The organism is Rhodococcus aetherivorans, from assembly GCF_025722975.1.
Lineage (GTDB): Bacteria > Actinomycetota > Actinomycetes > Mycobacteriales > Mycobacteriaceae > Rhodococcus > Rhodococcus aetherivorans.
In genome coordinates, this window is record NZ_CP106982.1 from 5,155,210 (window position 1) to 5,267,807 (window position 112,598).

General features: G+C 70.8%; 110 protein-coding genes and 5 tRNA genes (2 of these 115 only partly in view). 44 read left to right on the forward strand and 71 right to left on the reverse strand.

All coding sequences use genetic code 11. From position 1 onward, the window contains the following. From OCS65_RS23530 to OCS65_RS23560, 7 genes are all read right to left on the reverse strand, one after another. On the reverse strand, positions 1-767 hold the beginning of the coding sequence (locus OCS65_RS23530; RefSeq protein ID WP_263507787.1) for a molybdopterin-containing oxidoreductase family protein. 1,357 nt of this gene lie to the left of the window's left edge; 767 of the gene's 2,124 nt are visible here — the first part of the coding sequence; the start codon lies at positions 765-767; its stop codon lies off the left edge, out of view. 188 nt (positions 768-955) lie between these two features. Then, positions 956-2,335 carry an MFS transporter gene (locus OCS65_RS23535; protein WP_029541596.1) on the reverse strand — a complete coding sequence of 460 codons (1,380 nt, stop codon included), beginning with the start codon at positions 2,333-2,335 and terminating at the stop codon, positions 956-958. A 34-nt stretch (positions 2,336-2,369) separates the two neighbouring features. After that, positions 2,370-3,935 carry a class I adenylate-forming enzyme family protein gene (locus OCS65_RS23540; protein WP_006936345.1) on the reverse strand — a complete coding sequence of 522 codons (1,566 nt, stop codon included), beginning with the start codon at positions 3,933-3,935 and terminating at the stop codon, positions 2,370-2,372. 278 nt (positions 3,936-4,213) lie between these two features. Continuing rightward, positions 4,214-5,443: a CaiB/BaiF CoA transferase family protein gene (locus tag OCS65_RS23545; protein ID WP_231771955.1), complete on the reverse strand. Its 1,230-nt coding sequence runs from the start codon at positions 5,441-5,443 to the stop codon at positions 4,214-4,216. Beyond that, complete coding sequence (locus OCS65_RS23550; protein WP_263507790.1) at positions 5,440-6,102, reverse strand: PaaI family thioesterase; 663 nt, start codon at positions 6,100-6,102, stop codon at positions 5,440-5,442. Before OCS65_RS23550 ends, OCS65_RS23545 begins: the two co-directional genes overlap by 4 nt. Before the next feature lie 10 nt (positions 6,103-6,112). Then, entirely contained in the window at positions 6,113-6,880 is a 768-nt protein-coding gene (locus tag OCS65_RS23555; RefSeq protein ID WP_050034657.1) for an enoyl-CoA hydratase/isomerase family protein, read from the reverse strand. Next, a complete protein-coding gene (locus tag OCS65_RS23560; RefSeq protein WP_006936358.1) occupies positions 6,877-8,061 on the reverse strand; it encodes an aromatic ring-hydroxylating oxygenase subunit alpha in 1,185 nt (394 codons plus the stop codon). The genes OCS65_RS23555 and OCS65_RS23560 overlap by 4 nt, the downstream gene beginning before the upstream one ends. A 72-nt stretch (positions 8,062-8,133) precedes the next feature. Between OCS65_RS23560 and OCS65_RS23565 the strand changes: the two genes are divergently transcribed. The 7 genes from OCS65_RS23565 (at position 8,134) to OCS65_RS23595 (ending at position 14,203) form a co-directional block, all read left to right on the forward strand. Continuing rightward, the gene (locus OCS65_RS23565; protein WP_043799780.1) at positions 8,134-8,730 is read left to right on the forward strand and encodes a TetR/AcrR family transcriptional regulator; all 597 of its coding nucleotides are present in this window, start codon (positions 8,134-8,136) and stop codon (positions 8,728-8,730) included. 398 nt (positions 8,731-9,128) lie between these two features. After that, positions 9,129-10,610 (forward strand): aldehyde dehydrogenase, encoded by a 1,482-nt coding sequence (locus OCS65_RS23570; protein WP_029541576.1) that lies wholly within the window; start codon positions 9,129-9,131, stop codon positions 10,608-10,610. A 5-nt stretch (positions 10,611-10,615) separates the two neighbouring features. Next, a complete protein-coding gene (locus OCS65_RS23575; RefSeq protein ID WP_029541573.1) occupies positions 10,616-11,377 on the forward strand; it encodes an SDR family oxidoreductase in 762 nt (253 codons plus the stop codon). Then, entirely contained in the window at positions 11,374-12,249 is an 876-nt protein-coding gene (locus tag OCS65_RS23580) for an NAD(P)-dependent oxidoreductase (RefSeq protein WP_029541571.1), read from the forward strand. The genes OCS65_RS23575 and OCS65_RS23580 overlap by 4 nt, the downstream gene beginning before the upstream one ends. Beyond that, entirely contained in the window at positions 12,246-12,611 is a 366-nt protein-coding gene (locus tag OCS65_RS23585; protein WP_251550360.1) for a carboxymuconolactone decarboxylase family protein, read from the forward strand. The genes OCS65_RS23580 and OCS65_RS23585 overlap by 4 nt, the downstream gene beginning before the upstream one ends. Positions 12,612-12,658: 47 nt before the next feature. Continuing rightward, complete coding sequence (locus tag OCS65_RS23590; RefSeq protein ID WP_084648669.1) at positions 12,659-13,429, forward strand: SDR family NAD(P)-dependent oxidoreductase; 771 nt, start codon at positions 12,659-12,661, stop codon at positions 13,427-13,429. A gap of 114 nt (positions 13,430-13,543) precedes the next feature. Beyond that, a complete protein-coding gene (locus tag OCS65_RS23595) occupies positions 13,544-14,203 on the forward strand; it encodes a class I SAM-dependent methyltransferase (protein ID WP_263507796.1) in 660 nt (219 codons plus the stop codon). Positions 14,204-14,207: 4 nt separating this feature from the next. On the opposite strand, the gene OCS65_RS23600 is transcribed toward OCS65_RS23595, so the two are convergent. From OCS65_RS23600 to OCS65_RS23610, 3 genes are read right to left on the reverse strand one after another with little or no spacing between them, the layout of a single operon-like run. Then, positions 14,208-15,308, reverse strand: coding sequence for a glucosidase family protein (locus OCS65_RS23600; RefSeq protein WP_037200535.1), 1,101 nt, complete (start codon positions 15,306-15,308; stop codon positions 14,208-14,210). After that, positions 15,295-16,026, reverse strand: coding sequence for a class I SAM-dependent methyltransferase (locus OCS65_RS23605; RefSeq protein ID WP_006936380.1), 732 nt, complete (start codon positions 16,024-16,026; stop codon positions 15,295-15,297). The genes OCS65_RS23600 and OCS65_RS23605 overlap by 14 nt, the downstream gene beginning before the upstream one ends. Next, on the reverse strand, positions 16,026-17,264 hold the full coding sequence (locus OCS65_RS23610; protein WP_006936381.1) for a glycosyltransferase family 4 protein: 1,239 nt from the start codon (positions 17,262-17,264) through the stop codon (positions 16,026-16,028). Before OCS65_RS23610 ends, OCS65_RS23605 begins: the two co-directional genes overlap by 1 nt. Before the next feature lie 345 nt (positions 17,265-17,609). Here OCS65_RS23610 and OCS65_RS23615 point away from each other — a divergent pair, with 345 nt between their 5' ends. Next, complete coding sequence (locus OCS65_RS23615) at positions 17,610-18,578, forward strand: cyclase family protein (RefSeq protein ID WP_006936384.1); 969 nt, start codon at positions 17,610-17,612, stop codon at positions 18,576-18,578. Then, positions 18,575-20,260, forward strand: coding sequence for a class I adenylate-forming enzyme family protein (locus OCS65_RS23620; RefSeq protein WP_263507801.1), 1,686 nt, complete (start codon positions 18,575-18,577; stop codon positions 20,258-20,260). Before OCS65_RS23615 ends, OCS65_RS23620 begins: the two co-directional genes overlap by 4 nt. Before the next feature lie 56 nt (positions 20,261-20,316). Here the strand turns inward: OCS65_RS23620 and OCS65_RS23625 are convergent. The 5 genes from OCS65_RS23625 to OCS65_RS23645 form a co-directional block, all read right to left on the reverse strand. Then, a tRNA-Asp gene (locus OCS65_RS23625) sits at positions 20,317-20,390 on the reverse strand. A gap of 70 nt (positions 20,391-20,460) precedes the next feature. Further along, positions 20,461-20,537 (reverse strand) — tRNA-Phe (locus OCS65_RS23630). Between the two features lie 37 nt (positions 20,538-20,574). Then, positions 20,575-20,648, reverse strand: a tRNA-Asp gene (locus OCS65_RS23635). Positions 20,649-20,705: 57 nt separating this feature from the next. Continuing rightward, a tRNA-Glu gene (locus OCS65_RS23640) sits at positions 20,706-20,778 on the reverse strand. Between the two features lie 98 nt (positions 20,779-20,876). Beyond that, entirely contained in the window at positions 20,877-21,530 is a 654-nt protein-coding gene (locus OCS65_RS23645; RefSeq protein WP_006936388.1) for a TetR/AcrR family transcriptional regulator, read from the reverse strand. A 231-nt stretch (positions 21,531-21,761) separates the two neighbouring features. Here OCS65_RS23645 and OCS65_RS23650 point away from each other — a divergent pair. Continuing rightward, positions 21,762-21,837, forward strand: a tRNA-Lys gene (locus OCS65_RS23650). Between the two features lie 60 nt (positions 21,838-21,897). On the opposite strand, the gene OCS65_RS23655 is transcribed toward OCS65_RS23650, so the two are convergent. Next, the gene (locus OCS65_RS23655) at positions 21,898-22,485 is read right to left on the reverse strand and encodes a hypothetical protein (protein WP_029541522.1); all 588 of its coding nucleotides are present in this window, start codon (positions 22,483-22,485) and stop codon (positions 21,898-21,900) included. 163 nt (positions 22,486-22,648) lie between these two features. Between OCS65_RS23655 and OCS65_RS23660 the strand changes: the two genes are divergently transcribed. The 6 genes from OCS65_RS23660 (at position 22,649) to phoU (ending at position 29,103) form a co-directional block, all read left to right on the forward strand. Beyond that, positions 22,649-23,092 carry a hypothetical protein gene (locus OCS65_RS23660; protein ID WP_072634426.1) on the forward strand — a complete coding sequence of 148 codons (444 nt, stop codon included), beginning with the start codon at positions 22,649-22,651 and terminating at the stop codon, positions 23,090-23,092. Between the two features lie 58 nt (positions 23,093-23,150). Beyond that, positions 23,151-23,726 carry a DUF937 domain-containing protein gene (locus OCS65_RS23665; RefSeq protein ID WP_263507804.1) on the forward strand — a complete coding sequence of 192 codons (576 nt, stop codon included), beginning with the start codon at positions 23,151-23,153 and terminating at the stop codon, positions 23,724-23,726. A 216-nt stretch (positions 23,727-23,942) separates the two neighbouring features. Next, on the forward strand, positions 23,943-24,899 hold the full coding sequence (locus OCS65_RS23670; protein WP_006936396.1) for an acyl-ACP desaturase: 957 nt from the start codon (positions 23,943-23,945) through the stop codon (positions 24,897-24,899). A 121-nt stretch (positions 24,900-25,020) separates the two neighbouring features. Continuing rightward, a complete protein-coding gene (dusB, locus tag OCS65_RS23675; RefSeq protein WP_065922972.1) occupies positions 25,021-26,163 on the forward strand; it encodes a tRNA dihydrouridine synthase DusB in 1,143 nt (380 codons plus the stop codon). Between the two features lie 148 nt (positions 26,164-26,311). Further along, a complete protein-coding gene (locus OCS65_RS23680) occupies positions 26,312-28,312 on the forward strand; it encodes an LCP family protein (protein WP_029541514.1) in 2,001 nt (666 codons plus the stop codon). A gap of 83 nt (positions 28,313-28,395) precedes the next feature. Beyond that, positions 28,396-29,103, forward strand: a complete 708-nt coding sequence (gene phoU, locus OCS65_RS23685; RefSeq protein ID WP_010593878.1) for a phosphate signaling complex protein PhoU — start codon at positions 28,396-28,398, stop codon at positions 29,101-29,103. Positions 29,104-29,181: 78 nt separating this feature from the next. Here phoU and pstB read toward each other — a convergent pair whose 3' ends face one another. The 6 genes from pstB to OCS65_RS23715 form a co-directional block, all read right to left on the reverse strand. Continuing rightward, complete coding sequence (gene pstB, locus OCS65_RS23690) at positions 29,182-29,958, reverse strand: phosphate ABC transporter ATP-binding protein PstB (protein ID WP_006936402.1); 777 nt, start codon at positions 29,956-29,958, stop codon at positions 29,182-29,184. 52 nt (positions 29,959-30,010) lie between these two features. Next, positions 30,011-30,919, reverse strand: a complete 909-nt coding sequence (gene pstA, locus OCS65_RS23695) for a phosphate ABC transporter permease PstA (protein WP_029541511.1) — start codon at positions 30,917-30,919, stop codon at positions 30,011-30,013. Between the two features lie 4 nt (positions 30,920-30,923). Further along, positions 30,924-31,979 carry a phosphate ABC transporter permease subunit PstC gene (pstC, locus tag OCS65_RS23700; RefSeq protein ID WP_006936404.1) on the reverse strand — a complete coding sequence of 352 codons (1,056 nt, stop codon included), beginning with the start codon at positions 31,977-31,979 and terminating at the stop codon, positions 30,924-30,926. Between the two features lie 58 nt (positions 31,980-32,037). Continuing rightward, positions 32,038-33,156: a phosphate ABC transporter substrate-binding protein PstS gene (gene pstS, locus OCS65_RS23705; RefSeq protein ID WP_006936405.1), complete on the reverse strand. Its 1,119-nt coding sequence runs from the start codon at positions 33,154-33,156 to the stop codon at positions 32,038-32,040. Between the two features lie 238 nt (positions 33,157-33,394). After that, positions 33,395-34,291: a mycothiol synthase gene (mshD, locus tag OCS65_RS23710; protein WP_050034648.1), complete on the reverse strand. Its 897-nt coding sequence runs from the start codon at positions 34,289-34,291 to the stop codon at positions 33,395-33,397. Between the two features lie 10 nt (positions 34,292-34,301). Then, entirely contained in the window at positions 34,302-35,030 is a 729-nt protein-coding gene (locus tag OCS65_RS23715; protein ID WP_006936407.1) for a winged helix-turn-helix transcriptional regulator, read from the reverse strand. A gap of 127 nt (positions 35,031-35,157) precedes the next feature. Here OCS65_RS23715 and OCS65_RS23720 point away from each other — a divergent pair, with 127 nt between their 5' ends. The 5 genes from OCS65_RS23720 (at position 35,158) to OCS65_RS23740 (ending at position 38,297) form a co-directional block, all read left to right on the forward strand. After that, positions 35,158-35,937 carry an LmeA family phospholipid-binding protein gene (locus OCS65_RS23720; RefSeq protein WP_050034647.1) on the forward strand — a complete coding sequence of 260 codons (780 nt, stop codon included), beginning with the start codon at positions 35,158-35,160 and terminating at the stop codon, positions 35,935-35,937. Next, positions 35,934-36,380 (forward strand): thioredoxin family protein, encoded by a 447-nt coding sequence (locus tag OCS65_RS23725; protein WP_263507812.1) that lies wholly within the window; start codon positions 35,934-35,936, stop codon positions 36,378-36,380. Before OCS65_RS23720 ends, OCS65_RS23725 begins: the two co-directional genes overlap by 4 nt. A 244-nt stretch (positions 36,381-36,624) precedes the next feature. Further along, positions 36,625-37,092, forward strand: a complete 468-nt coding sequence (locus tag OCS65_RS23730) for a DUF4395 domain-containing protein (protein WP_263507813.1) — start codon at positions 36,625-36,627, stop codon at positions 37,090-37,092. Between the two features lie 60 nt (positions 37,093-37,152). Then, entirely contained in the window at positions 37,153-37,989 is an 837-nt protein-coding gene (locus tag OCS65_RS23735; RefSeq protein ID WP_100058168.1) for a sulfurtransferase, read from the forward strand. A gap of 2 nt (positions 37,990-37,991) precedes the next feature. Then, complete coding sequence (locus OCS65_RS23740; protein ID WP_029541490.1) at positions 37,992-38,297, forward strand: DUF1416 domain-containing protein; 306 nt, start codon at positions 37,992-37,994, stop codon at positions 38,295-38,297. A 53-nt stretch (positions 38,298-38,350) separates the two neighbouring features. Here the strand turns inward: OCS65_RS23740 and OCS65_RS23745 are convergent, their stop codons facing one another. Then, positions 38,351-39,586: a PE-PPE domain-containing protein gene (locus tag OCS65_RS23745; protein ID WP_263507817.1), complete on the reverse strand. Its 1,236-nt coding sequence runs from the start codon at positions 39,584-39,586 to the stop codon at positions 38,351-38,353. Positions 39,587-39,815: 229 nt separating this feature from the next. On the opposite strand from OCS65_RS23745, the gene OCS65_RS23750 reads away from it, so the two are divergent. Then, positions 39,816-40,487 (forward strand): heme-binding beta-barrel domain-containing protein, encoded by a 672-nt coding sequence (locus OCS65_RS23750; protein ID WP_029541483.1) that lies wholly within the window; start codon positions 39,816-39,818, stop codon positions 40,485-40,487. Positions 40,488-40,843: 356 nt separating this feature from the next. Here OCS65_RS23750 and cydC read toward each other — a convergent pair whose 3' ends face one another. From cydC to OCS65_RS23775, 5 genes are all read right to left on the reverse strand, one after another. Continuing rightward, a complete protein-coding gene (cydC, locus tag OCS65_RS23755) occupies positions 40,844-42,505 on the reverse strand; it encodes a thiol reductant ABC exporter subunit CydC (RefSeq protein WP_029541479.1) in 1,662 nt (553 codons plus the stop codon). Beyond that, positions 42,505-44,244: a thiol reductant ABC exporter subunit CydD gene (gene cydD, locus OCS65_RS23760; RefSeq protein ID WP_263507820.1), complete on the reverse strand. Its 1,740-nt coding sequence runs from the start codon at positions 44,242-44,244 to the stop codon at positions 42,505-42,507. Before cydD ends, cydC begins: the two co-directional genes overlap by 1 nt. Next, positions 44,241-45,278, reverse strand: a complete 1,038-nt coding sequence (gene cydB / locus OCS65_RS23765) for a cytochrome d ubiquinol oxidase subunit II (RefSeq protein WP_006930194.1) — start codon at positions 45,276-45,278, stop codon at positions 44,241-44,243. Before cydB ends, cydD begins: the two co-directional genes overlap by 4 nt. Before the next feature lie 10 nt (positions 45,279-45,288). Continuing rightward, positions 45,289-46,785, reverse strand: coding sequence for a cytochrome ubiquinol oxidase subunit I (locus OCS65_RS23770; protein ID WP_006930196.1), 1,497 nt, complete (start codon positions 46,783-46,785; stop codon positions 45,289-45,291). Positions 46,786-46,997: 212 nt separating this feature from the next. Then, positions 46,998-47,843, reverse strand: coding sequence for an aminodeoxychorismate lyase (locus tag OCS65_RS23775; protein WP_029541472.1), 846 nt, complete (start codon positions 47,841-47,843; stop codon positions 46,998-47,000). 54 nt (positions 47,844-47,897) lie between these two features. Here OCS65_RS23775 and ygfZ point away from each other — a divergent pair, with 54 nt between their 5' ends. The 4 genes from ygfZ (at position 47,898) to OCS65_RS23795 (ending at position 51,062) form a co-directional block, all read left to right on the forward strand. Then, a complete protein-coding gene (ygfZ, locus tag OCS65_RS23780; RefSeq protein WP_043801598.1) occupies positions 47,898-49,028 on the forward strand; it encodes a CAF17-like 4Fe-4S cluster assembly/insertion protein YgfZ in 1,131 nt (376 codons plus the stop codon). Next, positions 49,025-49,699 carry an MOSC domain-containing protein gene (locus OCS65_RS23785; RefSeq protein WP_006930202.1) on the forward strand — a complete coding sequence of 225 codons (675 nt, stop codon included), beginning with the start codon at positions 49,025-49,027 and terminating at the stop codon, positions 49,697-49,699. The genes ygfZ and OCS65_RS23785 overlap by 4 nt, the downstream gene beginning before the upstream one ends. Beyond that, positions 49,696-50,670 (forward strand): asparaginase, encoded by a 975-nt coding sequence (locus OCS65_RS23790; protein ID WP_263507824.1) that lies wholly within the window; start codon positions 49,696-49,698, stop codon positions 50,668-50,670. Before OCS65_RS23785 ends, OCS65_RS23790 begins: the two co-directional genes overlap by 4 nt. Before the next feature lie 182 nt (positions 50,671-50,852). Beyond that, positions 50,853-51,062, forward strand: coding sequence for a DUF3073 domain-containing protein (locus tag OCS65_RS23795; RefSeq protein ID WP_006930206.1), 210 nt, complete (start codon positions 50,853-50,855; stop codon positions 51,060-51,062). 252 nt (positions 51,063-51,314) lie between these two features. Here OCS65_RS23795 and purM read toward each other — a convergent pair whose 3' ends face one another. The 12 genes from purM to OCS65_RS23855 all read right to left on the reverse strand — a co-directional run bounded on the left by purM (position 51,315) and on the right by OCS65_RS23855 (position 65,525). Further along, positions 51,315-52,388 (reverse strand): phosphoribosylformylglycinamidine cyclo-ligase, encoded by a 1,074-nt coding sequence (gene purM, locus OCS65_RS23800; RefSeq protein WP_006930215.1) that lies wholly within the window; start codon positions 52,386-52,388, stop codon positions 51,315-51,317. A 175-nt stretch (positions 52,389-52,563) separates the two neighbouring features. Then, positions 52,564-54,150: an amidophosphoribosyltransferase gene (purF, locus tag OCS65_RS23805; protein WP_006930220.1), complete on the reverse strand. Its 1,587-nt coding sequence runs from the start codon at positions 54,148-54,150 to the stop codon at positions 52,564-52,566. A gap of 116 nt (positions 54,151-54,266) precedes the next feature. Further along, the gene (locus tag OCS65_RS23810; protein ID WP_065922976.1) at positions 54,267-54,653 is read right to left on the reverse strand and encodes a sterol carrier family protein; all 387 of its coding nucleotides are present in this window, start codon (positions 54,651-54,653) and stop codon (positions 54,267-54,269) included. Between the two features lie 11 nt (positions 54,654-54,664). Further along, positions 54,665-55,351 (reverse strand): CPBP family intramembrane glutamic endopeptidase, encoded by a 687-nt coding sequence (locus OCS65_RS23815; protein WP_043801589.1) that lies wholly within the window; start codon positions 55,349-55,351, stop codon positions 54,665-54,667. Then, a complete protein-coding gene (locus OCS65_RS23820) occupies positions 55,348-57,123 on the reverse strand; it encodes an alpha/beta hydrolase (protein WP_065922977.1) in 1,776 nt (591 codons plus the stop codon). Before OCS65_RS23820 ends, OCS65_RS23815 begins: the two co-directional genes overlap by 4 nt. Positions 57,124-57,126: 3 nt before the next feature. Next, positions 57,127-59,409: a phosphoribosylformylglycinamidine synthase subunit PurL gene (purL, locus tag OCS65_RS23825; RefSeq protein WP_050034640.1), complete on the reverse strand. Its 2,283-nt coding sequence runs from the start codon at positions 59,407-59,409 to the stop codon at positions 57,127-57,129. 65 nt (positions 59,410-59,474) lie between these two features. Further along, a complete protein-coding gene (locus OCS65_RS23830) occupies positions 59,475-60,086 on the reverse strand; it encodes a Uma2 family endonuclease (RefSeq protein WP_029541454.1) in 612 nt (203 codons plus the stop codon). A 69-nt stretch (positions 60,087-60,155) separates the two neighbouring features. Beyond that, positions 60,156-61,454: a M18 family aminopeptidase gene (locus OCS65_RS23835; RefSeq protein WP_065922978.1), complete on the reverse strand. Its 1,299-nt coding sequence runs from the start codon at positions 61,452-61,454 to the stop codon at positions 60,156-60,158. A gap of 173 nt (positions 61,455-61,627) precedes the next feature. Further along, positions 61,628-61,978 carry a VOC family protein gene (locus OCS65_RS23840; RefSeq protein WP_029541452.1) on the reverse strand — a complete coding sequence of 117 codons (351 nt, stop codon included), beginning with the start codon at positions 61,976-61,978 and terminating at the stop codon, positions 61,628-61,630. 60 nt (positions 61,979-62,038) lie between these two features. Then, a complete protein-coding gene (locus OCS65_RS23845; RefSeq protein ID WP_065922979.1) occupies positions 62,039-62,404 on the reverse strand; it encodes a hypothetical protein in 366 nt (121 codons plus the stop codon). Positions 62,405-62,729: 325 nt separating this feature from the next. Continuing rightward, positions 62,730-64,799 carry a copper-translocating P-type ATPase gene (locus OCS65_RS23850; RefSeq protein ID WP_263507835.1) on the reverse strand — a complete coding sequence of 690 codons (2,070 nt, stop codon included), beginning with the start codon at positions 64,797-64,799 and terminating at the stop codon, positions 62,730-62,732. 105 nt (positions 64,800-64,904) lie between these two features. After that, positions 64,905-65,525, reverse strand: coding sequence for a DUF305 domain-containing protein (locus tag OCS65_RS23855; RefSeq protein WP_203329533.1), 621 nt, complete (start codon positions 65,523-65,525; stop codon positions 64,905-64,907). Between the two features lie 134 nt (positions 65,526-65,659). On the opposite strand from OCS65_RS23855, the gene OCS65_RS23860 reads away from it, so the two are divergent. Beyond that, positions 65,660-65,899 (forward strand): SHOCT domain-containing protein, encoded by a 240-nt coding sequence (locus tag OCS65_RS23860; RefSeq protein ID WP_029541442.1) that lies wholly within the window; start codon positions 65,660-65,662, stop codon positions 65,897-65,899. A gap of 182 nt (positions 65,900-66,081) precedes the next feature. On the opposite strand, the gene OCS65_RS23865 is transcribed toward OCS65_RS23860, so the two are convergent. Beyond that, a complete protein-coding gene (locus OCS65_RS23865) occupies positions 66,082-66,441 on the reverse strand; it encodes an MmcQ/YjbR family DNA-binding protein (RefSeq protein ID WP_006940324.1) in 360 nt (119 codons plus the stop codon). A 93-nt stretch (positions 66,442-66,534) separates the two neighbouring features. Between OCS65_RS23865 and OCS65_RS23870 the strand changes: the two genes are divergently transcribed. Next, entirely contained in the window at positions 66,535-67,230 is a 696-nt protein-coding gene (locus OCS65_RS23870) for a response regulator transcription factor (RefSeq protein WP_006940326.1), read from the forward strand. Further along, on the forward strand, positions 67,227-68,348 hold the full coding sequence (locus OCS65_RS23875; protein ID WP_006940328.1) for a sensor histidine kinase: 1,122 nt from the start codon (positions 67,227-67,229) through the stop codon (positions 68,346-68,348). The genes OCS65_RS23870 and OCS65_RS23875 overlap by 4 nt, the downstream gene beginning before the upstream one ends. Here OCS65_RS23875 and purQ read toward each other — a convergent pair. The 3 genes from purQ to OCS65_RS23890 all read right to left on the reverse strand — a co-directional run bounded on the left by purQ (position 68,315) and on the right by OCS65_RS23890 (position 71,730). Beyond that, a complete protein-coding gene (gene purQ / locus OCS65_RS23880) occupies positions 68,315-68,992 on the reverse strand; it encodes a phosphoribosylformylglycinamidine synthase subunit PurQ (protein ID WP_006940330.1) in 678 nt (225 codons plus the stop codon). The genes OCS65_RS23875 and purQ overlap by 34 nt on opposite strands. After that, positions 68,989-69,234: a phosphoribosylformylglycinamidine synthase subunit PurS gene (purS, locus tag OCS65_RS23885; RefSeq protein ID WP_006940332.1), complete on the reverse strand. Its 246-nt coding sequence runs from the start codon at positions 69,232-69,234 to the stop codon at positions 68,989-68,991. The genes purQ and purS overlap by 4 nt, the downstream gene beginning before the upstream one ends. A 114-nt stretch (positions 69,235-69,348) precedes the next feature. Further along, on the reverse strand, positions 69,349-71,730 hold the full coding sequence (locus tag OCS65_RS23890) for a PAS domain-containing hybrid sensor histidine kinase/response regulator (RefSeq protein ID WP_029541438.1): 2,382 nt from the start codon (positions 71,728-71,730) through the stop codon (positions 69,349-69,351). Between the two features lie 202 nt (positions 71,731-71,932). Here OCS65_RS23890 and OCS65_RS23895 point away from each other — a divergent pair, with 202 nt between their 5' ends. The 3 genes from OCS65_RS23895 to OCS65_RS23905 all read left to right on the forward strand — a co-directional run bounded on the left by OCS65_RS23895 (position 71,933) and on the right by OCS65_RS23905 (position 75,316). Then, a complete protein-coding gene (locus OCS65_RS23895; RefSeq protein ID WP_006940337.1) occupies positions 71,933-72,250 on the forward strand; it encodes a heavy-metal-associated domain-containing protein in 318 nt (105 codons plus the stop codon). 27 nt (positions 72,251-72,277) lie between these two features. Further along, positions 72,278-74,518: a heavy metal translocating P-type ATPase gene (locus OCS65_RS23900; RefSeq protein ID WP_263507841.1), complete on the forward strand. Its 2,241-nt coding sequence runs from the start codon at positions 72,278-72,280 to the stop codon at positions 74,516-74,518. Between the two features lie 81 nt (positions 74,519-74,599). Beyond that, positions 74,600-75,316, forward strand: coding sequence for a hypothetical protein (locus OCS65_RS23905; protein WP_006940340.1), 717 nt, complete (start codon positions 74,600-74,602; stop codon positions 75,314-75,316). Between the two features lie 10 nt (positions 75,317-75,326). On the opposite strand, the gene OCS65_RS23910 is transcribed toward OCS65_RS23905, so the two are convergent. Together OCS65_RS23910 and OCS65_RS23915 are read right to left on the reverse strand one after the other, a co-directional pair. Further along, complete coding sequence (locus OCS65_RS23910) at positions 75,327-75,821, reverse strand: hypothetical protein (protein ID WP_231771966.1); 495 nt, start codon at positions 75,819-75,821, stop codon at positions 75,327-75,329. 231 nt (positions 75,822-76,052) lie between these two features. Continuing rightward, positions 76,053-77,531, reverse strand: coding sequence for a carboxylesterase/lipase family protein (locus tag OCS65_RS23915; protein ID WP_065922983.1), 1,479 nt, complete (start codon positions 77,529-77,531; stop codon positions 76,053-76,055). 159 nt (positions 77,532-77,690) lie between these two features. On the opposite strand from OCS65_RS23915, the gene OCS65_RS23920 reads away from it, so the two are divergent. Beyond that, positions 77,691-78,233, forward strand: coding sequence for a flavodoxin family protein (locus tag OCS65_RS23920; RefSeq protein ID WP_029541426.1), 543 nt, complete (start codon positions 77,691-77,693; stop codon positions 78,231-78,233). Between the two features lie 128 nt (positions 78,234-78,361). Continuing rightward, the gene (locus OCS65_RS23925) at positions 78,362-79,006 is read left to right on the forward strand and encodes an MBL fold metallo-hydrolase (protein ID WP_006940348.1); all 645 of its coding nucleotides are present in this window, start codon (positions 78,362-78,364) and stop codon (positions 79,004-79,006) included. A 54-nt stretch (positions 79,007-79,060) separates the two neighbouring features. On the opposite strand, the gene OCS65_RS23930 is transcribed toward OCS65_RS23925, so the two are convergent. The 12 genes from OCS65_RS23930 to OCS65_RS23985 form a co-directional block, all read right to left on the reverse strand. Next, positions 79,061-80,704 (reverse strand): FAD-binding dehydrogenase, encoded by a 1,644-nt coding sequence (locus OCS65_RS23930; RefSeq protein ID WP_006940350.1) that lies wholly within the window; start codon positions 80,702-80,704, stop codon positions 79,061-79,063. Positions 80,705-80,752: 48 nt separating this feature from the next. Beyond that, entirely contained in the window at positions 80,753-81,457 is a 705-nt protein-coding gene (locus OCS65_RS23935) for a DUF2334 domain-containing protein (protein WP_029541421.1), read from the reverse strand. 30 nt (positions 81,458-81,487) lie between these two features. Continuing rightward, positions 81,488-82,141, reverse strand: a complete 654-nt coding sequence (bluB, locus tag OCS65_RS23940) for a 5,6-dimethylbenzimidazole synthase (protein WP_050034634.1) — start codon at positions 82,139-82,141, stop codon at positions 81,488-81,490. A 5-nt stretch (positions 82,142-82,146) separates the two neighbouring features. Beyond that, positions 82,147-82,641: a glutathione peroxidase gene (locus OCS65_RS23945; RefSeq protein WP_006940357.1), complete on the reverse strand. Its 495-nt coding sequence runs from the start codon at positions 82,639-82,641 to the stop codon at positions 82,147-82,149. Positions 82,642-82,710: 69 nt separating this feature from the next. Then, positions 82,711-83,547: a hypothetical protein gene (locus tag OCS65_RS23950; protein ID WP_006940359.1), complete on the reverse strand. Its 837-nt coding sequence runs from the start codon at positions 83,545-83,547 to the stop codon at positions 82,711-82,713. 46 nt (positions 83,548-83,593) lie between these two features. Further along, positions 83,594-83,920, reverse strand: a complete 327-nt coding sequence (locus tag OCS65_RS23955) for a cupredoxin domain-containing protein (RefSeq protein ID WP_006940361.1) — start codon at positions 83,918-83,920, stop codon at positions 83,594-83,596. Then, positions 83,917-84,261, reverse strand: coding sequence for a cupredoxin domain-containing protein (locus OCS65_RS23960; RefSeq protein ID WP_043801555.1), 345 nt, complete (start codon positions 84,259-84,261; stop codon positions 83,917-83,919). The genes OCS65_RS23955 and OCS65_RS23960 overlap by 4 nt, the downstream gene beginning before the upstream one ends. 11 nt (positions 84,262-84,272) lie before the next feature. Then, positions 84,273-85,886 carry a multicopper oxidase family protein gene (locus tag OCS65_RS23965; RefSeq protein WP_263507847.1) on the reverse strand — a complete coding sequence of 538 codons (1,614 nt, stop codon included), beginning with the start codon at positions 85,884-85,886 and terminating at the stop codon, positions 84,273-84,275. Beyond that, positions 85,883-87,196, reverse strand: coding sequence for a hypothetical protein (locus tag OCS65_RS23970; protein ID WP_263507849.1), 1,314 nt, complete (start codon positions 87,194-87,196; stop codon positions 85,883-85,885). The genes OCS65_RS23965 and OCS65_RS23970 overlap by 4 nt, the downstream gene beginning before the upstream one ends. Next, positions 87,193-87,855, reverse strand: coding sequence for a methylamine dehydrogenase light chain (locus OCS65_RS23975; RefSeq protein ID WP_029541405.1), 663 nt, complete (start codon positions 87,853-87,855; stop codon positions 87,193-87,195). Before OCS65_RS23975 ends, OCS65_RS23970 begins: the two co-directional genes overlap by 4 nt. Positions 87,856-87,899: 44 nt before the next feature. Further along, positions 87,900-88,514, reverse strand: a complete 615-nt coding sequence (locus OCS65_RS23980) for a redoxin domain-containing protein (RefSeq protein ID WP_006932024.1) — start codon at positions 88,512-88,514, stop codon at positions 87,900-87,902. A gap of 40 nt (positions 88,515-88,554) precedes the next feature. Next, a complete protein-coding gene (locus OCS65_RS23985) occupies positions 88,555-89,145 on the reverse strand; it encodes a MauE/DoxX family redox-associated membrane protein (protein WP_029541402.1) in 591 nt (196 codons plus the stop codon). 438 nt (positions 89,146-89,583) lie between these two features. Here OCS65_RS23985 and OCS65_RS23990 point away from each other — a divergent pair, with 438 nt between their 5' ends. Both OCS65_RS23990 and OCS65_RS23995 read left to right on the forward strand, forming a co-directional pair. After that, complete coding sequence (locus OCS65_RS23990; protein ID WP_043801538.1) at positions 89,584-91,065, forward strand: APC family permease; 1,482 nt, start codon at positions 89,584-89,586, stop codon at positions 91,063-91,065. Beyond that, entirely contained in the window at positions 91,062-91,823 is a 762-nt protein-coding gene (locus tag OCS65_RS23995) for an IclR family transcriptional regulator (protein WP_006932018.1), read from the forward strand. Before OCS65_RS23990 ends, OCS65_RS23995 begins: the two co-directional genes overlap by 4 nt. A gap of 36 nt (positions 91,824-91,859) precedes the next feature. On the opposite strand, the gene OCS65_RS24000 is transcribed toward OCS65_RS23995, so the two are convergent. Both OCS65_RS24000 and OCS65_RS24005 read right to left on the reverse strand, forming a co-directional pair. After that, the gene (locus OCS65_RS24000) at positions 91,860-93,125 is read right to left on the reverse strand and encodes a serine hydrolase domain-containing protein (protein WP_161996420.1); all 1,266 of its coding nucleotides are present in this window, start codon (positions 93,123-93,125) and stop codon (positions 91,860-91,862) included. Positions 93,126-93,159: 34 nt separating this feature from the next. Then, positions 93,160-94,227: a helix-turn-helix transcriptional regulator gene (locus tag OCS65_RS24005; protein ID WP_006932013.1), complete on the reverse strand. Its 1,068-nt coding sequence runs from the start codon at positions 94,225-94,227 to the stop codon at positions 93,160-93,162. Between the two features lie 87 nt (positions 94,228-94,314). Between OCS65_RS24005 and OCS65_RS24010 the strand changes: the two genes are divergently transcribed. Then, complete coding sequence (locus tag OCS65_RS24010; protein WP_050034629.1) at positions 94,315-94,776, forward strand: cupin domain-containing protein; 462 nt, start codon at positions 94,315-94,317, stop codon at positions 94,774-94,776. Continuing rightward, positions 94,773-95,177 (forward strand): DUF1304 domain-containing protein, encoded by a 405-nt coding sequence (locus tag OCS65_RS24015; protein WP_263507854.1) that lies wholly within the window; start codon positions 94,773-94,775, stop codon positions 95,175-95,177. Before OCS65_RS24010 ends, OCS65_RS24015 begins: the two co-directional genes overlap by 4 nt. A 4-nt stretch (positions 95,178-95,181) precedes the next feature. On the opposite strand, the gene OCS65_RS24020 is transcribed toward OCS65_RS24015, so the two are convergent. The 4 genes from OCS65_RS24020 to OCS65_RS24035 are packed head-to-tail and all read right to left on the reverse strand — an operon-like array spanning position 95,182 to position 98,861. Further along, a complete protein-coding gene (locus OCS65_RS24020; protein ID WP_263507856.1) occupies positions 95,182-95,955 on the reverse strand; it encodes a (2Fe-2S)-binding protein in 774 nt (257 codons plus the stop codon). After that, on the reverse strand, positions 95,948-96,730 hold the full coding sequence (locus OCS65_RS24025; RefSeq protein ID WP_263507857.1) for an ABC transporter ATP-binding protein: 783 nt from the start codon (positions 96,728-96,730) through the stop codon (positions 95,948-95,950). The genes OCS65_RS24020 and OCS65_RS24025 overlap by 8 nt, the downstream gene beginning before the upstream one ends. Continuing rightward, complete coding sequence (locus OCS65_RS24030; protein WP_006932005.1) at positions 96,727-97,842, reverse strand: FecCD family ABC transporter permease; 1,116 nt, start codon at positions 97,840-97,842, stop codon at positions 96,727-96,729. The genes OCS65_RS24025 and OCS65_RS24030 overlap by 4 nt, the downstream gene beginning before the upstream one ends. Next, positions 97,839-98,861 carry an ABC transporter substrate-binding protein gene (locus OCS65_RS24035; protein WP_102800113.1) on the reverse strand — a complete coding sequence of 341 codons (1,023 nt, stop codon included), beginning with the start codon at positions 98,859-98,861 and terminating at the stop codon, positions 97,839-97,841. The genes OCS65_RS24030 and OCS65_RS24035 overlap by 4 nt, the downstream gene beginning before the upstream one ends. A gap of 754 nt (positions 98,862-99,615) precedes the next feature. Between OCS65_RS24035 and OCS65_RS24040 the strand changes: the two genes are divergently transcribed. Then, positions 99,616-99,873, forward strand: coding sequence for a hypothetical protein (locus OCS65_RS24040; protein ID WP_006932002.1), 258 nt, complete (start codon positions 99,616-99,618; stop codon positions 99,871-99,873). A gap of 17 nt (positions 99,874-99,890) precedes the next feature. On the opposite strand, the gene OCS65_RS24045 is transcribed toward OCS65_RS24040, so the two are convergent. From OCS65_RS24045 to OCS65_RS24055, 3 genes are all read right to left on the reverse strand, one after another. Further along, positions 99,891-100,226: a hypothetical protein gene (locus OCS65_RS24045; protein WP_029541385.1), complete on the reverse strand. Its 336-nt coding sequence runs from the start codon at positions 100,224-100,226 to the stop codon at positions 99,891-99,893. A gap of 173 nt (positions 100,227-100,399) precedes the next feature. Continuing rightward, entirely contained in the window at positions 100,400-101,377 is a 978-nt protein-coding gene (locus OCS65_RS24050) for an LLM class F420-dependent oxidoreductase (protein ID WP_083662398.1), read from the reverse strand. Positions 101,378-101,582: 205 nt separating this feature from the next. Then, positions 101,583-101,807, reverse strand: coding sequence for a hypothetical protein (locus OCS65_RS24055; protein ID WP_139310946.1), 225 nt, complete (start codon positions 101,805-101,807; stop codon positions 101,583-101,585). A 178-nt stretch (positions 101,808-101,985) separates the two neighbouring features. Here OCS65_RS24055 and OCS65_RS29835 point away from each other — a divergent pair, with 178 nt between their 5' ends. Next, on the forward strand, positions 101,986-104,781 hold the full coding sequence (locus tag OCS65_RS29835; RefSeq protein WP_276558394.1) for an AAA family ATPase: 2,796 nt from the start codon (positions 101,986-101,988) through the stop codon (positions 104,779-104,781). Here the strand turns inward: OCS65_RS29835 and OCS65_RS24070 are convergent. Continuing rightward, entirely contained in the window at positions 104,754-105,713 is a 960-nt protein-coding gene (locus tag OCS65_RS24070) for a LysR family transcriptional regulator (protein ID WP_006931984.1), read from the reverse strand. The genes OCS65_RS29835 and OCS65_RS24070 overlap by 28 nt on opposite strands. 37 nt (positions 105,714-105,750) lie before the next feature. On the opposite strand from OCS65_RS24070, the gene OCS65_RS24075 reads away from it, so the two are divergent. Both OCS65_RS24075 and OCS65_RS24080 read left to right on the forward strand, forming a co-directional pair. Further along, positions 105,751-106,716, forward strand: coding sequence for an EamA family transporter (locus tag OCS65_RS24075; protein WP_263507862.1), 966 nt, complete (start codon positions 105,751-105,753; stop codon positions 106,714-106,716). Further along, positions 106,713-107,393, forward strand: a complete 681-nt coding sequence (locus tag OCS65_RS24080) for an NAD(P)-dependent oxidoreductase (protein ID WP_006931980.1) — start codon at positions 106,713-106,715, stop codon at positions 107,391-107,393. The genes OCS65_RS24075 and OCS65_RS24080 overlap by 4 nt, the downstream gene beginning before the upstream one ends. Positions 107,394-107,428: 35 nt before the next feature. Here the strand turns inward: OCS65_RS24080 and OCS65_RS24085 are convergent, their stop codons facing one another. After that, a complete protein-coding gene (locus OCS65_RS24085) occupies positions 107,429-107,908 on the reverse strand; it encodes a hypothetical protein (protein WP_006931977.1) in 480 nt (159 codons plus the stop codon). A 273-nt stretch (positions 107,909-108,181) separates the two neighbouring features. Between OCS65_RS24085 and OCS65_RS24090 the strand changes: the two genes are divergently transcribed. Beyond that, positions 108,182-109,414: a MalY/PatB family protein gene (locus tag OCS65_RS24090; RefSeq protein ID WP_006931975.1), complete on the forward strand. Its 1,233-nt coding sequence runs from the start codon at positions 108,182-108,184 to the stop codon at positions 109,412-109,414. Here OCS65_RS24090 and OCS65_RS24095 read toward each other — a convergent pair. Then, the gene (locus tag OCS65_RS24095; RefSeq protein ID WP_006931973.1) at positions 109,385-111,526 is read right to left on the reverse strand and encodes an NAD(+) synthase; all 2,142 of its coding nucleotides are present in this window, start codon (positions 111,524-111,526) and stop codon (positions 109,385-109,387) included. The genes OCS65_RS24090 and OCS65_RS24095 overlap by 30 nt on opposite strands. A 202-nt stretch (positions 111,527-111,728) precedes the next feature. Here OCS65_RS24095 and OCS65_RS24100 point away from each other — a divergent pair, with 202 nt between their 5' ends. Continuing rightward, entirely contained in the window at positions 111,729-112,433 is a 705-nt protein-coding gene (locus OCS65_RS24100) for a GAF and ANTAR domain-containing protein (RefSeq protein ID WP_206530702.1), read from the forward strand. A 24-nt stretch (positions 112,434-112,457) separates the two neighbouring features. Here OCS65_RS24100 and OCS65_RS24105 read toward each other — a convergent pair whose 3' ends face one another. Continuing rightward, positions 112,458-112,598, reverse strand: partial view of a Mut7-C RNAse domain-containing protein gene (locus OCS65_RS24105; RefSeq protein WP_006931970.1) — the end only. 606 nt of this gene lie beyond the right edge of the window; only the last 141 of its 747 coding nucleotides appear in the window; the start codon falls outside the window, past its right edge; its stop codon occupies positions 112,458-112,460.

Genomic DNA, 112,598 nt, shown 5'->3' on the forward strand with positions numbered 1-112,598 from the left:
TCGAGGCCGTCTGCGAAGCGCTCGCAGAACCCGTGATCGTGACAACCCTCGGACAGGATCACGTGCAGCAGTCCTGCGAACAGTGCGGCATCGGTGCCGGGGCGGAGCTGCAGGTGCAGGTCCGCACGAACCGCAGTTTCGGTGCGCCGAGGATCGACGACGATGAGCTTCAGCCCTCGCTCGCGCGCCCTGCGGATCGTCACGGACGGGTTCTGGGTGATCGCGCCGTCCCCGTCACCGCCGTTGAGCGACACCATCGGGTTCGTGCCGGCCAGCAGCCACACGTCCGCGGTGTCGAAGCGCTGGCGCCCGCCGAGATACTCCCCCATCCGCGACTGCACGATCCACTTGGCGGACTGATCGATCGTCATGGTCGAGAACAGTTTCCGGGATCCGGTGGTGCGGAACCACGCCCGCGCCATCGGGCCGGTCAGCGCCGCGAAGTTCTGCTGGGTTCCCATGAACAATGCCAGTGCGTCCGGACCGTGCTCCCCCGTGATCGCTTCGAGGCGCTCGGCAATCTCCGCGATCGCCACCTCCACCGGGATGGGCTCGAAGTTGCCGCCGGGGGTGCGGCGCATCGAGGTGGTGAGCCGATCCGGCCCCTGATGGAAGTCGCCACCACGACGTCCTTTCGGACACGAGTAGCCGCCCGACAACGGGTGCAGTCCGTCGCCGACGATGCCGAGGATCCGATCGCCGTCGACCTCCACCCGCACCCCGCACGAGGCGGGGCACAGGCGGCAATAGGACAACTTCACCGGCACTGTCCGCTCCGTCCGCTGTTCGGCAGAGGCGATGGGCTCTGCAGGATGTGATGATCGTCACCGACGTCATCGCAATCTAACATCTGTAGGTAAATGGCACAACATGAGCCTGTTGCGGCGGCCACGAACGGCAAACGGTTATTCACCAGCAGAACTCCATGCGGTGAATAACCGTCAACCGCGTAGGGCTATTCGGCTGCAGCCATGGTGTGGGGTGTCGTAGCGGTCTCGGAACGGCGGTTGCTCTGCGCTCGGCGATTCCGGATGGACATGACCCCGAGAGTCACGACAGCGAGCAGCGTCGGCACGATCGTGAGGAGGAAGATGCTCTGCGCACCCAACCCCGCCGCGATCAGAAGCGCGCCGACCGCCGGACCCGCGATCGAGCCGATTCGCCCGATGCCCATTGCCCAGCCGACACCCGTCGCGCGGACCGCAACCGGATACACCGTGGCTGCGATTGCGATGATGCCGGCCGAGCTACCGGACATGCCGAATCCGACGAAGAAGACCGCCAGCAGCAGCAACCATCCGCTGCCGAGAAGCATTGCGACCAGCGCAGTGAACACGGCTCCGAGCGTGTAGCCCGCCATCACCACGACGAAGCCGTTGCCGATCCGGTCGGTGATCCGGCCGAATGTCAGCGCACCCGTCATCCCGCCGAGGTTGAACAGCGACGCGGCGAGCAACGCGGTCGATGCACTCCGACCGCCTTCGCCGAACAGCGTCGGCATCCAGCTGAGCAGAAAATAGATGACCAGGAAGTTGATGACGAACACGCCCCACAACAGGACCGTGTCGACCGCGCGGCCGCCCTGGAACAGGACGCTCACCGGCGACTTCGTCACGGTCGACGTGTCCTGCACGAACCTGGCCGTGGCGGTGACGCGTGCGTGGGGCGCGATCTCGTCGACGATGTGCGCGGCCTCCTCGTTGCGGCCTCGGGCAACGAGGAACTTCACGGATTCCGGCAGCCACCGCATCGCCACAGCCATCAAGATCAGCGGTAACACGCCACCGACGACGAACAGCGCCTGCCACCCGAACTTCGGGATGAGGAACGCGGCCGCGAAACCACCGACGAAGCCACCCAGCGACATGCCCGCGACCGTCACGGTCACCATCGTCGCCCTCATCCGGGCAGGACTGTATTCGCTCACCATCGCGATGAGATTCGGTGTCACACCGCCGAGGCCGAGACCCGCGATCACGCGCAGCACGATCAGCGCCGTCATGGAGGTCACCAGCGCGGTGGCGAGCGTGAACACCGCGAAGATGACAGTGCACACCATGATGATCCTGCGGCGGCCGTAGCGGTCGGCCAGCGGCCCGAAGAGCAGGCTGCCCACGACCATCGCGCCGGTACTCAGCGCGAGCGCGAAGCCGAAGGACGCGGGCGACAGTCCCCAGTCCGCCGACATGGCAGGAATGACGAACCCGATGAGTTGTGCGTCGATGCCATCGAGGATCGCGAGACCGAGGCACAGGGCGAGGACACGCTTCTGCAGGGATGACAGGGGCGAGTCGTCGATGATCTTGGTGATGTCCACATCGCGGGTACTGCTCACGGTGCGTGTCCTCTCGGAGAAGGGGAAATGAACCTCAGGACCGGGACGTCGCGGCATCCGCCGACTGCGCCTCTCGGGGTACCGGGATCGCATGGGCCGGCGGCGTCTGAAAGCGCTCTCGGAGAACAGCCTTCGCAAGCTTGCCCGAGAAGGTGCGCGGCAGCGGTTCGTCGAGCGCGAGCGCCACCGCGGGGCGCTTGAATCTGGCCAGGTTCCCGCTCGCGACGCACGCGATGTCGGTGACGATGTCGTCCGCCGGCCGTTGACTGTGGAACACCACCATCGGGACCTCACCCCATCGGTCGTCCTTGACGCCGATCACCGCGAGGTCGACCAAGCCGTCGATGCCGTGCAGCGCCTTCTCGATCTCGGCCGGGTATACGTTGAGTCCACCGGAGATGAGCATGTCCTTGCGGCGGTCGACGACCTTGAGGAAGCCGCCTTCGTCCTGCAGGCCCAGATCGCCGGTGCGCAACCAGCCGTCGACAAGCGTGTCCGCCGTCGCCTCGGGCTTGTTCCAGTACTCCCGCATGACGTGCTCGCCGCGCACCAGAATCTCGCCGACCTCGTTCGGTGCGGCGAAGCCACCGGCGATGCTGCCGATGCGCACCTGGGTGCCGGCCAGGGCCAGGCCGGCGAAGCCCGGCCGGGTACGAGCGTCCTCGTAGTACAGCGTCGAGACCATTCCCGAGGCCTCGGTCAGTCCGTATGCCTGGGTGAGCGGCACGCCGCGGCTGTTGTAGAAGTCGAGCAGGTCCAGGCTCACGGGTGCGCCACCGGCGCCGGCGAACGTGAACTTCGCGAGCTTGCGGGTTCCGAAGTCCGGGAGCTGGGCCATGCGCTCCCAGATCACCGGCACTGTTGTGGTCGCGGTGACCTGCTCACGCTCGAACGTGTCCAGGGCGATCGCCGGATCGAACTCGCGCAGCAGCACCATCGTCGATCCCGGCAACACCACGAGCTGCATGAAGATCGACAGGACCGAGCCGGTGTAGACGAGGGGCGCCGAGCACATCACGCGGTCGCGGCGGGAAATGCCGTGGCTGAGCACCTGCGCGATACCGGGCGCGAGTGCGCTGCGATGTGTGACGAGCGCACCCTTCTGTATACCCGTGGTGCCCGAGGTGTAGCAGATGAATGCCGGATCGGACGCCTCGATGTGAACGTCCGGCACGTTTCCGGGGTCGAGCAGCGTCTCGTATGCACGGTGGTCGCTTCCCCCGATCGCGAAGATCTCGAACTCGGTTTCGGCCGCTGCCTCCTCGAGCAACGGAGCCAGCTCGTTCTCCACGATCACGACCCGCGGCGCCGAATCCACGAGCATCGGAGCCAGTTCCTTGCCGAGCAGTCGGAAGTTGAGCGGGACGCTGATCGCACCGAGCTTGAGTGTCGCGAGGATGACGTGCGCCAGTTCCGGTCGATTGAGCATCATCACCCCGACGCGGTCACCCTTACGAACGCCCCGGGCGGCGAGGCCACGGGCCAGCGCGTCGGTGACTGCGTCCACCTCGGACCACGTCTGGGAGGTGTTGCCGAACACGATCGCCTGCTGGGCGGGACGAGTCTTGCCCCAGTATCGAACCAGATCGGTCAGATTCATTGTCGTCTCCTCATGCTCGCCGTGGCGGCGTACCCCGCTCTCGCTCACGGCGGTGGGGGTGCGGCCCGCGCCGGGCCCGTCCACCCGATTCGGACGCGCCTCCGTCGGGCGGCGCGTCTGGAGTTGCTGCGCGACCGTCGGGCCGGATCACCCACCGAGGCGGTGTGTGATCGCCGTCACCGAGGTCGCAGTTAATCTAACATCTGTAGATAGTTGGCACAACAGAATGCGGCATCGAATTCGCACACCCGACTGCGGGGATTCCGACCTTGCCGCCCCTACCCGCGCGAGATCGGTCCCATCGCGTCGGAATGGTCGGATACACTGCGTGTTAACACTTTTCGGAGGACTTCCGCTGTGTCCGCCCCGAGCTCCGGCGGTAGCGACGGCGCGAACTTCTCATCCTGCACCCGGACCGGGCTCACCACGAACTCGAGCTCACCCACTCCCTCGTACTCGACGCGGTACGTGTTCGCGCGACCGGCGAAGTGTGGATCGGCGATCATGTCCCGGACGCTGTTCACCGGTCCACCCGCGATGTCGTGCGCGAGGAACAGCGCGACCCACTCGTCGCGGGTGCGCTGCAGGAAGATCTCGCGAAGCTCGCGGTATACACGGTCGGCGCGCGCCGGCGCTTCCGGATCGGTACCTGCCAGATCGATCTCGAGCAGATCCGGCCGGTCGACGGCCATGCAGAAGTTGCGCCAGAACTTGTCGACGTGCGAGCCGAACAGCACGGCCTCGTCGTCCTTCGTGCGGTACGCCTCGAGTCGCGGCCAATCGGGCAGCCGTCCGTCCGGCAGCCACGTGGGGCGATGGATGGATCGATCCTTGTTGAGTTCGGCATCGACCAGGTCCGGCATCCACGACGCGGCCACGTCGATGCCCGCCACCTCGAGCTTGCAGCCGCGACCGGTGCGATCGGCACGATGCACCGCTGCGAGCAGGCCCATCGCGCCGTAGGCACCCAGCGCGTACATCGCGATCGGCGCAGTCGTGGACCCCGCGATCCCGTCGGTCGGCGGTTCCTCCGGTGTGCGCACGTCGCGCAGCCCCGCGTACGCATCGAACACAGGACCCCCGGTCCCGAGCCGGCTGTAGGGCCCATCGGATCCCATACCCGAGACCGTGCAGAAGACGATCTTCGGATTGACCTCTCGCAGCTGGTCGTAGCCGACACCGAGCCAGTCGAGGTAACCGCTGCGCATGCCCTCGACGACCGCGTCACACGTCCGGGCGAGATCGAGGAAAGCCTGCGCGCCTTCGGGGGACCGCAGGTCGAGTGCAACGCTCTTCTTACCCCGGTTCCACCTCAGATGCATGAACGACGGACCGTCCTGGTCGCCGATCGCGCGGCTGCCGCCGATGCGCACCGGATCGCCGAGCGGCCCTGATTCGATCTTGATGACTTCGGCACCCAGGTCGGCAAGGTGCCCACCGACCGATGCGGGCGCCAGTTGTGCGACCTCGAGGATGCGCATGCCCTCGAGCAACGAGTAACCACTCATACGTCTCCTCCTTCGGAAATATTGAGCGTCTGTTCGGGTTTCAGTTCCACCCAGAGTCCGTCCGCATCGGCGACGAGCACCTCGCCGTGGTACATGGTTCCGCGCATGAACCGCTTGCGTCCGTCCTGTCGCAGGTACTCCGCCTCCACACGGAGTTCGACGTCGAGTGGGGCAGGCGCCCGGAAGTTCACATTCAGATAAGCCGTACGCGCCCAGGGACGTCCGGAATCATTGGCCAGCCGGGCCATGATCTCGTCGAAGATCAGCGGTGTGACACCACCGTTCATCGCGTAACGACCGGCATGGAAGCGCCCGACCGTGACCCGCCCACGAGCGGTCGTTTCCGTCACCGCGTCGATGTGCAGCGGCGGCGCCAGGGCCTGTCCCCGACCGGCCAGATCCCAGCGATGTCCCGCGATCTGATCGTCCTCGCCTACCTCGAGTTCTTCCAATCGCTGTGCAACAGAACGCAGTGTCCCGGCGATACCCGCCGCGGCGGCAGGGTCGGGACGCGACCGCGTGAAAGCCTCCTGTACCGCACGGACTGCGGCGACCAGCTCGGCGAACTCGTCGCCGGCCTCGACGGTCGGATCGAACGGATCGTTCCAGTCCGGATTCCAGATATCGATCGGTGCGTTCGGGCGTAGCGAGACGTCCATGATGCCCCTTTCAGTCGGTTCCCGCACGGGCACCGAAGAATTCCGTGAACATGTCGCCGATGGGGCGAGGGCGCAGCGTGGTGCGTGCGACCGCGTTCTCGCGGTCGTAGCGGCTGCGCAGATCCTTACCATGCCCGGCGAGCAGAAGCGATTTGATCTCCCGGACCGCCTCGGGTGGTTGCGCTGCGATCTGCGCCGCGGCCTCCAGCGCGGTCCCGAGAACGTCACCGTCACCTGCGTATCGGGTGAGCAGGCCCATCCGATATGCCTCGTCGCCGGCGACGGCACGCGAGGTCATGAGCAGATCTCGCGTCTGTCCGGCCCCGATCAAGGTGTCGAGCACCCAGGTCAGGTTCGCACCACCGTACTTCGCCGCAGTCACGGTGAATTGTGTCGACGATCCGCCGACCCGTAGGTCGGAGCAGACAGCGAGCAGTGTCCCGGCGCCGTACGACACGCCCTGAACTGCCGCGATCGTGGGCTTGGCGAATTCGAGATACCGCCAGAGCAGTTCCTCGCGCTCGAGCATCGCCTCCAGGTTCGCGTCCGACGACAGTGCCGCGAGTTCCTGCAGGTCGTACCCTGCCGAGAAGGCGCGCTCACCGGACCCGGCGACCACCACGACCCGGACGGCGTCGTCGCACGCTGCACGGGTCAGCGTCTCGTCGAGTGCCCGTTGCAGCGACAGCGAGATCGCGTTGTGTACCTCCGGACGATTCAACGTCAGTTGCAGTACACCCGGTGCGGGAGACGATTCGAGCAACTCACGCGAGGTCATGTCGTCACGCCGGCCTTCTTCCGCCGCTCCTCCGCGATCGCAGCGGCATCGCCCGAGATCATCTTGTGGAAGACCTGCCCAGGCAGTTCGTTCCGTCCGTAGACGAGTTCGTCCACCTGGCCGTGCGCGACGTTGTCGGTGATCGTCTTCGTGACGAACCAGTCCTCCGCGTGGAGAGTCTCCATCAGGAGTTCCCAGTTCTTCTCGAGTACCCGCTTCTCCCGGGGAGTCGTGGGTTCGGCCGGAGACAGCAACCGGATGGTGCAGTACGAGACGTTGGGATCGTCGACGTCGGGGACGATGGTCCAGACCTCGAAGTGATTCGGCTCGGTGACCAGCATCGTGCCGGGATAGATCGTGTAGTTCGCGAGCGAGTAGTCGCGGACATCGAAGGAATCCGGATCCGCATCGCGAACCTCCGTGATCGCCTTGCGCGCCACAACGATTCGCCACGACCTGTCGACGAGATCGAAGGCCGTGATGTTGCCCTCGAGGAAGTTGCACACGGTCTTGGTGTGCAGCTGGCACAGATGGTAGGAGTCCTGCACGCCGTCGACCGCGATCTTCCAGTTCATGTCGAGCTTCCAGGTCTCCTTGCGGACCTGGAACGACGTGGCAATACCGGTGTCGGCGACCTCGGCGTCGTGCTTCTCACCGAGCACCCTCGCGATGTCCAGTTCGGCACCGACCGTCGGCACGACCCAGACGAGCCCGTGCCGCACCTCGCACGGGAACTCGACCAGCCCGTACTGCGATCGATCCAGGCCGTCGAACCCTTCGGCGTGAGGCATTCCCCGCAGCGCACCGTCACGGCCGTACGCCCAGTTGTGGTAGGGGCAACTGAAGAGGCGCTTGCATCCCGATTCCTCGAATTCGACCTTGGAACCTCGGTGCCGGCACACGTTGGAGAACGCCTTGACGCTGCCGTCGGACTGCCTGATCACCAGCAGCGGCGTGCCGATGAGCTCGGTGGTGACGAAGTCGCCGGTCTTCTTCAGCTCGTCGATGTGCGCCACGATGTGCGGAAATCGGCGCACGGCGTCACGTTCGAGGCTCGCCAGTTCGGGGTCGTTGAACACGGAGAACGGAACACGAAGCATCTCGTCCGCGTAGTCGGTGCTGTTGTTGTCGACGTGCGCGATCAGGCGCCGAGTGAGGTCGATCTTGTCTTCACGCTGCATGACCCCAGCGTGGCACATGAGACATGTGGCGTCTAGTGTCTTATCCAGATTACCCGGCGGTATGGTGCATGCGTGGCACACAAGACGGACACCGAGACCACGGACGTCGGCGCAGCGATCCTTGTCGCCGCCGAATCATGCTTCGAACAGTTCGGTATCACGAAGACCACGATGGCCGACGTCGCGCGAGCCGCAAACATGTCCCGGGCGACCGTCTACCGCTACTTCTCGGACCGCGAATCGCTCATTGTGGCGTCGATCGTCCGCCGCGCACGGATGAACATGGAGCCGTGGCGAGTGCGCATCCGGAAGTACCCGACATTCGGCGAACGGATCGTCGAGGGCCTGTGCGCCAATATCCGCCGAGGCCTCCGCGACCCGATGATCCATCTCCTCGTTTCCCCCGCCGAGGCAACACTCGCCACAACCCTGCTCGCGACCTCGGGCCGTGCCGTCCAACTCACCCGCGAACTGTGGGAGCCGATTCTGCTCGAGGCCCGGGAGTCCGGAGAGCTTCGCGCCGATGTCGATCTGGACCTGCTCTACGAATGGCTGTCGGAGATCGAGATGAACTACATCAGTGCGCTCGGCGCCAGTGCGGGCTCGCTCGACCGGTTGCGGGCGAAGCTGTACGCGTTCGTCGTGCCGTCGCTACTCGCCCGCCCGTAGACCCCGCGGGACCACCACTCCCCATCGACGCCGCGCGATCGGGCGTTCCCCGCCCGCTCCGGGCCGATCACTCGACCCCGTGGGGAGCCGGCCCCGGAGGAGCCGCCGAGGCTCGGGGCCGCGGCGTACCCACGCCGGGGACCGACCGTCGTGCCGTGCGCCGACTCGTGCCCAGGCCCATCGTCCGGCCCCACCGCACGCGTGCCGCTTCGCCGGGCGACGCGGGGCATTGCGTCACGCACTTGTCCGAACTATAGTCCAGACAACTGTCCAGACAAGGGGCACCCGAGGCACGCAGCGAAGGCGTCAGCATCGCGTACCGACCGGTCCCCGCCATGTGCGCATCCGAATCTCCTACTACACCTGACACTTTCCAATCTCCAGAACGGAAACGTCCGATGTCCCTGATTCCCGGCGACAGCTCGGCTCTGCTCGTCGACGGCAAGCTGGTTCCCGGCTCCGGCGGCACGTTCGAGGTCGTGAACCCGGCCACCGCGGAGGTGCTCGGCACCGCCGCCGACGGCACCGCCGCCGACATGGACGCCGCGATCGAGGCGGCCCGTCGCGCCTTCGACACCACCGGCTGGTCCCGCGAGCACGCCTTCCGCGCCCGCTGCCTGCGTCAGCTCCGCGATGCGCTGCGCGGCCACATAGAGGAACTGCGGGCGATCACCATCGCCGAGGTCGGCGCACCCCGGTTCCTCACCTCCGCCGCCCATCTCGAGGGCCCCGTCGACGATCTCGGGTACTTCGCCGACCTGGCCGAGAACTACCCGTGGCAACAGGATCTCGGCAATGCCGCGCCGATGGGCATCCCCACCCACCGCTACGTGCTCCGCGAGGCGGTCGGTGTCGTCGGGGCGATCACACCGTGGAACTTCCCGCACCAGATCAACTTCGCCAAGCTGGGTCCCGCGCTCGCCGCCGGCAATACGGTGGTGCTCAAGCCCGCGCCCGACACCCCGTGGTGCGCCGCGGTCGTGGGCCGGATCCTCGCCGAGGAAACCGACATCCCGCCGGGCGTCGTGAACATCGTGACCTCGAGCGACCATGCCGTCGGCGCCCTGCTCGCCACCGACCCGCGGGTGGACCTCGTGTCGTTCACCGGCTCCACCGCCACCGGCCGGTCGGTGATGCGCGCCGCCTCGGAGACGCTGAAGAAGGTGTTCCTCGAACTCGGCGGAAAGTCGGCGTTCATCGTGCTCGACGACGCCGACCTCGGAGCCGCATGCTCGATGGCCGCCTTCACCGTGTGTACCCACGCCGGGCAGGGCTGCGCCATCACGACCCGTCTGCTCGTCCCCCGGAACCGCTACGACGAGGCGGTCCGCGTCACCGCCGACGCCCTGCGCGGCATCCGGCCCGGCGACCCGAACGAGCCCGGCACGGTGTGCGGTCCGCTGATCTCCGAGCACCAGCGCGCACGGGTCGAGGGCTACCTGCGGCTCGCCGTCGAGGAGGGCGGGACGATCGTCGTCGGCGGCGGCCGTCCCGCCGAGCACCGGCGTGGCTTCTTCCTCGAACCGACGCTGATCGCCGGGGTCGACAACACCGCTCGCGTCGCCCGGGAGGAGATCTTCGGGCCGGTCCTCGTGATCCTCCCCTACGACGGCGACGACGAGGCGATCCGCATCGCCAACGACTCCCCCTACGGCCTGTCCGGGGCCGTCTGGGGCACCGACGAGGACCGGGTCCGCCGGGTCGTCGAGGGGGTCCGCACCGGCACCTTGGGCGTCAACGGAGGCATCTGGTACGCCGCCGACGCTCCCTTCGGCGGCTACAAGCAGTCAGGAATCGGCCGCGAGATGGGTGTGGCCGGATTCGAGGAATACCTGGAGACCAAGCTCGTCGCCGAACCGGCGACGAAGCAGAGAGGCTGACGAACATGACCCGCAGCACAACGCGTTTCGCCGACCGCACCGCGATCGTCACCGGATCGGCGCAGGGAATCGGCGAGGCGTACGCCAGAGCCCTTGCCGCCGAGGGCGCCTCCGTCGTCGTCGCGGACATCGACACCGAACGCGGCGAGCAGGTCGCCGAGCAGATCGTCGCCGACGGCGGCATCGCCGTCTTCAAGACCGTCGACGTCTCCGATCCCGACTCGGCCACCGAGCTCGCCGCCTTCACGGTCGAGACGTTCGGCAGCATCGACCACGTCGTCAACAACGCCGCCATCTACGGGGGCATGAAGCTCGACCTGCTGCTCACCGTCCCGTGGGACTACTACAAGAAGTTCATGAGCGTGAACATGGACGGCGCGCTCAACATCACCCGCGCGGCGTGGCCGCACATGACGGACCGCGGCGGTTCCGTCGTCAACCAGTCGTCGACCGCCGCGTGGGTGTACTCCGGCTTCTACGGCCTGGCCAAGGTCGGTGTCAACGGCCTGACCCAGCAGCTGGCCGTCGAACTCGGCGGCTCGAACATCCGCATCAACGCGATCGCCCCGGGTCCGATCGACACCGAGGCCACCCGCACCGTCACGCCGGGAAACATGGTGGCGGACATGGTCTCCACACTGCCGCTGAAGCGGATCGGTACGCCCGGGGACCTGGTGGGAATGTGCCTGTTCCTGCTCTCCGACGAGGCGAACTGGATCACCGGGCAGATCTTCAACGTCGACGGCGGCCAGGTGATCCGCTCGTGACCAGGCTCGGCTACATCGGCCTCGGCAACATGGGCGCGCCGATGGCGAAGCGGCTGCTGGACCGGCCGGGTGGGCTCACCGTCCTCGACGCCCGGCCCGAGGCCGTCGAGCCGTTCACCGCGGCCGGCGCCCGGGTCGCCGGCGACCCCGCCGACCTGGCGCGCGACTGCGACGTCGTCTGCGTCACCGTGGTCGACGACGCGCAGGTCCGCACCGTCGTCGCCGGGCTGCTCGACACGGCCCGGCCCGGCACGGTGATCGCGGTCCACTCGACCATCGCCGACACCACCGCCGTCGAGCTCGCCGCCGAATGCGCCGACCGCGGCGTCGAACTGGTCGACGCGCCTGTCAGCGGCGGGGCCCCCGGCGCCGAGCAGGGCCGGCTCGCGGTGATGGTCGGCGCCTCCGACGCGGCGTTCGACGCGGTACGCGAGCCGTTCTCGCGGTTCGCCGACCTCGTCGTGCACGCCGGTCCGGTCGGCGCGGGCACCCGGATGAAGCTGGCCCGGAATCTACTGCACTTCGTGTCGTTCACCGCGGCCGCGGAGGCGCAGCGCCTCGCCGAGGCGGCCGGGCTGGACATCACCGCGCTCGGGAAGGTGGTCCGCCACACCGACGCGATCACCGGTGGCGCCGGGGCGATCATGCTCCGGGACACCACCGCACCGATCCCGCCGGACGACTTCTGGTTCCCGATCCTCGACCACGTCCGCGCCCTGGGCGAGAAGGACCTGTCGCTGGCCCTCGGCCTCGGCGCCCGTCTCGGCGTCGACCTGCCCCTGGCCACGCGGGCACTGACCGGTCTGGGACCCGGACTCGGCGTCGGCACCGGAGACGTCGAGAGCCGGAACCGACAGGAGGAACGCATATGACCGACGATCGCCGCCGCCGCGGCCTGGACATGATGTCGAAGGTGTACGGCTGGGAGATGCAGGACGGGCCCGGCGACCACTTCGCCGTCACCGCGGACCACCTGTTCGCCGACATCTGGTTCCGGCCCGGGCTCAGTATCCGCGACCGGCGGCTGCTGCTGCTCGGTGCGCTCACCGCACAGGGACTGATCGACGTGGCCGAGATCCAGGTCGGCGCCGCCCTCCACAACGAGGAACTCGACGAACAGCAGCTGAAGGAGATCGCCCTGTTCCTGTGCCACTACGTGGGGTGGCCGCTCGGCACCAAGCTCGACTCGATGATCGGCGGCGTGCTCGCCGAGCGCCGCAAGGCGGCGAAGTGAGCCTGCCACCGGCTCACCGTGCGGCACGAGAACACAGGGAGTGACGAGTGCAGGACTTCGCGGACCGGCCGGGCGCGGCCCTCGTGGCCGGCGGCACCGGCGGGATCGGCCGAGCGGTGTGCCGGGTGCTGGCCGAGCGCGGCAGCGACGTCGCGTTCATGTTCCGCCGCAGCGGGGCGGCCGCCGCAGCCCTGACGACCGAACTGTCCGCGCTCGGCGCGAAGGTGCTGTCGCTGCAGGTGGACCTGGGCGACAGTGCCGCGGCCGCCGGCGGCGTGGACGCGGTGATCGAATCCTTCGGTGCGCTGCACACTCTCGTCTACGCGGCGGGGCCGCACGTACCGATGCTGCACCTGAGCCGGGTCACGCCCGCGCAGTTCCGCGACCAGCTCGTGGGCGACGCGGGCGCGTTCTTCAACCTCGTCCGTCCCGCCCTGCCCCGGCTACGGGAGTCGCGGGGCAGCATCGTCGCCGTGACCACCGCCGCGACCCGCCGGTTCCCCGTCCGGGACGGTCTGTCGGCCGGACCCAAGGGTGCGATCGAGGCCCTCGTGCGGGGCCTGGCGGCCGAGGAGGGACGGTTCGGTGTGCGCGTGAACGCGGTGGGGCCGGGCATGCTCACCGACGGCACGGCCGCCCGGCTGATCGGGTCCGGCGATCTCGACGAGCACGCACTGTCGTTCGCGCGGAACAACATTCCGCTGCGCCGCTTCGGCGACGCCGAGGACATCGCCGAGGCGGTCGCGTTCCTCGCCTCGGACCGCGCGGATTTCGTGTCCGGGCAGACACTCGACGTCGACGGCGGTTACGGCGCGTGACCGGCGCCCACCGTGCGCGGGGTACCGCACCGGAACCGGCGATGGGTAATGTGCTCGTCAGTACACGCCGCTTCAGCACCCGCCACCGGACCGCAGCGAACGGAGACCGCCGTCATGACCCGTACCACCCTACCCCGGGAGATGATCGAACTCGCCGAGGCGACACCGGGTTTCATGCCGATCGACGAGGGCACGGCCCTGCACGACGCCGCGGTGCGCTACCTCGGTGACGGTGTCGGTGTCGAGGTCGGCACCTACTGCGGGCGCTCGACCGTCTATCTCGGTGCCGCCGCGAAGGCCACCGGCGGCACGATCGTCACGATCGACCATCATCACGGGTCCGAGGAGCACCAGCCCGGGTGGGAGTACCACGATCCGGCCCTCGTCGACGCGCACACCGGCCGGCTCGACACGGTGGGCCGGTTCCGCCACACCCTCGCCGACGCGGACCTCGAATCCCACGTCGTCGCGGTGCTGGGGCGGTCGTGCCAGGTCGCGGCGTTCTGGCGGACCCCGGCGGCGTTCGTGTTCGTCGACGGCGGTCACAGCAGCGAGGCGGCGCAGGCGGACTACGCGGGCTGGGCTCCCTGGGTGCGTGTCGGCGGGGCCCTGATCATCCACGACGTGTTCCCCGACCCGAAGGACGGCGGACGACCCCCGTACGAGGTCTACCTGCGCGCGCTCGGCAGCGGCGAGTTCGCCGAGGTGTCGGTGACCGGGTCGCTGCGGGTGCTCGAACGCACCGGTGGCACCGTCGGAGTGCTGCCGGGCTGACGGCTCAAACCGTCACCCGGCAGTCCTCGTGGCAGTTCTCGGTCGCGACCCATCCGGAGGGTGCGGCGGCATCGCGGAACACACCGTTGCCCGCGGTGCTGCGTGAGAGCGCGTCGGCGGCAAGGATCACGGCGGCACTGGTCCAGGAGCTCTTCTCCACGGGCCAGCGCTTACCGTCCGTGAAAACCATTCCGGTCCAGTACGACCCGTCCGGATCGCGCAGATGCTGCATGGCCGCGAGCAGTTCCCGGGCCGTCGTGGCCTCACCGATCGCGTCCAATGCGAGCACGAGTTCGCAGGTCTCGGCCCCCGTCACCCACGGCCGATGGTCGACGCAGCGGATTCCGAGACCTCCGACCACGAAATCGTCCCAGCGTTCCCGGATCCGTTGCCGGGCCGGCGCACCGCGCACCGCGCCGCCGAGGATCGGGTAGTACCAGTCCATCGAGTACTCCGGTTTGGGCGCGAACGCCTCCGGGTGCCGGCGCAGCACGTGCCCGAGCCGATACCACGCGACCTCCCAGTCCGGGTGGGGATCGCCGACCACCTCCGAGAGGCGCAGGCCGCACTGCAGGCTGTGGTGGATGCTCGAGCACCCCGTCAGCAGGGCCTCGTCGGCCGCGCCGTGTTCTCCTCGTGCCCAGTAGATCTCACCGCCGGGCGCCTGCAACTCGAGCACATGGTCGAGGGCCGTCCGCACCGTCGGCCACAGCCGTTCCACGTGGTCGACGTCGCCTGTGACGAGGTAGTGGTGCCACACCCCCACCGCGATGTATGCGGTGAAGTTCGAGTCGGCGTCGTGGTTTTCGACGGCGTCCTCGCGGAACTGCATGGGCCACGAGCCGTCCGGCCGCTGGGTGCGACGGGACCAGTCGAAGGCCGCCTCCGCCTCTTCGAGCAACCCCGCGGCGGTGAGAGCCATCGCGGACTCGATGTGGTCCCACGGATCGGTGTGACCACCGGGGAACCACGGGATCGCTCCGGAGGACTCCTGCATGTCGGCGATCGCGCGGGCGGTGTGCAGGCACTGTTCCTCGGACAGCACTCCCGGCACGGCCGGAACCGCCGGCCGTGCCCCGCCGGGGCGGAAGTCAGCGGCCGGCAACGGGAACCGTCGGCTTCTCGAGGTAGAACACGACGCTCTTGCCGAGCACCGGGTTCAGCAACGACTCGGCGGTGCGCGTCAGCCACGGCCCCTGCATCAGGTCCCACACGAGGAGCCGGTGATACGCCTTCGTCAGGGGGTTGTCGTCGTTGTCGACGCCCACAGCGCATTTGAGCCACCAGTACGGCGAGTGCAGGGCGTGCGCGTGCTCCCGGCCGCGCACCGTCAGGCCTGCCGAGGTCAGCTCGGCCGCGAGCTCGTCGGCCTTGTAGATCCGCACGTGCCCGCCCTCGACCTCGTGATACGCGTCGGACAGCGCCCAGCAGATCTTCTCCGGCAGCCACCGCGGCACGGTGACGGCCGCGACGCCGCCCGGCTTGAGCACACGCACGAATTCGGCGATGGCACGGTCGTCCTCGGGCACGTGCTCGAGCACCTCGGAGATCAGCACGACGTCGAAGGTCTCGTCGTCGTAGGGCAGGGCGAGGGCATCGCCCACCTCGGCCCGGGCTAGGGCACCCTCGGGAACCTGGCCCTCGAGCTCCATCGCCGCGAACATGTCGCCGACGGCCTTCATGTCCTCCGCGCTGCGGTCGAACGCCACCACGTCGGCGCCCCGACGGTAGAGCTCGAACGAGTGCCGGCCCGCGCCCGCCCCGATGTCGATGGCACGGTCGCCGGGCTTGACCCCGAGCCGGTCGAAATCGACTGTCAGCATCAGGTGTTCGTCCTTCCTGCCTGCGCCGCCACGGTGTCCTGGTAGGCCCGGACGGTCCGGGCGGCCACGGCCGCCCAGCTGAATCGCTCGAGCACGCGTGCCCGTGCCACCGACCCGAGGCGGATCTGCTCGGCGGGATCGTCGAGAACCCGCGCCAGCGCCGCGGCCAGCTGTTCGCTGTCCCCCGGAGGCACGAGGATGCCCGCGTCGCCGACCACCTCGGGGATCGCGCCGGCGCGGCTCGCGACCAAGGGGGTGGCGCAGGCCATCGCCTCGACCGCGGGCAGCGAGAACCCCTCGTAGAGCGACGGGACCACAGCCACCTGCGCCGAACCGAGCAGCTCGGCCAGCTCGCGGTCGTCGATCCCGGAGACGGTGCGCACCGCGTCGCCGATGGCCAGTTGCTCGATCAGCTTCTCGGTGACCCCGCCGGGCGCGAGCCGGGTGACGAGCACCAGCTCGACCCGCCGTTCGGTGCGCAGCTTCGCCACCGCCTCGAGCAGGTTGGCGACGCCCTTGAGCGGCGCGTCCGCGCTGGCCACGCACACGATGCGGCCGGGCACGCGCTCGGCCGTCGGCGGGGCGAAGACCTCGGTGTCGACGCCCAGCGGGATCGTGCGCAGCCGCCCCTCGGGGATCTCGAAGGCGGTACGGATGTCGTCCTCGGAGGACTTCGAGACGGTGAGCAGGGTGGGGATGCGCCGCGCCACCCGGGCCTGCATGCGCAGGAACCCGTACCAACGGCGCAGGGTGAGCTTGCGGCGCAACGTCGGCGCGCTCGCGAGGTCCAGTTCCCGGTCGCGGGTGATCGGGTGGTGGATCGTCGCGACCAGTGGCAGGCCCGCGTCCGCGATGCGGAGCAGGCCGTAGCCGAGGCACTGATTGTCGTGCACGACGTCGAACTCGGCGGCCCGGGCCCGCAGCAGCCTGGCGGCGCGCAGGCTGAAGGTCAGCGGCTCCGGAAAACCCGCCGTCCACATCGTGCCCAGCTCCAGGAGGTCGATCGCGTCGCGAATCTCGCGCGGGTGCGGAAAGCGGAACGGATCGTCCTCGCGGTAGAGGTCGAGACTGGGCACCTTCACCAGGGTCACCCCGTCGTCCAGCTCGGGGTACGGCTGGCCGGAGAACACCTCGACGTCGTGGCCGAGCGCCGCGAGCTCGCGGCTGAGGTGTCGAACGTACACGCCCTGACCACCGCAGTGCGGCTTGCTGCGGTACGACAGCAGAGCTATTCGCACAGATCACCTCGTTCGTCGTGTCGCCGGAGCGGGTCCGTCCAGAAGATCGAACTCACTCTAGAACATGTTCTCGTCCGACGTGCAACCCGGCGCAGCCCTGCGGATCAGCGCCGGAACCGCACCAGGTCCAGTGCAAACTGAACGTACAGGGTGGCGAGCCGTTCCGCCGTCGAAGACCCGCCGGGACGACACCGGACCGGGCCTGCGGTGCGCATTGCGAGCGGGCGGCGCGCCCTCGTCCTCCGCGGGTTGACACCCGGCGATGTGACCTACACCATAAGCGCACGCTTACCGTACGAACGCTCGGTGAGCGACGAGTGCACCTCGACCCGAAAAGGAGACGGTATGTCCGACGCCCCGTCCATGCGCGAACTGCTCGGCGACGACGCCCCCAGCAACTGGGGACGCTGGGGCGCCGACGATGAGCTCGGAGCTCTGAACTTCCTCGGCACCAAGGAGGTTCTCGGCGGAATCGGCGAGGTCAAGTCCGGCGACGTGTTCACCCTGCAGATCCACATGGGCCGCAAGGAGGCCCCCGGCGATCCCCTGTGGCCCAGCCGCAGCGGCATCGATCGCCGCAACACCCTCGACGAATCGTCGTGGGACGGCGAGGACGCTCCGCAGTTCCCCGGCGGACTGCACTACGCCGACGACACAGCCACCCTCTTCCTGCAGGGCTCCACCCAGTACGACGCCCTCGGCCACGTCTGGTACGACGGCAAACTCTGGAACGGATACGACGCGCGCAGCACCGTCGGCAGCATGGACAAGGCCTCGGTGCTGCCGATCGCCGAGAAGGGCGTTGTGGGCCGGGGGATCCTGATCGATATGGCGCGCCACCGGGGCAAGGACTGGCTCGGCGCCGGCGAGACCTTCGACCACAACGACCTCGAGGCGGCCGCCGCCGCCCAGGGCGTGACCATCGAACCGCACGACATCCTCGTGATCCGGACCGGCTGGCTGAAGTACTGGTACAGCCTCGACGACACCACCGAGTTCTACACCGACTTCTGCGAACCCGGCCTGACCTACAGCCGCGAACTGGTCGAATGGTTCCGGAACCGGGAGATCCCCAACCTGGTCACGGACACCATCGCCAACGAGGTGACCACCGACCCGGCCAGTGGCGTGGCGCTGCCCCTGCACTGCGCGCTCATGCGCAATCTCGGTGTGGCCCTCACCGAGATCGCCTGGCTCGAGGACCTCGCCGACGCGTGCGCCGCCGACAACCGCTGGACCTTCCTGTACACCGCGGCACCACTGAAGGTCGTGGGCGGCACGGGCGCTCCGGTCAATCCGGTCGTCATCCGATGAGCGCAGCCGGACCCCGCGACGCACGCACGGGCGTCTACGACAGCAAGCCTTGGCTCGCGCGCTACGCGCCCGGCCTGCCGATCCGCATCGAGCCGGAGTACACCGACGCGCTGGAGATGTTCCGCGCCACCGTCGCTCACGATCCGGACGCGGACATCATCCGCTACTTCGACGGGCGCCTGACCCGCCGCGAACTCGACGAGCAGTCCGACGCGTTCGCGGCCGCACTGACGGCCCACGGCTTCCGCCCGGGTGAGCGGGCGGCGCTGTTCCTGCAGAACGTCCCGCAGTTCGTCGTGGCGCAGCTCGGTGTCTGGAAGGCCGGCGGCATCCCGGTCTCCGTCAACCCCATGAACAAGGAACGCGAGCTCGGCGAAATCCTCCTGGACTCGGGGGCTACCGTGCTCGTCGCACTCCAGGGGCTGTACCGGGACGTCGCACAGCACGTCGTCGCCGGCACCGCCGTCCGGATCGTGATCACCACGTCCGAACTCGAATACCAGACCCGCGGAGACGAGCGGATCTTCTCCGGCATCGAACGCCTCGATCTGCCCGACACCCTCGACCTGCAGACCCTCCTGGCCGAGTTCCGGGGACGGCCCGTCCCCGTGCACACTCTCGGCCCGGACGACATCGCGTTCCTCACCTACACGTCCGGTACGACCGGGCCACCGAAGGGCGCGATGACCACTCACCGCAACGTGGTGTTCAACGCCCGCACCTACCGGGAATGGGTGGGACTCGGCGCGGACGACGTCGTGCTGGGAATCGCCCCGCTGTTCCACATCACCGGGCTCGTCGGGCACATCGCTGTCGCCCTGCTGACAGGTGCGCCGCTGGTGTTGATGTACCGGCTCGACCCCGGCGTGACCCTCGAAACGGTGGCGGTGGAGCGGGCGACGTTCACGGTCGGCTCGATCACCGTGTTCATCGCGCTGATGAACGCCCCCGGCGCCCGCGGGGAGTCGCTGAAGACGCTGACCAAGATCTTCTCCGGCGGAGCGCCGATACCACCGAGCACCGTCGCGGCGTTCGAGAGATTCTCCGGGACGTACATCCACAACATCTACGGCCTCACCGAAACCACCTCCCCCTCGCATGCGGTTCCGTTCGGCACCCGGGCTCCGGTGGACGAGGCGTCCGGCGCCCTGTCGGTCGGAGTCCCGACCTTCGACACCGTCGTGCGGATCGTCGACGAGGACGGCAACGACCTTCCCGTCGGTGCGGTGGGCGAGCTCGTCACGTCGGGCCCGCAGGTGGTCGCCGGCTACTGGAACAAGCCTGAGGAGACCGCGACCGCACTGCCCGGGGGTGCCCTCCACACCGGGGACGTCGGGTACATGGACGCCGACGGCTGGTTCTACATCGTCGACCGCAAGAAGGACCAGATCAACGCCGGTGGGTACAAGGTCTGGCCGAGAGAGGTCGAGGACGTGCTCTACGAGCACGAAGCGGTGCGCGAGGCCGCGGTGGTGGGGGTGGTGGACAGCTACCGCGGCGAGACGGTCAAGGCGTTCGTCAGCCTCCGTCCGGGGCATTCGGTCACCGCGGAGGAACTGATCGCCTTCGCCAGGGAGAGAATGGCGGCGTACAAGTACCCGCGGCTGGTGGAGATCATCGACGAGATCCCGAAGACCGTGTCCGGCAAGCTTCTTCGCCGGGAACTCCGGGCCCGCGGCTGAACCGGTCGGGACGGCGAAGGCCCGGTCCGTTTCGGGACCGGGCCTTCGCCGTGAAGCGACCCTGACGGGACTCGAACCCGCGACCTCCGCCGTGACAGGGCGGCGCGCTAACCAACTGCGCCACAGGGCCGTGTGCACCCCCGAAGGGGTTTCCACAGAAAACCCACCGCCGAGCGGTGGGTCTACCGTATGAAATTGTGTGGTGGCCAGGGCCGGGATCGAACCGGCGACCTTCCGCTTTTCAGGCGGACGCTCGTACCAACTGAGCTACCTGGCCGGACGGCACCCGAACCGAATGCCAATTGCCAACTCTGCGACCCTGACGGGACTCGAACCCGCGACCTCCGCCGTGACAGGGCGGCGCGCTAACCAACTGCGCCACAGGGCCATGCTCTTCACTTGTGGTCAAACCGTACTGCATGCGGTGATACTGCTTCCGCAAGCGTACCCCCTACGGGATTCGAACCCGCGCTACCGCCTTGAAAGGGCGGCGTCCTAGGCCGCTAGACGAAGGGGGCCCGCCGGATTACTCCGACCCGCACCCTCAACGGGTTCGCGTTCCGTTGGGAGCTTGGATAGCTTAGGACACGGGTTTCCGGATTCACAAATCAGCAGGTCACGCCGGTTGTTCGCCTTCGAGGCGCAACTCCGGCGCACCACGCCGCCGCTCGAGCCACTGCGGCGCAGCCGTCGCCTCGAGGCAGACGTCCAGGCATTCCGCGAACCGGGCCCGGACGTCGACGTCCTCCGCGGTGAGGTCGTGGAAGTAGCGCTGCCCGGCCAGGCACGCACTGAGCACACCCAGGAACCGTTCGAGGTCGACCCCGGCACGGAACAGCCCCGCTTCCTGCGCCTCGACGGCGAGCCGGTGACCGGCCTTCCCCCACACCGAGCTGCCGCGCAGTTTGGCCTCCGCGTCGAACTCGGGCTCGGTCACGAGCTTGAACTCCGCCTGGATGATGACGTCGCCGTGCAGGGCATCGGCGAGATCTCCGACGAGGCCGTACAGCCGCTCGAACGGATCGAGCCCCGGCGCGTCCAGCCACCGGTCGGCGATCACCCGGTAGCGCTCGAGGCCCTCCGCGAGCACCGCCCGGGCGAGCGCTTCCTTCGAATCGAAGTGGAAGTACATCGCACCCTTGGTGGCCCCGGAGTGCTCGAGAATCGCGTTGACCGAGGCGGCGCCGTATCCGCGCCGGGCGAATTCGATCGCCGCGGATTCGACGATCGCCGCGCGTGTGCGCCGCGCCCGCTCTTGCTGACGTGACATGGGGGGTTCGTGCCTCCGTACGTGACCGGCAGTCCCCCCCGGACGCCACTGTAGCCGCCGTCCGGCCCCCACGCCCGCAACCAGGCGTTTTCCGGCCTTCGCAGAGAACACACCAAGTGGTATGCTTTTGCGCGGCTCGGGTGCGCCGCAGGGGGTGCGCACCCGAGCCTTCGAACGGCCCGCGCGTCCGATACTGTTGTCCGGCGCGATGCAGCTAGACTGTGCGCCCACGCCCCTATAGCTCAGTTGGTAGAGCTACGGACTTTTAATCCGCAGGTCCCAGGTTCGAGCCCTGGTGGGGGCACCACACCCTCGTCCGTCCGGAAGGACGGGAGCGCCCCGGCACGAGGCGGCTCGTCGTCGCCCGTTACTCCGGAGCGCCGGCCACCTTGCCCGGCCGGTCGCTTCGTAGCTCCGGCTCCTGCCGGCCCCGCTCGTCACGCTCCCGCTCGAGGTCGCGACCGCGTTTGCGGTACGTGTAACTCAGGGCCGCGAACACCAGGAACACGATCACGCCGACTACGGCACCGACGAGCGTCGCGCCCCGGAAGCCGGGGGCGTCGACGTCGAGGATCCGCTCCCCCGCATGGGCCGCGTTCCCGTTGCCCAGCACGATGCTCAACGTCATCAGGTTGGGGATCGCCACCACCACGGCGGCGGCGGCGAACACCACCTGCAGGACGCGGTGCCGGCGCCACGTCCTGATCCGCCATGCGGCGGCGAACAGGGCCAACGGCACGAACGTGCACACGAGGCCGAACAGCAGGCCCCAGGCTATCCCGCGGGCGAAGCCGGCATCGGCCAGCCCGGCGATACGCTGCGCCCACCACCGGGGGACGAATGCCGCCAGCACGAAGTACGCGACCACCAGCGCGAGCAGGGCCCCGACGCTCCACAGGGCCTTCTTGGCCCACGGCGGAAGCCCCGACCGCTGCACCGTCTCGTTGCCCACCATTGCGTTGTTCCCCTTCCGGGTCCGGGTGTGCCGCTCCCCTCAGATTACGTACCCGCAAGCCCGACACGGCGACCGAATCGTCGGTTCCGCGCTGCTGCCGCACCCGAATTGCGGTTAGGGTGTGGTCGCTCACAAAACCGATCCGACGATCGATGGGAGTGGCGTGCGCAGCTTCGTGGACCTGGGTCTGTTCCTGTCTGCCGTCGCCCTGGGGATCGGCTCGTTTCTCCCGGTGCTGGCCGGGACCCGGCCGACCGACGTCCCGCTGACCGAGTTGCGCGACGGGATCGCGGCCGGCGACGTCTCCGCCCTCGGCGCAGCCGACCTGCCCGTCCATCAGACACTGGCGGCGCCGCTCGTGCTCGCCGCCGTGCTGCTGCTCCTGGCCGCCCTGTTCGACTCGGCGGTGGCCGGCTGGGCCGGGGTGGTGATCGGCCTCGTCGCGACCGGCGCCTTCGCGGTGCGGGTCTATCAGCGGTTCGGCGACTACGTGCAGGTCAACCACGCTACCGCGCTGACCAACCAGACGGGGTTCGTGCTACTGCTCAGCGGGTTGGGGGTCGCCCTGCTGTGCGCGGTGATCGCGGGGCGGCGGGCGTCCGCGTAGCCGAAACGCCGACGCGGGATCCCGGAGCGGGCGACCACGGTGGCTACCCTCGGTTCCCATGCCTTCCCTCGACGATCTCCTCTCGCGGATTCCGGTCGACCAGATCGCCCGCCGGCTCGACGTGGACGAGCAGACGGCGGCGACGGCGGTGCGGGCCGCCCTGCCCACGCTGGTCGGCGGCCTCGAGGCGAACACACGGCATCCGGACGGCGCCTCGTCCCTGCTGTCCGCGCTCGACCAGCACCGGAACCCGGCCCTGCTCGACGGTGGAGTGGACGTGACCGACGTGGACACCGCGGACGGCGACCGGATCGTGGCGAACGTGTTCGGCGACCACAAGGACCGGGTCGTGCAGACGCTGGGCCGAGCCGACGGCGCGGGCGGCAACGACCTCGTCGCACGGCTGCTGCCCATCCTCGCCCCGATCGTGCTGACGTACCTGGCCGAGCAGGTCGGCAGAAGTTCCGGCGGCCAGGGCGGCCTGGGCGAGCTGCTGGGCGGGCTCCTGCGCAGCGCGACGAACGGCACCGGAAGCGGCGGCGGTCTCGACGGAGTGCTCGGCAGCGTTCTCGGCGGCAACGGGGTTGGCCTGGGCGAGCTGCTCGGCGGACTCCTCGGCGCCGGCAAGCGCTGAGGTCACGGCGGGATATGGATTGCCCCCGCGCGTCGCCCCGGGACGCCGTTCGCGCCCCGGTATGATAACGACGTCGCCGTCTGTGAGTGATCCCATCGGCGGGTAGGCCCCGGTCGGCCGAACTTGGAACAGGTAACAGACAAACGGGTGCCGAACCTACGGTGCCGTAGGCTGTAATTCGTACGTGACACGCACAGTTATGGAGAGGTAAACGGAATGACGCGAGTTCTGACTCAGCTGGAGCTTCTGCGCGAGCTGGAGCCCGTCGCCGAGGCGAACGTCAACCGCCACCTTTCGATGGCCAAGGACTGGCACCCCCACGACTACGTGCCCTGGGACGAGGGGCGCAACTTCGCCGCCATGGGTGGCGTGGACTGGGAGCCCGAGCAGTCGAAGCTCGACGAGGTCGCCAAGGCCGCGATGATCACCAATCTCCTCACCGAGGACAACCTGCCGTCCTACCACCGCGAGATCGCCGAGAGCTTCTCGCGCGACGGCGCCTGGGGCACCTGGGTGGGCCGCTGGACCGCCGAGGAGAACCGCCACGGCATCGTGATGCGCGACTACCTCGTCGTCACCCGCGGTGTCGACCCCGTCGCCCTCGAGAACGCCCGCATGGAGCACATGACCAACGGGTTCGCCTCGCCCAACGAGGTCGGGATGCTGCACTCGGTGTCGTACGTCACCTTCCAGGAGCTGGCCACCCGCGTCTCGCACCGCAACACCGGCCGGGCGTGCCACGACTCGATCGCCGACAAGATGCTCCAGCGCATCGCCGCCGACGAGAACCTGCACATGATCTTCTACCGCAACATCTGCGAAGCGGCCCTCGACGTCGCCCCGGACCAGACCCTCGCGGCGATCACAGACGTGCTGAAGAACTTCCAGATGCCCGGCGCCGGTATGCCCAACTTCCGCCGCAACGGCGTGCTGATGGCCAAGCACGGCATCTACGACCTGCGTCAGCACCTCGACGAGGTGGTCATGCCGGTGCTCCGCAAGTGGCGCATCTTCGAGCGTGAGGACTTCGGTGCCGAGGGCGCCCGCATCCTCGACGAGCTCGGCACCTTCCTCGAGGATCTCGAGAAGCAGGCGGTGAAGTTCGAGGAGATGCGCGATCGGTCCCTCGCCCGCGAGGCCGCCCGCCGCGAGCGCAACGAGGCCGCGTCCTGATCCAGGCCGTTCCGTGATTCGGGAGCAGCGGCCCCGAACAGCTATCCTGTGCCCGGTACCGGATTCGGTGCCGGGCACAGTTGCACGCACTTCTTCTTCACGCCGTCTTCGAGGTTTTTTCATGTCACCCCTTCGCATCGGCTCGCTCGAGTTGAACAGCCCGGTCGTACTCGCGCCGATGGCGGGAATCACCAATGTCGCCTTTCGCACCCTGTGCCGCGAACTCGAACTCGAGCGGTCGGGGAGCACGTCGGGGCTGTACGTGTGCGAGATGGTCACCGCCCGGGCACTCGTGGAACGCCACCCCGTCACGATGCACATGACGACGTTCGGTCCCACCGAGACGCCGCGATCGTTGCAGCTGTACACCGTCGACCCGGACGTCACGTACCAGGCCGCGAAGATGATCGTCGACGAGAACCTCGCCGACCACATCGACATGAACTTCGGCTGCCCCGTGCCGAAGGTCACCCGCAAGGGCGGCGGCTCGGCGCTGCCGTACAAGCGGCGGCTGTTCGGCAACATCGTCGCGGCCGCCGTCCGCGCCACCGAGGGCACCGACATCCCGGTGACCGTGAAGTTCCGCATCGGCATCGACGCCGATCATCACACTCACCTCGACGCGGGCCGGATCGCGGCGGCCGAGGGCGCCGCCGCCGTCGCGCTACACGCCCGCACGGCCGCGCAGCGTTACTCGGGTGAGGCCGACTGGAACGAGATCGCCCGCCTCAAGGAGCACGTCACCGACGTGCCGGTGCTGGGCAACGGCGACATCTTCGCCGCCGAGGACGCCCAGAAGATGATAGAGCAGACCGGCTGCGACGGCGTCGTCGTCGGACGCGGATGCCTCGGCCGGCCCTGGCTGTTCGCCGAACTCAGCGCCGCACTGAACGGCACCCCCATGCCCACCCCGCCGAACCTGGGCGAGGTGGCGGCCATCATGCGCCGGCACGCCGAACTCCTCGCCGACCACCACGGCGAGGACCGCGGCATGCGTGAGATTCGCAAGCACATCGCCTGGTACCTGCGCGGCTTCCCGGCCGGATCCGACGTGCGCAACGCCCTGGCGCGCGTGTCCGGTCTCGCCGAGCTGGACGACCTGCTCGGCCGGCTCGATCCGACCGTGCCCTTCCCGAAGGACGCGGAGGGCCCGCGCGGTCGCCAGGGCTCCCCCGGTACCGTCGCACTGCCGGACGGCTGGCTCGACGACCCGGAGGACTGCATGGTGCCGGCGGGCGCCGACGTCATGCACTCGGGCGGCTGACCGCAGGGTCCGCCGTGCGGGCCGGACGAACCGGACCGGTGCTCGGCGGACGCCTCGATCCGGATCGAGGCCGCCAGTATCATGACGGAATCGCCGTGGTGGCGGATGCGTACGAGAGCGGAACATCCGCGGAGAGGCGAGGGAATCGGTGGGTGAGGAGCACGAGTCGGGCCTGCCCGACAGTCGCGCTCCCTGGGAACGTCCTATCGCCGACTCCGGGTATCGCAGCTCACATTCCGGCCGGGTGCGACGACGTCCGGAGGGTCTTGCGCCGCCCGCCGACGCCGGACCCGCGCCGTCGGGCCGGGGCGCCGATACCGGCCGCCCCCGCCGCTCGGCCGCTCCCGACGAGAATCCCGATCAGGTCACCGTCGCCGCGCTGATGAACAAGGTCGGGCGCGACAGCCCGCCCGGGCGGCACCCCGAACCCGAACCGGCCGTGCCGGGCCCGCAGCCGGGCCGGCCGCGGCGGACGCCGGCCGTCGACGACGACCCCACCGAGAAGATCCCGCCCGTGGCCGCGGCCCCGCCGACCGGCCCGCCGCCCCCACCCCCGCGCGACGACCGTGCCGGACGGCGGAGCGACGACCCCGACCAGCCGCCCGCGCTGCCCCAGGCCGTCGGGGGCGACGGCCTGAGCAGGCTGGCTCTGAACAAGCGCCGCAAACGCCGGCGCCTCGCGACCGTGGGCCGCACCGTTCTGGCGCTGCTGTCCGTGCTGACCCTCGTCGGCAGCGGCCTGGTGTGGGGCTACGTGCGTTCCACCGAGGCCGGATTCGCCCAGATCGCGGCGCTGGACACCGAATCCACCGACATCGTCGACCCCGGCGGGCAGACCGGCGACGAGACCTACCTGATCATCGGCACCGACACCCGCGCCGGGGCGAGCGGCGCGGTCGGCGCCGGCACCGTCGCCGACGCCGAGGGCGCACGCGCCGACACCGTCATCCTCGTCAACATCCCCGCCGACCGCAGTCGCGTCGTCGCCGTCTCCTTTCCGCGCGACCTGGACGTGACGCGGCCCGTGTGCCGCGGCTGGGACAGCACCACCGGCGAGTACACGTCGGAGACGTTCCCCGCAGCCGAGGGCGACAAGCTCAATGCCACCTACGCGCTGGGCGGGCCCAAGTGCCTGGTGAAGGTGATCCAGAAGCTGTCCGGCCTGAAGATCGGGCATTTCGTCGGAATCGACTTCGCGGGCTTCGAGAGCATGGTCAACGAGGTCGGCGGCGTCGAGGTGTGCACACCCACCCCCCTGGTCGACGGGGAACTCGGCACCATCATCGAGACGGCGGGCACCCACACCCTCGACGGCCGCCGGGCCCTGGACTACGTGCGGGCCCGCAAGGTCGAGTCGGAGGGCAACGGCGACTACGGGCGTATCACCCGGCAGCAGAAGTTCCTGTCGTCACTGCTGCGCTCGGCCATGTCGAACAAGGTCCTGTTCGACCCCGGCAAGCTGAACGGGTTCATCAACGCGTTCACCCGCGCCACGTTCGTCGAGAACGTCGACACCGAGTCCCTCGTCCGGCTCGGCCGCTCGCTGCAGCGGGTCGAAGCCGGCGCCGTCACCTTCCTCACCGTGCCGACGGCCGGAACCAACGAGTGGGGCAACGAGATTCCGCGTCTCGACGACATCAAGGCGATCTTCAACGCGATCATCGACGACGAACCGCTCCCCGGCGAGAAACGCGATGTTCCCGAGCCGGAATCGTCAGCGCCGCCGGCAGCCCCGCTGCCTGCACAGACCGCGGTGGACCCCTCGACGGTGTCGGTGCAGGTGTCCAACGCCTCCGGCGAATCCGGCCTCGCGGCCCGGACCGCGGAAGAACTCGGCGCCTACGGTTTCCCGATCTACAGCGTCGGCAACTACTCCGGGACGAGCAAGGAGACCGTCGTCCGCTTCTCGCCCGGGCAGGAGGCCGAGGCGTTGACGCTGGCCTCCGCAGTTCCGGGGGCCGTGCTGCAGGAGTCCCAGGACCTCGGCGGCATCGTGGAACTCGTCCTCGGCACCGGGTTCGTCGGCAGCATCGCGGCTCCGACCGAGGTGGGTTCGGTCCTGCCGACGGTGCCGATCCAGGCCGCCGAGGAGAACGAGCTGCCGGTCGACCTGTCGATCACCAACGCGGGCGACGATTCCTGCGCCTGAGCAGCACCTCGAGCCCGTCCATTCACCCGGCGTTCACCCGCTGCTCGTGACTCGGCTTTGTCTGCGCCGTAGTCTGTGCCATTATGCGCGTCGTATACCACGAACAGATGACCGAGCTCGCCGATCTCCTCGGAGAGATGGCGGGCCTTGCCGGCCTTGCGATGGAGCGGGCCACCCAGGCGCTGCTCCAGGCGGATCTGGCGCTCGCCGAGACCGTCATCGGCGAGCACGACAAGATCACCGACCTGAGTACCCAGTGCGAGGAGAAGGCCTTCTCGCTCCTCGCCCTCCAGGCGCCGGTCGCCGGTGATCTGCGTTCCGTGGTCAGTGGCATCCAGATCGTCGCCGACATCGACCGGATGGGTGCGCTGGCACTGCACGTCGCCAAGGCGACGCGACGTCGGCACCCCAATCATGTTCTGCCCGAAGAGGTCAACGGCTACTTCGCCGAGATGGGCCGCATCGCAGTCTCGCTCGGCGCAGCGACCAGGGAGATCCTCGAGACGCGCGACCCCGAGCGGGCGGCCCGGCTCCACCAGGAGGACGAGGCGATGGACGATCTCCATCGTCACCTGTTCACCGTGCTCATGGACCGGGAGTGGAAGCACGGCGTGGCCGCGGCTGTGGATGTGACGCTGCTGGGCCGGTTCTACGAACGGTTCGCCGACCACGCCGTCGAGGTGGGTCGTCGCGTGATCTTCCTGGTCACCGGCAAGCTCCCCACCGACGAGGATTTCCGGGCGATGCGTGAGCGCGTCGACAAGCTCACGGTGTACCCGCAGGACCAGTAACCCGACTCGGCATAAGGCCCCGCCCGGAGTTTCCGGGCGGGGCCTTTCCGCGTCCGCGGTGCCGAAGTCGCAGCCGGCTCAGCCGAAGCGACCGGAGATGTAGTCCTCCGTGGCCTTCTGGGTGGGGTTGGAGAAGATCTTCTCGGTGTCGTCGATCTCGACGAGCCGGCCCGGCTTGCCGGTGGCCTCGAGGTTGAAGAACGCGGTCTGATCGCTCACGCGCGCGGCCTGCTGCATGTTGTGCGTGACGATCACGATGGTGTAGTCCTGCTTCAGCTCGGCGATCAGGTCCTCGATGGCGAGGGTGGAGATCGGGTCGAGAGCGGAGCACGGCTCGTCCATCAGGAGCACCTCCGGCTGCACCGCGATGGCGCGGGCGATGCACAGGCGCTGCTGCTGGCCACCCGACAGGCCGCCGCCGGGCTTGTCGAGGCGGTCCTTGACCTCGTTCCACAGGTTCGCGCCGCGCAGCGACCGCTCGGCGATCTCGTCGAGCCTGTTCTTCTCGCGCACGCCCTGCAACTTCAGGCCGGCGACGACGTTGTCGCGGATCGACATGGTGGGGAACGGATTGGGGCGCTGGAACACCATGCCGATCGTCTTGCGGACGCCGACCGGGTCGACGGACGAGTCGTAGATGTCCTCGCCGTCGAGCAGCACGGAGCCCTCGACGCGGGCACCGGGGGTCACCTCGTGCATGCGGTTGAGCGAGCGCAGCACGGTCGACTTGCCGCAGCCCGACGGTCCGATGAACGCGGTGACGTTCCGCGGCGGCACGGACAGCGTCACGTCGGAGACGGCGTGGAACTTGCCGTAGAAGATGTTGACGTCCTTGAGGTCCAGACGCTTGGCCATTACCGGCTCCCTATTGGTGTATCGAAATCGAAGGGTGTGTACATGAGGTGACCTACTTGGTGCGCACCTGGGAGAAGTGGCCGACCACCTTGGCAACGATGTTGAGGATGGCGATGACGAGGATGAGGGTCAGGGCAGCGCCCCAGATCCGCATCGTGCCTGCGTCGGTCGGGTTGTTCATCTCCGCCACCATGACGCCGGGCAGGCTGCCCATCTCGCCGCCGAACAGGTTGAAGTTGATGAACGGCGCGTAGCCGACCAGGATCAGCAGCGGAGCGGTCTCGCCCATGACGCGGGCCAGGGCCAGCATGACGCCGGTGATGATGCCGGGCAGCGCGGTCGGAATCACGATGCGCGCGATGGTCTTCCACTTGGGCACACCGAGGGCGTAGGAGGCCTCGCGCAGATCCTGCGGCACGATCCGGAGCATCTCCTCGGTGCTGCGCACCACCACGGGAACCATGAGCAGGACCAGCGCCAGGGACACCGCGAAGGCGGACTTCGGGAAGCCGAAGGTGGCGATCCACAGTGCGTAGATGAAGAGCGCGGCAACGATGGAGGGGACACCACTGAGGATGTCCACCATGAAGGTGGTGATCCTGCCCAGTCGCGTGCCGGCGCCGTACTCCACGAGGAAGATCGCCACGAAGATGCCGATCGGGATGGAGATCACCGCGCACACCAGGCCCTGCAGCAGGGTCCCGACGAGGGCGTGGTAGATGCCACCGCCCATCGCGGACGCGGACAGACCGCTCAAGGAATTCGTGAACCAGGTGGCGCTGGTCAGGGCGGGAAGACCCTTGACGATCACGGTGATCAGCACCCATGCCAGCGGCACGAGAGCGATCAGCACCGACACGGTGACCAGGACGGTGGCGGTGAGATCCGAGACGCGCCGACGGGTGCCGACGCCCCGGAAGGTGGGGCCCTTGACCGGTGTCTCGAGGAGAGTGGTCGTCATGGCTTCAGTCCTTCTTTCCTGCGACGACCGCACGCGCCGCGGCGTTGACCACGAAGGTCAGCACGAAGAGCACCAGACCCGCGGCGATGTAGGCGCCGGCCTGGATGTCGTTGTTGAACTCGGCGTAACCGAGGGCGATCTTCGAGGCGATGGTGGCACCGCCGTCGAACAGCGACCACGAGAACGGCTGCGACGTGGTGCGCAGGATCAGGTACAGCGCCATGGTCTCGCCGAGTGCGCGGCCGAGACCGAGCATCGAGCCGCTGATGTAGCCCGACTTGCCGAACGGGATCACCGTGGTCTTGACGACCTCCCAGCGCGTCGCACCGAGAGCGAGCGCCGCCTCGATATGGGACGTCGGCGTCTGCACGAACACCTCCCGGCTCACCGCGGCGATGGTCGGCAGGATCATCACGGCGAGCACGATGCCCGCGGTGAAGATGGTGCCGCCGCCGAGGATGGAACCCGAGCCGGACGCGAACAGCGGGAACCAGCCGAGACTTTCGTTGAGCCACGTCGCCAGCGGCCGGATCGCGGGGGCCAGGACCAGCAGGCCCCACAGGCCGTAGACGATGGACGGCACGGCGGCGAGCAGGTCGATGACGTACGCCAGGGGCTTCTTGATGCGCTCGGGGCAGTACGAGGTGAGGAAGATCGCGATGCCGAGTGCGACCGGCATCGCGAGCACCAGCGCGAAGAACGACACCAGCACGGTCACCTGGAACAGGTCGAGGACGCCGAACGCCATCGCGGCGATGTCCTGGGTGACCCACTCGCGGCTGGTGAGGAAGTTGACGGTGTTGCGCTGCAGCGCCGGCACCGCACGCCAGACGAGGAACACGCCGATGGCCGCGATGATCACCGAGATGAGAACGGCGGACCCGGAGGCCAGTGAACGGAAGATCCGGTCGCCCGGCCTGGTCAGCGGCTTGCTGTCGCCGCGCGCTGGAGTGGTAATCGTGGCCTCCGGGGTGTTGCCGTGCGGACCGCCCGCCCCGGGCCCGGCATCGCTGCCGGACCCGGGAGTGCGAGGTGCGGATTTGGTGGGCGCGTCACTCATCTGCGCTCGCGATCTCTCTCTGCTGGGGATTGACGGTACGGTCCGCGGCGCTCATCGGCTAGGCGATGGCGTTGATCGACTCGGTGAGCTTCGCCTTGAAGGACTCGGGCAGCGGCACGTAGCCCTGCTCGGCGAGGCCTTCCTGGCCCTCGTTGGCGGCGCTGACGAGGAACGACTTCACGGCCGCGGAGGTGTCGGCATCGTAACCGGCGGAGCACACGATCTCGTAGGTCGCGAGCATGATCGGGTAGGCCCCCTCCTCCTTCGTACCGAAGATCGAGGTCAGGTCGAGCGTCAGGTCGCCCTCACCGGTCGGAGCGAAGGTCGCCGCCTCGATGGCCTTCGACGCGGTCTCGTCGGTCAGCTCCACCGCGCCGGATCCGTTGTCGATCTGTGCGACGTTCAGGTTGTTCTGGTCGGCGAAGGACTTCTCGACGTAGGTGATCGCGCCGGGGGCGCTGGCGACGGCCTGGGCGACACCGGCCGATCCCTTGGCGCCTTCACCGACACCGCCGGTGAAGTCGGAGCCGGCGCCGGTGGTCCAGGCACCGTTCGAGGCGGCCTCGAGGTACTTCTGGAAGTTGTCGGTGGTGCCCGACGAATCCGAGCGGACGATCGGGGTGATGGCCGAATCCGGAAGGCTCACACCCTCGTTGAGAGCCGCGATGGCCGGGTCGTTCCACTGCTTGATGGTGCCGTTGAAGATCTTGGCGACGGTCTCGCCGTTGAGCACGAGGTTGTCGACGCCCTCGACGTTGTACGCGACGGCGACCGGACCGAAGACCAGCGGCAGGTTCCAGGCGGGGTTGCCGGCGCAGCGCTCGGCGGCCTGGGCGGCCTGCTCGCTCTTGATGGCGGAGTCGGAGCCGGCGAAGTCGATCTGCTTCGCGATGAACTGGGTGCGGCCGTCACCGGAACCCGACGGGTTGTAGGCGACGTTGACGTTCTTGCCCTTCTCCTGGCAGACCGCGATGTAGGTGGACACGAACTGGTCCATCGCGTTCTTCTGCGCGGACGACCCGGCGGCGGACAGCGTCTCCTTGCCCTCACACGTCGCTGCCGATGCGGACGCGTCCACGTCCGTCGAGGCGGCATTGTTGTCGCTGCCGCATGCGGCCAGGGTGAGGGCACCTGCAGCCACCACACCGAGCAGGGCGCCATTGCGCTTGAGGTTCACTCGTACTCCTCCGGAATTCGCGACCGGCACGCCCGCGACACGGGCGGCGGCATCAGGCGCGGGGTGATCCCGGCGCCGGACCGGCATGCTGCGGCCCGTAATGGAAAGTTAATGAGGACGGGTTGACGGTTGGGCGCCCGAAGGTGAACGCGACGTGAACGCGAAAAGTACACCTGCAGTCCGTATGGTCGACGTCACACGACATTCACGGGCCGGACTCGTTCGGTACGTGCTCCGCTCACGCTCTCGCGTATGCGAGGTCCACGTGGAATCGCTCGAATCCGAGCCGGCCGTAGGTGCGCAGCGCGGCGTCGTTGTCGCCTTCGACGTACAGCAGCACCGCGCCGAGCCCGCGTTCCCGCAGATACCGCAACCCGGCGAGCGTGAGCAGCCGGCCGAGACCGCGCCCCTGCGCCCCGGGATCGATGCCCACCACGTACACCTCCCCGATCGCCGGCTGGTCCGCCGTGGCGGCGTGCACCTTCGTCCAGTGGAAGCCGAGGAGCCGGTCCGGGTCCTGCTCGTCGAAGGCGAGGAACACCCCGGCCGGGTCGAACCAGGACTCGCTGCGGCGCTGCGCGACGTCGCGCTCGGTCCAGCGGCCCTGCTCGGGGTGCCACGCGAAGGCGGCGGCATTGACCCGCAGCAGTTCCGCGTCGTCCTCGGGTCCGCGGTAGGTCCGCAGGATCAGCCCGTCGGGGACCTGCAGGGCCGGCAGCTCGGGCTCCCCGAGGGGGCGCCGCAGCTGCAGGAGTTCCCGGACCGGGGTCAGGCCGAGCCGCGCCGCGAGCGCCCGCGCGGACTCGAGGTCGCCGTGTGCCCACACCCGGGTGCCGGCACCACCGGCGTCGAGGGCCGCGGCGACGAGCCGCGACCCCACGCCGCGGCGGCGGTGCGGCGGATCGACGACCACCTCGGCCATCGCCGGGTGCTCCCCGTGACCGGGGACCAGATTGGCGTAGCCGACGATCGCGGCGGCATCGACGGCCACCAGGTGCCGGACGTCGCCGTCGCCGGTGAGGGAGTGCAGCACCTGCTCGGACACGGGGGCCGTTCCGTCGGCGGCGTGGGCGCGGGCGACGAGCGCCCGCACCTCGGCGGCCTGCTCGGCGGACAGTCGGCTGACGAATTCCACGACGGCGAGCCTAGTCCGCGAGTTCGGCGTCCTCGAACTCGATGGTGGTGGAGCCGCCCTTCCCGGTCTTGGTGGTGGGCCGCACCGCCTTGTAGCCGACATTGCGGACCGTGCCGATCAGGGACTCGTACTCGGGGCCGAGCTTGGCGCGCAGGCGCCGCACGTGCACATCGACGGTGCGGGTGCCGCCGAAGAAGTCGTAACCCCAGACCTCCTGCAGCAGTTGCGCGCGGGTGAACACCCGGCCGGCGTGCTGCGCGAGGTACTTGAGGAGCTCGAACTCCTTGTACGTCAGGTCGAGGGGGCGGCCACGCAGGCGAGCGGTGTAGGTGCCCTCGTCGATCGAGAGCTCCCCGAGGGTGATCTTGCCGGTGTTCTCGGGGCCCGCCGCACCGCCGGACCGGCCGACCAGCAATCGCAGCCGCGCGTCCAGCTCGGCGGGGCCGGTGGTGGTCAGCAGGATGTCGTCCAGCCCCCACTCCGGGTTCACCGCCACCAGGCCGCCCTCGGTGAGCACGGCGACGACCGGTATCGCCGACCCGGTGCTGCCGAGCAGCCGGCACAGGCCGCGGGCCGCGGCCAGGTCCGTGCGGGCGTCGACAATGGCGATGTCCGCGGAACCGGCCTCGAGGAGCGAGGACACCTCGGTCGGTGCCGGGCGCACCGAGTGCGCGAGTAACGACAGCGAGGGCAGGACCGCGTCCGGGTTGGGGTCGGAGGTCAGCAGCAACAGCTCCACCGTGCCTCCATTCTTCGCGGGCTGCGCGAAACTCGTGTAAACGACGCGCTACAGATTAACGCCACGACGGCGTTCACCGGGCAACCGCACTCGGGAAGCGGCGCGAGCCGTCCGTCACAATGGTGCGGTGCGCAAACTCATCCTCGCTCTCGTGACGCTCGTCGGAGTCGCGCTCCTGATCGATTTCGGCGCCGCGGCGTGGTCCGAGTACCGGGTCTCGCGGTCGCTGCGGGAGGGTGGGGCGCTGACGGCGGACCCGGCAGTGACCATCCACGGATTCCCGTTCCTGACCCAGGCCCGGGCGGGCCGCTACGAGAACGTGGAGATCCGGGCGCAGGGCGTGCCCAGCGGGACGCTCGGCGACATCACGATCGAGGCCAACCTGATCGGTGCCCATGCGGCCGCGGGCGAGCTGCTCGACGGTTCGATCCGCTCGGTGCCGGTGGACCTGCTGTACGGGCGCGTGATGATCGACGCGACCGAGCTCGGTCAGCTCTACGGCATTCCCGACCTGCAGGTGTCCGCTCCCCCGGCCGACAAGTCCGACGGCACCGGCGGGTCCGGCGGCTCCGGACGCACCACCGCGGGCGGGGTCGTCCTCACCGGCACGGTTCCGGTCGGCCCGGTCTCCGCGGAGGTCAGCGTCCAGGCGGACCTGCTGCTCGAGGGCGACACGGTGCGCATCGTCGCGTCGGACCTGTACTTCGGCCCGGAGGGACAGGCGGACTTCACCGTGCCGGATCCGCTGAAGCCGGCGGTGCTGGGCCTGTTCACCACCACGATCGAACCCCAGAACCTGCCGTTCGGGGTGCGCCCGACCGCGGTCGAAGCCCGCGGCTCGACGATCGTGATCGAGGGCGAGGCGCACCAGACCACGATCGACCTCGAGGAGGTTCAGCGCCTGTGACCGCCGTCGTCGTACTGCTGGTGGTGGTGGCTGCCGCCCTGATCACCGGGACCGTCCTGCGGGCCCGCGCGGGCAAGGTCCGCGCCGTCGCGGCCGCCCCCGCGCCGGGGCCCGGCCCCCTGCTGGCCGCGGTGGGCGTGGGCACCGGCAGTGCGCCGGTGGTGCTGCACTTCTCCGCCGACTGGTGCGGACCGTGCGCCGCGGTGCGCCGGGTCGTCGCTCAGGTGGTCGCCGACCTCGCGGCCACCGGCGACGGGCTGCCGGCACCCCGCGACCTCGAACTGGACATCGACGAGAACCCGCAGTTGGCAAGGGAACTCGGCGTGCTGTCACTGCCGACGACCTTCCTGTTCGACGCCGCCGGTACCGAAAGGTACCGGGTTTCGGGCGTGCCGACCGCGGCCGACCTGCGGGCCGCGCTGGTGCCGCTGCGCACCCCCTAGGCCCCGATCCGTCGAGACGTCGGCTAAGCTGCCTGCCGTGTCGACCTGCCGAGAGCTCATGCTCACCCGACGCCGCACAGTCGATCTGTGCCGCCTCGGCGGCTTCTGCTGTACCTGCTGCTGATCACCCGGCCGAGACGCCCGACCGTCTCCGCGGCATCCGCTGCCGTCACCGGTGTGATCCCCGCGGTTGCCACCGCGACGGTTCGCCCCCACGCGTCCCCTCCCAGCAGGAGCACCACTCATGTCCACCACCGCCCCCACCACCCGCCAGGGTCAGCAGGTAGACGTCCGCGGCCCCCGGTTCGCGGCGTGGATCACCACCGCCGTCCTCGTCGTCGTCCTGGCCGTCGCGACGGTCTCGACCACGGTGGCCGGCGTACTGCTCGCCGTCCAGACCGCGGTGTTCGCGGCCGGTGCGGCCCTCGGCCCGCGCCGCAGCCCCTACGGCCTGCTCTTCGCCCGGCTCGTCGCGCCCCGGCTGAGCGCGCTCACCGAGAAGGAACCGGTCGCCCCGCTGCGATTCGCGCAGCTCGTCGGGTTCGTGTTCGCCGCCGTGGGGACCTTCGGATTCCTCCTCGGCGCCGACCTCGCCGGTCTCGTCGCCACCGGGTTCGCGCTGTTCGCCGCGCTGCTCAACGCCGCGTTCGGGGTGTGCCTCGGTTGCGCGATCTACCCGCTCGTGGCCAGGTTCCGGGCCGTCGCCGCCTGACCACCGTTCCCTCCGCACCGTTCCACTCGACCGAGAGTGTCAACACCGAAAGGAAACTCCATGGCTCGCTCCGACGTCCTGGTCTCAGCAGACTGGGCAGAGCAGAACCTTCACGCACCGAAGACCGTGTTCATCGAGGTCGACGAGGACACCGCAGCCTACGACGGCGGGCACATCGAGGGCGCGATCAAGCTCGACTGGCGCAAGGACCTGCAGGACGGCGTCCGTCGCGACTTCCTGAACCGGGAGCAGTTCTCCGCCCTGCTGTCCGCGAAGGGCGTCGCCGACGACGACACCGTCGTGCTCTACGGCGGCAACAACAACTGGTTCGCCGCCTACGCGTACTGGTACTTCAAGTTCTACGGGCACCGGGACGTCAAGCTCATCGACGGTGGCCGCAAGAAGTGGGAGCTCGACGGACGCCCGCTGTCCAAGGACGAGGTCACCCGCCCGGCCACCGAGTACAAGGCGCAGGAGCCGGACTACTCGATCCGCGCCTTCCGCGACGAGGTGATCGACGCGATCGGCACCAAGAACATCATCGACGTCCGCTCCCCCGACGAGTTCTCCGGCCGGATCCTCGCCCCGGCCCACCTGCCGCAGGAGCAGGCCCAGCAGCGCGGCCACGTCCCGGGTGCGATCAACATCCCGTGGAGCACCACCGCCAACGAGGACGGCACCTTCAAGTCGGACGACGACCTCGAGGCCCTCTACCAGGCGAAGGGCTTCGACGACAGCCGCGAGACCATCGCCTACTGCCGGATCGGTGAGCGCTCGAGCCACACCTGGTTCGTGCTGCAGGAGATCCTCGGCAAGAAGAACGTCAAGAACTACGACGGCAGCTGGGTCGAATACGGCTCGCTCGTCGGAGCCCCGATCGAGTTGGAGGTTCGCTGACCATGTGTGGTGCACCCGTTCAGTCCCAGACCCTGCCCGCGGGCGTGGACGTCGAGAAGGAGACGGTCCTGACCGGCCGTGTCGTCGACGCCGACGGCCAGCCGGTCGGCGGTGCCTTCGTGCGCCTGCTCGACGGCACCGGTGAGTTCACCGCCGAGGTCGTCGCCTCCGGCACCGGTGACTTCCGCTTCTTCGCCGCGCCCGGCGACTGGAAGGTCCGCGCGCTGTCCGGCCGCGGCAACGGTGACGTCGCCGTGAGCCCGGCCGCCCCCGGCGTCCACCACGTCGAGGTCACGGTCGCGAAGTAGCAGACCGTTCGGCGGGCCCGTTCCTCCGGGAACGGGCCCGCCGTCGTCCGTGGTCAGTTCTGCGGCTGCCGGTCCGTCCGTTCGGCTTCGGCGAGAGCGACGATCCAGTCGACGATCCGCTCACTGTCCCAGTACCAGGGATCGTGCGGGTTCGTGTTCCAGTAGCCGATGTGCTGGATGAAGCCCAGCAGGAGGTACGGCTCGAGGAACAGGTCGACGATGCCGCTGTTGTCGTCGGCGAAGCCGGCTCCCTCGGCGCGCAGCTTCTCCACCACGATCGGCCGACCCGGTCCCAAGGCCCAGTCGAGGATCTCCCGCATCCGTTCGGGGCTCACATCGGCGCTCGGGTCCACCGGGTACGTCGTGTCGACGACCTTGCGCAGCACGTCGAGGAGGGATTCGTCGGACTCCCACCAGTCGTCGCGGGTGACGATGTGGGCGGCCGCGCGGGCCGCCGTCACCGCCACTGCGCCGCCCAGGTCGCCCACGGTCTGCAATGGGTTCAGCAGCGTGAACCGCATCTGTCCGAGCACGCCGAGGACCAGTTCGAGCACCGCGATGTCCTCGGGTGCGTCGCACGCGACGTCGTAACGCCGGCACGAGTACACGACCCGGTCGGCCAGCGCCCCGTAGTCGGCGGGTTCCGAGGACATGAACCCGCCACCGGGCGGACCGGGCTCGCCCATCGAGTCGACCCCCGCCGGCCGGTACGGGTCACCGACGAGGACGACCCCGGCGATGTCGTCCGGTGCGACGTGGGCGTCGGCGGGCCGGTGCCCGAGTTCGCGGCTCACCCGTTCGATCACCTCGGCGCCGACGCTGTAGCCGACGAGCGCGAACCGGGTGCGCTCCCCGCAGGCGCTCTTGCGTTCGTCGAGGATGCGGTTGGTCGACGCGACGCCCGCCGCCACCGAGTCCTGATAGGTCGGCACGTCCTCGAACAGGCCCAGGCCGTAGGTGGCCGGGTACGGCACGTACATCCAGCCGATCGAGCCCGGACGGTCCGCGGTGGCCTCGCCGGCCGGGACCGTCACGTTGCCCACCCAGTTCGACCACAGCTGTCGCGACTCCTCGACCACGGGATCGCGGCCGGCCTCGGAGTCGGTGGCGCCGGAGACCGCGACGATCAGCAGGTCGGGGCACTCCAGGGCGTAGTTGTCGGGGTGGACGGCGGGCCCGGACGAACCGCTGCTCGACCCCGTCCCGGGGGCGGCGACCGCGACGGGCACGGTCAGGGACAGGGTCGCGAGCGCCGCAACAGCCGGCAGCAGCAGACGGATGGGGCGCACACGACCTCCGAGTCGGACTTTCCGGACGAAAGGGCCCACACGGCCCACTGCACGGTACTATCCCGCGCGCCGCACTGCGCGCCCGGTGGGGACGTCGGTTTTCGCGCTCTCCGGGCGCCGTCTAGGATATGGCCGTGGTCATCTTCTTCGAAGCTCTCCTTGTCCTGGCGGCCGTGCTCATCACGTGGTTCGCGGTGTACGTCCTCTACCGTCTGGTGACCGATCAGCCGTGAGTGCCGAGTCCGGTGAGGAACGGGAGGTCGTCCGCGGGAGCGGCGACAAGGCGGTCGCGGACGCCCTCGAACGGGCCAAGGCGACTGCCGACAAGAACGTCCCGATCCTGAGCGGCCTGCCCGTCCCCGACGACACCGCAAACCTGCGCCTCGGCCCGGACATGCATCCGGAGCTGTTGGCGCTGCTGCCCATGGTGGGCGTGTGGCGCGGCGAGGGCGAGGGCAACGATCCCCGCACCGGCGACTACCGCTTCGGCCAGCAGATCGTGGTCACCCACGACGGCGGCAACTACCTCGTGTGGGAGGCCCGTTCGTGGCGCCTCGACGAGGAGGGCGGTTACCGCGGCCCGGACCGGCGGGAGAGCGGATTCTGGCGGGTCTCCGGCACCGGCGCGCCCGGCAGCGAGGATCCGGAAACCCTCGAGCTGCTCCTCAATCACAGCTCCGGCGTCGTCGAGCTGTACTACGGCACCGCCCTGACCCAGTCGTCCTGGGAGCTGGCGACCGACGTGGTGATCCGAAGCCAGTCCGGCGAGGTGGTCGGCGGCGCCAAGCGCCTGTACGGCATCGTCGAGGGCGGCGATCTCGCCTACGTCGAGGAACGCGTCACCGCGGACGGGGAACTGCAGCCGCACATGTCCGCGCGGCTGGCACGCTACATCGGCTGACCGCCCGGCACTCCTTCGGAACCGCCCTCCGGGCACGCGGCCCGTTCCGCCGGTCCCCGAGCCGAGGGACGTGGTCGCGCGGCCCGCGCACGGCCTCCGCCCACGGACGCGAACGGCCCCCGAGCGACGGACGCGAACGGCCCCCGAGCGCTACGCCGGGACGGATCGTCTCGGCGATTCCCGGTCGGACGGACCGGGAGGCTCGGGGGCCGGGTGACTGCGTGGTATTCGCCGGCCGCTGCAGCGGTCGACAATCCCGTCGTCGATGACAGCGGCTAGCGCGCAGCCACCTCACGTGTCCGATACTTCAATTCAGACCACCTCCTTTCTCGTGTACGCCCGAAAGTACGCCCCGCTCAGACCGCGGGCAACGAGTTTTTCCCCAGGCGAACGACGAGGTCGGCCGCGGTGTCGCCGGGCAGTTGGTGCGTGACGACGACGACGGTGCGCTCGGGCGCGACGAATCCGGCGTCCCGGTCCAGCAGCAGCCGCTGCAACTGCGCACCGTCGACGGCGTCGAGATGCTCGGTCGGCTCGTCGAGCAGCAGCACCCGTGCGGGGGACACGAGGGCCCGCGCGAGCAACAACCGGCGCCGCTGGCCCCCGGAGACAGCCCGCGCACCGCCGGCCAGGGTGCTGTGCAGTCCGTCGGGAAGCCCGGCCACCCACTCCCCCAGCCCGACGTCGCCGAGCACGTCCAGCGCCTCGGCCTCGGTGAGGTCTCCGCGGGCCACCCGCAGGTTCTCCAGCACGGACGTCTCGAACAGGTGGGCGTCCTCGGCGAAGAATCCGGCCTTCTGCCGCAGGGCAGCCGGTTCGAGCTCGGCGAGCGGCACGCCGCCGAGGGTGACCGTCCCGGCGACGGGCTCGAGCAACCCCGCGAGGGTCATCAGTGTGCTGGTCTTGCCGCTGCCGCTGCTCCCGACGAGGGCGACGCGCGCGCCGGGTGGCAGGTCGAGCGTGAGGGGCCCGGCGTCCCGTCCGCCGGGCCAGCCGCTGCGCAGATCGACGGCACGCAGGTGGCACGGTTCCGCGACGGGCCGGGTGCCGTGCGGCACCGGCCGGTCGGCGCGGTCGAGCAGGTCGACGACGCGGCGCGCCGCGATCCGGGCGCGGGTGAGGGTGACGGCCGCGCCGGGCAGCGCCGCGCCGGCTTCGAACGCGGACAGGGGCAGCAACACGAGGATCCCGAGGGACATCGGGCTCATCCCGCCCTCGGCGAAGACCGCGATGCCGACGAGCAGCGACCCCAGGACGCTCGCCCCGACCGCGAGGGGGGTGGCGGCCTCCGCGTACGCGGCGGGGACGGCCGCGCGGTCGGTGGCCCGCACCGCGTCCACGCCCGCGCGGTGCGCCCGGCCGACGGCCTGCGGGAGCAGGCCCGCGACCCGCAGCTCGGCGGCGTGGTCGAGCGCGGTGACCGCGTCGCGGGAGAACCGGACGCGGGCGGCGGCGCTGTCGGCCTCGGCGCGGGCCGCGGCGCGGGCGGACAGCCACGGGGCCGCGACGCCGGTGACGAGCAGCGCGACGGCGAGGACCGCCGCCGCGGCCGGGGAGATCAGGGCGAGCCAGCCGACGGCGGCGAGGGCGAGGACCGCGGCGACGGCGATGGGCACCAGCGCCCGGACCACCACGTCCCCGAGGGCGTCGACGTCGGCGCCGGTGCGGGCGAGCAGGTCCCCGCGGCGCAGGCCGGCGGAGGCGACCGGGTCGCCGTCGGCGAGGCGCCGGTAGAGCCGGGTGCGAGCGGCGGTGGTGCCGCGCAGCGCGGTGTCGTGGCCGGCGAGCCGCTCGAGATAGCGGAACAGGCCGCGGGAGATGCCCAGGGCCCGCACCGCGACGACGGCGACCGTCAGGTCCAGCACCGGCGGCATCTGCCACGCACGGATGATCAGCCAGGCCGACAGGCCCGCCAGCGCCAGGGCGCTGCCCAGGGTGGCGACGCCGGCGGCGACGGCGGCGGCGACCCGGCCGGGGCGCAGTTCGAGCAGCGCCATCGCGCGACGCAGATCGTTCATCACCGCTCCCCCGTGCCGGAGGTCGCGTCGCTGTGGGAGCAGACCCGGACGACGGTGTCGGCGATCGCCAGGATGCTCGGGCGGTGCGCGACGATCACCACGGTGCGTCCGCGACGGGCCAGGTCCCGCACCGTCGCCAGGACCGTGGTTTCCGTCGTGTCGTCGAGGTGGGCGGTCGGCTCGTCCAGCAGCAGCACGGGCCGGTCCGCGGCGAGGGTGCGGACGAGGGCGAGCCGTTGCCGCTGCCCGAGCGACAGCCCGCTGCCGCCGGCGCCGACGACGGTGTTCCAGCCGTCCGGGAGCTCCTCGAGCACCTCGTCGAATCCCGTTGCCGCACAGATGTCGTCGATCCCGGCGGTGGTGAGGTCCACGCCGGTGAGGCGCAGGTTGTCGGCCAGCGTACCGGGGAGCAGCACGGGCCGCTGGGGCAGCCACGCCACCTGCCCCCACCACGCGTCGTCGGCCACCACGGGACGGCCACCGACCTCGACGCGGCCCTCCACCGGCGCGGCGAGGCCGAGGACGGCGAGCAGCGCCGTCGACTTGCCCGAGCCGTTCGCTCCGGTCAGCACGGTCACGGCGCCCGGCCGGCACACGGCGTCGAGCCGGAACGGGGCGTAGCCGTCGCGGCTCGCGACGCTGAGGCTGGTCAACGTCAGTTCGGCTGCGGTGGCATCGAATTCGGCGCTCTCCGACACCGCGGTGGTCGCGGGGGCACGGTCGAGGATCGTGAAGGCGCGCTCGGCGGCGGCCTTGCCGTCCTCGGCAGCGTGGAACTTCGCGCCCACCGTTCGCAGCGGCAGATACGCCTCGGGGGCGAGGATCAGCGCGACGATGCCCGCCTCGAGGGCCATGTCGCCGTAGACGAGGCGCAGGCCGATGCTCACCGCGATCAGCGCGACGGACAGGGTGGCGAGCCATTCGAGCACGGTGCCGGACAGGAAGGCCACGCGCAGCGCCGACATGGTCGTGCGGCGGTGGTCGTCGCCGAGTTCGCGCACCTTCTGCGCCGGCCCCTGCTCGCGGCCGAGCGCGCGCAGCGTGGGCAGACCGGCGATCAGGTCGAGCAGCTGGGCCGACAGCGTCGTCATGGTGCGCAGCGTGCGGTCGGCCTTGCCCTTGGTCAGCAGCCCGATGAGGATCATGAACGCCGGGATGAGCGGCAGCGTCACGACGACGATGATCGCCGAGGTGAGGTCCTGGAAGGCGATGACCACCACGGTGATCGGGGTGAGCGTGACGGCGAGCAGCAGGGCCGGCACGTACCCGGTGAGGTACTCGGAGAGCCCGCCGAGCCCGCGGGTGAGGACGGTGGCGATCTCGTCGCGGCGTGGTTCGAGTTCGCGCGGCGGCAACCGGGTCGCCGCCGCGAGCACCTCGTGCTCGAGTTCGGCGACGACCCGGCTCGCCGAGCGGTGCGCGAACCGGGACTGCACCCACGTGACGAGGGTCCGGACGGTGACGGCCGCGGCCAGCGTCAGCAGTTCGGTCCGCCATGCGCCGAGGTCGGTGGAGCCGGTGGTGAGCACCCCGGCGAGGACCGCACCGATCGCGAGTGCGGACACGACGATCATCGCGACGTTGATCGAGGCCGTGACGACGGCGAGCGCCAGATAGCCGCGGGCGGTGGCGGAGTAACGCCACAACCGTGGGTCGATCGGCCCGCGACGCCGCGGCGCGTCCGACGCTCCGGGGGCGGAGCCGAACGGACGCACCGGGGCGTCGGCGGGCGCGGTCATTTCGTCCCGAGCGACAGGCCGATGGACTTCGGGATGTGCTTGGTGGAGATGCGCTGGCGGAACACCCAGTACGTCCACCCCTGGTAGATCAGGACCACCGGGGTGACGATCACCGCGGCCCACGTCATGACCTTCAGCGTGTACGGGCTCGACGACGCGTTCTCGATCGTCAGCGACAGGGTGTCGCCGAGCGTGGACGGCATGACGTTCGGGAACAGCGAGCCGAACAACAGGACGACGGTGCCGACGATCGCGACGGTGGTGAACACGAACGCCCAGCCCTCGCGCTCCGCGCGGGTGAGGGCGACGACGGCGAGCAGCGCGGCCGCCGCGGCGCCGACGACGAGCCACGTCCAGGTCTTGCCGTAGGCGAGTTGCGTCCACACCACGAAGACACCGGCCACGACGACCGCCGGAACGGCGAGCCGGGCGGCGAGTTTCACGGCGTCCTCGCGCACCTCGTCGGCGGACTTCAGGGCGATGAAGACCGCGCCGTGCAGCGCGAACACCAGTGCGGTGGTCGCGCCGCCGAGCAGCGCGTACGGGTTCAGCAGGTCGAAGAAGCCGCCGATGTACTGCTTGTTCTCGTCGATGGCGACGCCGCGGACGATGTTCGCGAACGCCACGCCCCACAGCACGGCCGGCACCCAGGAGCCGAAGACGATGCCCCAGTCGCAGCGCCGCCGCCAGGTGGGGTCGTCGATCTTGCCGCGGTACTCGATCGCCACGACCCGGACGATGAGGCCGAGCAGGATCAGCAGCAGCGGCAGGTAGAACCCGGAGAACAGGGTCGCGTACCACTCGGGGAACGCGGCGAACATCGCGCCGCCCGCGGTGAGCAGCCACACCTCGTTGCCGTCCCACACCGGTCCGATGGTGTTGAGCAACACCCGGCGGCGGGTGTCGGCCGTCTCGGTGCGGCCCCGGCCGAGCACCGGCATCAGCATGCCGACACCGAAGTCGAAACCCTCGAGCACGAAGTACCCGGTGAACAGCACCGCGATCAGGACGAACCAGACCTCTTGAAGTCCCATGACCGATCTCCTAGTACGCGAAGGACAGCTGCTTGGGCCGGCCGGTGTCGTCGGGTTCGTCGTCGTGCTCACCCGGCGGGTGGGCGTCGTGCGGCAACGGGCCCTCGATGGTGTAGCGGCGGATCAGCCAGAACCACACGACGCCGAGCGCGCCGTAGACGACGGTGAAGGCGACCAGCGAGGCGATCACGGCGCCGGACGAGTTGTTCGACACGCCCTGGTCGACGGTGAGCCGGATCATGTCCACGCCCGTCGGGTTGGGGTGCACGACCCACGGCTGGCGTCCCATCTCCGTGAAGATCCAGCCGGCGCTGTTGGCCAGGAACGGCGTGGGGATGGCGAGGATGCTCAACCAGCCGAACCACTTCTGGTCGGGGACGCGGCCGCGGCGGGTGACCCACAGCCCGGCCAGGGCCAGCGCGGCCGAACCGGCGGCCAGGCCGATCATGGCGCGGAACGACCAGTAGGTGACGAACAGGTTGGGCCGGTAGTTGCCGGGGCCGAACTGCTCCTCGTACTGGTCCTGCAGGTCTTCGACGCCCTGCAGGGTGACGCCGGTGAACTCGCCCTGCGCGAGGTACGGCAGCACGAACGGCACCTCGAGGACGTGGATGACACCGTCGCAGTTGTTGTGCGTGCCGATCGTCAGGACCGAGAACTTGGGGTCCGTCTCGGTGTGGCACAACGACTCCGCCGACGCCATCTTCATCGGCTGCTGTTCGAACATGAGCTTCGCCTGGATGTCGCCACTGACGAAGAGCGCGACACCGGAGACGATCATGACCAGCATGCCGAGGCGGGCGGCGGGGCGGAACATCCCGCGGGCCTCGCCCTCGAGCCGGTCGGCCTCGACCGGCTCGGCCTGCGCGGCGCGCCGCATGTTGCGCACCATCCACCAGCCGGCGATGCCCGCGACGAAGGTGCCGGCGGTGAGGAACGCCCCGGCGACGGTGTGGGGGAACGCCGCGAGCGCGGTGTTGTTGGTCAGCAGTTCCCAGATGCTCGTCAGCTCCGCACGCCCGGTCTCGGGGTTGTACGTCGCGCCGACGGGGTGCTGCATGAACGAGTTGGCCGAGATGATGAAGTACGCGGAGGCGTTCACGCCGATCGCGACCAGCCAGATCGTCGCCAGGTGGAGCAGTTTCGGCAGCCGGCCCCATCCGAAGATCCACAGGCCCAGGAAGGTCGACTCGAGGAAGAACGCCACCAGGCCCTCGAGCGCCAGCGGGGCGCCGAAGACGTCCCCGACGAAGCGGGAGTATTCGCTCCAGTTCATGCCGAACTGGAACTCCTGGACGATGCCGGTGGCCACGCCGAGAGCGAAGTTGATGAGGAAGAGCTTGCCGAAGAACTTCGTCAGGCGGTACCAGTGGTCCTTCTTCGTGACCACCCACATGGTCTGCATGATCGCGATGAGCGGGGCGAGACCGATGGTCAGCGGGACGAGGATGAAGTGATAGACGGTGGTGATGCCGAACTGCCACCGGGACAGGTCCAACACATCCATGGCTACTCCGAGGTGACGCCCAGGGACAGGCTCCGAATCCGGGGCGCGGGCTCGGGGCCTCGGACTCTGTGCACAAGGGACCATCCGCCGCACGCGCCGGAGACCTTGTTACTACTAACAGTAGTAGAAGTGGACAGAAGCGTCGACGGTGTCGACCGACACATGCTTCCGATCGCGCGAGCGGCACGCCCCCGGCCGGGCCGCGGCGGCGCTCACTCGACCGCGGCGTCCACCAACGCCTCTACCTCACCGACCAGGGCACGGCGGGACAGGGCGTGCCCGTCGAGGGTGTGCACCCGCGCCGCCAGAGCGACGCTCGACACGAGCCAAACACCTTCCGCCACAACAAGATCCGCAGGACGGACCGGCTCGTACCGCACCACGAAATTGTGGTCGCCCGCGACGTCGAACAGCGCCTGCTGCGTGGTGCCGGGCAGGATCCCCTGCTCCGGCGGCGGAGTGATGAGCGTGCGGCCGCGCGCAATGAGGACCGACGAACGTGGCCCCTCCAACACGTACCCCTCGCTGCTGATGTAGATCACATCGTCGGCGCCGAGCGACTCGGCGTGCCGCAGCGCCGCCATGTTCGTCGCGTAGGACAGGGTCTTGGCCCCGAGCAGCTGCCACGGCGCCTTCGACGCGAGATCCACCGAGTATCCGCGCTCGAGCGTCACCACGGACACCCCGTCCTTGCGGGCCTTGTACACCCGTTCGGCCACCGGCGTCAGCAACAGGAACGCGGTCGGTTCACTCCCGCCCTCCCGGCCGCGGGTGTACACCAGGCGCAACGCCCCCTCCCGCTCCGCGTCCCACTGCTCGATCGCGACCTCGATCGCCAGCCGCCAGTCGTCGCGCTCGGGGGCCGGCAGTCCCGCCGCCGCGGCGGACGACACGAGCCGGCTCAGGTGCTGTTCGACGGTGCGTGCCCGCCCGCCACGCACGAGGAGCGTCTCGAACACCCCGTCGCCGCGCAGCACCCCGATGTCGTCCGCGTGCAGCAGCGGCACATCCGCGTCCCGAACCTCGCCGTCCAGCGTCACCAGCACCCGCTCAGCCATGCGCACACCCTATCCATTCCTCCCGGTACAGACCCGCGCTCCTAGACTGGTGTCGTGGCCGACACTCCCTCCGTGACCGACAGCCCACTCCTTGCCCGCCCCGGCGCCGTCCCTGCGCCGGCCGGCACCCCCGACGCGGGACTGCCGTGGCACTACGGCGACCCGTTCGGTGAACAGCGCGCCGCCCTCACCGGCGTGGCCGTCGTCGACCGCTCGACCCGGTTCGTCGTCGCCGTTCCCGGCGAGGAGCGCCTGAGCTGGCTGCACACCATCTCGAGCCAGCACGTCGCGCAGCTGCGCGACGGCACCTCGGCGGAGAACCTCAGCCTCGATGCGCAGGGCCGCGTCGAGCACCACTTCGTGCAGACCGATCTCGACGGCGTCACCTGGATCGACACCGAGCCGCAGCGTGGACCGGACCTGCTCGCGTTCCTCACCAAGATGGTGTTCTGGTCCAAGGCCGAGCCGCGGGACGGCAACGAACTGGCCGTGCTCACCCTGCTCGGTCCGCACGCCGGCGATGCCGCCGTCCTGGCCGCGCTGGGCATCGACGCCCTGCCCGCCGACGTCTACGCCGCGGCCGCGCTGCCCGGGGGCGGGCTCGTCCGGCGCATGCCCTGGCCCACCGACGACGCCTGGGACCTTCTCGTACCCCGGGAACGGCTCGCCGACGTGTTCACCGCCCTCGTCGACGCCGGTGCCCGCCCGGCGGGCACCTGGGCGTTCGAGGCGCTGCGGGTCGTCTCGCTGCGCCCGCGCATCGGCCTCGACACCGACGAGCGCACCATCCCGCACGAGGCCCGCTGGATCGGCGGCCCGGCCGAGCGCGGCGCCGTCCATCTCGACAAGGGCTGCTACCGGGGGCAGGAGACCGTCGCGCGGGTGCACAACCTCGGCAAGCCGCCCCGGCACCTCGTCCTGCTGCACCTCGACGGTTCCGCCGAGGGCCGGCCCGAACCCGGCGACCCGGTGACCGCCGACGGTCGCGCCGTCGGCCGGGTGGGCACCGTCGTCGACCACTTCGAGCTCGGTCCCGTCGCGCTGGCCCTCGTCAAGCGGAACGTTCCCGTCGGTACGGCGCTCGTCGCCGGACCCTGCGCCGCGGCGATCGATCCGGACTCGGTGCCCGACGACGCCGCCGTGCAGGCCGGCCGGCTCGCCGTGGAACGGCTCCGCGGGCGGTGAGCCACCCGTACGTCCCGACCGGCCGGGTCGAGGCGGTCTGCGTGGTGCACGCCGTCCGCCACAGCGGCACCCGCCGCGTTCCGTACACCGCCATCGACAAGCGGCCCGTGCCCGGGCCCGTGCCGGTCCGGCAGCTCGGCCTGCACGGCGACCGGCAGTGCGACACCGCCCACCACGGCGGCCGCCACAAGGCCGTCTACGCGTACGCCGAGGACGAGGTGCGCCGCTGGGCCGACGAGCTCGGCCGCGAACTGCCCGCGGGTTGGTTCGGCGAGAACCTGCGCGTGAGCGGGATCGCCACGTCGGATGCCGTGATCGGCGAGCGCTGGCGGATCGGCTCCGCCGGCCTGCTCCTCGAGGTCACCGGACCGCGCACCCCGTGCGGCACGTTCGGGGTGTGGGCGCAGGAACCGGGCTGGGTGAAGCGGTTCGCGGCCCGCGGCGACACCGGCGCGTACCTGAAGGTGATCGTCGAGGGCCCGGTCGAGGCGGGCGACGGGATCACCGTCGTGCACGTGCCCGAGCACGGGGTGACCGTGCGGGAGCTGTTCACCGGCCGGGACCCGGCGCGGATCGCGGTGATGCTCGAACGGCAGGCCGACTTGTCCCCTAGTGTCGCCGACAAGGCTCGCAGACGAGTCGCCGGACGAGAGGTGCAGGTGGAGTATTGAGCGTCGAACTCGTGGAAGTGGTGCGGTCCGGATTCCGCGAATGCGTGCACCGCGGCTCGCTCGTCGTGGTCGGGCCGGACGGTGAGGTGCGGATCGCCCTCGGAGAGATCCACACGCCCGTCTACCCGCGTTCGTCGAACAAGCCGCTGCAGGCGGTGGCCCTGCTGCGCCACGGATTCGTGCCCAGCTCGACGGAGGAACTGGCCATCGCGACGGCCTCCCACGAGGGCGAGGAGGATCACGTCCGGCTCGTGCACGCGCTGCTCGCCGGGCACGGGTTCACCGAGGACGACCTGCAGTGCCCGCCGGACCTGCCGGGCAACGAACCGGCCCGCGCGACGATCGTCGCGGCCGGCCGCCCACGGCGGATGGTGTACATGAACTGCTCCGGCAAGCACGCGGCGATGCTCGCGACGTGCGCCGCGAACGGCTGGCCCGTCCGCGCCGAGCAGGACGAGCCGGGCTACCTCGACTCCGCCCATCCGCTGCAGCAGGCCGTGCTCGAGACGATCCTCGAGCTCGCCGGGGACGTGGAGGACACCGATCTCGGAATCGACGGGTGCGGACTGCCGATCGTGCCGCTACCGCTGTTCAACCTCGCCCGCGCCTATTCGCGGCTGGCGACGGCCGCGCCCGGGACGCCGGAACGGGCCGTCGCCGACGCGATCCGGCGTCATCCGCGCCTCGTCTCGGGCAGCGGCAAGGACGACGCCCGGCTGATGCCCGCGGTGCCGGGGCTGCTGTGCAAGGCCGGCGCGGACGGCGTGCACGCGGGCGCCCTGCCGGACGGCACCGCGTTCGCCCTCAAGATCGACGACGGCCACGAGCGGGCCCGGCTCCCCCTCACGGCCGCCCTGCTGCACCACCTCGGCGTGACATGGTCCGAGGACCACGCGGAGCTCGCCTCGCAGCCGGTGCTCGGCGGCGGCATCCGGGTCGGCACGGTGCGGGCGATCCCCGGGGTGCTCTGAGCGCCACCGGCACCGCATTTGCCCAGGTCGCCTGTGGGTGAGACCAATCGGACACTGCCGCAACCAGGTGTGTGGAGGCGGAACCGACTTTTGCACGCTAGAGTGGTGGCCAGGAAAATACTCAATTAACCGGGGCCGCCAAATTCCCCAGGCCGCCCCGTCAAGGCGCGAGGGGGTTAGCCATGGGCCGCGGCCGGGCTAAGGCAAAGCAGACCAAGGTTGCACGGGAGCTCAAGTACAGCTCACCGGCCACCGACTTCGAGAGCCTCCAGCGGGAATTGTCTGGCGGTACACCCAACTCGCACCGGGACGAGGTCTTCGCGGACCAGCGTTCCGGCCCGGACGGTCGTTCCGCCTGGGACGACGACTACGACGACGACTGGCGTCGCTGACCCGAGCCTCACGCACGGGAGGGGGGAGTCGGACCACCGACTCCCCCCTCCCGCTGGGCACCCCTCCCCTCCGCCCGGATCCCGCACAGCTCTGCGGACCCGGTCGGGCGGTGAGGCGATCCCGAAAACTTCTTCATCACCACGACGCGCAGCGCCCGGGCCGTCCTGAACGGCCCGGGCGCTGCGTGTTTCGGGTATGGAGAGGTTCCGGGGTGGGGCGTTCCCGGATGCCGGACTCGGGCCGGCGCCGGGTCAGAACCGCGGGTGGTCGCCCACCAGCACGGCCCGCACGTCGTCCTGGTCCTGCGACTTGCGCACGGTGCCCAGGGTCCAGCAGTCGATGTGCCGCGCGGTGAGCACCGCGAGGGCCCGGTCGACGTCCTCGGGCGCGACGATCGCGACCATGCCGACGCCCATGTTGAAGGTCTTCTCCATCTCGGCCCGCTCGACGCGGCCGCGCTGGGCGATGAGCCCGAACACCGGAGCCGGGCTCCACGTGGTGCGGTCGAGTTCGGCGACGAGTCCCTTCGGCATCACGCGGGCCAGGTTCCCCGCGAGTCCCCCGCCGGTGACGTGGCAGAAGGTACGGACCTCGGTCTCGGCGGCCAGCGCGAGGCAGTCCTTCGCGTAGATCCGGGTCGGCTCGAGCAGTTCCTCGCCGAGGGTGCGGCTGAACTCGTCGACGTGTGCCGTCAGGCTCATCTTGCCGATGTCGAGAAGGACCTTGCGCGCCAGCGAGTATCCGTTGGAGTGCAGGCCCGACGAGCCCATGGCGATGACCACGTCGCCCGGGCGCACCCGGTCGGGTCCGAGCAGCCTGTCGGCCTCGACGACGCCGACACCGGTGGCGGACAGGTCGTAGTCCCCGTCGGCCATCACGCCGGGGTGCTCGGCGGTCTCGCCGCCGAGCAGCGCGCAACCGGCCTGGACGCAGCCGGCCGCGATGCCGCCGACGATCTCGGCCACCCGCTCGGGCACCACGCGACCGACCGCGATGTAGTCCTGCAGGAAGAGCGGTTCGGCGCCGCAGACCACGAGGTCGTCGACGACCATCGCGACGAGGTCGAGACCGACCGTGTCGTGCTTGTCGAGGGCCTGCGCGACGGCGAGCTTGGTGCCGACGCCGTCGGTGGACGCCGCGAGCAGCGGTTCCTTGTAGTCACCCTTGAGCGCGAACAGACCCGCGAATCCGCCGAGGCCGCCGAGCACCTCCGGGCGGGTCGCCTTCTTCGCGTGCGGTGCGAACAGTTCGACGGCTCGATCGCCGGCCTCGATGTCCACGCCCGCCGCTGCGTAGGAAGCTCCGGGGGTTGTGTCCTCGGTCATGGGTTGTCGGCTCCAGCCTCGAGTTGTGGTGAACAGGTGTGTCGGCATCGCTGCCGGGCGCGCGCACGCACGCCGAAGCCCGCCGATCGCGCACCTCAAGGTACCTGACCGGGTCGGACCGCCGACGCGCGACGACGCGAAACCGTGGCCGCCGCCATCGCGGCGGCGGGTGGGTCTAGGGGCGGCTCAACGCGTCCGCGTTGTCGTTGTCGAGCACCGGCGCGGTGCCCGCGGCCCCGCCGAGCATGCCTTCGAGCACGTTCTTTCCGACGGCGTGCTCCTTCGGCAGCGCGATCGGGTAGTGCCCGTCGAAGCACGCGGCGCACAGGCGCGATGCGGGCTGCTCGGTGGCGCCGATCATCCCGTCGATCGAGATGTACCCGAGGGAGTCCGCACCGATCGAACGGCGCACCATCTCCACCATCTCGTCGAAGTCGTGCCCGGTCAGCTCGGAGGCGTCGCGGGTGCCGCCGCCGTTGGCGATCAGCTCGGCCGGGGACGCGAAGTCGATGCCGTAGAAGCAGGGCCACTTCACCGGCGGCGACGCGATCCGCACGTGGATCTCGAGCGCACCGGCCTCGCGGAGCATGCGGATCAGGGCGCGCTGAGTGTTGCCACGCACGATCGAGTCGTCGACGACGACGAGCCGCTTTCCGCGGATCACCTCGCGCAGCGGATTGAGCTTGAGCCGGATGCCGAGCTGCCGGATGGTCTGGCTCGGCTGGATGAAGGTGCGGCCCACGTAGGCGTTCTTCATCAGGCCCTGACCGTAGGGGATGCCGGAGCCCTGGGCGTAGCCGACGGCGGCCGGGGTGCCCGACTCGGGGACCGGGATGACCAAGTCCGCGTCGACCGGGTGTTCCTTGGCCAGGCGCCGGCCGATCTCGACGCGGGTCGCGTGCACCGAGCGGCCCGCGATCGTCGAGTCCGGACGCGCGAGGTAGACGTACTCGAACACGCAGCCCTTGGGCTCGGGGTTCGCGAAGCGGGTCGAGCGGACGCCGTCGGCGTCGATGGCGAGCAGCTCGCCGGGCTCGATGTCGCGCACGAAGGACGCACCGACGATGTCGAGCGCGGCGGTCTCGCTGGCCACCACCCAGCCACGGTCCAGGCGACCCAGGCACAACGGCCGGATTCCCCACGGATCGCGGGCGGCGTAGAGCGTGTGCTCGTCCATGAAGGTGAGGCAGAAGGCACCACGCAGGGTCGGCAGCAGCTCGAGGGCCGCCTGCTCGACGGTGCTGTCGGCGGCGGCGTGCGCGAGCAGCGCGCCGACGATGTCCGAGTCGGTGGTCGCCGTGACCGCCCGCCGGTCCTCGCCGAGGCCCAGCTCGCGGGCGCGCTGGGCGAGTTCGGCGGTGTTGACCAGGTTGCCGTTGTGGCCGAGCGCGACGCCGGTGCCGGCCGCGGTGGTGCGGAAGATCGGCTGGGCGTTCTCCCAGGTGGTCGACCCGGTGGTCGAGTAGCGGCAGTGCCCGATCGCGATGTGACCGGACATGGCGGCGAGCGTCTGCTCGTCGAAGACCTGGCTCACCAGCCCGAGATCCTTGAAGACGAGAACCTGCGAGCCGTCGGCGACGGCGATGCCGGCCGCCTCCTGGCCGCGGTGCTGCAGCGCATAGAGGCCGTAGTACGTGAGCTTGGACACATCCTCGCCCGGAGCCCACACTCCGAAGACTCCGCACTCCTCGCGAGGTTCGTTCTCAGGTTCCTCGGCTGCGAGGAGATTACGTGTGTGGACCGACAGATCGGCACTGGTCACCGGGGTGCTCCCTGGGGGCTGGACAGAAGAGAGGCAACACCATTCTACGGGTCGCGCGACGGTGCCCCGCCCCGACGGGCCGCCGGGGCCCCATCCGGCGTCCCGTAGCCCCCCACTCACAACCGCAGCAGCGGCATCCAGTGCGCGATTTCCCCCGCCCGGCTGCCGGACGCGTCCAGCGATCCCTCGGCGGCCGCGTCGGCGAAGCCGACGAGACCGGTGGCCAGCCGCAGCCACGTCCGCGGGTCGGTCTCGACCACGTTGGGCGGGGTGCCCCGGGTGTGGCGGGGTCCCTCGATGCACTGCACCGCCACGAACGGCGGCACCCGGACCTCGACGCCGGATCCGGGCGCCACCTGTTCGAGGGCACGGGCGCTCAGGCGCACGGCCGTCGCGAGGTCGGTGCGGGCGGGCGCGTCGTCGGTCTCCGCCCGCAGCCACGGACCGACCCGGAGCAGGGCGGCGCGGAGTTCGGCGGGGTCGACGGGTCTGCGCGGTGCCACGGCGAGCCAGCCTAACGCCGCCGCGGCGCGGCGGCGTCCTCCTCGGGCGGCAGGCCGGCCAGGCGGACGGCCACCGCGCCGCCGGCGTTGAGGGCCAGGTGCAGCAGTGCCGGCGCGAGGACGCTGCCGCTGCGCCGGCGCAGCCCGTCGAAGACCACCGCCGAGAGTCCGGTGACCAGCACGGTTCCGAGCACGTGGTGACCGGCGTCCCTCGCGGGCCGCACGTGCCACAGCCCGAAGGCCGCCGCGTGCAGGCCGGACCCCGCCCCACCCGGACCGAGCAGCGCCGCGAGCACGCTGCGGAACAGGAGTTCCTCGGCGGCGACGGTGCCGAAGGGAATGTGCAGGCCCACCCATTCGTAGAAGTCCTCACGTTCGGCACGGGCCTCGTCGACGAGCCGGGCACGCAGCGACGGGACGGCCAGCATCACCCCGTAGGCGGCGAGCGGGACGGTCGCGGCGGCCGCACCCCAGCGGGCGCCGGACACCAGGTGCACCGGGTCCAGTCCCAGCGTCGCCCGTTCCAGGCCCGAGGCCCGCGCCGCACCCACCGCCGCGGCGCCGACCGCTGCGGACAGCACGGCCCGCCCCCGCGGCCCGAGGCGCGTGGCCGGCAGCACCGCACCCCAGCCGACGACCGCCGCGGCGACGACCGGACCGAGCCACGGCCGGCGGCGAGCCCGTCCCGGCCGGCTCACTTCTCCGGTCCCTGCAGGTCGTCGATGACGCTCAGCGCGAACCGCACCCGCTCGGTGTCGGTCTCCGCCCAGCCTTCGGGCCGGGCGATCGCGAGCCACCCGTCGAGCACCGTGGTGCCGTAGTTGTGGCCGTGACCGTCGGGTACCCCCGCGGCGTTGGTCAGATCCGCCGAGACCTGCCAGAACGTCACGAACGGGAACCACCGCATCTGCGGCAGCCGATCGGGTCCGGGCGGTTCGGACAGCCAGTCCGGCCGGCTGAAGATCAGGTCCGGGGACCACCACACCACCGGATCGGAGGCGTGCTGCAGGTACAGGATCCGGGGGAACAACCATTGAGTGTCGGGTTCGCCGATCGACGCGCGGTTGTCGGCGAAGCGCACCACCAGACCGTCCGCGTACACCGGCTCGACCTCGGTGGTGCCCGGGTCGCGCCGGGTGACGAGCTGACGCCACAGGCGGTTCGAGTTGGGCGGACCGACCCACAGGACACCGTCGACGGTGTCGCGGATCTCGGCGAGCGTGTCGAAAGCGCCCTCCCCCGACTGGGTTCCGAGGCTCTCCCCGTACAGGTACAGCTTCGGGCGATGCTCGGCGGCCTGGGCGAGCCACCGGTTGTGCACCCGGTCGATCAGCATGTCGCCGGCGGCGGCGGCCTTCTCGCGGTCGGCGAGGAACGAGATCCAGCTCGGCATGTACGAGTACTGCCACGCGACGAGGGCGACGTCGCCGTTGTGGACCAGTTCCATCATCATCGCCGCGGTCGGATTGACCCATCCGGTGCCGGTGGTCGGGATGACGACGAGCACCTCGCGGTCGAACGCGTCGGTGCGTTCGAGCTCGTCGATCACCAGGTCGGCACGCGCCTCGGGGGTGTCGGCGGTCTCGAGCCCGGCGTAGACCCGGATCGGTTCCCTCGCCGGGGCGCCGTTGATCGCGGTCAGCTCCGCGGCGCTCAGTCCCCGGCCGACGAAGTCGCGGCCCTGGTAACCGAGCGTGTCCCACGCCGCGAACGACTCCGGGCTCCCGGACTTCTCGGGCACGAGCGGCTGGGTGATCCCGGGGCGGGTCTCGCTGTTCTGGAGACCGAACACCACGTTGAGTCCCGCGTACGCACCCCGGGCCAGCACACCGTCGATCAGCATGAAGACCACCAGCACCACCAGCAGCGCACCGAGCGAGCGAGCCGCACCCGGCGGCATGCGCAGGCGCCGCACGAGTTGCCACGCGACGATTCCCGCGAGTTCGCGCAGCCCCCGCCAGGTCGCGATCAGGGTGATCGCGACGGCGGCGGCAAGCACCAGGGTCCGCAGATACCCGCTGGTGGTGGTGCCCTCGGCATTCATCAGCGCGGCGAGCTGACGCTGCTGCCGCGAGGCGAACACCAGGGCCACCAGCGACGCGAGCACGGCCGCGACGGGGACCGCGACCTTGATCGCCCGCAGCACGGGCAGCGGCGGCGGCCACCACGGTCGGTTCGCCAGCAGCAGCCGGTACCCGGCCCAGCCGACGGCACACCCCACGCCGTAGCCGATGGCGACGTTGATGCCGCCGATGATGCCCTGGAACAACCAGTCGCGGGGCAGCAGCGACGGGGTCAGCGACCAGCAGAAGAACAGGGCCGCGAAGGCGATGCCGGTGAAATCCAGGCTCAGCAGTCCCCACGCCTGAGCGGTGTGGGGATGACGGTCACCGAATTCGGTGACCGCGTCGATGATCCGGCCCTGCCGGGCCTCGATCAACGCCAGCCGATCGACCTGGGATCCGACCATCGCTCACCCGAACAATGCCGGCAGTGTGCCCTCGTAGACCTCTCGCAGTTCGGCCATCGAGACCGAGAACCGGCCCTGCACCTCGACGGAGTCGGAGCCCTCGTCGACGACCCCGATCCGCACCCACGGCATGTTGCGCGCCGTGCACATGCCGGTGAAGCGGGTCTCCTCGGTGCGCGGCACCGCCACCAGCACCCGGCCGGCGGACTCGGAGAACAGGGTCACGAACGGATCCGCGTCCTCCGGCAGCAGGATCCGGCAGCCGGTCTCGCCGGCCAGCGCGGCCTCCACGACCGCCTGTGCGAGGCCGCCCTCGGACAGGTCGTGGGCGGCGGAGATCAGGCCGTCGCGCGAACCGGCGGTGAGGATCTCGGCGAGCAGCCGCTCCCGCTCGAGGTCGACCTTCGGCGGCACGCCGCCGAGGTGGTCGTGCTCGACCTGCGCCCAGATCGAGCCGTCGAACTCGTCGCGGGTCTCCCCCAGCAGGATCAGGGTCTCGCCCGGCTCGAGGCCGAGGCCGGTGGGGATGCGCCGGTGCACGTCGTCGATCACGCCGAGCACGGCGACGACCGGGGTCGGCAGGATCGGGGTGGCCCCGGTCTGGTTGTAGAAGCTGACGTTGCCGCCGGTGACGGGGATGCCGAGCTGCGCGCATCCGTCGGCGAGACCACGCACGGCCTGCTGGAACTGCCACATCACGCCCGGATCCTCGGGCGAGCCGAAGTTGAGGCAGTTGGACACGGCCTTGGGGGTGGCACCGGTGACGGCGACGTTGCGGTAGGCCTCCGCGAGGGCGAGCTGCGCGCCGGCGTACGGGTCCAGCTGGGTGTAGCGGCCCGACGCGTCGGTGGCCAGCGCGATGCCGCGGCCGGTCTTCTCGTCCACGCGGACCACGCCCGCGTCGGCGTTCTCGGCGAGCACCGTGTTGCCGCGGACGTAGCGGTCGTACTGCTCGGTGATCCACCTGCGGCTGCACAGCTGCGGCGAGCCGATCATCTTCAGCAGGGTCGCCTTCAGCTCCTCGGGAGTCTGCGGGCGCTGCAGTCCGGCGGTGGTGTCCGCGACGAGCGCGTCCTGGGACTCCGGGCGCTGCACCGGACGGTGGTACACCGGGCCCTCGTGCGCGACGGTGCGCGGCGGCACGTCGACGACGGTCTCACCGTGCCAGGTGATGACGAGCCGGTCGCCGTCGGTGACCTCGCCGATCACGGTGGCGAGCACGTCCCACTTCTTGCACACGGCCATGAAGGCGTCGACGTTCTCCGGGGTCACGACGGCGCACATGCGCTCCTGGGACTCGCTCGAGAGCACCTCGGCGGGCGTCATTCCCTTCGCGCGCATCGGGACCCGCTCCAGTGCGACGTGCATGCCGCCGTCGCCGGCGGCGGCCAGCTCGGAGGTCGCGCAGGCGAGGCCGGCGCCGCCGAGGTCCTGGATGCCGACGACGAGCTTCTCGCGGTAGAGGTCGAGGCAGCACTCGATGAGCACCTTCTCGGTGAACGGGTCCCCCACCTGCACGGCCGGCAGCTTCTTCCGGCCGGAAGAAGATTCGTCGCCCTCGAAGGTCTCCGACGCCAGGACGGACACGCCGCCGATGCCGTCCAGACCGGTGCGCGCACCGAACAGGATGACCTTGTTGCCCGTGCCCGACGCGAACGCCAGGTGCAGGTCCTCCTTGCGCATCGCGCCGGCGCACAGCGCGTTGACGAGCGGGTTGCCGGCGTAGGAGGCGTCGAAGACGGTCTCGCCGCCGACGTTGGGCAGGCCGAGGGAGTTGCCGTAGCCGCCGATGCCGCGGACCACGCCGTCGACGACGCGACGGGTGTCGGGCGCGTCGGCGGCGCCGAAGCGCAGCTGGTCCATGACCGCGATCGGGCGGGCGCCCATCGCCATGATGTCGCGGACGATGCCGCCGACACCGGTCGCGGCGCCCTGGTACGGCTCGACGTAGGACGGATGGTTGTGGGATTCGACCTTGAAGGTGACCGCCCAGCCGTCGCCGATGTCGACGACGCCGGCGTTCTCACCGATACCCGCGAGCATCGACGCCCGCATCTCGTCGGTGGTGGTCTCCCCGAAGTACCGCAGGTGCACCTTGGAGGACTTGTAGGAGCAGTGCTCGGACCACATCACCGAGTACATGGCCAGCTCGGCGTCCGTGGGACGACGGCCCAGGATCTCGCGGATGCGGGCGTACTCGTCGTCCTTCAGCCCCAGCTCGCGGGAGGGCTGGGCGACATCGGGGGTTTCGGCGGCGTGGGTGACGGTATCCACCTGCGGTGACACTGGGCGTCGGGTCCCTTCACTCTGGGATCGAAACGGCAGGCCGGGCGCGCGCTGCCGCGGCCAGTCTATCCGGGTGCACGCCCGGCGCCGTCCACCGGTGCGACGCCCCGCGGCGGCCGCACCGCCGTCAACGCGTCGAGATCCACGCTCACCCGGTGACCCGCGGCCGGAAGCAGCACCTTGCCCGTGTACTCCCCCTCGTAGCGGTACCACCCGTCGTCGAGCACGAACACCCCCAGCGTCGCGGGTTCGACGAGGTCGATCATCCAGTAGGCGGGGATGCGCGCCTCGGCGTACTCGGAGAACTTCGTGACGCGATCGGTGCGGACGCTGCCCTCGGCCATGACCTCCACCACCAACCGCACGTCGGCGGCCGTCGCGCGGTCGGGGTCGGCGTCGACCAGCGCCCGGTCGACGACGATGCCGTCCGGGCAGCGCACCGTCAGCGGGGACTCGGTGAGCAGCACCTCCACGTCGCCGAGCACGGCCAGTTCCTTCGGCAGCTGATCGGCGAGCTGAGCGACGAGCCCGAACGCGACGTGCTGGTGCAGGTATCCGGGCCGCGGCGACGCCGACAGCACCCCTTCGCAGACCTCGACGTGGAACTGCTCGTATTCGGGCAGTTCCGTCCATTCGGCGAGCGTGAGCAGATGGTCGGGGAACGACGGGCCGGTCACAGGATCACCACCGTTCGCGGTCGGGCGAATTGTCCCCTCAGTCTGGCACCGGATGCCGGGCCGTGCCGGTCAGTTCGCCGGAGTGAGAAACGCCCGGAGAGCGCGGGCGTACGCGGTGACGTCCTTCGCTCCCATGAGCTCGCGCGCCGAGTGCATCGCGAGCTGCGGAGCCCCGACGTCGACGGTCGTCAGCCCGGTCCGGGAGGCGGTGATGGGGCCGATCGTCGAGCCGCACGGCAGGTCGGCGCGATGCACGTAGCGCTGCAGCGGCACCCCGGCCTGATCGCAGGCGAGCGCGAACGCGGCGGCGCCGGCGGCGTCTGTGGCGTAGCGCAGGTTCTGGTTGACCTTGAGCACGGGGCCGCCGTTCACCGCGATGCGGTGGGCGGGCTCGTGGCGGTCCGGGTAGTTCGGGTGGGTGGCGTGAGCCATGTCGCCGGAGGCCACCACCGAGCCGGCCATGGTCCGCAGAAAGTCCTCGCGGCTCCCGCCGCGGGCCAGCACGACCCGTTCGAGCACGGTGTTCAGCAGGTCCGAGAACGCGCCGCGGTCGGACATGCTGCCGACCTCCTCGTGGTCGAACAGGGCGAGCAGCGGCACCGGGCCGCCGTGCTCGGCGACGTGGCCGACGGCGGCGAGCAGCGCCGCGGTCCCGGCGTAGCAGGTGCCCTGGTTGTCCAACCGTGGCGCGCTGACGAGGTCCGCGTCCGCCCCGACCAGGGTGGACGGGGCCAGGTCGTGGGTCATCAGCTCCCAGCCCAGGATCGCGTCGGCCTCGACCTCGACCGCCTCGGCGAGGAAGGCGAGGAAGGACCGCGGCGCGGTGCCCACCCCCCACACGGCGTTGACGTGGCGCTGCGGATCCAGTTGCACGCCCTTGCGGTCCTCCGAGAGGTGGATGGCGAGCTGGGGGACACGCAGGATCGGCCGGTCGACGCGCACGAGCACGTCCTCGGCACCGTTGCCGGCCCGTACCGTGAGCCGGCCGGAGACGCCGAGATCGCGGTCCAGCCACGAGTTCAGCCATGCTCCCCCGTACGGTTCGAGACCGACCAGTTGCCAGCCTGCCGAGGCGAGGTCGGGGTGCTGCTTGACCCGCAGGTTGGGGCTGTCGGTGTGGCCGCCGACGATCCGGAACGGGCGGGCGGGGTCGCCGTCGGCGCCTTCGGTGCTCCACGCGATCAACGAGCCGCCCCGCAGCAGGTAGTAGCGGCCGGGCTCGCTCGGCCACACCTGGGTCTCGGTGAGCTGCGTGAAGCCGGCGTCGGTGAGGGTGGCCGCGACGGTCGCGCACACGTGGAACGGCGACGGCGACAGATCGACGAAGTTGCACAGGCCCTGTGCGTCGGCGGGCGTGGTCGTAGGCATGGCTGCATCCTCGCACCGCACCCGCCTCGACACACCCCGGCCGCGCCACCCCGCACCCCGGCACGTCCGTGATGCACGACCGGGAGTGTCTCCGCGAGCGCACCGCGTCGCCGGCGACCGCGCCGACGGGGCGGGATCGAATCCCGCCCCCGGGGCCGCGCTGCCGCCGTCGCTCAGTGCCCTCCCGCCACGCAGAACTGGTTGCCGTCCGGGTCGGTGAGCGTCACCCACCGGAACCCGCCCATGTCCTGGCGGTGCACCTCACCCGCGCCCGCCTCGACGAGCCGGCGCACCTCGGCGTCGAGATCGGGCGCCACCAGGTCGAGGTGGACCCGGTTCTTGCCCGGGGTCGGATCCGGAACCTTCTGGAAACCGAGTTTCTGTGCGGTGCCGGGCATTCCGACGATGTAGAACCAGCCGTCGTTGTCCTGCTCGATCCGGCCGCCGATCTGCTCGGCCCACCACGTGGCAAGCGGGCCGGGGTCGGCGCTGTCGAAGGTGATCATGCCGATGTTCAGTGCCATGGCCGGGACGGTAGCGGACGGGACCGACACGAGTGTGCCGCCACGGCACCGAGTTCGCCGTCAGCAGGCGGCGCGGACGAGCTGGGTGATGCGGTCCACCTGCTGATCGGTGGGGGTGACCGCCCCGTTGGCGGACAGCTCCGCGACTTGGCTGTTGATCTCCTCGTCGCTCGCCCCGTCGTCGATCAGGGGACAGGTTTCGGTGACGATCGCCTCGATGGAGGCGTCGTCCCGACCGTCGGCCAGGTTCGGGTAGCCCGTCCGGAAGGTTGCGACGAAGGTCCCCAACTTCGCTGCGTCGACGGCACGTTGGACGACGCTGGAGGCGACGCTGCCGGCCGGGCGGGTCGTGCTCTCGGGCGCGGACGTCTCGTCGTCGGATCCGCAGGCGGTGAGCAGGAAGAGGGCGGCGACCGCCGCCACCACAGCAGTCTTGGTCTTCATCGTTCGAGCGTGACACGCCGGGACGCGCCCGCGCCGGTGAAAGGCGGAATTCACGGTGAGCCGTCGCGCTCACGCGCTTCCCGGCCCGGGAAGGGGACGGCCGAACGGCCCCGGCAAAGATGCGTAATGCTACTCGAGACAACGGCGACGACGTGCGGCATAGTGGTGCCCGGCACGGCCGATCGGGGGATTCGGCGGTGCCCGCCGGAGCCGGTTGGGGGCCGCGCTCCGGACCGCAGGAGAAGGGGCCCCGCCGCCGATCGGGACGGCGGCGGGGCCCCTTTCGTCGCGTCGGGCGACGGTCGTCTCAGCTCCGGGCTGCGACCTTCGCCGGATCCAGCTCCAGCCGGCGCAGCAACTGCGCGTTCAGTGCCACGACGATCGTGGAGACCGACATGAGCACGGCAGCCACCGCAGGCGGCAGGACCACCCCGGCGAAGGCCAACGCACCGGCCGCGAGGGGCACCGCGACGACGTTGTACCCGGTGGCCCAGGCCAGGTTCTGCCACATCTTGCGGTAGCTCGCCCGCGACAGTGCGATCACCGACAGCACGGCGCGCGGATCGTCTGCGGCCAGGACCACGCCGGCCGACTCGACGGCGACGTCGGTGCCCGCGCCGATCGCGATGCCGACGTCGGCCCGCGCCAGCGCCGGCGCGTCGTTGACCCCGTCACCGACCATCGCGACGCGGTGCCCGCGGGCCTGCAGCTCGGCGACCTTCGCGTCCTTGTGTTCGGGCAGCACGTTCGCGAACACCTCGTCGATACCGAGGTCGGCGGCGACGGCGTCGGCCACCTGCCGCGCGTCCCCGGTGATCATGGCGACCTTCACCCCGCGCCCGTGCAGGGCGTCGATCGCCTGCCGCGACTCCTCGCGCACCGCGTCCTCGAGGGCGACGGCTCCCAGCACCGTGCCGTCGCGCACGACGTGCAGCACCGACGCCCCGCGGGCGACCCAGCGGTCGGTCGCGGCCGCGACGTCGGCGGGCACGTGCGCCCGCAGGTCCGCGAGCACGGCCGGACCGCCGACGAACACGGTCGCCCCGTCCACCACGGCCCGCACCCCGCGGCCGGGCAGGGAGCGGAAATCCTTCGTCGGCAACATGACTCGCCCTCCCGCGGCGGCGACGACGGCGCGGGCGACGGGGTGCTCGCTGTCGGATTCGACCGCGGCGGCCAGGGTCAACAGGTCGTCCTCGGTGGTGCCGGCGGTGGCGACGACGTCGGTGACGACGTGCCGCCCCTGGGTCAGGGTCCCGGTCTTGTCGAACAGGACGACGTCCACGCCGCGCATCCGCTCCAGCGACAGCCGGTCCTTGACGAGCACGCCGGCGCGGGCGGCGCGCTCGGTCGAGATGGCGATGACGAGTGGGATGGCCAGGCCCAGCGCGTGCGGGCACGCGATGACCAGGACCGTGACGGTACGGACGACGGCCTCGTCGACGTTGCCGAGCAGCGTCCACACGGCGAAGGTGAGGACGCCGGCGACGGTGGCGAAGTAGAAGAGGAAGGCGGCGGCCCGGTCCGCGAGCGCCTGGGCTCGCGAGGACGAGGCCTGCGCGTCGGCGACCATGCGCTGGATGCCGGCGAGCGCGGTGTCCTCCCCCACCGCGGAGATGCGGACGCGCAGTGCACTGTCGGTGGCGACCGTGCCGGCGACGACGGTGTCGCCCACGGCGCGGGGCACGGCGCGGGACTCGCCGGTGATCATCGACTCGTCCACGTCGGCGCGCCCGTCGACGACCGTGCCGTCGGCCGGGACGCGCGCACCGGCGCGCACCAGCGCGACGTCGCCGACGGCCAGGTCGGCGAGGGCGACCTGCACGACGCCGTCCGCGGTCACCTTCTCGGCGGTGTCGGGCAGCATCGCGGCCAGGGCGTCGAGCGCGCGCGACGCCGAGCCCAGCGCCCGCATCTCGAGCCAGTGCCCGAGCAGCATGATCACGATCAGCAGCGCCAGTTCCCACCAGAAATCGAGGTCGAACCCGCCCAGCCCGAGCGTGGTCACCCAGGACGCCGCGAACGCGACGCTGATGGCCATGGCGATGAGCAGCATCATTCCGGGCCGGCGGTCCCGCAGCTCGTTCCACCCGCCGACGAGGAAGGGGCTGCCGCCGTAGGCGAACACGACCGTGCCGAGGACGGGCGAGACCCATCCGGCCCACGCGGCGTCGGGCAGCGCGTAGCCGAGCAGGTCGGCGAACATGGCGCTGAACGCCACGATCGGAACCGCGAGGACCAGGCTCACCCAGAATCTGCGACGGAAGATCTCACCGTGCGGCCCGTGCCCGGCGTGCCGGTCCCGGGCGCGGTGGGCGTCGCGCGCTCCGGGCGGCGCGGTGTGGGCAGCGTGTCCGTGGTGTGCGAGCTCTGTCATGGCTCCCGCCTCGATCCGTTTCCGTTTCCGTGGACCCCTCCATTGATACCCCCTGGGGGTATAAATGGAAGGGGTGGGACGGTCACGATCCGGTCACGGCACCGACTACCGCTCGAGCATGGCGCGCATCTCGTCGATCTCCGCCTGCTGCGTCGCGATGATCGACTCGGCGAGTTGCCGCGCCTCCGGGTTCACGCCCTCGGCCAGCTCGGTCTGCGACATCTCGATCGCGCCCTCGTGGTGGACGATCATCATGGTCAGCCACATGCGGTCGAAGTCCATGCCGCGGGCCCCCATCATGGAGTCCCACTCGTCGTCGGACATCATTCCCGGCATCCCGCCGGGCATGCCCATGCCGCCGTGACCCATCCCGTCCTCGTCCGGCGCCTCCTGCCCCCAGCTGTCGAGCAGCGACACCATCTGCTCCATCTCGGGTTCCTGCGCGGCCTCGATGCGGGCGGCGAGGTCGATGAGCTGCGGATCCTCGCTGCGTTCGGGCACGGCCTGGGCCATCTGCACGGCCTGCGCGTGATGGGGATACATCTCCTGCAGGAACTCGACGTCCGCGTCGACGAACTGCGCCTGCCCGGCCGGCACCGAGGTCTGGGACGTGCCCGGAGTCGCCGTCCCCGACTGCTGCTGCGGCTCGTCGCTGCCACACGCCACGATCACCAGGGCGAGCGGAACCGCCGCCGCTGCCGCTACTACTCTCTTGTTCCACAACATGATTCGACGGTACCCGCCGTATCGGCCGAGTCCGGGGCCGCAGCCCCGCCCCGGCCGGTCCTTCATCGAAACTTCATCGGCCGCAACGCCCGCCCACACGCGGCGGCGCGCACACTCGTCGTAGGAGGTGCGCGATGATGGGTTGGTACGGCGGCGCAGGCTGGGCCGCCGCCCTCGCAATGGGTGTGTTCTGGCTGTTGCTCGCCGGGGTGGTGGTGTGGGCGGTGGTCCGGGCGGCGGCGCCACCGGATCCCGGCGACGACGCCCGCCGGATCCTGGACCGGCGGCTCGCCTCCGGCGAGATCGACGTCGCAACCTACCGGACTCTGCGCGACGAACTGGACGCGCGGCCCCGACGACGGACGCGTCGATAGATCCGCCTGCTCGATACGCGATGCAGCACGTTCACGGGGTCACCGCGATCCGATCCGTCGTCGACGGGTCGCCGAACAATTCTCTGCCGCAACCCGAGTGGCGGGCAGCCGGGGGCGCCCGGCCCTCGTCCCCCGCGGCATGGTCACCCGAGGCATGGTCGGCACCCTGCGGCACTCGCTCGTCAGCGATGTTCCCGGCGGGCATCGAACGCCGCGACGACCCGCTTCGGCGCGGTCAGCCGCCACGCATCCTCGATCAGTTCCGCCAACTCGACCGTGTCGACCGCGGCGAAAACCACGTCGATCCAGCCGTAGCGCCCGAAGAACGGGGCCGCGCGGAACACGTCCGGATCCTCGTGGAGCAGGGCCGCCTGGGTGTCCACGGTGGCTTTGAGGCAGACCGTGGCCGCACCGTAACCCAGGAGGCCGAACATCTTGTTCCGCACCCGGTACGTGGGTTGGTCACCCCAGCTGTCCACCACCACTTCACGTGCCTCGGGCAGCGCCAGCATCATCGCGCGCACACTGTCCGCGCTGGGCATGGGATCTCCTCGGTCGGCGGACAGGGCCACCCAGTTGTACACCCGACCCGCGACAGGGAACGGACGGCCGCGAGTGCTGGGTACCCTGGCCGCGTGCACACCCCCGGCCCCCGCATCCTCGTAGTCGACGACGAAGCCGCCCTGGCGAAGGTGGTGGCCAGCTATCTCGAACGGGAGGGCTTCGAGGTCGCGCTCGCCTACGACGGACCGACGGCCGTCGCGCTGGCTCGGCAGACGGACCCGGTGCTCGTGGTGCTCGACCTGATGCTGCCGGGATTCGACGGCATCGAGGTGTGCCGGCAGCTGCGGACCTTCTCGGACGCGTACGTGCTCATGCTCACCGCCCGTGGCGACGAGGTGGACAAGGTGATCGGCCTGTCGGTGGGCGCCGACGACTACGTCGTGAAGCCTTTCGGGCCACGGGAGCTCGTCGCCCGGGTGCGTGCCATGCTGCGCCGGCCCCGCAGTGGCACCGCGGCGGAGGCACCGCGCCGGATCGGCGGGCTCGTCGTCGATCCGGTGTCGCGCACCGTCTCGGTCGACGACGCGCCGGTGGAGCTGACACGCACGGAATTCGATGTGCTGCTGGCACTTTCGGATCGACCTTCGGCGGCGCTCTCACGCCGGCAGATCATCGACGAGGTGTGGGGGCCGAACTGGTTCGGCGACGAGCACATCGTCGACGTCCACATCCGCGCCCTGCGCCGCAAGCTCGGCGACGATGCCGCCGCCCCGCGCTTCGTCCGGACCGTGCGCGGGGTCGGGTATGCGATGGAGGCCGCGCGGTGAACCGGCTGGGACTGCGCGGGCGGCTGCTGATCGCGCAACTGCTCGTGCTGTTCGTCGGGGCCGCGACGCTCACCGTCGTCGCGACGCTGGTGGCCGCCCCGCTGTTCCACTACCACCTCGCCCACGCGGGCGTGGAGGACACGCAGGTCCGCCTTCACACCGAGGAGGCGTTCGCGCAGGCCGGGGCGGTCGCGCTCGCCGCCGGGGCAGCCGTCGCGCTCGGTGCCGCGGCGATCACGTCCGTGGTCCTGGTGCGCCGCATCACCGCGCCGGTGGGCCGGCTGGTGGAGGCCGCGGGCCACGTCGCCCGCGGCCGCTACGACGTGCCGATCACCCGGTCCGGCGACGCGGACTTCGCCCGGCTCGAGAACGCCTTCGCCGACATGGCGGGCCGCCTGCACAGCACGGAGCTCTCACGACGCCGGCTGCTCGACGATCTCGCCCACGAACTGCGCACACCCGTGGCCACGCTCGAGGCCTACCTCGAGGGCATCGAGGACGACGTACTGCCCGCCGACGCCACCTCGTGGCAGGTGATGCACCACCAGCTCGACCGGCTGCGGCGTCTCGTGTCGGACCTGTCCGACCTCTCCGCGGCGGACGAGCACGCGCTCGCCCTGCACCCCGAGGAGGGCGACCTCGCCGCGGCGGTGACGGCATCGGTCTCGGCCGCGGCACCGCGGTTCGCCGACAAGCAGGTCGGGCTCGGGACGGAGCTGCCCGAGGCGCTGCCGCCGGTCCGGTTCGATTCGCAGCGAGTGGCGCAGATCCTGGCGAACCTGCTCGAGAACGCCCTGCGTCACACGCCGGCCGGGGGCCGGGTGGTCGTCACGTGCGAGCGCGCGGACCGGGCGGCCGTGCGGGTGCGGGTCCGCGACACGGGCGACGGCATCCCCGCGGATCAGCTCGACGCGGTGTTCGAGCGGTTCCACCGGATCGATCCGGCCCGCAGCCCCGGCGGCAGCGGCCTGGGCCTGACCATCGCGCGCAGTCTCGCCCGCGCCCACGGCGGCAATCTCACGGCCGCGAGCGACGGGCCGGGGCGCGGTGCCCGCTTCGACCTGACCCTGCCCACGAACGGGAATCAGGCGGAGACGACCGCGTCGAGAACGCTGTAGAACATGCCGAGCCCGTCGTCGCTGGGACCGGTGAGCGCTTCGGTGGCGTGCTCGGGGTGCGGCATCAGGCCGACGACGCGGCCGTTCGCCGACGAGATGCCCGCGATGCCGCGCTGGGAGCCGTTCGGGTTGTCGCCGGCGTAGCGGAACACCACGCGGCCCTCACCCTCGAGTTCGTCCAGCACCTTCTCCGAGGCCTGGAACCGGCCCTCACCCGACTTGAGGGGCACCAGGATCTCGGCCCCGGCCTCGTAGCGGGTGGTCCACGCGGTGGTGTTCGACTCCACCTTCAGCCACTGGTCGCGGCAGATGAAGTGCAGGCCCTCGTTGCGGGTGAGGGCCCCCGGCAGCAGACCCGCCTCGCACAGCACCTGGAAGCCGTTGCAGATGCCGAGCACCGGCATCCCGCCCCGAGCGGCCTCGACGACCTTGCCCATGACCGGGGCGAACCGCGCGATGGCGCCGCAGCGCAGGTAGTCGCCGTAGGAGAAGCCACCCGGCACGATGACCGCGTCGACTCCCCTCAGGTCGGCGTCGCCGTGCCAGAGGCTGACGGCCTCACCGCCGGCGAGTTCGACGGCGCGGGCCGCATCGATGTCGTCGAGCGTGCCCGGGAAGGTGATGACTCCGACGCGGGCACTCATGCGTCACCGTCGATCCGCCGCACGGTCCAGTCCTCGATGACCGTGTTGGCGAGCAGAGCCTCGGCGATCTTCTCGACCTCGGCGTCGTCGACGCTGCCGTCGACCTCGAGCTCGAAGCGCTTTCCCTGACGGACGTCGGACACGCCCGCGAAGCCCAGTCGCGACAGCGCCCCGACAATGGCCTGGCCCTGAGGATCGAGAATCTCGGCCTTGGGCATGACTTCGACGACGACACGAGCCACGTGCTGCTCCTCGGTAGTAGTGCTGGCGCCCGGGGACGGACACCGGACAGCCCGCAGTTTACCGGCCGACCCGAGCCGGTCCGGAATCGGCAGGGCCCGACGCCGGCGGCCCCGTCACGGCTGTGGCGGCCCCGGCTCGGCGAGCGACGCCGTGAAGTTCTCGACGATCTCGGCCGCGAGGGTGCGGACCTTGACGTTCGTCGCCTGCGACATCGCCGACAGCTGCGCGAACGCGGTGTCCGCGTCGACCCGGTGCGCTGCCATGAGCAGGCCCACGGCCCGGCTCGTGACACTCCGTGTGTCCAAGGCGGTCCGGAGCGAGGCGGCCTCGCGCTCGCCGGCGGCGAGCAACGCCTCCCGCAGCCGCGACATCTCCAGGTGCACGCGGACCCGGGCGATCAGCTCGCTGGGATGGAACGGCTTGACGACGTAGTCGTCGGCACCGGCCCGCAGCCCCTCGACGGCGGACTCCGATCCGGCCCGGGCCGTGAGCAGGATCACCGGCAGCCGCACCAGCCGTTCGTCGCCCCGCACGTCCTGCAGCAGCGACAACCCGCTACGTCCGGGCAGCATGACGTCGCTGAGGAGCAGGTCGGGAACCTCCGTCCGGATCCGCTCGAGCGCGGACTCGGCGTCGGCGGTGACGTCGACGTGCCAACCCTGCGCGGCGAGCAGGTCGACGAGATGGTCACGCATGTCCGCGTTGTCCTCGACGAGGAGCAGGCGCGGTTGCCCCTCGCGCGGTCCGGCGCCGGGGGTCGCGACGGGCCGCCACGCCTCGGCCTCCCCCAGATACGCCGCGCCGGCGGACGCCACGACGTCGTCCGCGGCGCGTGGTGCCGGCTGCGCGCTCGGCACCGCGGGCACCGTCACCGTGAACACCGAGCCGTGCGGGGCGACGGCGTCGACGGACACCGAACCACCCAGGGCGGCAACGAATTGCGCGACAAGAGACAGCCCGATGCCCGAGCCCTCGCGGCTGCGGCCGGACCGGTCGCCGATCTGGTAGAAGCGGTCGAAGATCTTGCCCCGCTCGGCCTCCGCGATGCCTGTGCCGGTGTCGGCGACACGCAGCACCAGGTTCGCCCCGTCACCCCGCAGGGACACGGCGACCGATCCCTCCGGCGTGAACTTCATCGCGTTGGACAGCAGGTTCAGCACGATGTGCGTCCACATCGCCCGGTCGGTCGCCACGTACCGGGTCGGCACATTGTCGACGTCGACGAGGAGCGCGAGCCCCGCGCGGTCCGCGGCGTCGCGGAACAGTTCGGCGGCCTCGCGCGTCACCGCGACGATGTCGGTGGGCTCGGTGTGGGCGTCGAGCCGGCCGGCGTCCCCACGCGCAACGTCGAGCAGCATGTCGACGAGCCGCTGCAGGCGCAGGGCGGCCCGCCGCGCCGCCGCGACGGCGTCGACCTGGGCGGGTGGCAGCGCGGCGGCGTGCTCGTCGAGCAGGGTCTGCAGCGGCCCGAGGAGCAGCGTCAGCGGGGTGCGGAACTCGTGGCTGACGTTCTCGAAGAACCGGCTCTTGGCGGCGTCGAGCTCGGCGAGTTCGGCCGCCCGCCGGCGTTCGGCCTCGTAGGCCTGCGCATCGGACAGAGCCGTGGACACGCGGACCGCGACCATATCGAGGAACACCCGGTACTGCTCGTTCAGCTCGCGGAACCGGCTGATGCCGAGCACGAGGGAGCCGGCCGGGCCACCAGCGGAGACCGGGAGCGGCAGGACCACCGCGGTGTCGCCGTCGCGGCCGAGGTCCGCGACGGTCTCGGCCTTGCCGGACTCGGCGACCCGGGCGATCACCTCCGGCAGGTCCGACGCGGCGCCGGGAGCGGTGCCGAACTCGGCGACCGTCACCGTCACCTCGTCGCGGCACAGGTGGGCACTGCCGAACGGCAGATCGTCCTCGTGGCCGGCGAGCAGGCCGAGCGCAGCCCGGCAGGCATCGTCGGCGGTATCGGTCTCCGTCATCGAGAGCTGGCCGAGTTCCCGCAGGACGGCGGCCCGGCGCTCGGCGAGCACCTGCTCGGTGACGTCCGTGGTGGCGACGAAGATGCCCGCGACGGTGCCGTCGGCGGCCCGGACGGGGCTGTAGGAGAACGTCCAGTACGTCTCTTCCGTGTAGCCGAATCGGTGCATGAACAACTGCATCCGCTCCGACAGGGTCGGCTCCCCGCGTTGCGCCTGGGCGAAGAGGGCGCCGACGAAGTCCCAGATCTCGCCCCAGCACTCGGAGGCCCGCTGGGCGACCGCCGCCGGAAACTTCTCGCCGAGGAGGGGCCGGAAGGCGTCGTTGAAGATCTGCACCAGTTCGGGGCCCCAGCACAGCAGCATGGGCACCCGCGACGGAACGACGGTCCGCACGGCCGCCGTCAGTTCGGGAGGCCAGGTGTCGATCGGCCCCAGCGCGGTCGACGCCCAGTCGGCGGCGCGGTGGGCGGTCGCGGTGGGATCCGATTCCGGGAACAGGGCGCGGGCCGAAGTCTCGTCGTTCACCTCGGTGTCGCCTCACATCCTTGCCGTCGGTCCTGTCGGAGGTTCTCAGGATAAGGCGGGCCGGCCCGCCGCTTTCCGGGCCTTGTCCCGCCCCGACGGCACGCGGCATTCCTGAAGATTCGATGAAGAGCACGTCCCGCCCTGGCGGTTCAATACCCCTAGGGGGTATAAATGGGGTGCACCCACGCAGAGGAGAATCGCGATGACCCGGCTCCTGCCCCTGACCGACACGGCCAGCGGCTGCCGCTGCGGCAGCCACCCCACCGAACCGACCGGACCGAGCAGTGAGGACCCCCGAATGAACACCCAGGCCTTCCCCGTCGTCGGCATGACCTGCGGCCACTGCGCCGGCGCCGTCACCGAGGAACTGCGCGCCCTGCCCGGCGTCGAGGACGTACACGTCGAACTGGTCGCGGGCGGCGTCTCCACCGTCACGGTGACCAGCGTCGACGGAATCGACGACGAGGCCGTCGCCACCGCGCTCGACGAGGCCGGCGACTACCGCCTCGCCCCGCAGTGACCCGCCGACCCGAGAAGGGACCCGCCCATGACCACGGGTGAGATGGTGCACGAGGTAGAACTCTCGATCGGCGGCATGACCTGCGCCTCCTGCGCGGCGCGCATCGAGAAGAAGCTCAACCGGATGGACGGCGTGACCGCCACCGTCAACTACGCGACGGAGAAGGCGAAGGTCACCTATGCGCACGGGGTCGCCCCCGACGACCTCGTCGCGACGGTCGAGGCGACCGGCTACACCGCCGCGCTCCCCGCCCCGCCCCGGGCCGAGGAGGCCACCGAGGCCGCCCCCGAACCGGACGAGGCCGCCGCCTGGCGTCAGCGCCTGACCGTCTCCGCGGTCCTCACCGTGCCGGTGGTACTGCTGTCGATGATCCCGGCGCTGCAGTTCGACAACTGGCAGTGGCTGACCCTGACCCTCGCCTCCCCCGTCGTGGTGTGGGGGGCACTGCCGTTCCACCGCGCCGCCTGGACCAACGCCCGCCACGGCGCCGCCACGATGGACACCCTCATCTCCGTCGGCGTCACGGCCGCGTACCTCTGGTCGCTGTGGGCGTTGTTCTTCACCCACGCCGGCATGACCGGGATGCGGATGACGTTCGACCTGCTCCCCACCGGAAGCTCCGAGCCGCACATCTATCTCGAGGTCGCCGCCGCCGTCACCACCTTCATTCTCGCGGGGCGCTATTTCGAGGCCCGCGCCAAGCGGCAGTCGGGCGCGGCCCTGCGGGCACTGCTCGACATGGGCGCCAAGGACGTCGCCGTGCTGGGCGACGGTGACACCGAAACCCGGATCCCGATCGGCCGGCTCACCGTCGGCGACCGGTTCGTCGTGCGTCCCGGCGAGAAGATCGCCACCGACGGCGTCGTCGTCTCCGGCACCTCCGCCGTCGACGCGTCGATGCTCACCGGCGAACCCGTGCCCGTCGAGGTCGGGCCCGCGGACCCCGTCGTCGGCGCGACCGTCAACGCTGGCGGCCGGCTCGTGGTCCGCGCGACCCGCGTCGGCGCCGACACCCAGCTCGCTCAGATGGCGCGGCTGGTGACAGAGGCGCAGAACGGCAAGGCCGAGGTGCAGCGGCTCGCAGACCGGGTGTCGGCGGTGTTCGTCCCGATCGTCATCGGGCTGTCGCTACTCACCCTCGCCGGCTGGCTCCTCACGGGCAACTCGGTGACCGCGGCGTTCACCGCTGCCGTCGCAGTACTGATCATCGCCTGCCCCTGCGCGCTGGGCCTCGCGACCCCGACCGCACTGCTCGTCGGCACCGGCCGCGGCGCCCAGCTCGGCATCCTGATCAAGGGACCGCAGATCCTCGAATCCACCCGCCGCGTCGACACCGTCGTGCTCGACAAGACGGGCACCGTCACCACCGGCCGCATGGCCGTGGCCGCGGTGCACGCGGCGGACGGCGACTCCGAGGACGAGGCGCTGCACCTGGCGGGGTCGCTCGAGCACGCCTCCGAGCACCCCATCGGGCGCGCCGTCGCCGACCGGGCCGCGGGCACCGGGGCTCTCTCGCCGGTGGAAAGCTTCGAAAACCACGGTGGACGAGGGGTTTCCGGTGTCGTCGACGGACACGCCGTGCTCGCGGGCCGGCTGTCCTGGCTGCGCGACGAGTGGTCGCTGACCGCGCCCGAATCGCTGCGACGGAGCGCCGGGGCCGCCGAGGCCGAGGGCCGCACACCGGTGTGGATCGCCTGGGACGGGCGCATCCGGGCGATCGTTGTCGTCTCGGACACCATCAAGGACACCTCCGCGTCGGCGATCGCCGATCTGCGCGAACTCGGCCTGCGGCCGGTGCTGCTCACCGGCGACAACCGCAGCGCCGCCGAGACCGTCGCGAAGCAGGTCGGCATCGACGAGGTCATCGCCGAGGTCCTGCCCGCCGACAAGGTCGACGTGGTCAAGAGGCTGCAGGACGAGGGCCGGGTCGTCGCCATGATCGGCGACGGCGTCAACGACGCGGCCGCCCTCGCCCAGGCAGACCTCGGACTGGCGATGGGCACCGGCACCGACGTCGCGATCGAGGCCTCCGACCTGACGCTCGTGCGCGGCGACCTGCGGGCCGCTCCCGACGCGATCCGGCTCGCCCGCGCCACCCTGCGCACCATCAAGGGCAACCTGTTCTGGGCGTTCGCCTACAACGTCGCGGCCCTGCCGCTCGCGGCGCTCGGGTTGCTCAACCCGCTGATCGCCGGCGCGGCGATGGCGTTCAGCTCGGTGTTCGTGGTCAGCAACAGCCTGCGGCTGCGGCGGTTCAGCCCCCGCTGAGGCCCGCACCCACGACGCGCTGCCGGCGGAAGGTCTCCGATTCGCCGGCAGCGCGTCGTCGTGCTGTGTCACGCTCGTGCCATGGAGGCGGAGCGGGACCAGCTGCTGCTCACGGTGCGTAACCTCGCCCGGTTCCACCGCGAGCACGAGAAGTTCTATTCCGAATCGCCGTTCCACGACGTGATCCGGCTGCACCGCAGCTCACGTGCCCTGAAGGCGCTCGCCGAGCGGTGGTCGGTCGTCGCACCACTCGAACGGACGTCGCCGAGCCCGTTCGCCGGCGCGCCCGACCTCAACGACGATCGGGCCACCGAGACGCTCGGCATCCTGTTCATGGAGAGCGGCGACGAACCCGCCGAGATCACCAGACTGAAGGCCGACCTCGGGGCGCTCGCCGAGGCGAACCGGACGACCGGGCAGTGGCTCGCCGACGCCATGGCGACCGCCTGGGACGTGCTCGAGGCGCTGCTGGCCTACCCGGGCCTGGCGGACCTGCTCGCCGAACGGCACCGCATCGTCACCAACGACTGGCAGTGCGCGACGACGGCCCAACTCGTCGCCCGCAACCTCGACCGGGCGGTCGCGATCCTGGGACGCATCGACTTCACCGCAGCCGCCCTGCGCGCGGACCTCGCCGGGGACCGCATCGCGCCACGTTACGTCTTCTCGGCCGCGGAAATGATCGACCACGCCGCCGATCTCGCGGCGCAGAGCGCGGTGCTGACGCACGAGAACGAGCGGCGCTGGCGGATCTTCCACGATCGGGTCGAGCAGATCGTCGCCGGCCCGGAGCCGTAGCACCGGCCGCTCAGCACCCCTGCGTGTCGAGGAGGACACAGTCCCACGTGACGGTCCGCTCCGCCGGGATGCGGCCACCGCCCTCCCACAGCGTCGGCGGCCCGGACGGGTGCACCGAATACCAGCCCGGATACCGGGTCGGCGTGCGATTCGCGAGCTGGGTGATCCAGCCCCGGCGCACGATCCGGCCCCGCGCGGTCGGCACCGTGCGGTGGAACACACCGAGGTAGCGGTCGTAGAGCAGGCAGCCGGAGACCGTGTCCCGCCCGTCCTCCGGATATCCGGGCGGGAGCAGCGCCGACACCCCGTCGCCGAGGTGCGCGACCCGGTCGAACCCACCCGGCGTGCTCGCCGGGACCCGCTCGACGTGAGCGGGCAGGTTCCGGCTGATCAGTTCCGGCGGCAGCATGTGCGGCAGGCACCACTCGGTCGTGCCCTCGATCGTGTCCCCGACGTGCAGCCGTTCGTAGCCGGGTTCGAGGTCGACGAGCATCCAGATCCTCACGCCCGCCACCCTCGCCGACCGGCCGGCACCCGAGCGAGCGGACCCGAGGGCGCAGCAGTGTTCCCGTCGTTACCGACCCGGGCACCGATCGGAGTCGGCTCGGTGAAACGATGCATCATCACAGCCCGGTGCACTCGACGAAGGCCCGGAGGGCGACGCCTCCGGGCACCGGGATACCGTGCGGCCGCCCTACCCGCCGCGGGCGCTGCCGTCACGGATTCCGCTGCGACGTCACCCGATCCAGCACGCCAGCTCGTCGGCGCGCGGATCGGCCACCACCGGATCACCCTCACCGCCGAACACCCGGACCGGCCGCGAGGCACCGATCGGCGCCCATCCCGGACCTCCCGTGGTCGCGAACTGCACCCAGGCGCGGTGCATCTCGTCGGCGAGGGCCTGCGGGGGCCGATCGCCGGTGAGCCGGTGGGAGACGTCGAGGCGGTCGAAGACGAACGCGATCTCGAGGGCATGGCACGCCCGCAGATCCTGCACCGGGCTCGGCCAGGCGAACTCGTACAACCACGCCGTGCCACCGCGGCGGGCGACCGCGTCGGCCAGGGTGACCGTGCCCGACCGGAAGGCGTAATCGGTGAGGACGGCGGCGAGCACGTCGCCGGGAGTCGCGCCCGGCCGGTGGGCCGCGTACAGGTCGGCGAGCGCGGGATCGATCCCGTACCGCTGCAGGACGAACGGCAGGTTGTCGTCGGTGATCGCCGCGGCGATACCGGTCGGCACCAGGAAGAAGCGGAACTCGTCCGTGGTCGTGCCGGCCAGCACCGGCACACCCGTGCCCGCTCCGGCGGCGATCGCGTCGATCGGCAACGACGGCAGAATCTCCCCGTCGATCGTCGGGAACATGCTCATCACGCCCAAGCCGCGCTGCACCACCGACCCGCCCCACCGGGCCGGGTCCGGATTCTGGGCGAGGTCGAGCCCGAGAGCGTCCTGGGCCGCCTGCAGGACGTCCGGGGCGAGGGCCCCGAACGCCTCGGCCGTGGCCGGCACACCCAGGCGGTCGGCGAGGACAGCCCCCACCCGGCGCGCGTCCTCGAGGTCCGAGGCGGCCGTGGCGTTGCCGCTCTGCACGACGGCGCGGTGGAACAGTCCGCTCGCGGCGGGCGAGGCCAGCAACGTGGCCACGCTCATCCCGCCCGCCGACTCGCCGAACACCGTCACGTTGTCCGGGTTGCCGCCGAAGGCCCGGATGTTGTCCTGCACCCAGCGCAGCGCGGCGAGCTGATCCAGCAGGCCACGATTGTCCGGCGCGCCGTCGAGCGACAGGAACCCGGTGACGCCGAGCCGGTAGTTGATGCCGACCAGCACCACACCGTCGCGCGCGAAGGCGCGTCCGTCGTAACTGTCGATCCGGTTCGAGCCGCGGGTGAACGCGCCACCGTGGATCCACACCATCACCGGCAACCCGGAGGCGCCCGGATCGGGTGTCCACACGGACAGATTCAGGCACTCGTCGCCGGGTGCGATGACGTTGCCGAGCAATGCGGCCGCCGGAGCGGCGTACGGCGCCTGAGGGCAGGTGGGGCCGGGCGCGGTGGCGTCGCGGACACCGTCCCAACGCGGCGCCGGGCCCGGGGCCGCGAACCGCACCGCCCCCACCGGGGCGGCCGCGTACGGAATGCCCAGAAAGGCCCACACTCCGTCGGTCGGCGTGCCCCGAACCGTTCCCCCGGTCGTCTGCACCGTATCCGTCATGCCCCGATCCTCTCCTCGCAGCTCCTCACAACGCCACCCACCCGAGCGAATGTATCGCTGATCTCCGTAGGCCGACGGAAAGTCACATTCGCTCGGTCCGACGGCTCCTATGCTGAGTTGGACGGTCGTCGACTTTCCGCCCAGCCGAGGAGGCGCGGCATGCGAGCACTGGTGGTGTACGAATCGATGTTCGGGAACACCCGTCACGTGGCGGAAGCCGTCGCGCGCGGGCTGGGACCGGCGGACGCGGTGCGCACGGTCCCCGTGACGCAGGCGCATGAGGAGAACCTGTCCGAATACGACCTGGTGGTCGTCGGCGGCCCGACGCATGCGCACGGCATGAGCCGGGAGTCGACGCGCCACGGCGCGGTCGAGCAGGCCGAGAAACCCGACAGCGGGCTGACGCTCGAGCCGGACGCCGAGAGCGAGGGCGTCCGCGAGTGGCTCGATTCGCTGCCGGCCGGCGGCGGGAAGGCCGCATCGTTCGACACGCGCATCGACATGGCGGCCGTCCTGACCGGGCGCGCCGGCAAGGGCATCGCCAAGAAGCTGCGCAAGCACGGGTTCGAGCTCGTCGCCGATCCGGAGAGCTTCCTCGTCGACAAGCAGTCGAAGCTCGAGCCCGGCGAGGAGGATCGGGCCGAGCAGTGGGGCCGCTCGCTCGCCCAGCAGGCAGCGAGCGGGTCCGAGGAGCTGCGCTGACCCGCCCGCGGGCCGAGCGAATGTATCGCTCATCTCCGTAGGCCGACGGAACGATACATTCGCTCGGCGCAACCCGGACGCGAGATCGCTCGGCGCGCCGCGGCACGCGACGGTCCATACTCGGGTGCATGCGACTGACCCACTTCGGACATTCCTGCCTGCTCGTGGAGCACCTGGGCGCGACGATCCTGTTCGACCCGGGGAATTTCTCGCACGGCTTCGAGGGCATCACGGGGCTCGACGCGATCCTGGTCACCCATCAGCACCCGGACCACGCCGACCCGGCGCGACTGCCGGCGCTGGTGGAGGCCAACCCGGGGGCCGCCCTGTACGCGGACCCGCAGACCGCCGCTCAGCTGGGCGGCGGCTGGAAGGCCGTGCTCCCGGGCGACGCATTCACCGTCGGTGACGTGCGCGTGCGCGGCACCGGAGGCCGGCACGCCGTCATCCACCCGGAACTGCCGGTCATCGACAACACCGCCTATCTGCTCGGCGACGCCGAGAACCCGGCGCGGCTGCTGCATCCGGGCGATTCGCTGTACATCCCGAACGAAGAGGTCGACGTGCTCGCGCTGCCCGCCGCGGCACCGTGGCTGAAGATCTGGGAGTCGGTGGACTATCTGCGCGCGGTCAATCCGCGGGTGGCCGTGCCGATCCACCAGGGCATCGTCGCGGAGCAGGCCACCGGCATCTTCTACGGCCGTTACTCCGAGATGGCGCCGGAGGGCACCGAGTTCCGGGTGCTGCCCGCCGAGGATTCGGTCGAGGCGTAACCGCCGGTGCGTCCTTTGGGCTGCAGTAGCCGCCCAAAGGACGCACCGGCCGCGTCAGCGGCCTGCGGCCCTCCCGGCGGCGCGGCCGGAGAAGATGCAGCCGCCGAGGAACGTGCCCTCGAGCGAGCGGTAGCCGTGTACCCCGCCGCCGCCGAATCCGGCGACCTCACCGGCGGCGAACAGGCCCTCGAACACCGAGCCGTCGGCCTTCAGCACCCGGCCCGACAGGTCGGTTTCGAGACCGCCCAACGTCTTGCGCGTCAGCAGGTGCAGCTTGACCGCGATCAGCGGTCCGGCCTTGGGATCGAGCAGCCGGTGGGGGGCGGCGATGCGGGTGATCCGGTCCGGCAGGTAGGCGCGGGCCGCGCGCATCGCCGCGACCTGCAGATCCTTGGTGTACTTGTTCGCGATCTCGCGATCGCGGGACTCGACGACCTGCTTGACCGTCGCGTAGTCCAGCGGCGCATCCGGGGTGATCTCGTTCATTCCTGCCACCAGTTCGGCGAGGGTGTCGCGGACGACGAAGTCGACGCCGCGGCGCTTGAACGCCTCCACCGGTCCGGGTGCGCCGGGCTTGACCCGCTGCAGCACCTTGCGGATGTCGCGTCCGGTCAGGTCCGGGTTCTGTTCCTGGCCGGAGAGCGCGAACTCCTTCTCGATGATCTTCTGGTCGAGCACGAACCAGGTGTGGTCGTGGCCGCTGCGCACGATGTGCTCGAGCGTGCCGAGGGTGTCGAAGCCCGGGAACAGCGGCACCGGCAGTCGCTTGCCGGTGGCGTCGAGCCACAGCGACGACGGGCCGGGCAGGATGCGGATGCCGTGGTTGGGCCAGACGGGGTCGTAGTTGGTGATGCCCTCGGTGTAGTGCCACATCCGGTCGCGGTTGACGACGCGCCCGCCGGCGCGTTCGGTGATCTCGAGCATCCGCCCGTCGACGTGCGCCGGCACGCCGGTGAGCATGTGCTTCGGCGGGTCTCCCAGCCGCTTCGGCCAGTTCTTCTTCACCAGGTCGTAGTTGCCGCCGATGCCGCCCGACGTGACGATCACCGCGCCGGCCGAGAGTTCGAACTCGCCGGTCGCCACGCGCGACGACGCCACGCCCCGCGCCGCCGACGACGGCTCGAGCACAGTTCCGCGCACCCCGGTGACGGCGTTGCCGGTGACGACGAGGTCGTCGACGCGGTGCCGGTTCCGCAGGATCACCCGGCCGCGCTCGACGCCGTCGAGCACCCTGCGGGCGAAGATCTCGACGAGGGCCGGTCCGGTGCCCCACGTGATGTGGAAGCGCGGCACGGAGTTGCCGTGACCGCCGGCGTCGTAGCCGCCGCGTTCGGCCCAGCCGACCATGGGGAACAGCTTCAGCCCGCGTTCCTTCAGCCACGCGTGCTTTTCTCCGGCCGCGAACTCGACGTAGGCCTGCGCCCAGCGGCGCGGCCAATAGTCCTCGTCCTCCCGGTCGAAGGCGGCGCTGCCCATCCAGTCCTGCAGGGCCAGGTCGTACGAGTCGCGGATGCCGAGCCGGCGCTGCTCGGGGGAATCCACGAAGAACAGCCCGCCGAACGACCAGAAGGCTTGTCCCCCGAGGTTGTGCGAGTTCTCCTGGTCGACGAGCACCACGGTGCGCCCGGCGTCGATGAGTTCGGCCGTGGCGACGAGCCCGGCCAGGCCGGCGCCCACCACGATCACGTCTGCGTCCATGCCCGCCAACCTACTGCAGGGTAGGTTCGTGTGGGCGGATCTTCGGGCTCAGGCCGCGCCGAGTGTGCGCAGGCGCGGCGGCCAGCGGTAGACGGAGGGCTGCGCCTCGAGGTGCAGGGCGAGGTCGATCGCGTCGAGCATCGCCTGCCGCGGCCCCGGCCGGTCGAGTTGCTTGCCGGAGATCGACAGCCGCAGCAGCCCGCCGCGCCGTGCGACCCGGGCGGCGCCGATGACCATCGCCCGGCACCACCACGGTTCGGCCTTGGCGCCCTCGCCGATGCCGAACACCCGTGCATGGGTGACGGTATCGCGGTCGAGGTCGTGGATTCCGGCGGCGCCGGCCAGGAGCCGGAAACCGGTGGCGGGCAGCGCCGCGACGGCCCCGGGCGAGGCGAGCCAGCGCGGCGGCGCGAACAGCCGGGTCCGCAGCCCCGTCTCCTCGAGCACCCGGTCGGCGGCGAGCAACCGCAGCCGCGCCTCGTGTTCGGGCAGGACCGCGAACTCGGCGCGCCGCCGCTTGGTCGCGGCCTGATCGTAGCCGTGGAGCACGATGGCGTCGCCGCCCTCGCGACGCTCGAGCAGCCACTCCTGGGTGTGCGGGTCGCGCGCCAGCCGGTAGTGATCCTTCAGTCGCGGCGCGACGAGCAGCGACAGCGGCACGCCGCGGGCGTCCATCTCCCGGGCGAAGTCGTCCACCGCCGGGCGGGTTTCGTCCCTGATGCCCGACACCGACACGATCAGCTGGCCGCTCATGGGCTCCACGGTGCCAGGGCCGGGTGAACGTCAGGCGTCGCGGACCTGAAGGGTTTCGGCATGCACGGCGTCGGCGAGGGGCCGGCCGGTCCGCCACCCGAACCGTTCGAGGTCCGGCACCTCCTGCAACCGCGTCACGGGGCCGACGCACAGCCACGCGATCGGCCGCACCGGGGTCCGCGCCCCGACGAAGTCGGCGAGGAACGCCTCGTCGTAGAACGAGACCCAGCCGACACCGAGTCCTTCGACGGTCGCCGCGAGCCACAGGTTCTGGATCGACAGCACCGCCGAGAACACGCCCACGTCGTCGATCGTGTGCCGGCCGAGGATGTGCTGCCCGCCCCGCGACGGGTCGTAGGTGACCACGATCCCGGTGCCGGACTCGGCGATGCCCTCGACCTTGATGGGGTCGAAGGTGCGCCGCCGCTCCTCCGGCAGCGAGTCCGCGAACGCGCGACGGCATCCGGCGACGTGGTCGGCGAACTCGGCGAGCCGCTGCGGGTCGCGGACCACCACGAAGTCCCACGGCTGGGTGTTGCCGACGCTGGGCGCGGCGTGCGCCGCACCCAGCACCCGCCACAGGACCTGCTCGTCGACGCGCTCGCCGGTGAACTCCGCGCGGACGTCGCGGCGCGCACGGATCACGTCGTACAGGGCCGCCCGCGCATCGATGGTGTCGGTCATCGCGGTCAGCGGGGCAGCGCGGCTTCGATGGCCGCGATCACCTCGGGGGCGTCGGGCTCGGTGCGCGGCCGGAACCGGGCGACGACGTTCCCGTCCGGCGCGACGAGGAACTTCTCGAAGTTCCACTGCACGTCGCCGGCCTCCCCGTTCGCGTCGGGGTGCTGGGTGAGCTCGGTGTAGAGGGGGTGCCGGCTCTCGCCGTTGACGTCGATCTTCTCCATCAGCGGGAACGTGACGCCGTAGTTGGTGGAGCAGAAGGTCCGGATCTCCTCGGCGGTGCCCGGCTCCTGGCCCATGAACTGGTTGCACGGCACACCGACCACGGTCAGGCCCCGGTCCGCGTACTCGACGGCGAGCTTCTCGAGCGCCGTGTACTGCGGGGTCAGGCCGCACTTGGAGGCGACGTTGACCACGAGGACCGCGCGGCCGTCGAACTCGGCGAGGGAGGTGGGCACCCCGCCGAGGGTGTTGATGCCGATGTTCTGCAGAGAAGTCGTCATGCCGCCCGACGTTAGTCGCGGCGGTCCCGGGTGCGGTAGTGCGCCCGGAAACCGCCGCGAACCGGCACGTCAGAGTGCGGCGACGACCGCGAACGCACCGAGGGCGACGAGCACGGCGCCGGTCAGCGTCTGCACGCGGCGGTCGACCACGCACATCGCCGACAGGAAGCCCGGCATCGACCCGCCGCCGCGGGTGTGCAGGATCGCCAGCAGGCTCGGCAGGCACCGGCCGAGCGAGACGAGCGTGAACAGGGCGGCGCCGAGCGCCGGGGAGCCGACCACGGCGACGCCGAGCACCAGCAGGTAGTACGCGCTCGACCGGATGAAGATCACGAAGCCGGGTCCGATCATGGCGCCGAAGAGCAGCGAGACCTTCCACGGGGCCATCGACCGGCGCAGGTGCCGCGGCAGCTGCCGGCGGCGCATCGGCGTCGGCAGCGTCACCAGACCCAGCTCGTGCAGACCGTAGGCGAACGCGACGACGCCCCACGCGACGAGCGCCCACGTCACCGGGACGGATCCGGCGACGAGCGCACCGAGCGCGCCGACGAGCGCACCGGTGGGGGCGCCGGTCGCGACCGACCCGAGCGCGTGCCAGCCGAGCCGGCGCACCGGCGTCGACGAGCCCGCGCGGTCGGGCTGCTTCGGAGCCGCGACGACGCCGGCGACCGACATGCCGCACGTCGACCAGTTCGCGGCCAGGGCGGTGACGGCGCCGGCACCCACGACCGCGGCGGTCGTCGCGGCGGGTCCCGACGGCGTGAGGAGCGCCGCCGCCCCGGCACCGGCGACGCCGGCGGCGGCGATCAGCGCCGCCCGGGTGCGCGACGGCACGGCCTTCTGCAGGGTGGGACGGATGTCCGGCACGTCCGTCGTCAGCGGCTCGTGCGTGAGTACTGCTGTCATGACTTCCTCCAAGGGGGTCGGTGTTCTCCGGATTCGGACGACTGGTTCAGGATTCGGTGACGGTGACGGTGCCGGTCATGTACCGGTGGACCGAGCAGGTGTACTCGTAGGTTCCCGGTTCGTCGAAGGTGTGGGAGTACGTGCCTCCCCCGGTGATCCCGCTGTCGAACCGCCCCTCCGACGTGACCTGGTGCAGCACCCCGCCGTCCTCGAACCGCCATTCGACGGTGCCGCCGGCCGGCACGGTCACGTCGGGCGGAGCGAAGTGGACGTTGCTGACGACCACCACCGCGTCCGGGGGCCGCTCGGACGGGCCGCAGGCCGTGACGAGCGGAAGCAGCAGGGCCGCAGCCCACCCCGGCCGCCGGGTCATTCCCGGACGATCACGGTGCCGACCATCATCGGGTGCGGCGTGCAGTGATAGGTGAACGTGCCGGCTTCGTCGAAGGTGTAGGAATACGTTCCCTCGGTGAGGAGTTCACTCTTCAGCTCCCCCTCGAGGGGGCCCTCGCCCACGACGTCGTGCGGCAGTCCGCCGTCGTCGAATCGCCATTCGACGGTCTGCCCCTTCTCGATCGTCACCGACTCCGGGTTGTAGGCCATGTTCCTCACCTCCACGACGACGGCCGGTTCGGCCGAACCTCCGGCGCTGCCGCACGCGGACAGGCTCGCCGCGGTCAGCAGGCCGGCGAGCAGGGTGACGGACCTTCTCATGGCGATTCCTCTCATCGGATGTACCGCAGGTTCGCGGTCATGCCGGCTTCGAAGTGGTAGGCGTTGTGGCAGTGGAACATCCATTCGCCCGGATTGTCGGCATCGAATTCGATCGCAAGTTCGGTGCCGGGCAGCACGTTGACCGTGTCGCGGCGCAACCCGCCGTACGCGCCGATCGCGAAGGTGTGTCCGTGCGTGTGCATGGGGTGCCACATGGTGGACGAGTTCTTCATCGTGATCCGCACGCGTTCACCCTGTTTCATGAGGAGGCGGCCGGCGTCGGCGCCGGCCATGCCCCACACGTAGCGGTCCCCTGCCTGGATCAGCTCGATCCGGTAGTCCCGGTCGGGTTCGCGCGGGTCGAGCCGCACGGTGTCGGCAGGCCGCAACGCGCTCTCCGCGAGGAGCCGGCCGCCGAGTTCGGGGATCGCATCGCCCACGTCGGCGTCGGCCATCGGCACCGCATCCGGGGTGCGCAGCACCGTCGAGGCATACCCTTGCCGCCCTTCGACCTTCGCGACGATCGGCCACACGCCCGACTTCACGGTGACGAGGACGTCGTAGCGTTGCGCCATTCCGACGACGATCGTGTCGGCGACGGTGGGCTGCACGTCGAAGCCGTCCGCCGCGACGATCGTGAGTTCGTGCCCGGCCACCGCGAACCGGTACGGGGTCTCCGCCGCCGCGTTGACGATCCGCAGCCGCAACCGCTGCCCCGCCACGGCGACGACCGGGGCGGGATCGTTCGGGGGACGACCGTTGATCAGGTGCAACGGATACGCGATGTGCTGGGTCATCCCGCCGAGGGGCGCGGAGTCGCCGTGCCCGGCGCTCACCAGCCGCCGGGCGACGTCCGTGTCGCCGGCCGGGTGTGCGCCGGGTGCCGCACCCCCGCCGTGGCCGCCGTGACCGCCGGAGATCGCGGGGTTGAGCGCCGCGAGCACGGCGTCGGGCGTGGTGCCCAGGCCGTCGACCCAGTCGTCGAGGACCAGGACGGCGTCGGCGTCGGCGCCGGTGCGGTCGTCGGGGTCCTCCACGATCAGGGCCCCGAACAGGCCGCGGTCGGCCTGCAGGCCGCTGTGCGAGTGGTACCAGTGGGTGCCGGGGTCCGGGACGACGAAGCTGTAGTCGAACGTCGTGCCCGGTGCGATCGCCGCCTGGGTGACGGGCGCTGCGCCGTCCATGTCGTTGCGGATCCGGATGCCGTGCCAGTGGAGCGTGGTGTCGGCGTCCAGGTCGTTGCGCACCGCGGCGTCGAGCCGGTCGCCCTTGCGTACCCGCAGTTCCGGGGCGACGGCGTGCCCGCCGTAGGTCCAGGTGTCGACCAGGCGTCCGCCCAGGTCGACGGTGGAGAATCCGGCGGCGAGCGCGAACGACGCCACGGTGCCGTTCCACCCGCGGGCGGCCTCGGCGGCGGCGATCTCCGGATCGGCCGGGGAAATGTAGTCGAGATCGGACGCCGCCGATCGTGTGTCCGAGCCGGCGGCCGCCGGCTGCGTACCGGACGATGCGGTAGCGCAGCCGGCGGCACCGAACCCGAGCGCGCTCATTCCCAGCGCCCCGGCTCCGAGGGAGCCCAGGGCGAGGAATCGGCGCCGGCCCAACCCGTTGTCGGGTTGTCTCATCCGATCACCTCGGGGGTGAGCAGGTCGGTGAAATCCTCGACGTTGCCGCTGATCTCCGCCGAGGAGACCTGTTGCCCGGTCGCGGCGTCGAACCCGACGATGCGCTGTGCCGCCTCGCCCTGACCCTCCGGATTGCCACCGAGGACGTAGAACGTCGCGCCGTCGACGGAGAACGCCATGCTCGCGATGTCGGTCAGCCCCAGGTCCTGCAGGTTCAGCGACCGGATCGGGGCGAGGTTCGCGGCGTCGGACAGCACGATGCGGGCCAGGTCGCCGCCGCGCGCGGAACTGGGATGGATCGGTGAGTCGGTGTAGGCGATCGCGATCCGGGTGCCGGTGTTGTCGATGACGTCGCTCGCGAACCGCCCGTCGGGCTGACCGGCGTTGCCGATCGGCGTCACCGCGCCCTGCGGCAGGCCGTTCGAGAAGTCGAAGACGTACACGTCGCCGTTCTCCCCGACCAGCAGGGCCTTGCGCGCCTCGGCGGCCCACCCGACCTTCCGGGCGCTGACGAAGTCCTCCGGCAGCACCTTCGCCCGGGCGGTCTCGGCCGGCACGCCGTCGTCGCCGACGGAGATCCGGATCAGCTCGCCGGTCTCCTCGCACACGCTGTAGATCTCGTGGTCCACGGTCCAGGTGAACGGTCCGCAGCCGACGATCTGCACGGCCCCGCTCTGCTGCTTCGTCTCGAGGTCCACGACGCGGACGCCGTAGAGCCCGTCGTCCCACGTGACGAAGTACCGCCCGTCGGAGGTGACCGCGTTGGAACCGGGCCGCGAGTGCACGCGCGCGACGTCGGGCAGCAGCGCCTCGGCGGGCTCGAGCAGATTCCCGGAGTAGGTGCTGACGGTGAAGTCCGCGGCCCCCCGCGAGCCGCGGGGGCGCCACACCTCGGCGGCGAGAACGGCCGGATCGGAGGGGGTCTCGCCGACGAAGCCGTGGATCACGGGGTCCCAGATGCCGGGGCCGACGACGATGCGGCTGCCGGCGACGCCCGTCTTCGGGTCGAGGACGTTGACGCCGAGCTCGAGCTTGCCGAATCCGCCTGCCACGGCGACGATCTGGTCACGTCGGATGGGGTCGATCTCGGCGACGTGCAGCGGTTCGGGGATGGTGTCGCCGATCTCCTGGTCGTCGTGGCCGAGCGAGATGCCCTCGCCGGGGGTGCTGAATTCGACGGTGGGATAGGCGACGTCGCCGGCGGTGTTCGCGTCGTCGCCGGACGAGCCGCAACCGGCGAGGGTGACGAGCAGCGCGAGCGGAACGACGGCCGCGGCGGGACGCACGAGGCGGCGGGAACGCGATGTCATGATCCGGCACCGACCTTCGGGCGGTCGGCGGGACGGGCCTGGCAGTCCTCGCCGATGATGGGGGCCATGGTGCAGGTGTACGACTGGGATTCGTCGGACACGCACCAGATGATCTCCTGGTCGTAGCTGCCCGAGACCGGGTTGTACATGACGGCCTGCATATCGGGCTCGCCGCAGAAGGCGTTGGAGCACGACGGGGCGCCGCAGCAGTCGTAGTAGGCGATCAGGTAGGTCTTGCCGGTGTCGGGGTTGGTGCAGCAGCCCACCCAGAATTCGGCGCCCGGCTTGCTGCCCGGCGCGCACGTGGTCACTCCGCCTCCGTTGCAGGCAGCGCAGGAGGTGCCGTCCATGTTGCACCAGCGCCAGTACTCGCACTCGGCGGGATCCTTGCCGTCGTACACGGGCACGAGCGGTTCCGGGCCGGGCTCGGGGGCGGGTTCCTGCGCGAACGCGGTGCGCGTCACCGGAAGCGAACTGATGAGCGCCACCCCCGACACGCCCATCGTCCAGCGGCCGAGGCGGCTGATCATCGAGCGGCGCGACACCTGTTCCGACATCCGGCGTCCGGTGCGGCTCATGAACGAGCCGCCCTTGCCGGCCATCCAGGCGGCTTGTTCCTTGACGGTCTCCTCGTCGACCGGATACCGGTTCTCGTACATCTCTTCCAACGCATCTCTCCGTTCGTCCAGGGGGAAGGCGGGATTCAGGCGCTCGCGGCGGCGCGGGCCTTGGCCTGTTCGTGCAGGTGCTGCAGCGACGGGGTGCCGGTCTCGAGGGCGTTGAGCAGGCTCTCGACCTGGGCCATGTGGTTGCACAGCCCCTTGGCGCGGATCCTGCCGTGCTCGTCGAGGATCACCCCGTAGGGGGTGGTGCCGACCTGGTAGGCGATGCCGACGTCGCGGCCGTCGACGTAGCTCAGTTCGGTGCCGATGTTGCTTCCGGCGAGGAACTGCCGGTGTTCCTCCGGTGTGCCGTCGGAGACGATCACGACGTCGAGGTCCTTCTCCGCCTTGGCCATCGCCCGGATGCCGGGCAGCAGGCTCTTGCAGGTGGAACAGGTGGGCGCCGTGAACAGCAGCAGCTGCGGCCTGTCGCGGTGGCCGCCGACGCCGACGGTGCGGCCCACATGGTCGGTGAGGCCCCGGAAGGACGGGCCGGCCTGCTCGATCTTCGGACCGGTGTCCATCATGCGGGCCCCGAGGGGGCCGAGCCGGACCTGTACCCGGCCGATCTCGCGGGCCAGCGCGAGCACCATCAGGAACAACACGGCGACCGCCACCACCAGCACGATGATCGCAACGAGAAATATGGTGTCCATCTGTCGTCCTGTCTCGGAAAATGTTGTGGAAGAAATGGTTTCAGGCCCCGTAGCGCGACACGGCAGAGACCGCGCGCAGTTCGATGGACGCGCCGGTCAGGTGCTCGTCGACGGGCCGGCGCCCGACGTGGACCACGGAGCGCAACTGGGCCACCGCGAGCCCGGCGGCGAGCGCGAGCGCCGCGAGCGCGATTGCCGCCACCTGCTGGAGCGCGGCGATCGTCGCGGGTCCGGTGAGGGCCAGCACGATCGACGCGGCGGCGAACGCACCGGCCCGCACGGAGTGGAACCAGCCGATGCGCGGTGCCTCGCCGTGGCCGCCGAACGCGAAGCAGCCGCAGTCGAGCTCGCGCCGGCCCTGCGCGAGGTTCACGGTGAGACCGACGAAGAAGCCGAGGAACAGCACCGCCGCGACAGCCGCGGCGGCACTGCCGGCGACGCCGAGCACCAGCAGGGCACCCACGGCGATCTCCGCGGCGGGCAACACCCGCGCGACCGCCCGTTCCAACACGGGCGGCAGCAGCCGATAGCCGCGGACGACGCGCAGCAGCCCCTCGTGATCGCCGGCCTTCGGCACCCCGGCGAGCAACAACGTCCCGCCGACGAGCGCCGCAACCACCGCCCAGATCATGGTCGTCCCCTTCGCAGTCGAGTGATCGTGCCGGTCAATCGTGCGCACCGGATGCGTCGCGAACGGGTCGTCGGGGAAACGTCCGGGGGCACCGCGAGTGGAACCGGCCGTGGCGGCGCGCCCCATGCGGACACTGCAGGTGGGACACGGTCTCCGGCGCTCGGGGGACCGTGTCCGCACGGGGCACGGGGCCGTGCGGTGGCGCGGGCCACAGCGCCGCGTCGGGCGGATTCCCACTTGCCGTCCACATGTCGTTCGCGGAGGTAACCGTCGCGTAACACCGCGGCGCTACGTTGTCCCTCGCCCTGAGGCGTTTCACCGCCCGAGGTGCCGGCACCGCCGGCTGCACGGACGCACAGACGGGATACGACGATCGTGACAACCGCACTCCGGGCCGCGATTGCCCGCTCACGGGACGCCGAAACCCATCGGGATCCGGTGTATTCGCCGCTGCGCGCCCTCGGCCGCCGTCAGCTCACCCCGATCGATCTGCTCGGCCAGTCCCTGTCGACGATCGCGCCGGCAACCGGGATGGTGTTCATCGCGCTGTGGATGGTGACCCACCGGCCGGGCGTCGGCGGTCTGCTGGCGATCGCGGGGACCACCGCCGTGGTGGTGCTGGTGGCGCTGTGCATCACGCAGTTCACGCGGCGCCTCGCCGCGGCCGGGTCGCTCTACAGCTTCGTGTTCCAGGGCCTGAGTGCCCGCGCGACCCTCACCACGGGCGCGGCGCTGCTGCTGGGCTATCTCGGCATCTCGATCTCGGTGATGTCGCAGGCCGCACAGAGCCTGCTCCGCATCGCAGACCTGCTCGGCATGCACGTGCCCGGCGCCGCGCCGTGGTCGGTCACGATCGGTCTCGTCGCGGTTGCCGTCGCGGTGATCACGGTGCGCGGCGTGCGGTTCGCGACGCGCGCCATCCTGCTCGTCGAGGCGTGCTCGCTCGTGCTCATCGTGGCGCTCATGCTCGGCACCCCGGCCGGTGCGGGCACGGCCACCACCGAACTGCCGGACGCACCCCTGAGCCTCATGCCGTTCCTCGCGATGCTCACCGTGCTGTCGATGGCGGGCTTCGAGAGCGCCGCGTTCTTCGGCCCGGAGGCCAAGCGGCCGTTGGTGACCGTCACTCGCACCGTGCTGATCTCCCCCGTCGTCGTCGGTGTCCTGTTCGTGTTCGCGGCGTGGGCCGCGTTGTCCGGCCACGGCGCCGTCGTCGTCGGCGCGTACTTCGACGGCACGGCGTCCGGCGCGAGCGTCGGTGTGGTGCTCGCGGTGCAGGCGGGCATGACGTGCTCGTGGCTCGCGTCGACCCTGGGGTGCGCGCAGGCGGGTTCCCGGCTGCTGTACTCGATGGGTGTCGAGCGGGTGCTGCCGAGCGCCCTCGCCCGTGTCCACGACCGGTTCCGCACCCCGCACGTGGGCGTGCTCTCCTTCACCGCCGCGGGTTTCGCCGGCGCGTGCCTGTACGCGTCCCTCGCGGGGGCGGATTCGGGGGCGTTCGACGGCGTCGTGGAGATCGGCCTCGTCGTGGCCTACACGCTGGTGGCCGTCGCGTCGCTGCGATTCCTGCACCGCATCGGCGAGCACACCGTCGTGACGCGGGCGGCCGCGCTGTTCGTCTCGGTCCTGGGGATGGGCCTGCTCGGCTACATCGCCGTCGACGGCACCGCGCACGGCGTATGGGTCGTGCCCGCGACACTCTCGGCGGTCGCGGCGTCCGGCACGGTGTGGCAGTACGTGCTGCGCCGGGTCCGGCCGGGCAGCCTGACGACCATCGGTGCGTTCGACTCGGTCGAGACCGGGGACATCCTCCCCGGGGCGGGGACCCTCGTGATCGGCGCGGACGGGCGGCGGCGCATCCTCCCGGACGTCCCGCACCCCGGCGACGACGCCCGTCCCCGCGACGGGAACCCGGGTTGACCGCGCACGTGTCCGTGCACGCGGACGATTCGCACTTCAGCGGACAGCAGCCGCGCGCGGTGCAGAAGGCGCTGGGGATGCTCGAGGCCGTCGCGCAGCTCGGCCCCGGCACGTCCGCGAAGGAGATCGCCAGGTTCGCCGGGGTGCCGCCGACCACCGCGTACCGCATGCTCAACCTGCTCGTGGCCGACGGATTCCTCGTCCGCGTGCCGGACCTGTCCGGCTTCGCGCTGGGTCGTCGCACCGCGGAGCTCGCACAGGCGGCCGCGGAGACGAGCCCGTCGCCGACGCTGCACGACGTCGTCGAGGAACTGCGCACCCACACCCGATTCGGGGTGCACGTCGCCTCGTTCGCGGCCGGGCGGCTGCGGTTCGTCGACAAGGACCCCGACCACGAGATCATCGCCATCGGCGTGCTCGCGAAGAACCTGCACGCCAACGCCCTCGGCAAGCTCATGTTGGCGCACCATCCGCACGTGCGTCCCGATCCGGAACTGCGGCGCCTGACCGACCACACGATCTGCGACCACGACGTCCTCGCCGAGGAACTGCGCGCCGTCGCCGCCGCGGGCTACGCGTACGAGGGCGAGGAGTGCCGGACCGGGCGGGCCGCGCTGGCGGTGCCGATCCGGGACCGTTCGGCGTTCGTCGTCGGCGGCCTCTACCTGCAGGGGTCGGCGTCGCGGGTCACCCCGGACGACGCGGTGCTCGTGCGGTTCCTCTTCGACGGCTCGGCACGCCTGTCGGGGCTGCTGTGACGGCGTGAGTCACCGGGTGGGCCGCGGCGGGGTTCGTCACCGGGTGGGCCGCGGCGGGGGTGCGTCGTCCGGGGCGAGGTGCGCACCGATCCGACGGAACAGCGTGTCGGCCTCGTTCCGGTACGCACCGGTGTCGTCGAACGCCGCCGGGTCGAAGGTGACGGCGACGGCGACGGCGATCTTCCGCGACGGCAGGTATGCCTCGACCGCGGCGTACCCACCGAACAACGGGTTCTGCATCAGCCAGTTGCCGGTGACCACCACACCGAGGCCATAGGTGTAGCCCTCGGACTGCGGGAAGCACGTGGGGCAGCCGGGCAGCGCGGTGGTCCGGCCGCGCAGGTCCGTCGACACCATCGCCCGGTACGACTCCGGGGAGAGCAGCGTGCCGGTGCCGACGGCGACCGCGGTGTCGTGCAGGTCGTGGATGTCGGTGGTCTGGACGGCGCCGCGGGTGATGGTCCAGGACGGGTCCCAGAACGTGGATTCCTCGTAGAAGGGTGTCGCGGCGGGGATCCCGAGCGCCTGCCGGCGTTCCGAGCTGAACGCATGCAGCACCGGCTCCGGGATCGCCGGCGTCTGCGACGGCGTCGTGCCGTCCAGCCCGAGCGGGTCGAGTACCTTCTCCTGCAGCAGTTCCGCCACCGGCCGGCCGGTGATCTTCTCGAGGGCCAGGCCGAGGATCACGTAGTTGGTGTGCGCGTAGTTCCAGTTGGTGCCGGGCTCGTAGAAGAGGGGCTGGGACGTGCCGTAGGCGATGAGCTCGTCGGGCGTCCAGTTCCGGAACGGGTCCCGGTAGATCGCATCCGACAGTTCGGGATTCTGCACGTAGTCGGCATAGCCGGAGGTCATCTGGGCGAGCTGCCCGAGGGTGACCCGGTCCGAATTCGGAATGTCGGGCAGCCACGTCGAGACCTTGTCGTCGAGGCGGACCTTCCCCTCGTCGACGAGTTGCAGCAGCAGCGTGGCGACGTAGGAGATGGCCACCGCGCCGTTGCGGAAGTGCATGTCGGTCGTCGCCGGCACGCCGGTGGTGGATTCGCCGTAGGCGCGGGTGAGGATCTCCCTGCCGTCGACGGTGACGCGCACGACCGCCGCCTTCAGGTGCGTCTCCGCCATGGTGTCGCGCACGATCCGGTCCACGGCCTCGGCCTGTGCGGGGTCGGCCGACGAGGCGGTCCCCGATGCGGCCGCGGTGTCGGCGGATCCGGACGGGCCGGGCGCGGCATCGTCCGTCGACGTGCAGGCGGTCAGGAGGCCGAGTGCGCACAGCACGGACAGGATCCGCCGGTTCAGGGGCATGCCTGATCTTGGCAGATGCGCTCGGCCGGTGCGATCACTCCGGCCCGGCGGCTGTGGTTCGGCGCAGGTCCCGATCGGACCGCAGGCGGGCGGTGAGTTCGGCCCTGCTGCGGACTCCGGTCTTCGTGTAGATCGCCTTGAGGTGATCGTGGACGGTGTTCGGAGTGATACCGCGACGGTCGGCGATCTCGGCGGTCGAGTATCCGGCCATCACCTCGAGGCACACGTCCCGTTCGCGGGCTGTGAGCGCGTATGCGGCGAGCAGCAACTCGGCGAGTTCGAGGCCGGTCGCATGCTCGATGGTGACCACGGTCTGCGGTTCGGCACCGCCCAGCAGCGCGGTGGCCCGCATCAGGATCCACCCGCCGGTGGCGTCGCGGATCCGCGTTCGGAACACACCCGAACCGCTCGCACGCGCCCCGAACGCGGCGGCGCGCACCATGACGGCCAGCCGTCCGGGCGCGATCTCGTCGAATCGGTCCTGCCAGTCGCGGGCGGCCGCTGTGAGCGCGAGCGGCTCACCCGCGGCCCCGGTGAGTACGACCGCCGGACCCGGGTCGCCCAGGCGCGAGGCGGCGGTGGCGCACACGGCGGCGCGGGTCGCCGACGCCACCGCCGGCGCCACCCGCGTGAGGAACTCGACCTCCGAGTCGGTGAAGTCCGCCCCGGACCGAACGAATCCGGCCGCACCCCAGCACAGTCCGCCGATGCGGAAGATCACGCGCAGTTCGTGGTCCAACCCGAGCGGACGCCACACCCCGGCGTGGCGAAGACTGTGGGCCACCTCGTCCGGGGGCAGCTCGGATCCCCGGGCCGCACTGCGGCCGTTGCGGAACAGCTCGGCGAAAGTGCCGGGATCCCGCCCGCGGTACTCGCTCTCGGCGAGCAGCGGCTCGTATTCCGGCGGAACCCGGTCGGGTCCGCTCGTCATGGAACCGATCGTCAGGGACCGGGGATCGATCATCGCCCAGCACGTCAGGTCGCTGCGCACCGTCCGGCCGACGAGTTCGATGGCGCGCCCGTGCACCTGCGTCACATCGGCGCCCGCGGCCGCGAGCGCCACCACCTCGCGGCCCACCTTCTCCGCCCGGATCTCGAGCATGAACCCAGTATGCGCTGGTGGCGGACCTGTACCCATCCCCGTTTTCGGGGATGGGCCATCGGCCGGGCGGTTCCTAACGTGACAGACATGTCCGACAACATCGAACTCTGCAGGATGGGCGAGGGCCGTCGCCTCACCCTGCCCGACGCAACCGTCACGGTCCTGTCCACCGGTGCACACGCCGGCGGAGCCTACGAGCTCTTCCTCGTCGAGGCCCCGCGCACCGAGCCGGCGCCGCTGCACGCCGAACCGTGGGCCAAGTCGTATCACGTGCTGAGCGGCCGGATCCTGGTCCGTGCCGCAGCGACCGGTCACGAGCTCGCGGCCGGGGACACGATCACCCTCGCGCCGGGAACGGTGAACTCCTTCACCGTCCTGACCGACGCCGCGACCTTCCTGCTGATCGCCGCCGGGACCTCGATGGGCGGATTCTTCGGCGCGGTCGACGCCCTCGGGCACGAGCGTCCACCGGACGAGACGGGTCGGGCTCTCCGAGAGGTCGCCGACCGGTACGGGGTCACGCTCGCAGCGGAGGCAGGTGCGTCGTGATCGTTCTCGCGCAGGTCGCCGCGCTGGTCGGCGCGGCCGTGCATCTGCTCGCCTTCGTGTGGGAGACGCTGCTGTTCCGGCGGCCGTCGATACACGAAGACCTGTTCCGCATCCCCACCGGCGACGTCGCAGCGGTGCGGATGTGGGCGTTCAACGTCGGCTTCTACAACCTGTTCCTCGGCACCGGCGCGCTGATGGGGGTGGCCCTGTGGCGGGCCGGCGAGGACACGGTCGGACGCGCGCTCGTGCTCTACACGTGTTCGTTCATGCTGCTCGCCGGGATCGCCCTGTTCGTCTCGGACCGCATGGCCATGAGCCGGCCCCGCGGCGCCGGGCTCGGGGGTGCCGCGGCGCAGTGCACGCCACCGGCGATCGCGCTGATGGCGCTCGCGGCAGCCTGATCCGCTACTCCTGCGCGGCGACGTACCGCCCCAGCGCCGCGGCGCGGTCGGCCGGTGACCGGCGCGGGCAGCTCGTGCACTTGCCGCTGTCGGTCGCCCGGTAGATCAGGCAGCAGGAGCTGCGTCGCACGAAGCGTCGCCCGTCCGCCGGTTCCGGCGATCCGGGAGCTGCCGCCGTGACGCTCCCGGTGGGATCGACGTCGACGAAACGCGGTGGCAGCAGCGGCGGCCGCGACAGCGCGGCGGCGAGGGTGCACCCGTCGTCGACGCGGTGGGCGGCACGCCCGGCGTCGAGGGCACGGTTGGCGATCGAGTCGGACGCGACGGCCCACAACGCCCGCTCCGGCGCACCCGACACCCGCGCGAGCGGCGCGATGATCGCCGACAGCGCCGACACGAGAGCGCGCGCAAAGGCATCGCGCCCGGGCAGCAGGCGCGAGGAACGCACCGCGCCGAGGTAGCCGTCCTCCCGCAGCACGCAGCGCAACCGGGCCGGGTCGGGATCGGGAGCGTGGCCGGTGGCCAGGAGCATCGCGACGGGTCCGGCCACCAGGGTCGAACTGGCCGAGTACCACCAGAGCGTGCCGTTGACCCGAGGGTCGCTGCAGTCCCACCTGCGGCCGGTGTCGGATACCCGTCCGGCCAGCCACTGCGGATCGGTCGTCACCGTGCCCGGAAGGACGGCGGTCCCGAGGTCGACGGTGTGCGCGAAGTCGCCGAGCAGGGTTCGGGCCGCGGCGTAGGCACGCGCCGCGGCGTCGGCGTGCCCGTCAGGCATCGGCGAGCCCCCAGACCTCGAGCGTGCGTCGTCCGTCGCCGTCCACAGCCACCCGGCCACGAACTCCGAAGACCCCCGCCAGCACGGCGGGATGCAGGACGTCTTCCGGGGTTCCCGCAGCGACCACCGATCCGTGGTCCAGTACCGCCATGCGATCGCAGTACGCGGCCGCCAGCCGCAGGTCGTGCAGCGTCACCAGCACGGCGAGCCCGTCCGCGGCGAGGCTGCGCAGCAACTCCAGCACGGTCAGCTGGTGGCGCAGGTCGAGATGATTCGTCGGCTCGTCGAGCAGGAGCACGCGGGGTTGCTGGGCCAGGGCCCGGGCTATGGACACACGCTGGCGTTCCCCACCGGACAGGGCGAGCACGTCGCGATCGGCGAGGTGCAGCAGCCCGAGCCGGCCGAGCACATCCTCGACGACCACCCGGTCGTCGCCACCGAACGGCTCGAGCCATCCCCGCCGGGCGGTGCGTCCCAGCTGCACCGATTCGCGCACGGTCGTCCCACCGAGCGAGACCGGCTCCTGGACGCCGACCCCGACGAGGCGCGCGAGGGTGCGGCGCTTCAGGTCCGTGACGTCCTCGTCGCCGACGGTGATCGCGCCGGCCCCGACCCGCACCGCGCGGTAACAGGCGCGCAGCAGGGTCGTCTTGCCGCTGCCGTTGGGCCCGACGAGGGCGAGCACCCGGCCCGGGACCACGTCGAGGTTCACCCCGTCGAGTACGGTGCGTTCGCCCAGCCGCGCGCGGACCCCGGTGGCGCGCAGGCGGGTCATCGGGCCCGCCCGTAGCTGCGCCACAGCATGACGAGGAAGGCGGGCGCACCGAGCAGACCGGTGACGACCCCCACCGGCAGCTCGGTCGAGCCGCTGACCGAACGGGCGACCATGTCGGCCAGGACCAGCGCGAGCGCCCCGGCCACCGCCGCCACGGGTATCAGCCGGACGGTGTTGCGGCCGACGAGATGGCCGGCGATGTGCGGGATCAGCAGTCCGATGAATCCGACGGTCCCCGAGACGGCCACCGCCGCGGCGGTGAGCAGAGAGACCGCCAGCAGGATCAGGATGCGGAACCGCCGCACGTCCATTCCCAGGGCGGTCGCCCCGTCGTCGCCGACGAGCAGCAGGTTCAGCTGCCGGCCGCACAGCAGGACGCCGCCGCCGACGGTGAGCAGGACCAGCGCCGGCGCGGCGAGCATCGACCACGTCGCATCCCCGAATCCTCCTGCCAGCCAACGCATCACCGTACCGATCTGACGGTCGTCACCCAGGACCAGCAGGGTGAAGGTGGTCGCCGCAGAGAACACCATCGACATCGCCACGCCGACGAGGACGATCGCGGTGACGGCATGGGCGCGCAGACTCACCGCGATCGCGCCGGCGAGCGGAAACAGGGCTCCGAGGAAGGCCGCGAACGGCAGGGTGAACGCTCCGAGTGCGCCGCTGCCGACACCCAGGACCGTCACCAGCACCACCCCGAACCCGGCACCGGAGGACACGCCCAACAGGTAGGGGTCGGCCAGCGGGTTGCGGGTCACCGCCTGCGCCACCACCCCGGCGATCGCGAGCGCGGCACCGACGACGGCGGCCGTCAACGCCCGGGGCAGGCGTGATTCGACGACGATCGCTTCCCGCGCCGCGGTCCACCACGGCGTGAAGGCCCCCGGTGCGAGGCGGTGCGCGACGATCGCCCACACGTCGCCGAAGGGGATGTTCACCGTGCCCAGCGACACGGCGCCCGCCAGCGCCAGCACGAGTGCGGCGAGCAGCGGCGGCAGGATCAGCCACAGCGAACGACGCGCCGCGCCCCCGTCCCGTCCCCGCGCGGCCGGCGCCGCGGCGCCGGCGTGCGGCGCCGATGCGTCGGCCAGGGTACCGGCGGGGGTCATTCCGGATCCGTGAACGCGGCCGGGTGCAGTCCGCGGGCGATCGTCGCGACCGAGTCGACCATGCGCGAGCTCTCGAAGAAGTCGTCGAGCGGCACGACGACGAAACGATCGTTGCGCACGGCGGGCGTGGTGGCCACGATCGGCTGGTTCTTCAGATAGGCGATCTTGTCCTCCGCGCTGGTCGCGCCGTAGTCGAGTACGACGATCGCCTCGGGTGCGCGCTCGCCGACGACCTCCCAGCCGGTGGTGAAGTACGGTTTCGGGCCTTCGGCGGTGATGTTGTCGGCGCCGGCGTATTCGGCGATGAGGTTGCCGATGCCCACGCCGCCGACCGAGAGCGGCTCGGCTTCGCCCGAGTCGTAGAAGAAGGTGCGCACCGGCGCGACGGCGGCCTGCTCCAGGCGGGCGCGTACCGCGTCGAGTTCCGCGGTAATCGATTCGGTCAGGGCCGCGGCCTGTTCCTCGGTACCGAGGAGGGCGCCGAGTTGGGCGAAGTCGTTCTCCAGCAACGCGATATCGGAGAAGCCGGCACCGCAGTACTCGGAGAACAGGAACGTGCGGATACCCGCCTGCTCGAGTGCGTCCCGCCCGCGTCCGGTCTTGTCGTCGAATGCGCTGCGCATCCCGCCGACGACCAGATCCGGGTCGAGGTCGCGGATCTGCTCGTACGTGGGGTACTCGGCAGCCAGCGACGGAATCGCCCGGAACTGCTCGGCCGTCTCGGGCAGCGGGTCGTCCTTCTCGCCGTAGCCCATACCGACGATGCGATCCCCCACGCCCATCTGGATCAGGGTTTCGGTGACGTGGTCGTTCATCGACACGATCCGCTGCGGGGGCGCGTCGTAGGTCGCGGTGCGTCCGCAGTTGGTGATCGTCACCGGTTCGCCGAAGGCCGCGGCCGGCGGGGTGGCGCCGGTGTCTGCGCCCCGCGAGCAACCCGACAGGGCCGCGGTGGCGACGGTCAGGGCGGCGAGAACCGCGGCGGCGTCTCGCACGGGACGGCGGAAGTCGACGGGCATGGGACCTCGTGCTCTGCTCAGGTGGCACGAGGCAGACTCCGGCACGGCAGCGACCCCGGACAGCGGGCACCGGCTACCCTGCTGGACTCCATCTCGTAGACCACGACGAAATACCGGAGTCGCGCACCCCCGTGCAGGCGATCGGGCTCACCGTCGGATGGACGGCCTACCGTTGCGGGTCAGCGCCGGACTCGGACCGGACTTTCCCTGCACGGGCGTCAGCAACGCTGCGGCCATTATGCATGTCGGCGGCCGGCCCGCATCGCAGGGCCGGCCACCGGTGCGCGGGTCCGTCGGGACGGCCACCCGGAGCGCCGTTCCATCGTCCGCCGCCCTCCCCCGGTTTTCACCCTCACTTTCACCTCGTTCGCGACCTCGGCTCCGGAACCGCGACGATCCCCGGTGCGTTCCGATTGATGGTGGCTGTCGAACGGGCTGCGCCCTCGTGCGGCCGGGGCGTCGCCACCGGCCCCTCTTCCGAGGAGCAACGCGCCGGAACGTCGGGTGATGCTGCGGACCGGCGGGGCCGGTCACCGCGCAGGGGGCGGTGACCGGCATCCGGGCGCGTGCGGGCCGGCACACTCGGGCGGATCACCGTACTGCCACGCCGCTGCCTCGCCCGCGGTGCCCCGGAACCGGGACCGACGACGCCGACTCCACGAAACCCAGAGTTCAAAATGCGGCCATCTGCCGGAGACCCGCCGCCGCGACACTGGAGGCACAAGGTGTCAACGACGGACGGGGAAACACTGATATGTCCGAGAACATCGCCCACCGACCCGACCCCCTCTTCGCTCTGCCGGCCGCGACGATTCCGGCGGCGCCCCACTCGATACGCCTCGAGGAGCCGGCCCCGATCCGTCCGGCCTCCGGCCTGCGTCCCCGCGTGGGCACCGTCCTCGGCACGGTCGTCTCCGCGGGGGCCGTCGCCACCATGGTGACCGGCTTCGTGGCGGTCGGTACCGTCGCCACGGTGTCCGGCCTGGTCTCGGCCGTCCGGCTCGGACCCTGACCGGCTCGGCGAACCCCTCAGTCGCCGAACTGCACGCTGTCGACGACGACGTCGGACCCGAACAGTTCGCGGGCGCGGACCAGAGCCGCGTCGCGCACCTCCGGCTCCGACAGCGTCGTGGGCAACGCCAGGGTCAGCAGCACGGAACGACCGTCGGACCTCGGCTGTGCCCTGACACGGCACACCCAGTCCACCGTTCCGCCCTCCCGGCGCAGCGCCAGCTCGGTGCGCGCGACGTCGCGGGCGAAGCAGGGCAGCGCGGGATCGGTCGTGCGTTCGAGCTGGGCCACGAGATCCTCGAGGCGATCGGTGCGCCATTGGCGCAACCCGGCCATCCGCGGTTCGACGTTCATCTCGGCACCCTTCGACGCCGGCGACCGTCGGGTGCGCTCGCGGGAGCATGCGGGTCCGAGATCTGCGGCGTCAGCGAAACTGACTACTACCGAGACCATCGCGCCGCGAGCGCGCGGCGTTTCACGAGCCCGGCAACAGGCTGCGCTTCATGAGCCCGGCAACAGGCTGCGCTTCATGAGCCCGGCAACAGGCTGCGCAGCGCCGGCAGCAGTTCCTGTTCGGCCCACCGGATGAACGGCCCCTGCCGGTCACCTCCGATCTGGACGAGGGCGACCTCCGTGAATCCCGCGTCGACGAACGGCCGGATCTTGTCCACGTACTCGTCGATGTCGTCGCCGCACGGAAGTTGCGCCCCGACCTGCTCGGGCGTCACGAACCGGGTGGCCGCCGCGAACGAGGACGGCGCGGGCAGGTCCGGGTTGACCTTCCAGCCGAGGCCGAACCATCGGAACTGCTCGTGCGCCCGCTGCACCGCCGCGTCGCGGTCGGTGTCGTAGGAGACGGCGATCTGCCCGACTCGCGGTTTGCCCGCTCCCCCGGCCTCGTCGAACATCCGGGTCAGCTCCGGCTCGGGTTCGGTCGCCACCATCAGGTCGGCCTTCTCCCCGGCGAGGGCGCACGACTGCGAACCGGACACGGCGATGCCGATCGGCACCCGGGTCTCGGGCAGGTCGTACAGGTGCGCGGACTCGACGTCGAAGTAGTCGCCGCGGAAGTTCACGTTGCCGCCGTCGAACAGCGCCGAAATGATCTCCACGGCCTCGGCGAGCATCTCGTGACGGGTGCCCACCGCGGGCCAGCCCTTGCCGACGACGTGTTCGTTGAGGTTCTCGCCCGCGCCCAGGCCGAGGCGGAACCGGCCCCCGGACAGGATCTGCATCGTCGCCGCCTTCTGCGCCACCACCGCCGGGTGGTACCGCAGGATCGGGCAGGTCACGTAGGTCATGAGCGGGATCTGCTCGGTGGCCTGGGCAGCGGCACCAAGGATGGACCACGCGTAGCCGGAATGCCCCTGTTCCTCCAGCCACGGGTTGTAGTGGTCACTGATCACCGAGAAGTCGAAGCCGGCCTTCTCCGCCATCTGCACGTCGCGGACGAGGTGGTCCGGCCGGGACTGCTCGCAGAGCATGGTGTAGCCGAAGTCGGTCACTGTTCGTTTCCTCCCGTGGTCCGTGCCGGGCGCCCCGCCGATGCCGGCGATCCGTCCTTCGGGATACCCACCGGTCGCCTCGGTACACGACCGTCACGGTAGGGAGGGGCCGCCGAGATGCCGGCTGCGCATCTCGGCAGGTACGGGTGTCTCGTTGCGGCGGGCCGGCCGGGCCGGCTCGCCGCAACGAGGGGTCGACCCGGTGTCAGACGAGGCAGACCACGAACAGCGGCACTCCGACGACCGGAACGAAGAGCAACGGAACGCACACGACACCGAACGGGCCGAGGACCGCCGGCTGGACGGATTCCGCGATCGGGGCAGGCGCGGTGGGGATGGCGGGGGCCGCTGTCGCGGCACCGGTGCCGAGGGCGATCATGGGGGCCATGGCGGTCGCCGCTACCGCCGCGCGAAACGTAGTCCTGCTCATGGTGTTTCTCCTCGCGTCGCGTGCCGCGACCGATACGCGCCCACGGCACGGAAATGGATCGGCTGTATATCAGCATCGCCGACGAACCCGACGCCGGGCGACGGGGAAAACCCTGCATCGCGACGACTCGGGCATGGCCACGTACCGACGGGTCTCGTTTCGGTCGAGGCCGGCCCCGATGCTTCCATTTCGGTTGAGAAGAGGGCGCCGGCCCCCACCCGGGGGCTACGGTGAAGCTGTGCTGTTCGGGCGGGGACCGGAATGCGCACGCATCGATCGGCTGCTTGCCGCACTCCGGCAGGGAGCGGGTGGAGCAGTGGTGCTGAGCGGGGAAGCGGGAATCGGCAAGACCGCCCTCCTCGACTACGCCCGCGAGCATGCCTCCGGGCTCGGGGTGCTGTCGGTGACGGGTGCGGAAGCCGAGGCCCCGATCCCCTTCGCGGCGCTCGAACGCCTGCTGGCGCCGGTGCCGGGGCCCATCGCGTCGCTGCCCAGGGTGCGCCCGTTGTGCGGCTCCACCGCGCGCGAAATTCCCGGGCCGGAGGACCGATTCGCGATCTACGCCGGATTCTTCCGGATTTTGACAGCGGCCGCACGCAGCGCGGCACTGCTGGTAGTGATCGACGATGCGCAGTGGCTGGACCGGCCGACCCTGGACGCCGTCGCCTTCGCCGCTCGGCGGCTCACCACCGAGCGGATCGGGATTCTGGTCGCCACCCGCGAGCCGCAGGGTCCGGCCGGCGTCGAGACGTCGGTGGTGCGGGGTCTCGGCGACGAGGCGGCCGGTCAGCTGCTGGCCGCCCTCCTGGGCCGGCGCCCGCCGGACGACGTGGTGGCGGCGGCGGCCGCACAGGTGGGGGGCAACCCGTCGGCGCTGCTGGAGCTGGCGGGCACTCTCTCGTGCGACGAACTCACCGGAACCCGTCCGCTGCGCCTCCCGGTACGCGCCGGGTCGGCCGCGACCCGCATCTTCGGTGCGCGCATCGCCACGCTCGACGACGCGACACGCCGAGCCCTCCAGGTCGCGGCGGTGGCGGCCGACGACGGGTTGCCGGTGGTGTCCGCCGTCCTGGCGCACCTGGGGATCGCCGGAGGTGCCCTGGGAACGCTCGAGGACACCGGGTTGACGTCGTTCGCGGGCGGCCGGTTGTCCTTTCCGCATCCGTTGATCCGCAGCGCCGCGGTATCCGATCTCCCGCCGACGCGGCGGCGGTCGCTGCACCGCGCAGTGGCCGAGATGCTCACCGATCCAGCGCAGCAGGACCGACGTGCGTGGCACCTGACCGAAGCCACCCTCGCCCCGGACGAGGGCACCGCCCGGGAACTGGAGCAGTCCGCGCGGCTGACGTCGGAACGGCGCGGGTACGCGGCCGCCGCGGTCGTCATGGAGCAGGCTGCCGCGTTCTCCGCCGACGAGGCGGGTACGGCCCGGCGTCTCTGCGCGGCGGCCGACGCGGCCCGGCGCGCGGGCCGCAGCACGACCGCGCTGCGGCTGCTGGACCGATCCGACGACCACACCACCGATCCGGCCCTGCGGGCCGCCAGCGCCGGCGTCCGCGGACGGGTCGAACTCCACACCGGCGCAGCGTGTATCGCACGCCGGGTGTGGGAGACGGGCGCCGCGGACATCGGTCGACGAGACCCGGCGCGAGGCGCCCACCTGTTGGCCATGGCGGCCGAGGGAGCACTCGTCGCCGGCGAGCCCGAGGGGGCACTGCGGCTCGCTCGCCGGGCGATCCGATCGGCGCCGCCCCGGGACACCGACACGACGCTCCTCGGCTCGCTCGTCATCGGCAGCGCGTTGTCGTTGTCCGGCAACCCCTCCGACGGGATGCGCTGGCTGCAGGATGCGGCGGCGCTCGCGCGGTGGGGCACCGACGCCGACGTCGAATGGGTCCTGTTCGCGGAGCTGGGCGCGGTGGCCTGGCACGGGGAGGACGGCGATCCGCGGCAGGTGCTCGACCCGCTGGTCCACCGGCTCCGGGCCGAGGGCGCCTGGGGGCAGTTGCCCCTGGCGCTGTACGTCACGGCGCTGGCCGACAGCCGCCTCGGACGCCTGCACTCCGGTCGTCGCGCGGCCACCGAGGCCGTCGAACTCGCCACCCGCACGGGCGATCTGCTCGCGCTCTGCGCGGCGCTCGGATGCCTGGCGGAACTCGAGGCGCAACTCGGTGACGAACAGGCCTGCCGGGCGCACGCCGCCGACTCGTTGCGGATCCGCGAGAGGACCCGTCTGGGCGAGATGCACCGCGACGCCCTGGACGGACTCGGGCTGCTGGAACTGAGCCTGAATCGGCCCGACCGTGCCGTCGACCATCTGGAGGAGGCCAACCGGCGACCGTCCGGGTACGCGGACGGTCTCCTCGTCGCGCGAGCGTCGTCCGCCGACCTGATCGAAGCGTACGTCCGATCAGGACGCGACGTGCCGGACGCGGTTCGCGAACAGTTGCGGCTGCTCACGGAACTCGCGCTGCCCGATGCGCTCGGAGCCCTGATCTGCCGCGGCCGGGCACTGATCGGCGACGACGCGGAGTACGACACCTGGTTCACCAAAGCCCTGCAACTACACGCACGCTCGCCGTCCCCGTTCGACACCGCCCGGACCGCGCTGTGCTACGGCGAACGGTTGCGCCGCGCCGGGCGCCGGCGCGACGCCCGCAAGCATCTGGAGGTGGCGTTCGACGCGTTCCGGCACATCGGGGCCCGCACGTGGGCCGCACAGGCCGCGACGGAACTGGGCGCCGTCGCCCGGCCGGTCGACGCGCCCGCCGCTGCCGCGGGACACCGGCTCACCCCGCAGGAACTCCAGGTGGCCCGGCTCGCCGCCCGCGGCGGCACCAACCGTGAGATCGCCGAGCAGCTCTTCCTCAGCGTCAAGACCATCGAAATGCATCTGGGACGGCTGTACCGGAAACTCGGCATCCGGTCCCGCACCCAGCTGGCGAACTACCTGCGCGACAACGTCCTCGCCTGAGCATCCGACTCCCAGGACGATGGTCGCATCGGAATAGGTTGGGAATTCAGTCGATTCGATGCCATCTGAGAGTGCAATGCGTCCAGGAATGCCACCGCGGCGGGCGCGGGGTCGAAGTCGCTCCAGGCGAGGTATTCGACTCGGGTCGGCCCGTCGCTGACGGGCACCTTGACCAGATTCGGGTTCGAGGGGACGAAGGCGGGGGGCAGCAGTGCGACGGCGAGGCCCTGTTTCACGAGGTCGAGGATCAGATCGGTAGACATCGATTCGAAGGTCACCTCGCGCCGGAGTTCGGCAGCATCGAAGGCCCGGTCGCTCTGTGCGCGCCCCTGCGTCCCGGCGGGAAAATCCGCGAAGGTCTCGTCTGCCAGATCGCGTAGGCGCAGGCGGCGCCGCCCCGACAGTCGATGATCAGCGGCGAGAACGGCAACGAGACGTTCGCGGGCCAACTCGACGAACCGGACACGGTGAGGGGTGGTCGCGTCAGGCAGGCCCAGCACGGCGATGTCGACCTCGCCCGCGCGGATCGCGGTCACGAGTTCGTCGCTGCCGCCGTTTCGAAGCGCGATGCTCACCGCCGGGTGAGCGCGGTGGAATTCGCCCAGCGCAGTGGGAATGTCGATGGCGGTCACGGTGGGGATGACACCGATCGTCAACGGGCCACGGATCTGCCCTACGGTCGCTGCCGCGTCGGCGGCAGCACGCTCGGCGGCCTCCAGACTCGCCCGCGCCGCGGGCAGGAACGCCGCCCCGGCATCAGTGAGCTCGACCCGACGGCTGGTCCGGGCGAACAGCGGCACGCCCAGCTCTTGTTCGAGCGCCTTGATCTGGTGACTGAGCGCCGATTGGACGACGAAGCACTGCTCGGCCGCTCGGGTGAAGTTCTTCTTCTCTGCCACGGCGAGCACATACCGCAGTTGCTGCAACTCCATCCATCTATCGTGCATCGCGATCGTTGTGATGAAAAGCATGTGTTGGACTCATCAACCGAAAGGGCACGACAGTGGTGGGGTGACTACGACGACCACTTCTCCGCCCACGTCACCCGGCCCGGTGACGAATCGTGCGGCGCTCACCGCGGCGACCGCCGTGGCCCCGGTGGTGTGGGGCACGACCTACCTCGTCACCACCGAACTGCTGCCGCCTGACCACCCCCTGTTCGCCGCGCTCATGCGCGCTCTGCCCGCAGGCGCACTCGGCCTCCTGCTCTCCCGCACGCTTCCGCGCGGGGCATGGTGGTGGAAGGCCGCGGTGCTGGGCGCCTTGAACATCGGTCTGTTCTTCCCGCTGCTGTTCCTCGCCGCGGAACGACTGCCCGGCGGAGTGGCCGCCACTCTCGGGGCGGCCCAGCCGATCCTCGTCGCCGTCCTCGCCGTGATCGTTCTGTCCGAACGCCTCTCGCTCTGGCGCCTGGGCTGGGGCGTCGTCGGCGTGGTCGGGGTGGGGCTGGTGGTGCTGGGCCCCGGAGCGATGTTCGACCCCGTCGGCATCATCGCCGGTCTGGCCGGTGCCGCTGCGATGGGAATCGGCGTCGTTCTCACCAAACGGTGGGGCCGGCCCGAGGAAGTCAGCGCGATCGGCTTCGCAGGCTGGCAGCTCACCGCCGGAGGCCTGGTGCTGCTGGCCCCGACGCTGTTGCTCGAGGGGATTCCCAACCGAATCGGCGCCCCCGCCGTGGCGGGCTACCTCTGGCTCGGCATCGTCGGCGGGCTTCTCGCCTATTCCCTCTGGTTCAACGGCCTGCGCACCCTGCCGGTCACCGCGACGGCTCTGCTCGGACTGCTCTCCCCACTCGTGGCCGCCATCCTCGGCGTCGTCGTGGCAGGAGAAACCCTCAGCGCACTCCAACTTGTCGGCTTCGCGCTCGCCCTCGCAGCGCTGGGCGCCGGACAGGTCATCCCTCGTCCCCGTACGAGGAAAGGACTCCCATCGTGAACATCACCGTCATCGGCGCCACCGGCATGGTCGGCTCGCGCCTCGTCACCGAAGCCGCCGCCCGCGGGCACCGCGTCACCGCCGCCGCCCGGCACCCCGGCACACACCCGGACCCCGCCGTCACTCCCCTCGCCGTCGATGCCGGCGCACCCGGGCAACTCGAGGCCGCACTCGCCGACGCCCACGCCGCGATCCTCGCCGTCCGTGCCGCTCCCGGCCAGGAGCAGACGATCGCACCGCTGACCACCGCAGTTCTGGACGCGGCAGGCCGGGCCGGCGCCCGTCTACTCGTCATCGGCGGGGCCGGGCCCCTACGCTCACCGCACAAGGGCGACCTGTCGGTAATCGACGATCCGAACTATGTGCCGATCGAATGGCGAGCGATCGCCGACGCCAGCGCCACCCAACTCCGCACCTGCGTCCAGCACCCGAACCACCGCTGGACCTATCTCAGCCCGCCCGCGATCCTCGAACCCGGTACCCGCACCGGCACGTACCGCCGGGGAACCACCACCCTGCTCACCGAGCCGGACGGCACCTCCCGCATCACCGCAGAGGACCTCGCCGTGGCCGCCCTGGACGAAATCGAGCGCCCCGGCACCGACCGGCACTTCACCGTTGCGCAGAACTCCACTGTTCACGCCGCCACATCAACGTCAGGGGTCAGGAGGGGCTGACAGCCCCGATTTACGGCGCGCGCACTCTTCAACCGTCATCGGCGGTGCCGGCGCGCCGCCGACGAGTCCGCCCAGTGCTCCCACGCCGACTGACGCGTCATCCCCACCAGCTCCCCCACCTGCGCCCACGAGGCACCCTCGGCGCGCAGGCGCCGTACCCCCTCGTCCACCACTTCGGTCAGGGCCTGCTGTTCGGCCGCCAACCGGTCGAGCTGCTCGAGCGCATCGAGCACCGCCGCCTTCGCCGACACCCGATAGATGTGGCGCACCCACTCCTCCTCGAGCTTTTCCCGCGTCAGGCGCCCCGGACGCAACGCCTCGCCCGAACCGACCCGCACCGCCGTGCTGCCCAGCCAGTCACAATGCAGACACTCCGCCCGCCACGCGCACGCCCCCACCGCAACCCCGCCGGCGATCGGCACCGGCCGCCCCGCCTCGTCCTCGATCCGGATCGTGCCGACGTACGGCCCCTCCCCGGGTACCAGCAACTCCCACTCCGGCAACCGCCTCGCCATGTCGTCAGGCTCCACCCATCACGCAGGCGCCGTCAACCACGCCCCGTGCCCGGTGCTGCGCGACGGGGACACAGGCCCGCCCGGTCCAGTGGTCGGGTGGCAGCAGTCGGCACGGCAGGCAGGCGCTTTCGAACGTCGATCGACCACTCGCGGAGTGCACGGGCAGCTGCGGACGAAGGCGGATCGGATTTCGGGTTCGCTTCCGTCCGGTACGCGGCACGGGCACACTCACTGCATGGACTGCTCGGGGGACCCCCGTTCCGGGACCGTCCGATGACCGGATTGCCTCCGGCATCGGAGGCCCGGTATCCCGGATTCGACGATATCGAGATCGGCGATCTCGTCCGTCGCACCGGGGTCAAGTGGGCACGTGCCGTCCGCGCGGGCGCCCTACCGGCCTGGGTGGCCGACATGGACTTCCCGATCGCCCCCGAGATCCGGGACGCGCTGTGCGAGTCGGCCCGGTCGGGAGAACTCGGCTACCCCGATTGGCTCGGCGGTACCCCGCTGCGTGCGGAATTCGCCCGGCGGATGCAGTCCCGATACGGATGGACGGTCGACCCCGCCGACGTCCGGGAGCAGACCGATCTCATCCAGGCCCTGCAACTGATCCTGCACCTGCACACCGAGCGCGGCGACGCCGTCGTGATCCAGACTCCGAACTACCCGCCGTTCCTGGCCACCATCGCGGCCATGGGCCGCAGGACGGTCGAATTCCCGTTCGCCGACACACAGGACGGGTGGCGGCTCGACTTCGAGACGCTCAGGGCGTCGCTCGCCGCCGAGCGCCCGAAAGTGCTCGTCCTGGTCGATCCGCACAACCCGACCGGACGCGTCCACACCCGTTCCGAACTCACCCGCATCGCCGAACTGGCCGTCGAGTTCGACCTTCTCGTCGTCAGCGACGAGATTCATGCGGAGCTGATCTACGCGCCGCACCGGCACATCCCGTTCGCGTCGATCAGTCCGGAGGCGGCAGCTCGGACGATCACCGTCACGTCGGCCGGAAAGGCCTTCAACATCGCCGGACTGCGCTGCGCCGTCGCGCACTACGGGTCGAAGCAGTTGCTCGCCGTGCGGGACGGCGAACCGCCCGACCTGTACGGAACCGTATCGACCCCGGCGGTGCTCGGCACACTGGCCGCATGGCAACGCTGCCAGCGCTGGCAGGACACGCTGCTCCGAGTGCTCGACCGCAACCGGCGACGTGTCGACACGGTCCTGCGCGAGCACCTGCCGGAAGCCCGCCACCATCTGCCGGAAGCCACCTACCTCAGCTGGGTCGATGTCTCGGCTTTCCCCGTCGACGATCCGATCCGCCGGATCCGGGACCTCGGCCGGGTGCTGGTCGACGGCGACAGACCCTTCGGAAGCGCGGCAGCGGGATTCGTGCGGATCAACTTCGCCACGTCGGCGGCTGTCCTCGAGCACATCCTCGACGGCATCTCGGCGGCGATGCGCGGGCGACGAGCCGTCTCACCGCTGACGGAGTTCCTCGGAACCTGATCCGCCCCGGTCCTCCGGCACCTCCCGATCGAGTTCGTCGAGCCAGATGCGCGCGGACGCGTCGGAGGGCGCACGCCAGTCCCCGCGCGGTGAGAGGGACCCCCCGGCGGCGACCTTCGGCCCGTTCGGCATCGCGGACCGCTTGAACTGGCTGAAGGCGAAGAACCGCTGGACGAACACACCCAGCCACCGCCGGATCTCGGGCAGGTCGTACTCGCGGCGGGCATGCCCGGGATGGCCGGACGGCCACTCCCCGGCGCCGGCCTCGTGCCAGGCCTGCCATGCGAGGTAGGCGATCTTCGACGGCCGGAACCCGAAGCGCAGCACCTGGAACAGGAAGAAGTCGTGCAGGTCGTAGGGACCGATCGTGGCCTGGGTGCTCTGCGGCGTCTCCCCCTCCTCGACGGGGACGAGCTCGGGACTGATCTCGGTGCCCAGCACGGCCTCGAGGGTGGCGCCGACCTCGTCGTCGAATTGCCCGGACGAGACGACCCAGCGGATCAGATGCTGGATGAGCGTCTTCGGCACCCCGGCGTTGACGTTGTAGTGCGACATCTGGTCCCCGACGCCGTACGTGGACCAGCCCAGCGCGATCTCCGACAGGTCGCCCGTCCCGAGCACCAAGCCGCCGCGCTGGTTCGCGGCCCGGAACAGATAGTCGGTGCGCAGCCCGGCCTGGATGTTCTCGAACGTGATGTCGTAGACCCGCTCGCCGCGCGCAAACGGGTGACCCAGGTCCTCCAGCATCACGCGCGCGGCACGGGTGATGTCGATTTCCTCGAGCGTCACCCCGAGCGAGTGGCACAGCCGGCGGGCGTTCTCCCGGGTCCGGTCGCTCGTCGCGAACCCCGGGAGGGTGAAGGCGAGCACGTCCTCGCGCGGACGGCCGAGGCGGTCCATCGCCTTGACGGCGACGATGAGCGCGTGCGTGGAGTCCAGTCCGCCCGACACGCCGATCACGACCTTCGGACCGCCCCGCGTCGGACCACTCAGCGCACGCAGGCGCTGCTCGAGCCCGGCGACCTGGATGTTGTACGCCTCGTAGCAGTCGTGCTCGAGGCGGGCCGGATCGGACGGCACGAAGGGGTATCGCTCCACCCGGCGCCGCAACCCGATGTCGGTGAGCGGAGGCGCGAGGGTGAACGCGATACGGCGGAACGCGTCGAGGCGGGCCGCGTGATGACGCCGATTGTCGTCGAAGGTGCCCATGCGGGTGCGCTCGTTGCGCAGCAGTTCGAGGTCGACGTCGGCCACCGCGTGCTGTTCGCCGCGCGGGAACCGCTCGGTCTCGGCGAGCAGCATCCCGTTCTCGTACACCATCGCCTGCCCGTCCCAGGACAGGTCGGTGGTGGACTCCCCCGATCCCGCCGCGCAGTACACGTAGGCGGCCAGGCACCGCGACGACGCCGAGCGAGCCAGCAGGTGACGGTCCTCGGCGCGGCCGACGGTGATCGGGCTGCCCGACAGGTTCGCCAGCACCGTCGCGCCGGCCAGGGCGGCCTCCGCGCTGGGCGGGATGGGGACCCACATGTCCTCGCAGATCTCCACGTGGAGCACCAGACCGGGAACGTCGGTGGCCTCGAACAGCAGATCGGGACCGAACGGTGCGTCGTGACCGGCGACCCGGACCGTGCCGCTCGCATCGTCCCCCGGCGCGATCTGCCGGCGCTCGTAGAACTCCCGATACGTCGGCAGATACGACTTGGGGGCGACCCCCAGGACCCGGCCGCGGTGCACGACCGCGACGGCGTTGTAGATCCGGTGCCGATGCCGCAGCGGCAGGCCCACCAGCAGGACGGGCAGCAGGCCGGCCGAGCCGGCGACGATCTCCGCCAGCGCCCGCTCGGCCGCCTCCAGCACGGTGTCCTGCATCGACAGGTCCTCGACCGAGTACCCGGTCAACGTCATCTCGGGAAACACCGCCAGCCCGACCCCGTCGTCATGGCAGACCCGGGCGGCCCGCAGCACCGCCGCCGCGTTGGCCGCCGGATCGACGATCGTCGTCGGCGTCGCGCAGGCCGCGACCCGCAGGAAGCCGTGGCGGTAGCTGGACCGGAACTCGGGTCTCGCCGCGGGGACGGGGACGTCCCGAGCGCCGGCTTCGTCGGTCATCGCGCTGCCTCCTTCTCCGTCGTCCGCGCCCTCGCGGCGCCCGGATCGCGTGATCGAATCCTAGGGATCCGGCCGCTCGACGCCACTCGGCGACGTGGAGCGGGCCGGATCCGGACTTTCGCGGCATTATCTCGGCGTTTCGGGGAACACTCCGGTACAGACGACGGAAACTGGGCCCGTCCGCGCGGCACAGGGGGTGGTGATGGCCTACCGGCACAGGGAATTCGTCGCTGCGCTGTCGAAGTTCGCGCAGCGCCTCCTCACCCCGTACGAGGTCGACGCCGCCCTCGACGCAGTCGTCCGCAAGGTGACCACCGTGCTCGAGCTGTCGGGAGCGGGAGTGACTCTGCACATCGACGGCCGGCTCCGGTTCGTCACCGCCGCCGGCGAACAGATCGAAGCGATGGAGCGGTGCCAGGAGCGATTCGCCGCCGGACCGTGCGCGCACGCCTTCGCCCATGGCGAGACCATCGCCGTCTCCGATGTGCGCCGCCGCGACGATCTGTGGCCGGAGTTCGCCGCCGAGGCGCGACGGCGGGAGATCGCCGCCGTCGCCGGTGTCCCGATGCAGCTCGGCGAGGTCAAGGTCGGCGCCCTGGACCTCTACTGCCGCGAGCCCCGGGAATGGGCCGACGACGAGCTCGCCGCCGCGCAGGTGTTCGCCGACATGGCCACCGGCTACATCGTCAACTCGGACAAGCTGCGCCAGCAGGAGCAGCTCTCCGCGCAACTGCAGACCGCGCTCGACACCCGCATCGTCGTCGAGCAGGCCAAGGGCATCACCGCCCAGGCCCGCGGCGTCACGCCGGCCGCGGCGTTCGAGCTGATCCGCGCCTACGCGCGCCGCCATCAGGCGCCGGTGCGCGCCGTCGCGCAGGCGATCGTCGACGTCGGGTTGCGCATCTGACGTCGAGGTGCGCATCTGAGGACGTCAGACCTCCGCCGCGATCTCCCGGACGAGGGCGACCAGCTTCCCGTGATGCGAGCCGGCCCAGTAGATGCGGCCGCAGTCCGTGCACCGGGAGAACTCGTCGTAGAAGCGGCGGGTGAGCGGCTCGAGCCGATCGAGGAC

Excerpts from the sequence above, each read along its gene's own strand:
- OCS65_RS23540 (WP_006936345.1), bottom strand. The coding sequence starts at position 3,935 with ATGAATCTGACCGATCTGGTTCGATACTGGGGCAAGACTCGTCCCGCC.
- OCS65_RS23545 (WP_231771955.1), bottom strand. The coding sequence starts at position 5,443 with ATGAGTGGTTACTCGTTGCTCGAGGGCATGCGCATCCTCGAGGTCGCA.
- OCS65_RS23550 (WP_263507790.1), bottom strand. The coding sequence starts at position 6,102 with ATGGACGTCTCGCTACGCCCGAACGCACCGATCGATATCTGGAATCCG.
- OCS65_RS23555 (WP_050034657.1), bottom strand. The coding sequence starts at position 6,880 with ATGACCTCGCGTGAGTTGCTCGAATCGTCTCCCGCACCGGGTGTACTG.
- OCS65_RS23560 (WP_006936358.1), bottom strand. The coding sequence starts at position 8,061 with ATGCAGCGTGAAGACAAGATCGACCTCACTCGGCGCCTGATCGCGCAC.
- OCS65_RS23570 (WP_029541576.1), top strand. The coding sequence starts at position 9,129 with ATGTCCCTGATTCCCGGCGACAGCTCGGCTCTGCTCGTCGACGGCAAG.
- OCS65_RS23575 (WP_029541573.1), top strand. The coding sequence starts at position 10,616 with ATGACCCGCAGCACAACGCGTTTCGCCGACCGCACCGCGATCGTCACC.
- OCS65_RS23585 (WP_251550360.1), top strand. The coding sequence starts at position 12,246 with ATGACCGACGATCGCCGCCGCCGCGGCCTGGACATGATGTCGAAGGTG.
- OCS65_RS23595 (WP_263507796.1), top strand. The coding sequence starts at position 13,544 with ATGACCCGTACCACCCTACCCCGGGAGATGATCGAACTCGCCGAGGCG.
- OCS65_RS23605 (WP_006936380.1), bottom strand. The coding sequence starts at position 16,026 with ATGCTGACAGTCGATTTCGACCGGCTCGGGGTCAAGCCCGGCGACCGT.
- OCS65_RS23615 (WP_006936384.1), top strand. The coding sequence starts at position 17,610 with ATGTCCGACGCCCCGTCCATGCGCGAACTGCTCGGCGACGACGCCCCC.
- OCS65_RS23620 (WP_263507801.1), top strand. The coding sequence starts at position 18,575 with ATGAGCGCAGCCGGACCCCGCGACGCACGCACGGGCGTCTACGACAGC.
- OCS65_RS23645 (WP_006936388.1), bottom strand. The coding sequence starts at position 21,530 with ATGTCACGTCAGCAAGAGCGGGCGCGGCGCACACGCGCGGCGATCGTC.
- OCS65_RS23655 (WP_029541522.1), bottom strand. The coding sequence starts at position 22,485 with ATGGTGGGCAACGAGACGGTGCAGCGGTCGGGGCTTCCGCCGTGGGCC.
- OCS65_RS23665 (WP_263507804.1), top strand. The coding sequence starts at position 23,151 with ATGCCTTCCCTCGACGATCTCCTCTCGCGGATTCCGGTCGACCAGATC.
- OCS65_RS23670 (WP_006936396.1), top strand. The coding sequence starts at position 23,943 with ATGACGCGAGTTCTGACTCAGCTGGAGCTTCTGCGCGAGCTGGAGCCC.
- dusB (WP_065922972.1), top strand. The coding sequence starts at position 25,021 with ATGTCACCCCTTCGCATCGGCTCGCTCGAGTTGAACAGCCCGGTCGTA.
- phoU (WP_010593878.1), top strand. The coding sequence starts at position 28,396 with ATGCGCGTCGTATACCACGAACAGATGACCGAGCTCGCCGATCTCCTC.
- pstB (WP_006936402.1), bottom strand. The coding sequence starts at position 29,958 with ATGGCCAAGCGTCTGGACCTCAAGGACGTCAACATCTTCTACGGCAAG.
- pstA (WP_029541511.1), bottom strand. The coding sequence starts at position 30,919 with ATGACGACCACTCTCCTCGAGACACCGGTCAAGGGCCCCACCTTCCGG.
- pstC (WP_006936404.1), bottom strand. The coding sequence starts at position 31,979 with ATGAGTGACGCGCCCACCAAATCCGCACCTCGCACTCCCGGGTCCGGC.
- OCS65_RS23730 (WP_263507813.1), top strand. The coding sequence starts at position 36,625 with ATGTCCACCACCGCCCCCACCACCCGCCAGGGTCAGCAGGTAGACGTC.
- OCS65_RS23735 (WP_100058168.1), top strand. The coding sequence starts at position 37,153 with ATGGCTCGCTCCGACGTCCTGGTCTCAGCAGACTGGGCAGAGCAGAAC.
- OCS65_RS23740 (WP_029541490.1), top strand. The coding sequence starts at position 37,992 with ATGTGTGGTGCACCCGTTCAGTCCCAGACCCTGCCCGCGGGCGTGGAC.
- cydC (WP_029541479.1), bottom strand. The coding sequence starts at position 42,505 with ATGAACGATCTGCGTCGCGCGATGGCGCTGCTCGAACTGCGCCCCGGC.
- cydD (WP_263507820.1), bottom strand. The coding sequence starts at position 44,244 with ATGACCGCGCCCGCCGACGCCCCGGTGCGTCCGTTCGGCTCCGCCCCC.
- cydB (WP_006930194.1), bottom strand. The coding sequence starts at position 45,278 with ATGGGACTTCAAGAGGTCTGGTTCGTCCTGATCGCGGTGCTGTTCACC.
- OCS65_RS23770 (WP_006930196.1), bottom strand. The coding sequence starts at position 46,785 with ATGGATGTGTTGGACCTGTCCCGGTGGCAGTTCGGCATCACCACCGTC.
- OCS65_RS23775 (WP_029541472.1), bottom strand. The coding sequence starts at position 47,843 with ATGGCTGAGCGGGTGCTGGTGACGCTGGACGGCGAGGTTCGGGACGCG.
- OCS65_RS23795 (WP_006930206.1), top strand. The coding sequence starts at position 50,853 with ATGGGCCGCGGCCGGGCTAAGGCAAAGCAGACCAAGGTTGCACGGGAG.
- purM (WP_006930215.1), bottom strand. The coding sequence starts at position 52,388 with ATGACCGAGGACACAACCCCCGGAGCTTCCTACGCAGCGGCGGGCGTG.
- OCS65_RS23820 (WP_065922977.1), bottom strand. The coding sequence starts at position 57,123 with ATGGTCGGATCCCAGGTCGATCGGCTGGCGTTGATCGAGGCCCGGCAG.
- OCS65_RS23835 (WP_065922978.1), bottom strand. The coding sequence starts at position 61,454 with ATGCCTACGACCACGCCCGCCGACGCACAGGGCCTGTGCAACTTCGTC.
- OCS65_RS23840 (WP_029541452.1), bottom strand. The coding sequence starts at position 61,978 with ATGGCACTGAACATCGGCATGATCACCTTCGACAGCGCCGACCCCGGC.
- OCS65_RS23850 (WP_263507835.1), bottom strand. The coding sequence starts at position 64,799 with ATGACAGAGCTCGCACACCACGGACACGCTGCCCACACCGCGCCGCCC.
- OCS65_RS23855 (WP_203329533.1), bottom strand. The coding sequence starts at position 65,525 with ATGTTGTGGAACAAGAGAGTAGTAGCGGCAGCGGCGGCGGTTCCGCTC.
- OCS65_RS23860 (WP_029541442.1), top strand. The coding sequence starts at position 65,660 with ATGATGGGTTGGTACGGCGGCGCAGGCTGGGCCGCCGCCCTCGCAATG.
- OCS65_RS23865 (WP_006940324.1), bottom strand. The coding sequence starts at position 66,441 with ATGCCCAGCGCGGACAGTGTGCGCGCGATGATGCTGGCGCTGCCCGAG.
- purQ (WP_006940330.1), bottom strand. The coding sequence starts at position 68,992 with ATGAGTGCCCGCGTCGGAGTCATCACCTTCCCGGGCACGCTCGACGAC.
- OCS65_RS23895 (WP_006940337.1), top strand. The coding sequence starts at position 71,933 with ATGACCCGGCTCCTGCCCCTGACCGACACGGCCAGCGGCTGCCGCTGC.
- OCS65_RS23900 (WP_263507841.1), top strand. The coding sequence starts at position 72,278 with ATGACCACGGGTGAGATGGTGCACGAGGTAGAACTCTCGATCGGCGGC.
- OCS65_RS23905 (WP_006940340.1), top strand. The coding sequence starts at position 74,600 with ATGGAGGCGGAGCGGGACCAGCTGCTGCTCACGGTGCGTAACCTCGCC.
- OCS65_RS23915 (WP_065922983.1), bottom strand. The coding sequence starts at position 77,531 with ATGACGGATACGGTGCAGACGACCGGGGGAACGGTTCGGGGCACGCCG.
- OCS65_RS23920 (WP_029541426.1), top strand. The coding sequence starts at position 77,691 with ATGCGAGCACTGGTGGTGTACGAATCGATGTTCGGGAACACCCGTCAC.
- OCS65_RS23925 (WP_006940348.1), top strand. The coding sequence starts at position 78,362 with ATGCGACTGACCCACTTCGGACATTCCTGCCTGCTCGTGGAGCACCTG.
- OCS65_RS23930 (WP_006940350.1), bottom strand. The coding sequence starts at position 80,704 with ATGGACGCAGACGTGATCGTGGTGGGCGCCGGCCTGGCCGGGCTCGTC.
- OCS65_RS23935 (WP_029541421.1), bottom strand. The coding sequence starts at position 81,457 with ATGAGCGGCCAGCTGATCGTGTCGGTGTCGGGCATCAGGGACGAAACC.
- bluB (WP_050034634.1), bottom strand. The coding sequence starts at position 82,141 with ATGACCGACACCATCGATGCGCGGGCGGCCCTGTACGACGTGATCCGT.
- OCS65_RS23945 (WP_006940357.1), bottom strand. The coding sequence starts at position 82,641 with ATGACGACTTCTCTGCAGAACATCGGCATCAACACCCTCGGCGGGGTG.
- OCS65_RS23950 (WP_006940359.1), bottom strand. The coding sequence starts at position 83,547 with ATGACAGCAGTACTCACGCACGAGCCGCTGACGACGGACGTGCCGGAC.
- OCS65_RS23955 (WP_006940361.1), bottom strand. The coding sequence starts at position 83,920 with ATGACCCGGCGGCCGGGGTGGGCTGCGGCCCTGCTGCTTCCGCTCGTC.
- OCS65_RS23960 (WP_043801555.1), bottom strand. The coding sequence starts at position 84,261 with ATGAGAAGGTCCGTCACCCTGCTCGCCGGCCTGCTGACCGCGGCGAGC.
- OCS65_RS23965 (WP_263507847.1), bottom strand. The coding sequence starts at position 85,886 with ATGAGACAACCCGACAACGGGTTGGGCCGGCGCCGATTCCTCGCCCTG.
- OCS65_RS23970 (WP_263507849.1), bottom strand. The coding sequence starts at position 87,196 with ATGACATCGCGTTCCCGCCGCCTCGTGCGTCCCGCCGCGGCCGTCGTT.
- OCS65_RS23975 (WP_029541405.1), bottom strand. The coding sequence starts at position 87,855 with ATGTACGAGAACCGGTATCCGGTCGACGAGGAGACCGTCAAGGAACAA.
- OCS65_RS23980 (WP_006932024.1), bottom strand. The coding sequence starts at position 88,514 with ATGGACACCATATTTCTCGTTGCGATCATCGTGCTGGTGGTGGCGGTC.
- OCS65_RS23985 (WP_029541402.1), bottom strand. The coding sequence starts at position 89,145 with ATGATCTGGGCGGTGGTTGCGGCGCTCGTCGGCGGGACGTTGTTGCTC.
- OCS65_RS24000 (WP_161996420.1), bottom strand. The coding sequence starts at position 93,125 with ATGCCCCTGAACCGGCGGATCCTGTCCGTGCTGTGCGCACTCGGCCTC.
- OCS65_RS24005 (WP_006932013.1), bottom strand. The coding sequence starts at position 94,227 with ATGCTCGAGATCCGGGCGGAGAAGGTGGGCCGCGAGGTGGTGGCGCTC.
- OCS65_RS24010 (WP_050034629.1), top strand. The coding sequence starts at position 94,315 with ATGTCCGACAACATCGAACTCTGCAGGATGGGCGAGGGCCGTCGCCTC.
- OCS65_RS24020 (WP_263507856.1), bottom strand. The coding sequence starts at position 95,955 with ATGCCTGACGGGCACGCCGACGCCGCGGCGCGTGCCTACGCCGCGGCC.
- OCS65_RS24025 (WP_263507857.1), bottom strand. The coding sequence starts at position 96,730 with ATGACCCGCCTGCGCGCCACCGGGGTCCGCGCGCGGCTGGGCGAACGC.
- OCS65_RS24030 (WP_006932005.1), bottom strand. The coding sequence starts at position 97,842 with ATGACCCCCGCCGGTACCCTGGCCGACGCATCGGCGCCGCACGCCGGC.
- OCS65_RS24035 (WP_102800113.1), bottom strand. The coding sequence starts at position 98,861 with ATGCCCGTCGACTTCCGCCGTCCCGTGCGAGACGCCGCCGCGGTTCTC.
- OCS65_RS24040 (WP_006932002.1), top strand. The coding sequence starts at position 99,616 with ATGTCCGAGAACATCGCCCACCGACCCGACCCCCTCTTCGCTCTGCCG.
- OCS65_RS24045 (WP_029541385.1), bottom strand. The coding sequence starts at position 100,226 with ATGAACGTCGAACCGCGGATGGCCGGGTTGCGCCAATGGCGCACCGAT.
- OCS65_RS24055 (WP_139310946.1), bottom strand. The coding sequence starts at position 101,807 with ATGAGCAGGACTACGTTTCGCGCGGCGGTAGCGGCGACCGCCATGGCC.
- OCS65_RS29835 (WP_276558394.1), top strand. The coding sequence starts at position 101,986 with ATGCTTCCATTTCGGTTGAGAAGAGGGCGCCGGCCCCCACCCGGGGGC.
- OCS65_RS24070 (WP_006931984.1), bottom strand. The coding sequence starts at position 105,713 with ATGGAGTTGCAGCAACTGCGGTATGTGCTCGCCGTGGCAGAGAAGAAG.
- OCS65_RS24075 (WP_263507862.1), top strand. The coding sequence starts at position 105,751 with ATGTGTTGGACTCATCAACCGAAAGGGCACGACAGTGGTGGGGTGACT.
- OCS65_RS24085 (WP_006931977.1), bottom strand. The coding sequence starts at position 107,908 with ATGGCGAGGCGGTTGCCGGAGTGGGAGTTGCTGGTACCCGGGGAGGGG.
- OCS65_RS24090 (WP_006931975.1), top strand. The coding sequence starts at position 108,182 with ATGACCGGATTGCCTCCGGCATCGGAGGCCCGGTATCCCGGATTCGAC.
- OCS65_RS24095 (WP_006931973.1), bottom strand. The coding sequence starts at position 111,526 with ATGACCGACGAAGCCGGCGCTCGGGACGTCCCCGTCCCCGCGGCGAGA.
- OCS65_RS24100 (WP_206530702.1), top strand. The coding sequence starts at position 111,729 with ATGGCCTACCGGCACAGGGAATTCGTCGCTGCGCTGTCGAAGTTCGCG.